This window comes from Gelidibacter maritimus, assembly GCF_014062315.1.
Taxonomy (GTDB): Bacteria; Bacteroidota; Bacteroidia; order Flavobacteriales; family Flavobacteriaceae; genus Gelidibacter; species Gelidibacter maritimus.
Genome location: NZ_JACGLT010000005.1, coordinates 1 through 115,343, shown reverse-complemented (window position 1 = coordinate 115,343; position 115,343 = coordinate 1). Strand labels below are relative to the sequence as shown.

Annotated in this window: 97 protein-coding genes, 1 tRNA gene and 1 pseudogene; 71 read left to right on the top strand and 28 right to left on the bottom strand. The window is 36.9% G+C overall.

The window, feature by feature from the left end; genetic code table 11:
• Positions 1-14 precede the first annotated feature (14 nt).
• Entirely contained in the window at positions 15-290 is a 276-nt protein-coding gene (locus H3Z82_RS08300) for a hypothetical protein (protein ID WP_182204731.1), read from the top strand.
• Positions 291-383: 93 nt separating this feature from the next.
• A complete protein-coding gene (locus tag H3Z82_RS19635; protein WP_235982409.1) occupies positions 384-581 on the top strand; it encodes a hypothetical protein in 198 nt (65 codons plus the stop codon).
• Positions 582-701: 120 nt separating this feature from the next.
• On the opposite strand, the gene H3Z82_RS08295 is transcribed toward H3Z82_RS19635, so the two are convergent.
• The 5 genes from H3Z82_RS08295 to H3Z82_RS08275 all read right to left on the bottom strand — a co-directional run bounded on the left by H3Z82_RS08295 (position 702) and on the right by H3Z82_RS08275 (position 8,667).
• On the bottom strand, positions 702-1,640 hold the full coding sequence (locus H3Z82_RS08295; protein ID WP_182204729.1) for a LysR substrate-binding domain-containing protein: 939 nt from the start codon (positions 1,638-1,640) through the stop codon (positions 702-704).
• Between the two features lie 1,514 nt (positions 1,641-3,154).
• Positions 3,155-4,420, bottom strand: coding sequence for a DUF58 domain-containing protein (locus tag H3Z82_RS08290; protein WP_235982420.1), 1,266 nt, complete (start codon positions 4,418-4,420; stop codon positions 3,155-3,157).
• Between the two features lie 317 nt (positions 4,421-4,737).
• Positions 4,738-5,421: an ABC transporter ATP-binding protein gene (locus H3Z82_RS08285; protein ID WP_182204726.1), complete on the bottom strand. Its 684-nt coding sequence runs from the start codon at positions 5,419-5,421 to the stop codon at positions 4,738-4,740.
• Between the two features lie 133 nt (positions 5,422-5,554).
• The gene (locus H3Z82_RS08280) at positions 5,555-6,325 is read right to left on the bottom strand and encodes an O-methyltransferase (protein WP_182204723.1); all 771 of its coding nucleotides are present in this window, start codon (positions 6,323-6,325) and stop codon (positions 5,555-5,557) included.
• A 482-nt stretch (positions 6,326-6,807) separates the two neighbouring features.
• Positions 6,808-8,667, bottom strand: coding sequence for an ABC-F family ATP-binding cassette domain-containing protein (locus H3Z82_RS08275; protein WP_182204720.1), 1,860 nt, complete (start codon positions 8,665-8,667; stop codon positions 6,808-6,810).
• Between the two features lie 421 nt (positions 8,668-9,088).
• Between H3Z82_RS08275 and H3Z82_RS08270 the strand changes: the two genes are divergently transcribed.
• The 4 genes from H3Z82_RS08270 (at position 9,089) to H3Z82_RS08255 (ending at position 15,629) form a co-directional block, all read left to right on the top strand.
• Positions 9,089-9,883: a polysaccharide biosynthesis/export family protein gene (locus H3Z82_RS08270; RefSeq protein WP_182204718.1), complete on the top strand. Its 795-nt coding sequence runs from the start codon at positions 9,089-9,091 to the stop codon at positions 9,881-9,883.
• Positions 9,884-9,889: 6 nt separating this feature from the next.
• Positions 9,890-12,370, top strand: a complete 2,481-nt coding sequence (locus H3Z82_RS08265) for an exopolysaccharide transport family protein (protein WP_182204715.1) — start codon at positions 9,890-9,892, stop codon at positions 12,368-12,370.
• A gap of 989 nt (positions 12,371-13,359) precedes the next feature.
• The gene (locus H3Z82_RS08260; RefSeq protein ID WP_182204713.1) at positions 13,360-14,652 is read left to right on the top strand and encodes a nucleotide sugar dehydrogenase; all 1,293 of its coding nucleotides are present in this window, start codon (positions 13,360-13,362) and stop codon (positions 14,650-14,652) included.
• A complete protein-coding gene (locus tag H3Z82_RS08255) occupies positions 14,652-15,629 on the top strand; it encodes an SDR family oxidoreductase (protein WP_182204704.1) in 978 nt (325 codons plus the stop codon). Before H3Z82_RS08260 ends, H3Z82_RS08255 begins: the two co-directional genes overlap by 1 nt.
• A gap of 472 nt (positions 15,630-16,101) precedes the next feature.
• Here H3Z82_RS08255 and H3Z82_RS08250 read toward each other — a convergent pair whose 3' ends face one another.
• From H3Z82_RS08250 to H3Z82_RS08240, 3 genes are all read right to left on the bottom strand, one after another.
• Positions 16,102-16,470 carry an endonuclease domain-containing protein gene (locus tag H3Z82_RS08250; protein ID WP_182204701.1) on the bottom strand — a complete coding sequence of 123 codons (369 nt, stop codon included), beginning with the start codon at positions 16,468-16,470 and terminating at the stop codon, positions 16,102-16,104.
• Between the two features lie 581 nt (positions 16,471-17,051).
• The gene (locus H3Z82_RS08245; protein ID WP_182204698.1) at positions 17,052-17,801 is read right to left on the bottom strand and encodes a hypothetical protein; all 750 of its coding nucleotides are present in this window, start codon (positions 17,799-17,801) and stop codon (positions 17,052-17,054) included.
• Between the two features lie 738 nt (positions 17,802-18,539).
• The gene (locus tag H3Z82_RS08240) at positions 18,540-18,737 is read right to left on the bottom strand and encodes a hypothetical protein (protein WP_182204696.1); all 198 of its coding nucleotides are present in this window, start codon (positions 18,735-18,737) and stop codon (positions 18,540-18,542) included.
• Between the two features lie 637 nt (positions 18,738-19,374).
• Between H3Z82_RS08240 and H3Z82_RS08235 the strand changes: the two genes are divergently transcribed.
• From H3Z82_RS08235 to H3Z82_RS08220, 4 genes are all read left to right on the top strand, one after another.
• Positions 19,375-19,740 (top strand): DUF7793 family protein, encoded by a 366-nt coding sequence (locus H3Z82_RS08235; RefSeq protein WP_182204693.1) that lies wholly within the window; start codon positions 19,375-19,377, stop codon positions 19,738-19,740.
• The gene (locus tag H3Z82_RS08230) at positions 19,740-20,684 is read left to right on the top strand and encodes a helix-turn-helix domain-containing protein (protein ID WP_182204691.1); all 945 of its coding nucleotides are present in this window, start codon (positions 19,740-19,742) and stop codon (positions 20,682-20,684) included. The genes H3Z82_RS08235 and H3Z82_RS08230 overlap by 1 nt, the downstream gene beginning before the upstream one ends.
• Positions 20,685-20,802: 118 nt before the next feature.
• A complete protein-coding gene (locus H3Z82_RS08225) occupies positions 20,803-22,323 on the top strand; it encodes a MauE/DoxX family redox-associated membrane protein (protein WP_182204688.1) in 1,521 nt (506 codons plus the stop codon).
• Between the two features lie 54 nt (positions 22,324-22,377).
• Positions 22,378-22,647: a DUF6520 family protein gene (locus tag H3Z82_RS08220; protein WP_182204686.1), complete on the top strand. Its 270-nt coding sequence runs from the start codon at positions 22,378-22,380 to the stop codon at positions 22,645-22,647.
• Positions 22,648-22,676: 29 nt separating this feature from the next.
• Here the strand turns inward: H3Z82_RS08220 and H3Z82_RS08215 are convergent, their stop codons facing one another.
• Genes H3Z82_RS08215 through H3Z82_RS08205 form a run of 3 tightly spaced genes read right to left on the bottom strand, consistent with a single transcriptional unit; the run spans position 22,677 to position 29,683 of the window.
• Entirely contained in the window at positions 22,677-25,271 is a 2,595-nt protein-coding gene (locus H3Z82_RS08215; RefSeq protein ID WP_182204683.1) for a S9 family peptidase, read from the bottom strand.
• A gap of 18 nt (positions 25,272-25,289) precedes the next feature.
• On the bottom strand, positions 25,290-26,651 hold the full coding sequence (locus tag H3Z82_RS08210) for a RagB/SusD family nutrient uptake outer membrane protein (RefSeq protein WP_235982408.1): 1,362 nt from the start codon (positions 26,649-26,651) through the stop codon (positions 25,290-25,292).
• Positions 26,652-26,698: 47 nt separating this feature from the next.
• Positions 26,699-29,683 (bottom strand): SusC/RagA family TonB-linked outer membrane protein, encoded by a 2,985-nt coding sequence (locus tag H3Z82_RS08205; protein ID WP_235982407.1) that lies wholly within the window; start codon positions 29,681-29,683, stop codon positions 26,699-26,701.
• A gap of 800 nt (positions 29,684-30,483) precedes the next feature.
• Between H3Z82_RS08205 and H3Z82_RS08200 the strand changes: the two genes are divergently transcribed.
• Both H3Z82_RS08200 and H3Z82_RS08195 read left to right on the top strand, forming a co-directional pair.
• Complete coding sequence (locus H3Z82_RS08200; protein ID WP_182204681.1) at positions 30,484-30,855, top strand: helix-turn-helix domain-containing protein; 372 nt, start codon at positions 30,484-30,486, stop codon at positions 30,853-30,855.
• A 246-nt stretch (positions 30,856-31,101) separates the two neighbouring features.
• Positions 31,102-31,593, top strand: a complete 492-nt coding sequence (locus H3Z82_RS08195) for a hypothetical protein (RefSeq protein WP_182204678.1) — start codon at positions 31,102-31,104, stop codon at positions 31,591-31,593.
• A 65-nt stretch (positions 31,594-31,658) separates the two neighbouring features.
• Here H3Z82_RS08195 and H3Z82_RS08190 read toward each other — a convergent pair whose 3' ends face one another.
• Together H3Z82_RS08190 and tnpB are read right to left on the bottom strand one after the other, a co-directional pair.
• Positions 31,659-31,877 carry a hypothetical protein gene (locus tag H3Z82_RS08190; RefSeq protein WP_182204676.1) on the bottom strand — a complete coding sequence of 73 codons (219 nt, stop codon included), beginning with the start codon at positions 31,875-31,877 and terminating at the stop codon, positions 31,659-31,661.
• Between the two features lie 53 nt (positions 31,878-31,930).
• Positions 31,931-32,266 carry an IS66 family insertion sequence element accessory protein TnpB gene (gene tnpB / locus H3Z82_RS08185; protein WP_182204673.1) on the bottom strand — a complete coding sequence of 112 codons (336 nt, stop codon included), beginning with the start codon at positions 32,264-32,266 and terminating at the stop codon, positions 31,931-31,933.
• A gap of 169 nt (positions 32,267-32,435) precedes the next feature.
• Here tnpB and H3Z82_RS08180 point away from each other — a divergent pair, with 169 nt between their 5' ends.
• The 29 genes from H3Z82_RS08180 (at position 32,436) to H3Z82_RS08040 (ending at position 69,005) form a co-directional block, all read left to right on the top strand.
• Complete coding sequence (locus H3Z82_RS08180) at positions 32,436-33,299, top strand: ABC transporter permease (protein ID WP_182205137.1); 864 nt, start codon at positions 32,436-32,438, stop codon at positions 33,297-33,299.
• Between the two features lie 392 nt (positions 33,300-33,691).
• A complete protein-coding gene (locus H3Z82_RS08175; RefSeq protein WP_182204671.1) occupies positions 33,692-34,966 on the top strand; it encodes an ABC transporter ATP-binding protein in 1,275 nt (424 codons plus the stop codon).
• Positions 34,967-35,764 carry a class I SAM-dependent methyltransferase gene (locus tag H3Z82_RS08170; protein ID WP_182204669.1) on the top strand — a complete coding sequence of 266 codons (798 nt, stop codon included), beginning with the start codon at positions 34,967-34,969 and terminating at the stop codon, positions 35,762-35,764. It begins immediately after the preceding gene.
• 74 nt (positions 35,765-35,838) lie between these two features.
• A complete protein-coding gene (locus tag H3Z82_RS08165) occupies positions 35,839-36,927 on the top strand; it encodes a glycosyltransferase (RefSeq protein ID WP_182204667.1) in 1,089 nt (362 codons plus the stop codon).
• Positions 36,924-37,856: a glycosyltransferase family 2 protein gene (locus H3Z82_RS08160; RefSeq protein ID WP_182204664.1), complete on the top strand. Its 933-nt coding sequence runs from the start codon at positions 36,924-36,926 to the stop codon at positions 37,854-37,856. The genes H3Z82_RS08165 and H3Z82_RS08160 overlap by 4 nt, the downstream gene beginning before the upstream one ends.
• Positions 37,857-37,940: 84 nt before the next feature.
• A complete protein-coding gene (locus H3Z82_RS08155) occupies positions 37,941-38,888 on the top strand; it encodes a glycosyltransferase family 2 protein (protein WP_182204662.1) in 948 nt (315 codons plus the stop codon).
• Between the two features lie 67 nt (positions 38,889-38,955).
• Entirely contained in the window at positions 38,956-39,927 is a 972-nt protein-coding gene (locus tag H3Z82_RS08150) for a glycosyltransferase family 2 protein (RefSeq protein ID WP_182204660.1), read from the top strand.
• 60 nt (positions 39,928-39,987) lie between these two features.
• Complete coding sequence (locus H3Z82_RS08145; protein ID WP_182204658.1) at positions 39,988-40,731, top strand: class I SAM-dependent methyltransferase; 744 nt, start codon at positions 39,988-39,990, stop codon at positions 40,729-40,731.
• 209 nt (positions 40,732-40,940) lie between these two features.
• Complete coding sequence (locus tag H3Z82_RS08140; RefSeq protein WP_182204655.1) at positions 40,941-41,912, top strand: glycosyltransferase family 2 protein; 972 nt, start codon at positions 40,941-40,943, stop codon at positions 41,910-41,912.
• A 188-nt stretch (positions 41,913-42,100) separates the two neighbouring features.
• On the top strand, positions 42,101-43,012 hold the full coding sequence (locus H3Z82_RS08135; RefSeq protein ID WP_182204653.1) for a hypothetical protein: 912 nt from the start codon (positions 42,101-42,103) through the stop codon (positions 43,010-43,012).
• A gap of 181 nt (positions 43,013-43,193) precedes the next feature.
• On the top strand, positions 43,194-44,582 hold the full coding sequence (locus H3Z82_RS08130; protein WP_182204651.1) for an asparagine synthetase B family protein: 1,389 nt from the start codon (positions 43,194-43,196) through the stop codon (positions 44,580-44,582).
• Between the two features lie 2 nt (positions 44,583-44,584).
• Positions 44,585-45,604, top strand: a complete 1,020-nt coding sequence (locus tag H3Z82_RS08125) for a glycosyltransferase family 2 protein (protein WP_182204649.1) — start codon at positions 44,585-44,587, stop codon at positions 45,602-45,604.
• A gap of 81 nt (positions 45,605-45,685) precedes the next feature.
• The gene (gene asnB, locus H3Z82_RS08120) at positions 45,686-47,515 is read left to right on the top strand and encodes an asparagine synthase (glutamine-hydrolyzing) (protein ID WP_182204647.1); all 1,830 of its coding nucleotides are present in this window, start codon (positions 45,686-45,688) and stop codon (positions 47,513-47,515) included.
• Entirely contained in the window at positions 47,512-48,627 is a 1,116-nt protein-coding gene (locus tag H3Z82_RS08115) for a glycosyltransferase (protein WP_182204645.1), read from the top strand. The genes asnB and H3Z82_RS08115 overlap by 4 nt, the downstream gene beginning before the upstream one ends.
• A gap of 9 nt (positions 48,628-48,636) precedes the next feature.
• Positions 48,637-50,073, top strand: coding sequence for an MBOAT family O-acyltransferase (locus H3Z82_RS08110; protein ID WP_182204643.1), 1,437 nt, complete (start codon positions 48,637-48,639; stop codon positions 50,071-50,073).
• Positions 50,073-51,008, top strand: coding sequence for a hypothetical protein (locus tag H3Z82_RS08105; protein WP_182204641.1), 936 nt, complete (start codon positions 50,073-50,075; stop codon positions 51,006-51,008). The genes H3Z82_RS08110 and H3Z82_RS08105 overlap by 1 nt, the downstream gene beginning before the upstream one ends.
• 193 nt (positions 51,009-51,201) lie before the next feature.
• Positions 51,202-52,182, top strand: a complete 981-nt coding sequence (locus H3Z82_RS08100) for a glycosyltransferase family 4 protein (RefSeq protein WP_235982406.1) — start codon at positions 51,202-51,204, stop codon at positions 52,180-52,182.
• A gap of 5 nt (positions 52,183-52,187) precedes the next feature.
• Complete coding sequence (locus H3Z82_RS08095) at positions 52,188-53,243, top strand: exostosin domain-containing protein (RefSeq protein WP_182204636.1); 1,056 nt, start codon at positions 52,188-52,190, stop codon at positions 53,241-53,243.
• Between the two features lie 93 nt (positions 53,244-53,336).
• The gene (locus H3Z82_RS08090; protein WP_182204633.1) at positions 53,337-54,422 is read left to right on the top strand and encodes a glycosyltransferase family 4 protein; all 1,086 of its coding nucleotides are present in this window, start codon (positions 53,337-53,339) and stop codon (positions 54,420-54,422) included.
• 199 nt (positions 54,423-54,621) lie between these two features.
• Positions 54,622-55,329 carry an FkbM family methyltransferase gene (locus tag H3Z82_RS08085; RefSeq protein ID WP_182205135.1) on the top strand — a complete coding sequence of 236 codons (708 nt, stop codon included), beginning with the start codon at positions 54,622-54,624 and terminating at the stop codon, positions 55,327-55,329.
• 12 nt (positions 55,330-55,341) lie between these two features.
• The gene (locus H3Z82_RS08080) at positions 55,342-56,430 is read left to right on the top strand and encodes a glycosyltransferase (RefSeq protein WP_182204630.1); all 1,089 of its coding nucleotides are present in this window, start codon (positions 55,342-55,344) and stop codon (positions 56,428-56,430) included.
• A gap of 162 nt (positions 56,431-56,592) precedes the next feature.
• Positions 56,593-57,798: a glycosyltransferase family 2 protein gene (locus tag H3Z82_RS08075; RefSeq protein ID WP_235982405.1), complete on the top strand. Its 1,206-nt coding sequence runs from the start codon at positions 56,593-56,595 to the stop codon at positions 57,796-57,798.
• A gap of 223 nt (positions 57,799-58,021) precedes the next feature.
• Positions 58,022-59,116 (top strand): glycosyltransferase family 4 protein, encoded by a 1,095-nt coding sequence (locus tag H3Z82_RS19770; RefSeq protein WP_182204625.1) that lies wholly within the window; start codon positions 58,022-58,024, stop codon positions 59,114-59,116.
• Positions 59,113-60,237, top strand: coding sequence for a glycosyltransferase (locus H3Z82_RS08065; protein WP_182204623.1), 1,125 nt, complete (start codon positions 59,113-59,115; stop codon positions 60,235-60,237). The genes H3Z82_RS19770 and H3Z82_RS08065 overlap by 4 nt, the downstream gene beginning before the upstream one ends.
• Positions 60,238-60,370: 133 nt before the next feature.
• Positions 60,371-61,108, top strand: coding sequence for a transglutaminase-like domain-containing protein (locus H3Z82_RS08060; RefSeq protein WP_182204621.1), 738 nt, complete (start codon positions 60,371-60,373; stop codon positions 61,106-61,108).
• 88 nt (positions 61,109-61,196) lie between these two features.
• Complete coding sequence (locus H3Z82_RS08055) at positions 61,197-62,561, top strand: O-antigen ligase family protein (RefSeq protein WP_235982404.1); 1,365 nt, start codon at positions 61,197-61,199, stop codon at positions 62,559-62,561.
• Entirely contained in the window at positions 62,512-63,534 is a 1,023-nt protein-coding gene (locus tag H3Z82_RS08050; RefSeq protein ID WP_182204618.1) for a glycosyltransferase family 4 protein, read from the top strand. Before H3Z82_RS08055 ends, H3Z82_RS08050 begins: the two co-directional genes overlap by 50 nt.
• A gap of 1,060 nt (positions 63,535-64,594) precedes the next feature.
• Positions 64,595-65,986, top strand: coding sequence for an exopolysaccharide biosynthesis polyprenyl glycosylphosphotransferase (locus H3Z82_RS08045; RefSeq protein WP_182204616.1), 1,392 nt, complete (start codon positions 64,595-64,597; stop codon positions 65,984-65,986).
• 2,086 nt (positions 65,987-68,072) lie between these two features.
• Entirely contained in the window at positions 68,073-69,005 is a 933-nt protein-coding gene (locus H3Z82_RS08040) for a peptidylprolyl isomerase (protein ID WP_182204608.1), read from the top strand.
• A 623-nt stretch (positions 69,006-69,628) separates the two neighbouring features.
• Here the strand turns inward: H3Z82_RS08040 and H3Z82_RS08035 are convergent.
• Positions 69,629-69,865 (bottom strand): hypothetical protein, encoded by a 237-nt coding sequence (locus H3Z82_RS08035; protein ID WP_182204606.1) that lies wholly within the window; start codon positions 69,863-69,865, stop codon positions 69,629-69,631.
• Complete coding sequence (locus H3Z82_RS08030) at positions 69,858-70,313, bottom strand: SRPBCC family protein (protein ID WP_182204603.1); 456 nt, start codon at positions 70,311-70,313, stop codon at positions 69,858-69,860. The genes H3Z82_RS08035 and H3Z82_RS08030 overlap by 8 nt, the downstream gene beginning before the upstream one ends.
• A 507-nt stretch (positions 70,314-70,820) precedes the next feature.
• Between H3Z82_RS08030 and H3Z82_RS08025 the strand changes: the two genes are divergently transcribed.
• The 8 genes from H3Z82_RS08025 to H3Z82_RS07995 all read left to right on the top strand — a co-directional run bounded on the left by H3Z82_RS08025 (position 70,821) and on the right by H3Z82_RS07995 (position 80,862).
• Positions 70,821-72,770, top strand: coding sequence for a peptidylprolyl isomerase (locus H3Z82_RS08025; protein ID WP_182204601.1), 1,950 nt, complete (start codon positions 70,821-70,823; stop codon positions 72,768-72,770).
• Positions 72,763-73,617 carry a peptidyl-prolyl cis-trans isomerase gene (locus H3Z82_RS08020; protein WP_220459147.1) on the top strand — a complete coding sequence of 285 codons (855 nt, stop codon included), beginning with the start codon at positions 72,763-72,765 and terminating at the stop codon, positions 73,615-73,617. The genes H3Z82_RS08025 and H3Z82_RS08020 overlap by 8 nt, the downstream gene beginning before the upstream one ends.
• The gene (locus tag H3Z82_RS08015) at positions 73,580-75,031 is read left to right on the top strand and encodes a peptidylprolyl isomerase (RefSeq protein WP_182204598.1); all 1,452 of its coding nucleotides are present in this window, start codon (positions 73,580-73,582) and stop codon (positions 75,029-75,031) included. The genes H3Z82_RS08020 and H3Z82_RS08015 overlap by 38 nt, the downstream gene beginning before the upstream one ends.
• 1 nt (position 75,032) lies before the next feature.
• Positions 75,033-75,986 (top strand): AAA family ATPase, encoded by a 954-nt coding sequence (locus tag H3Z82_RS08010; RefSeq protein ID WP_182204596.1) that lies wholly within the window; start codon positions 75,033-75,035, stop codon positions 75,984-75,986.
• Positions 75,986-76,183 (top strand): GldL-related protein, encoded by a 198-nt coding sequence (locus H3Z82_RS19805; RefSeq protein ID WP_394368099.1) that lies wholly within the window; start codon positions 75,986-75,988, stop codon positions 76,181-76,183. Before H3Z82_RS08010 ends, H3Z82_RS19805 begins: the two co-directional genes overlap by 1 nt.
• Before the next feature lie 375 nt (positions 76,184-76,558).
• Positions 76,559-77,668 (top strand): acyltransferase family protein, encoded by a 1,110-nt coding sequence (locus H3Z82_RS08005; RefSeq protein ID WP_182204594.1) that lies wholly within the window; start codon positions 76,559-76,561, stop codon positions 77,666-77,668.
• A gap of 241 nt (positions 77,669-77,909) precedes the next feature.
• Positions 77,910-80,171, top strand: coding sequence for an aconitate hydratase (locus H3Z82_RS08000; RefSeq protein ID WP_182204592.1), 2,262 nt, complete (start codon positions 77,910-77,912; stop codon positions 80,169-80,171).
• A 124-nt stretch (positions 80,172-80,295) separates the two neighbouring features.
• Positions 80,296-80,862, top strand: coding sequence for a TlpA family protein disulfide reductase (locus H3Z82_RS07995; protein ID WP_182204590.1), 567 nt, complete (start codon positions 80,296-80,298; stop codon positions 80,860-80,862).
• Here H3Z82_RS07995 and H3Z82_RS07990 read toward each other — a convergent pair.
• From H3Z82_RS07990 to H3Z82_RS07970, 5 genes are read right to left on the bottom strand one after another with little or no spacing between them, the layout of a single operon-like run.
• Positions 80,848-82,002, bottom strand: coding sequence for a lycopene cyclase family protein (locus H3Z82_RS07990; protein WP_182204588.1), 1,155 nt, complete (start codon positions 82,000-82,002; stop codon positions 80,848-80,850). The two genes, H3Z82_RS07995 and H3Z82_RS07990, sit on opposite strands and share 15 nt — an antisense overlap.
• A gap of 14 nt (positions 82,003-82,016) precedes the next feature.
• Positions 82,017-82,466 carry a sterol desaturase family protein gene (locus H3Z82_RS07985; RefSeq protein WP_182204586.1) on the bottom strand — a complete coding sequence of 150 codons (450 nt, stop codon included), beginning with the start codon at positions 82,464-82,466 and terminating at the stop codon, positions 82,017-82,019.
• Between the two features lie 8 nt (positions 82,467-82,474).
• Positions 82,475-83,314 (bottom strand): phytoene/squalene synthase family protein, encoded by an 840-nt coding sequence (locus tag H3Z82_RS07980; protein ID WP_182204577.1) that lies wholly within the window; start codon positions 83,312-83,314, stop codon positions 82,475-82,477.
• Positions 83,298-84,785 (bottom strand): phytoene desaturase family protein, encoded by a 1,488-nt coding sequence (locus tag H3Z82_RS07975; protein ID WP_182204575.1) that lies wholly within the window; start codon positions 84,783-84,785, stop codon positions 83,298-83,300. Before H3Z82_RS07975 ends, H3Z82_RS07980 begins: the two co-directional genes overlap by 17 nt.
• Before the next feature lie 48 nt (positions 84,786-84,833).
• Positions 84,834-85,733 carry a MerR family transcriptional regulator gene (locus H3Z82_RS07970; protein ID WP_182204573.1) on the bottom strand — a complete coding sequence of 300 codons (900 nt, stop codon included), beginning with the start codon at positions 85,731-85,733 and terminating at the stop codon, positions 84,834-84,836.
• A gap of 936 nt (positions 85,734-86,669) precedes the next feature.
• Between H3Z82_RS07970 and H3Z82_RS07965 the strand changes: the two genes are divergently transcribed.
• The 8 genes and pseudogenes from H3Z82_RS07965 (at position 86,670) to H3Z82_RS07930 (ending at position 95,878) form a co-directional block, all read left to right on the top strand.
• On the top strand, positions 86,670-87,308 hold the full coding sequence (locus H3Z82_RS07965) for a cysteine peptidase family C39 domain-containing protein (RefSeq protein ID WP_182204571.1): 639 nt from the start codon (positions 86,670-86,672) through the stop codon (positions 87,306-87,308).
• Entirely contained in the window at positions 87,295-88,263 is a 969-nt protein-coding gene (locus H3Z82_RS07960) for a thioredoxin domain-containing protein (RefSeq protein ID WP_262890689.1), read from the top strand. The genes H3Z82_RS07965 and H3Z82_RS07960 overlap by 14 nt, the downstream gene beginning before the upstream one ends.
• 116 nt (positions 88,264-88,379) lie before the next feature.
• Complete coding sequence (locus H3Z82_RS07955) at positions 88,380-88,634, top strand: hypothetical protein (protein ID WP_182204567.1); 255 nt, start codon at positions 88,380-88,382, stop codon at positions 88,632-88,634.
• A gap of 59 nt (positions 88,635-88,693) precedes the next feature.
• On the top strand, positions 88,694-90,238 hold the full coding sequence (locus H3Z82_RS07950) for a TlpA family protein disulfide reductase (protein ID WP_182204565.1): 1,545 nt from the start codon (positions 88,694-88,696) through the stop codon (positions 90,236-90,238).
• Positions 90,239-90,248: 10 nt separating this feature from the next.
• A pseudogene (locus H3Z82_RS07945) lies at positions 90,249-92,459 on the top strand (peptidase domain-containing ABC transporter).
• The gene (locus H3Z82_RS07940; RefSeq protein WP_220459146.1) at positions 92,452-93,756 is read left to right on the top strand and encodes an HlyD family secretion protein; all 1,305 of its coding nucleotides are present in this window, start codon (positions 92,452-92,454) and stop codon (positions 93,754-93,756) included. The pseudogene H3Z82_RS07945 and the gene H3Z82_RS07940 overlap by 8 nt, the downstream one beginning before the upstream one ends.
• On the top strand, positions 93,753-95,201 hold the full coding sequence (locus H3Z82_RS07935) for a hypothetical protein (protein ID WP_182204560.1): 1,449 nt from the start codon (positions 93,753-93,755) through the stop codon (positions 95,199-95,201). Before H3Z82_RS07940 ends, H3Z82_RS07935 begins: the two co-directional genes overlap by 4 nt.
• Positions 95,198-95,878, top strand: a complete 681-nt coding sequence (locus H3Z82_RS07930; RefSeq protein WP_182204557.1) for an acylneuraminate cytidylyltransferase family protein — start codon at positions 95,198-95,200, stop codon at positions 95,876-95,878. Before H3Z82_RS07935 ends, H3Z82_RS07930 begins: the two co-directional genes overlap by 4 nt.
• A 1,019-nt stretch (positions 95,879-96,897) precedes the next feature.
• On the opposite strand, the gene H3Z82_RS07925 is transcribed toward H3Z82_RS07930, so the two are convergent.
• The 3 genes from H3Z82_RS07925 to H3Z82_RS07915 form a co-directional block, all read right to left on the bottom strand.
• Positions 96,898-98,163 carry a site-specific integrase gene (locus H3Z82_RS07925; protein WP_182204555.1) on the bottom strand — a complete coding sequence of 422 codons (1,266 nt, stop codon included), beginning with the start codon at positions 98,161-98,163 and terminating at the stop codon, positions 96,898-96,900.
• 215 nt (positions 98,164-98,378) lie between these two features.
• Positions 98,379-98,453: transfer RNA gene (locus tag H3Z82_RS07920), tRNA-Pro, on the bottom strand.
• Complete coding sequence (locus tag H3Z82_RS07915; protein ID WP_182204552.1) at positions 98,444-98,692, bottom strand: GIY-YIG nuclease family protein; 249 nt, start codon at positions 98,690-98,692, stop codon at positions 98,444-98,446. The genes H3Z82_RS07920 and H3Z82_RS07915 overlap by 10 nt, the downstream gene beginning before the upstream one ends.
• Before the next feature lie 240 nt (positions 98,693-98,932).
• Here H3Z82_RS07915 and H3Z82_RS07910 point away from each other — a divergent pair, with 240 nt between their 5' ends.
• Genes H3Z82_RS07910 through scpA form a run of 6 tightly spaced genes read left to right on the top strand, consistent with a single transcriptional unit; the run spans position 98,933 to position 104,983 of the window.
• On the top strand, positions 98,933-100,036 hold the full coding sequence (locus tag H3Z82_RS07910; protein ID WP_182204550.1) for a PQQ-dependent sugar dehydrogenase: 1,104 nt from the start codon (positions 98,933-98,935) through the stop codon (positions 100,034-100,036).
• Between the two features lie 2 nt (positions 100,037-100,038).
• Positions 100,039-100,446 (top strand): c-type cytochrome, encoded by a 408-nt coding sequence (locus tag H3Z82_RS07905; RefSeq protein ID WP_182204548.1) that lies wholly within the window; start codon positions 100,039-100,041, stop codon positions 100,444-100,446.
• 49 nt (positions 100,447-100,495) lie between these two features.
• Entirely contained in the window at positions 100,496-101,104 is a 609-nt protein-coding gene (udk, locus tag H3Z82_RS07900) for a uridine kinase (RefSeq protein WP_182205129.1), read from the top strand.
• Positions 101,105-101,150: 46 nt separating this feature from the next.
• Positions 101,151-101,432 carry an FtsB family cell division protein gene (locus H3Z82_RS07895; RefSeq protein WP_317172437.1) on the top strand — a complete coding sequence of 94 codons (282 nt, stop codon included), beginning with the start codon at positions 101,151-101,153 and terminating at the stop codon, positions 101,430-101,432.
• Positions 101,425-102,795, top strand: coding sequence for a methylmalonyl-CoA mutase subunit beta (locus tag H3Z82_RS07890; protein ID WP_182204544.1), 1,371 nt, complete (start codon positions 101,425-101,427; stop codon positions 102,793-102,795). The genes H3Z82_RS07895 and H3Z82_RS07890 overlap by 8 nt, the downstream gene beginning before the upstream one ends.
• Positions 102,788-104,983 (top strand): methylmalonyl-CoA mutase, encoded by a 2,196-nt coding sequence (gene scpA, locus H3Z82_RS07885; RefSeq protein ID WP_182204541.1) that lies wholly within the window; start codon positions 102,788-102,790, stop codon positions 104,981-104,983. The genes H3Z82_RS07890 and scpA overlap by 8 nt, the downstream gene beginning before the upstream one ends.
• Before the next feature lie 413 nt (positions 104,984-105,396).
• On the opposite strand, the gene H3Z82_RS07880 is transcribed toward scpA, so the two are convergent.
• Both H3Z82_RS07880 and H3Z82_RS07875 read right to left on the bottom strand, forming a co-directional pair.
• Positions 105,397-105,882 (bottom strand): hypothetical protein, encoded by a 486-nt coding sequence (locus H3Z82_RS07880; RefSeq protein ID WP_182204539.1) that lies wholly within the window; start codon positions 105,880-105,882, stop codon positions 105,397-105,399.
• A 268-nt stretch (positions 105,883-106,150) separates the two neighbouring features.
• Positions 106,151-107,518, bottom strand: coding sequence for an NAD-dependent succinate-semialdehyde dehydrogenase (locus tag H3Z82_RS07875; RefSeq protein WP_182204536.1), 1,368 nt, complete (start codon positions 107,516-107,518; stop codon positions 106,151-106,153).
• Positions 107,519-107,759: 241 nt separating this feature from the next.
• On the opposite strand from H3Z82_RS07875, the gene H3Z82_RS07870 reads away from it, so the two are divergent.
• From H3Z82_RS07870 to H3Z82_RS07860, 3 genes are read left to right on the top strand one after another with little or no spacing between them, the layout of a single operon-like run.
• Complete coding sequence (locus H3Z82_RS07870; RefSeq protein WP_182204533.1) at positions 107,760-108,146, top strand: YtxH domain-containing protein; 387 nt, start codon at positions 107,760-107,762, stop codon at positions 108,144-108,146.
• Between the two features lie 9 nt (positions 108,147-108,155).
• Complete coding sequence (locus tag H3Z82_RS07865; protein ID WP_182204531.1) at positions 108,156-108,506, top strand: phage holin family protein; 351 nt, start codon at positions 108,156-108,158, stop codon at positions 108,504-108,506.
• 3 nt (positions 108,507-108,509) lie between these two features.
• Positions 108,510-108,713: a hypothetical protein gene (locus tag H3Z82_RS07860; protein ID WP_182204528.1), complete on the top strand. Its 204-nt coding sequence runs from the start codon at positions 108,510-108,512 to the stop codon at positions 108,711-108,713.
• Between the two features lie 5 nt (positions 108,714-108,718).
• Here the strand turns inward: H3Z82_RS07860 and H3Z82_RS07855 are convergent, their stop codons facing one another.
• Positions 108,719-109,765, bottom strand: coding sequence for a helix-turn-helix transcriptional regulator (locus H3Z82_RS07855; RefSeq protein WP_182204526.1), 1,047 nt, complete (start codon positions 109,763-109,765; stop codon positions 108,719-108,721).
• Positions 109,766-110,388: 623 nt separating this feature from the next.
• On the opposite strand from H3Z82_RS07855, the gene H3Z82_RS07850 reads away from it, so the two are divergent.
• The 4 genes from H3Z82_RS07850 (at position 110,389) to H3Z82_RS07835 (ending at position 112,281) form a co-directional block, all read left to right on the top strand.
• Entirely contained in the window at positions 110,389-110,838 is a 450-nt protein-coding gene (locus H3Z82_RS07850) for a ferritin-like domain-containing protein (RefSeq protein WP_182204524.1), read from the top strand.
• A 299-nt stretch (positions 110,839-111,137) separates the two neighbouring features.
• Positions 111,138-111,797: an SOS response-associated peptidase family protein gene (locus tag H3Z82_RS07845; protein WP_182204521.1), complete on the top strand. Its 660-nt coding sequence runs from the start codon at positions 111,138-111,140 to the stop codon at positions 111,795-111,797.
• 110 nt (positions 111,798-111,907) lie between these two features.
• Entirely contained in the window at positions 111,908-112,069 is a 162-nt protein-coding gene (locus H3Z82_RS07840; RefSeq protein ID WP_182204519.1) for a DUF1328 family protein, read from the top strand.
• A 44-nt stretch (positions 112,070-112,113) separates the two neighbouring features.
• The gene (locus H3Z82_RS07835; RefSeq protein WP_182204516.1) at positions 112,114-112,281 is read left to right on the top strand and encodes a hypothetical protein; all 168 of its coding nucleotides are present in this window, start codon (positions 112,114-112,116) and stop codon (positions 112,279-112,281) included.
• Between the two features lie 577 nt (positions 112,282-112,858).
• Here the strand turns inward: H3Z82_RS07835 and H3Z82_RS07830 are convergent.
• A complete protein-coding gene (locus H3Z82_RS07830) occupies positions 112,859-113,254 on the bottom strand; it encodes an arsenate reductase family protein (protein ID WP_182204513.1) in 396 nt (131 codons plus the stop codon).
• Positions 113,255-113,490: 236 nt separating this feature from the next.
• Here H3Z82_RS07830 and trxB point away from each other — a divergent pair, with 236 nt between their 5' ends.
• Positions 113,491-114,471: a thioredoxin-disulfide reductase gene (gene trxB / locus H3Z82_RS07825; protein ID WP_182204511.1), complete on the top strand. Its 981-nt coding sequence runs from the start codon at positions 113,491-113,493 to the stop codon at positions 114,469-114,471.
• 346 nt (positions 114,472-114,817) lie between these two features.
• On the opposite strand, the gene H3Z82_RS07820 is transcribed toward trxB, so the two are convergent.
• Positions 114,818-115,343 (bottom strand): IS982 family transposase (locus H3Z82_RS07820; RefSeq protein ID WP_182204508.1); only part of this gene is annotated, 526 nt, incomplete at its 5' end.

Genomic DNA, 115,343 nt, shown 5'->3' with positions numbered 1-115,343 from the left:
TTGGGGGGATGATCATGCCGATTGAAGTTGAAGTTGAAGTTGAAGTTGAAGTCGAAGTTGAGGTTGACGTTGAAAGTGGATTCGGATGGTTCTTAGAAGTATTTGCCTGGCTACTTGATAAATGGGAAACTGCCGATTTATTGATACAACCAACACATTTAAAGAGGGTTAGAGGCGGAAGGGGGAAAGCAGTGGCCTTACTGTATTGGGTGCTGTTTTGGATGGGTGTATTGCTTTTTAAAAAAAGAAATTGTCCTTTTAATTTGTTAAAGTTAGACTTCGTTAGGTAAGATGCTTATTTTTTTACTAAATTTAGACAACCTAAAAAATGATGCCTATTATTTATATCTACCTAATAATATTATAACCTAAACTAAAAAATCATGTCAAGAGCAATGTTTGAGTACACTAAGACTGTACTTAGCAAAGTCAGTTTTGATACTGCGTTGTTCTGTAGAGAAGTTCAAAAAGCTATTCAACGCTTATTGCCTTACGAAATTGAAGAGCTGAAAGTCTTTATCAAGGCTTTAATCCTACAGAACCCTGAGCTAAACCAATGTTTAATCTATTTAAAAACTTAAAAGAAAAGCGACCAATCGGTCGCTTTTTTTTTCCATCAGTAGATTTTAATACCCAGAGGTTCTTGATCATTAATACTGGGACTTGAGGTTCCTAAATTTATCACGATTAAAATCAAACTCCTATTTTGATAGAGGACTAATAATTTTCACGTTTTGAAATGCTATCGCTCCACGAATAATTCCCGAAATTACATCGTGCAAGGCATCAATAATTTGCATTTTTAATTTACTCTTATGGTATATGATACTGACCTCACGTGCTGGAGAGGGCTCAACAAAATGGTGTAAATTGACTTTAAGATTATCATTGAGTTCCAACGTGTGTAAATAGGGGAGCAGGGTCATGCCCAAACCTTCGTTTGAGAGCTTGATCAAGGTTTCTATGCTGCCGCTTTCTAACTGAAAACTATCATCATTTTGATCTTTAAAGGCCTTACACAGATTAATGATCCCATCCCTAAAACAGTGGCCATCTTCCAGTAACAACATATCGTTGATCTCTAGGTCGGACACTTCAATAGTTTTCTTTTCAAATAGTCGATGATGTTCAGGTATATAACCTACAAAAGGTTCATAATAGAGCACGCGCTCTTTGATGTTTTCACTTTCTAAAGGCGTTGCAGCAATGGCCGCATCTAAGTGGCCGTCTTTAATCCTGAGGATAATTTCATCAGTGGTAAGCTCTTCAATCTTTAGTTTTACCTTAGGGAATCGCTTTATAAATGTTTTCAAAAACATCGGAAGCAAGGTAGGCATTACCGTAGGAATGATCCCAATACGGAATTCGCCACCAATAAAGCCTTTTTGCTGATCGACAATGTCTTGGATCCGCTCGGATTCATTGACGATATTTCGTGCTTGCTGTACGATTTTTCGTCCAACTTCAGTGAGTTCTATAGGTTTTTTGCTACGATCAAAAATGAGCACCTCTAATTCTTCTTCCAACTTTTGGATTTGGGTGCTTAAGGTGGGTTGGGTCACAAAACATTTTTCGGCCGCTTTTGTAAAATTTTTATATTCAGCAATGGCTATAACGTAAGTTAATTGCGTAATGGTCATGGTTATTCATTTAAACTATAAAAATATAAAAACTATCTATAAAAGCTATAATAAAATAGGTTAATTAAAGCATAATTTTTATTGGTCAAAAGTTGAAAGACAGGCTTTTTATTGATGCTCTGGTTGAAACCTTTTTTGGGCTCTTATATATCAATGTGTTTTAAGGCATTGAGCGGGAAGTTTGGGGTGTTAAATAATGAGAGTTGATTTATGGATAACGATTTAAGATTTAAGATTGGAGATTGGAGATTGTTGATTTTTGAATCGAGAGCCAAGAGCCAAGATACAAGATACAAGATTCAACAATATAGAATCGTGAGAAAATGAAATATTGTTGGCCGTGAATGCACGAATGGGCTTGGGTTTGGAGCGGGAAGCTTATGCGAAGAAATGCCGGACTAGGTTGATTTGTATAGGTGAATTGAATTTGCATTTTTGGAATAACGAATAACGAATAACGAATAACGAATAACGAATAACGAATAACGATTGAGGATTGGAGATTGATGATTTTTGAACCGAGAGCCAAGAGCCAAGATACAAGAGCCAAGAGTCAAGAATATAGAATTGGGAGAAAATGAAATATTGTAAACCATGAATACACGAGAGGTTTTTAGAGTTTGGACCGGGAAGCTTTATGTGCGGAGAAATGCCGGACTAAGTTGATTTGTATAGGTGAATTGAATTTACATTTTTTGAATAACGAATAACGAATAACGATTGAGGATTGGAGATTGATGATTTTTGAACCGAGAGCCAAGAGCCAAGATACAAGAGCCAAGATTCAACAATATAGAGTCGGGAGAAAATGAAATATTGTTGACCGCGAATGCACGAGAGGTTTTTAGAGTTTGGAGCGGGAGGTTTGAAGTGCGAGGAGATGTGTGACTGACTTGATTTGTATAGGTGAATTGAATTTACATTTTTGGAATAACGAATAACGAATAACGAATAACGAATAACGAATAACGAATAACGATTGGAGATTGTTGATTTTTGAACCGAGAGCCAAGAACCGAGAACCAAGAGCCAAGATACAAGATACAAGAGCCAAGAATATAGAATCGGGAGAAAATGAAAAATTGTTGGCCGTGAATGCATGAATGGGCTTGGGGTTTGGAGCGGGAGCTTTCAGTTCGAAAAAATGGGTGACTAAGTTGCTCTACATTGGTAAATTTAATTTGAGTTTGTCAAACACAAGACTCAGGTACTTTGATTGACGGTTGATAATTGAGGATTGACGAAAAATAGTTATTCCACAAAATTCACGAAGGAGACACAAAACACACAAAGAAAAAGTCAAAAAATTCGATTATTAGCAATTCTTGATGATATTGAAACCTGAAACCTGCCCGTCCGCCTGCCCGTCCAAAGTCAGCGTAGACAAGAACACTGAACACGACCTGCTCGTCAGTAATATTCACAGAGGTGGAGATACTGAAGACCCGCCCGAACTTACCTTTGTTTTATGGAACTAGTTCCTTCGATCGGTATGGGCGGACTGCCCACTTCCTTCAAAGCAATCCCCGTGATTTAATCTCCAAATACTTATTAATGGTATCAATAGTCAGGTCTTCTGGCGTGGTTAGAATAGAGTAGATGCCGTACTTTCTTAATTCCTGAACGATCAATCGCTTTTCAAATGCAAATTTTTCGGCAATAACCTTGTCGTAGACTTGCTGTATGGTCGCGGCTTTCTCATCCACAATACTGGTCAGTTCTGTGTTTTTAAAGAAAATGACAACAATAAGATGGTTTTTTGAAATGGCCTTCAAATAGGGCAGCTGCCGATTTAAACTATCTAAAGTTTCAAAGTTGGTGTAGAGTAGGATTAAACTACGTTGGGTGATGTTGCGCTTAATATTGGCGTATAAGCGACTGAAATCACTTTCATAAAAATCGGTTTTTATATTGTAGAGCGCTTCCAATATCAGGCGCATTTGTGAGTTTCGACGTTGGGCTACAACCATATTTTCCACTTTCTTGGAGAATGAAAGCATGCCAGCTTTATCGTGCTTTTTTAAGGCGATACTGCTGATGACCAAAGTGGCATTAATGGCATAATCCAATAGGCTTAAACCGTCAAAAGGCATTTTCATCACCCTGCCTTTATCAATAATGGAATAGATGGGTTGCGACTTTTCATCCTGAAACTGGTTGACCATCAGACTGTTTTTCTTGGCTGTTGCTTTCCAGTTAATGGTCCGTAGATCATCGCCTAATACATAATCCTTAATCTGCTCGAACTCCATAGAATGGCCAATTCTCCTGATTTTTTTAACCCCGTAGTCCTGCAGGTTATTATTAATATTGATCAATTCAAATTTGCGCAATTGTTTAAAACTCGGATAAGTGGGCACCATAGCACCATCGTCAAAACGAAAACGTTTGGCTACCAGTCCAATTTTTGTGGATGCATAAATATTAAGGTTTCCAAAATGGTACTCGCCCCGTTCCTTAGGTTTCAGGTTATAGGTGATCCGATCTTCCTTATGCGGTTTAAGGTTGAGTTTGAGCTCAAAATCCCTTACTTGGAACTGAAATGGAATTTCATCAATGATAGTTAATTCAATGGCGAACGGGTAATGGTTTTCAATACTAATTTCTACTTGATTATTATCGCCATTAGAAAATTTATCAGGTAAAATTCGATTGCCAATAATTTTATTCTTGCCAAGGAATACAATCAGGATGTCAATAAATAACAATAATAGAACCACCAGAATGCTTAGTTGGGCAATTCCAAATAAAACGGGAACGAAATAACTGAACACAAACAGGGTTATAATGACGATACCGCTATAAAAAAACCGAGGCTGTATATAAAAAGATTTAAACAATATTAATTTAATTTCGGATGTGTTGCCGTTGTTTTATCGCCACAAATGAGATTTGGGAACCTTAAGCTTATCTTAATCGAAAATACAATTTCTTATTCATACTTGGAGGACTTGTCCGAAGGTTCTTGATTTTTCACCTGGTTTATACGCCACTAGCGTTTTATATAGGCGATAATTCCTGTCTGCCCACTAAGGACTCTGCCCACTGAAGACTGCTTACTGCTTGCCCGTCCGCAGCCTCAGCGCAGGCGGGAACATTAATTCCTTTCGTCGCTCTCAATCATTCCATCGCGCAATCGAATAACCCGTGCTGCTCTTAAGGCCACATCTTCTTCGTGGGTCACGACGATTACGGTATTTCCGGCCAAATGGATGTCGTCAAATAGCTGCAGGATTTCCAATGAGGTTTTGGAATCTAAATTACCCGTAGGTTCATCAGCAAGAATAATGGAAGGCTTATTGACTAGTGCGCGTCCAACCGCTACACGTTGACGTTGTCCTCCAGAAAGCTCATTCGGTTTATGATGGATCCGATCGGCCAAACCAACATCATTTAAGACTTCCGTGGCACGCGCCTGACGATCGGCTTTTGAGGCACCGGCATAGATCATCGGTAAGGCAACATTATCCAAGGCCGTAGTTCTTGGTAATAAATTAAATGTCTGAAAAACAAAACCGATTTCTTTGTTTCGGATTTCAGCCAACTGATCGTCGCTCAACTGACTCACATCTTTATCGTTGAGAATGTATGTCCCGGAAGTAGGCGTGTCCAAACAGCCCAACAAGTTCATCAAGGTCGATTTTCCAGAGCCTGAAGGCCCCATAATGGCTACATAGTCGCCGCGTTCTATGTCCAGGTCAATACCCTTTAAGACATAAACGGTTTCTGATCCTAATTGGAAGTTTCTAACGATGTTTCTAATGTGAATGACGTTTCCCATGGCTGTGTTTAAGGTTCAAAGTTCAAAGTTATCTTGTTATCTGGTTATTCATTATCGGAGAACTGACAACTGACTTTCCAAGGTTGCAAGATAATTGTTTTACGCTTGGTAAGACGTTTAAATTGCCATGTTGTTACACTCTAATCTTAAAATGTTCCTCTGCTTGTTCTTTTCTAAAGAAAACAATCCCCCAATTAAAGGTGTCTACAGTAACGGTCACTTTAGGGTGTGCTTTAATGATTTGCCAAGCTTCCGTCATGCCCTTGGACCAATAGATATCGTCAAAAATAAAAACCGAATCGTTATGTGCTTTGGATAAGAGAATTTCAAAATAACGCAAGGTGGCTTCTTTTGAATGGTGACCATCAAAAAATATCAGATCCCATTTATCTTGGGTGAGTTCTTGAATTTTGGAAGTAAAATCGCCTTGGATGGTTGTGACGTTTGAGATCCTTTTGTTGGAGAACTGCTGATTCGCAACATTTAAAATTTCTGAACAGCCTTCAATTGTTGTAATGCTCGCTTTGGGATTTGCCAATGCCATGGCGTGTGTGGCAATGCCAAGATTGGTACCCAGTTCTAAAATGGACGGCGATTGGAAATACCGTACAATTCGAAACAATAACTTGGTGTTTTTTAAAGTTGTGCCCGACGTTCTGGCAATGGCATTAACAGCGCGCTCATCCGATTTGAAAATTTTGGATCCCGATCCGAAATCGGTGATCCTAATCTTTTTAGGGTTTTGAAGCAACTCTGAACGATAGGCAGCTATGGCTTGGTACTCCGTATGTTTTTTTCGATCGTAGAAACATGTCGTAACCAAATCATAAACAAAAGGAGAATGGACACCATGCTGGTTTTTTGATTTGAGGAGGAATTTTATGTAGCTGAGGAGTTGATGCACTGGTTTTTTTATCTTTTTTCCCGCCTACGCTTCGCTGCGGACGGGCAGGCCCGCCTTCGCTGAGCTCCCCGCCTACGCTGAGCTCCGGACGGGCAGGCGGATGGGCAGGCCTGCCTACGCTTCGCAATGGTCGGGCAGGCCCGCCTACGCTAAACTCCGGACGGGCAGGCGGTTGGGTAGGCTTATTTCAGGATTCTTCTTTCTATGATTTCTTTTGTTTAACGCCTCTACAAAATTTACAGTTTAGCGGACGAACAGTCTAGTTTCTTATTTCTATTGTTCACTACTTATGCAAAAGCTGCAGACTATAAGACATCGGTCATCGGTCATCGGTCATCGGTCATCGGTCATCTGTCATCTGTCAAAATTAAATAGAACGCTGACCTGCCCGCACGTTCAGGCGGGTGACGCAGTTTTTTGCTGTTTTTGACTGAATTATTTGAGCGCTATTCAAAACTAATAACTAACAAAAATAACAAACGTTAAGATTCCAATTTCTCCGAAAGCTCAAACCATCGCATCTCCTTTGCTTCTAACTCGTCTATTATTTTCTCTAATTCCAATGACAACTTCGTGATCTGATCTTGGGTCAGGCTTGTGTCAAGAAATTTGTCCTCAAAGGCTTTTTTATCCAATTCAAGAGATCTGATTTTGCTTTCCAGCGAATTCAGTTCTTTTTTCTCATTATACGAGAGTTTCTTGGCTTCGTTCTTGGTTTGATCAACGGTGGCGGATTCAGTTTTTACAGGATCCGCTGCTGGTGCGGATGCTTCATATTCCCGATAATCGGAATAGTTTCCAGGGAAATTCTCCACTTCACCTTCACCTTTAAACACAAATAAATGATCGACGATCTTATCCATAAAATAACGGTCGTGCGATACCACCAGCAAACAGCCAGGGAAATCCAGCAGGAATTCCTCAAGCACGTTTAGGGTCACAATATCCAGATCGTTGGTGGGCTCATCCAGGATCAGGAAGTTGGGGTTTTGGATCAATACAGTACAGAGATACAAGCGTTTCTGTTCGCCGCCACTCAGTTTTTCTACGAAGTCGTATTGCTTTTTTCTGTCAAATAAGAAACGCTCCAATAATTGTGAGGCACTAATCTGGCGTCCTTTGGTCAGCGGCAAGTAATCGCCAAACTCCCTGATGACTTCAATCACCTTTTGGCCTTCCTTAATTTTGATGCCACCTTGGGTATAATATCCAAATTTAACGGTATCGCCAATAATGATTTTGCCAGCATCAGGGGTAATGGCATCGGTTAGCATATTTAAAAACGTCGATTTGCCCGTCCCATTTTTTCCGATAATACCAATCCGTTCGCCCCTTTTGAAAACATATTCAAATCCGTCTAAAATCACCTTGTCCCCAAAAGCTTTTGAAACTTTATGGAATTCCACAATTTTGCTGCCCAACCGTTCCATATTAATTTCCAATTGAATCTGATGATCGTTTCGGCGTTGATGGGCTTTGGCTTTAATATCGTGAAAATCGTCAATGCGCGATTTCGATTTGGTGGTCCGTGCTTTAGGTTGACGGCGCATCCATTCCAATTCTTTTTTAAAGAGTTGCTTGGCTTTACCTGTTTCAGCAGTTTCATTGGCTACCCGTGCTTCCTTTTGCTCCAAATAATACGAGTAATTCCCTTTATAAGTATAGAGTTTGCCGTGGTCCAATTCAATGATCTCATTACAGACACGCTCCAAAAAATACCGGTCGTGCGTCACCATGAACAAGGTCATTTGTGCTTTCGCAAAATACTGCTCCAACCATTCAATCATTTCAAGATCGAGGTGGTTGGTGGGTTCGTCCAAAATTAAAAGATCAGGATCATTGATCAAAGCCGTTGCCAGTGCCAATCGTTTTTTCTGTCCTCCAGATAAGACTTTGATCTTTTTGCTCAGGTCTTCCAATTTCAATTGTGAAAGGATTTGTTTAAAGCGCAGCTCGAACTCCCAAGCGTTATGCCGCTCCATACCTTCAAATGCCTTTTGGTAAGCGTCGGCGTCTTCAGGATATAAAAGTGCTTTCTCGTAGCTCTCAATAATTTTTAAAATGGGCAGATCGGAATTGAAAATGGTGTCCTCAATGGTGAGATCATCATCAAACTCTGGCGATTGCGATAAAAAGGATAAGCGCAAGCCTTTTCTGATCACCACTTGTCCATTATCGGGTTGATCGGCACCCGAAAGAATATTTAGAATGGATGTTTTTCCACTTCCATTTTTAGCCACAAAGGCAATTTTATCGTCTTTATGGATGCTAAAAGAAAGATCTTCAAATAGCGATACTTCGCCATAAGATTTTGAAATCGATTCAACAGTTAGGTAATTCAAAGTTTATTTTTTTGCAAATAACGGGAATAAATCACAAGAGCGTATCAAACTCTCGTTTTTAAAGCCAATTTCAAGCGCTTTTGCGCCTTTTATGGGTATAAATATAAAAGAAAATCACCCTTTTGACTATCCAAATTAGGGAATGTTGCTTTAATTTATTCGAGTCGTTCTCATCCGTTAAGGTAGTCAATTTACCTATCATCCAAAAAAAACCATAATTGTTTTGATATTCATAGTGAAAACTTATATTTGTCAAAACAGAGTAACTATTCAACCACTATCTAATTGAGCTAATTACTACTATTTTACGTCCTTCCTACAGCGTGAATGGTAGAAGTCATCTGGATTCCTTTTTGGATTAGGGAAAAGCAAGAGCATTTATCTTGAGTGGAGCATAGTTGCATAACAGATGTAATTCTTTATGAAACGATTTTTAATGGTTATGGGATTAATTCTCAGTAGTTTATTGACGTCCTGCATACCTCATAAAGATATTGTGTACCTTCAAAACAAGGAAGTGGCTACCGATAGTTTGCAGTTAATGGTAGAGCAGCAAAAACCATATCGGGTTCAGATCAATGATATTTTAAACATTCGAATTAAGGTTTTAGATCAAGAAAATGTCAGTATTTTCAATCCCATAGGTGAAGGAAATCTGAATGCAAGTGCATCTGAACGCGCTTATTTTGATGGCTTTACGGTAGATACACACGGTAGAATAAGAATACCGGAGTTGGGAGAAATAACGGTGTTGGGGTACACGACAACTGAAATTGAAGAGTTGATTAAAAATAAACTTCTTGAGGAGCAGTTTAAGGAAACTGCAAATATGTTTATCACAGTTAAGTTGTCAGGATTGAGATATACCGCTATGGGTGAGGTTAGGTCTCCTGGGACTCAAATCCTATTTCAAGAGCGGGTTAATATTTTTCAGGCCATTGCCAATGTAGGTGAAGTGGACATTACGGGAGATTTGAAAGATGTTTTGATCATCAGGCAATATCCGCAGGGCCAACAGATTCATCATTTGGACTTAACAGATATCAACGTCATGAATTCGCCATATTATTATATTCAGCCCAATGATATGATTTATGTGAAACCCCTCAAACAAAAAACTTGGGGGACAGGAACAACGGGCAGGGAGTCATTGGCTACTATTGTTTCCGTTTTGAGTCTTGTTACCACAACCATTTTATTGCTTACGAGATTCTAATTAATCATGGAAGAACACGACGATTATTCAGAACCAAGAGGCACCTATTTTGATTTTAGGGGCTACTTGTTTAAGGCCCTTCACTTATGGAAGTTTGTGCTGCTCAGTGTCGTGTTTGCACTGATAGTCGCCTATCTTATCAATGTAAGAAAACAAAGCATCTACAAATTAGATTCTCTTATTTCAGTAGAAACTGATCAAAATCCGTTTTTTACAGCCAATACCAGCATTTCTTTCAACTGGGGTGGTGTTTCAGGGAAAGTTGGCAAAGTAATGACCACAGTCAAAACCCGCACCCATAATGAGTTAGTGATGGATTCCTTACAGTATTATATGGAATATCTGCAGGAAGGAAAATATCGCATGGAAGATATTTATAAAAACGCACCTTTTGTAGTCAAGTTAGATCAATCTAAGGGACAGATTTTAGGACACATCATTGGAATCCAATTCATAAATGACACCCAATTTGAACTGACTGCCAATTTTGAAAAAAGCGGATTTACAGCCCAACGTTATTCAGATAAAACAAAATATAACGACAATTTCAAGGTCGGGCAATTTGCACAAACCTTTAATTTCGGCGAAACCATCAATTTGCCCTTTTTTAACGGTACGATTACAAAACGAAATGACAGCAATATTGTGCAGGGTTCAAAGTACTACCTGCGATTTCTGAATTTTGATTCGGTAGTCAATCAGTACAAAAACAGTGTAATGATTGCGCCTTTCTCAGGAAGTTCATCTTCCGTTTTGACTTTGTCTTTGGCGGGGAGTAACAAAGCTAAGATTGTAGATTATCTAAACGCTACCACCTCAATTTTAAGCAAAACTGAGCTAGAACGCAAAAACCTATACGCTACCAATACCATTAAGTTTATTGACAGCAGTTTGAATGCCGTAAATGACAATCTTAAGGATGTTACGGATGAAATGAACACCTTCAGAAAAAAGAACAAGCTTTTTGATGTTACGGAGGAAATGACGATTGTGTCGGAAAAGCTGAGAGCCTTAGATTTAAGCAGGGAAGAAGAACGTACCAAATTAAATTATCTCAACTCCCTCGAAAATTATCTCCGTACCAAGACTGACTATACTCAAATTGCAGCACCAACTTCTGTAGGGATAACTGAAAACAACATATTGTCGAGTGTTGCTAAAATTACTGCATTAGCCATTGAGCGGCAATCAAAAGAGTACACGGTTAAGGAGGGCAATGTTATTTTTAAGGATATTGACAGGCAAATTGATGCGGAGAAGAATGTACTCTTAGAAACTATAGACAATACAAAAAAGACGATTGGTATCAACTTAGACGCTATTAATACTAATATGGCGCGTTTTGAAGCGCAGTTGAGCAATCTACCTGAAGACCAACAGGAGTTTTTGAAAATTCAGCGTAAGATGAATATCAGCCAAGAGGCCTATAATATTTATTTGACCAAGCGTGGAGAAGCGGCCATTGTTAAAGCGGCTAACGTATCAGATATCAGCACTATTGATGAGGCTAAGGATATTGGCGGTGGCCGGATTGGTCCCAACAAGAACCTGAATTATATGATGGGTTTGATGTTGGGCTTTTTTATCCCCATGTTCCTTATTTTTGTGATCTTTTTATTGGATAATACCATTCACGGGTCTGATGAGGTAGAACGTTTGTCCAGCATCCCTATACTGGGCTTGATAGGCAAGTACAATTACAAAAACAATATGGTGGTGTTTGAAAAGCCTAAATCGGCAGTTTCAGAATCTTTCCGTTCCATTCGTTCAAGTTTGCAGTTTATTTATAAAAAGCAAGGAGAAGAAGAAGGGGTCGGAAAAACCATCATGGTAACCTCCTCGGTAAGTGGGGAAGGAAAGACATTTTGCTCTATTAATATTGCGACGGTCTATGCCTTATCCGGAAAGAAAACTTTGCTGTTAGGTCTGGACTTACGGAAACCTAAAATTTTTGATGATTTTAAAATCACTAACGATAAGGGAATCGTCAATTACTTAATCGGAGACAATACGTTTGATGAGGTTAATTATTCGTCGCATGTTGAGAACTTAGACGTCATTCCTTCTGGGCCAGTGCCTCCAAATCCCTCAGAGTTGTTAATGGGCGATAGGATGAAGGAACTCATTGAGCTTGTACGAGGTCGGTACGATATTATCGTATTGGACACGCCACCATTGGGGCTGGTCACCGATGCTTTAGAATTGACTCAATATGCCGATGCCACTCTGTTTATGGTGCGACTGGACTATACCAAAAAAGGCATGTTGTCTTTAATCAACGCCAAATATAAAATGGGCGAAGTCAAGAATATCAGTTTCGTTCTTAACTTTTACAAACATAAAACCAACCATAATTACGGCTATGGTTACGGGTATGGCTATGGCTACGGCTATGGTTACGGAGTGTATGGCAATGCCTACCACGAAGGAAACGGCAGACGTCCGATTTTGAGACGCATCAAGCGGTTTTTTAAAAATATTGGCTAATGGGTTTTGTTAATCTCGATCAAGTATTTAGGAAATAGGAAATAGGAAATAGGAATTAGGTATTTGGGATTAGTGGTGAGAGGTGAGAGGTAAGAGATGTGGGAGTGTTCCCTGATTAGCGTTGACCGTTATTCATTATTCAAAAATCTGAACCTCGCTGATTAGTGTTGACCTTATTCATTATTCGGTATTCGCTATTCAAAAATCAACATTCATCAACCCGCCCATACCGCAAAAGTACGTTCGGTAAGGGGAACAATTTTATACCCGCATACGTCGCTTTTCCACGATAGACCGAACTGAAAACTTCATTATTCGATATTCAATATTCATCATTCGATATTCAATCCTAGACAAATCCCAGATCAAAATTCAAAATTCAAAAATCATCAATCGTAAATCGTAAATCATCAACCCGATCCTACCTTAAAAAGCCAGGTTCGGGCAAGTCGTTAATCGATAATGAATCCCTTATACCCATCGGGTAGCCCCGAGGTAGTCGTCCCTTGCGGTTTTCTTTGCGCTCCTTGCGGTTGATGTTTTAGATTAAACCAGTGGCCTTTTTGAGTGTTCTTTTTACTTGTTCTGGCAAAATACAATGGATTTCTTTTATCGCTATGGTAGTCTAGCATTATGACCTTCTCGCAGTACTTTATGCTTTATTTGGTTTTTTTCTCCTGTTTCGGGTTTTGTGCGCTGAGCTGTTTTCACGTTTTGATTCTTATTTATTGGATTTTGGAATTTGCTCCAACCTATGTCTATAGCACGCCCATCCATACGATTTATTGTCTGCTGACCTTGTGACGCTTACGGTTTTTCTTAATGCGTTTTTCGGTTACGTTTGTCTCTTTGGCAGAGCAGTTTGAACCCAAATGCAACAATAGTTGTCTATTTTGAACTGATCCGATTGAAATTGTTAAAAAACAGGTTAAGAATAGGAGATTTTCTTTAGATTTGCTCTTTATTTTAAAATCCATAAAAAACAGATAATGACAAATCACCCCAAAATTACGGTATTAGGATTAGGATATGTAGGTTTACCACTTGCAGTGGAGTTTGCAAAGCAATTTTTGGTTGTCGGTTTTGACATCAACCAAAATCGGATTGACGAGTTGAACCAAGGCATTGATGGAACATTAGAAGTTGACAATGATGTGCTTAAATCTCTATTAGTGACTGACCTTAAGGCAAAAAACGGCCTGTTTGTGTCCAATGACACGTCAGATATCGAAGATTCAGATTTTTATATCGTCACCGTTCCAACCCCAACCGATGCTCTTAACAAACCAATTTTCACACCTTTGATCAAAGCGAGTGAAACCGTTGGTAAAGTACTGAAAAAAGATGCTATCGTCATTTATGAGTCTACGGTGTATCCGGGAGTTACAGAAGATATCTGTGTCCCAATTTTGGAAAAGGAATCGGGATTGACATTTAACGTCGATTTCTTTGCGGGCTATTCGCCAGAGCGAATCAATCCAGGAGACAAGGTCCATACAGTGACTCAAATCTTAAAGGTCACTTCTGGCTCTACTCCTGAAATCGCGGTGAAAGTTGATAATCTCTATAAAACCATCATTACTGCTGGTACCCACATGGCACCAAGCATAAAGGTTGCCGAAGCAGCCAAGGTGATTGAAAATTCACAGCGCGATATCAATATTGCCTTTGTGAATGAATTGGCCAAAATCTTTAGATTGTTGGATATTGATACCAAAGCGGTATTGGAAGCAGCAGGTACCAAATGGAACTTTATTAAAATGTCTCCGGGATTAGTCGGCGGACATTGTATTGGAGTGGATCCATATTATTTGGCCCAAAAAGCGATTGAATCAGGGTACAATCCTGAAATTATATTGGCAGGTCGAAAGATGAATGACAGTATGGGCAGTTATGTAGCTCAGGAAACGGTTAAAATGATGATCAAAAAAGGAGCCACCATCAAAGGTTCCAAGGTCTTGGTTTTAGGGGTCACCTTTAAAGAGAACTGTCCAGATATCAGAAATTCACGAGTGATTGACATCATCAGGGAATTTGAAAGTTATGCAGTGGATGTTGATGTTTATGACCCTTGGGCCTCAGCAGATGCCGTAAAACATGAATACGACTTCGACTTGATTTGCACCGATACCAAATTGGCTTCCAAGTATGACGCCATTGTCGTTGCGGTTGCCCATAACGAGTTTTTAAAGTTGGATCTCAAGAACCTAAAATCAGATATCGGCGTTATTTTTGACGTCAAATGCTTATTACCAATAGAATCCGTTGACGCCAGATTATAATGTACACACATCCTTATCATACAGAAGATTTATCAAACTATAGCTTTTTAATCACCGGCGGCGCTGGTTTTATTGGGTCCAATCTGGTCCAGTACCTCTTGCAGCACGGCGCTAAGAAAGTCCGCGTGCTCGATAATTTCTCAAATGGGTATCGCGAGAACCTCACCGAATTTATGGCGAATCCCGCCTTCGAATTGATGGAAGGTGATATCAGAGATGTGGACACCTGCCATCGCGCAGTAAAAGACATGGACTTTGTATCTCATCAAGCTGCCTTAGGCTCTGTGCCAAGATCGATTAATGATCCTGCAACGACCAATGATGTGAATATTTCAGGTTTCCTGAATATGATGATAGCCATTAAGGACAATTCACAGGTTAAACGTATGGTTTATGCGGCCTCCAGTTCTACTTATGGCGATAGTAAATCTTTGCCAAAAGTCGAAGATACCATTGGAAAGCCTTTATCGCCCTACGCAGTGACCAAATACGTCAACGAGCTTTACGCCGATGTGTTTGGTAAAACCTATGGTACCGATGTGATTGGATTTAGATACTTCAATGTGTTTGGACCAAAGCAAAGTCCCAATGGCGCCTATGCAGCGGTCATTCCGTTGTTTATGCAGGCCTTAAAGGATAATACATCGCCAAAGATCAATGGCGACGGCGGACAAACCAGAGATTTTACTTTTATTGATAATGTGGTTCAGGCCAATATCAAAGGGTTGTTTGCCCCAAAAGCAGCGGCCAATCAGGTTTTCAATGTGGCTTGTGGCGAACGCATAGATATCAACTATTTATGGGATTCCCTAAAAACTGCGGCCGACTCTCAATTAGAGGCAGAATACGGCCCAGAACGTCAAGGCGATGTCCGTGATTCTTTGGCGGATATTTCAAAGGCCCAGGAATTATTGGATTATTCACCACGATATACGGTTAGGGAAGGGCTCAAGATTACTTGGGATGCATTTGCTTAGAGGGTTTGTTTATTTATTTTTTCTAACAAGATTTATTTATTAAAAACATAAACTCCCCTTTCTTTACCTTCGTTCCACTACGGTAAATTCATTCCCCTGTTGTTTATTCAAACTCCCCTTTCTTCCCCTTCGTTTCACTACGGTAAATTCATTCCCCTGTTGTTTATTCAAACTCCCCTTTCTTCACCTTCGTTTCACTACGGTAAATTCATTCCCCTCTTTAGCTAAAGAGGGGAGCGGCATGTTGAGTTTCAATGATTATTTGTAATACTATTATTAATCTGTCTTTTCCAGTAAACTTAATATTGAGGATTAATCTTGTAAATTATCTACATGTCATAAACTCTATCTCAGTGGCTCCTCCCTTTAGTCAAAGGGAGGTGGCTATATCGACGATAGGAGATATAGACGGAGGGTTTGTGAATCCTACTCAAATCCAAGCATCTTAATCTAATCCAGAAAACCACCAATCTTAAGCTTTACAAAAACAATCCCGTATTTCTTTTATAACAGATGGCAAATGATCAAATACCATTTTGTTTTCAAATCGGATGACCTTATACCCTAAACTTTCTAAATACATGGTTCGCTTCCTGTCGTATTCCTGACCTTCGGTAGTAAAATGTCCTTGACCATCCAATTCAATAATTAATCTTTCAGAAGCACAATAGAAATCAACTATATAATAGCCAATGCTGTGTTGTTTCGTAAATCGTTTGCTGTCTAATTGTCTGGATTTTAATTGTGTCCATAAAAATGCTTCTGCGGGAGTTAGTTTTTTGCGCAGTTCTTTTCTATAGCCTTGTAATTCTTTTTTGGTATGTATGCTTTGTTTGGACATGTATTAAAAATAGTTAATATTTTGATATGTAGTGCTAAAACTATTTATGTTAGAACAAACTCCTCTTTTTTTACCTCCGTTTCACTCTGGTAAATTCATTCCTGTGGTTTATTCAAACTCCCCTTTCTTTACCTTCGTTGCACTACGTTAAATTCATTCCCCAGTTCTTATTCAAACTCCCCATTCTTTGTGCGTTTTCATGGTGCTTGGTGAGTTTTTTATAAACCCCATTCTTTCAATAAAGTGAATTAGATGACTTGTTCAGGGAAATTATCACGAGATATTAAAACTATACCTGTTGCTCCTCCCTTTAGTCAAAGGGAGGTGGCTAAATCGACGGGAGGAGGTTTAGACGGAGGGTTTGTTTATTTGTTTTTTCTAACAAGATTTATTTATTAAAAAGACAAACTCCCCTTTCTTTACCTTCGTTTCACTCCGGTAAATTCATTCCCCTCTTTGACTAAAGAGGGGAGTGGTGTGGTCATGCGTAGTTTTTTGGAAATAGTTGTTTTTAAACAGACATAAACTAAGTCCAATAAAAAAGCGGACCTGGGGTCCGCTTAATTTTGGTATTCCGTTTATTATAACACTTCCAATAATTGGAGGGCGTTATATGCACCATTGTTCAATGGGTACTGGATACCGTTGACTTCTTGATAGAACGCCACTTTTAGGAAGTAACATTGCGCTCCGGTTCCGACTGGAACAGCGGAAGGCGTCAAGGTTACCGTTGCCGTGGTGTGATCAATAGGTAAGTTTGTAATTGGACTTAACCTTAGATCCTTCGCGCCCGTTGTGAAATCTAAATTCAGGAATCCTGAGGTTAGGCTTACGTGGGTGGAACCTTCCGGAGCGTGCATTCTTTGGGTAGGCGTAAAATCGGCGATTACTATCTCACCCGTTGCCGTGTCCAAAGTGATGTCCGACAATATTACAGCGCTCATGATGGCCCTGTTATTGAAGTTAAATCCCCTTAGTGCCAATTGGCCTTGCGGCGTTGTGATTCCAATGGCCACATTGCGTTCGCCGCGCGGACTGATGGCATCTTCGTTTTTGACCAATGTCATTACACGGGTCAGTCGTGAAGTTACCAAACTATCCTTTGCATCGACCATCAAGTCCAAGATGGCACGTCTGAGCAGTCTGCCACTGGAAGCTGCCAATCCAAATTCTGATCCGTTTTCTCGGGTTCTTGCGAATGCTGGATCTTTAGCGATTCTTGATTTGCTGACGCCCCCTTTGGTGCGTACTAAATACCCATCTCTGCCCTTGTAAAAGGTAAGGTCGTCCAGGGTACCTTGGACCTTGATTAAGCTTTTTAATTTTGCCATGATTTTTAATTTTGTGAGGACATTATCTATTTGTCCTCGGATTAGACAATTTGTTTATTTTAGATCCGGTCCTGGGCGCGCAAAACATCGGCCGCTGTTTTATATATCCAGGATTGGATCTGGGGCTAAATTATTGGAAAAGTTGGGTGGGGGTTTGTCATTGTTGCCGTAATGGTACTTTGTTTCTGAAATGGAATGGTTATTCATTATTGCGCCATTTTTACTTTGATTTGCAGTTTCCTGTTCCCTTATGAGCTTTCTGCCCGTATTTCCTTTTCTGCCGTTTTTGCCGTTTATTACCCTTTGTGCCGAAGTGTCTATGGCATGCTTTATCCATGGAGTATCTATGGAGTATCTATGGAGTATCTATGGGGGGAGTTGAGGGTAGAGAGGTAGAGGGTAGAGAGGTAGAGATCAGCGATTAACGATTGAAGATTTTTGATTGGTGATTTTTGAACGATGAATACCGGCCAACTCTAATCGGGGAAGTTCAGCCAAAACAAACAATAACGAGCTGTCATTTAGATGCCTTTCCACCTTGGTGTCATTGCGAACCCGTAGGGACACAGGACGAAGCAATCTCATCAATGGGAACCGTCAACACAAAGATTGCCGCGTCGTTCCTGCCTCACTCCTCGCAATGACACTTGGGGGTGTGTTTCTTTGTTGCTTCCTTCTCTGGCAGGCAGACTCTCAATGTCGCTCTGGGGTGTCGCTAATGTGTCACTCACTGCTTGATTATGTTCTTCGGTTGAGCATTTCGCAGACTTCTTGAAAAGGCAATCCCAGGTAATCGCAAGCTTCAGCGATGGTAATCAGTTGATGTTTTTCCTTTTTGAGCAAAAGCCGTATGTCGCGCATTACGTCTCTTGCATAACGTTCGCTTTTTCCCGTTATCCAACAAATATCCTTGCTGTATATACAAATTCTTTGCATCAGAAGATTGTTTTAAAAGTGAAAAAAGATAATGGCAGTATTCAGTCGGCAGTTAGCAGTTAGCAGTTAGCAGTCAGCAGTTGACAGTCAGCAGCCCGCCCGTACCGTCGGCCTGAACTAATTCCAACAGGAAATGGTACGTTCGGGCAAGTCAGCAGTTAGCAGTGATCCGTTATGAATTTGCGGTTTACAGTATCCGTAAAGGTAATGGATGGTCGATCTGGTTTTTTGGCTTTACATAGTCGTTGTCGGATGACGGTGGACTGGCAGGTAATCTGGGATGTAGGTTTTTGATTTAGTCATGATAGCGGGATAAAGTTTAGATTTAGGGCTCTTTTTTAAATTTCATGGTGCTTATTAGAAGTGTTTTTATTGCAAAGCGTTTGATTGTTAGGTTTTTATTGTCGATAGGTCAGCTGATTTTATAAGGGAAACTATAAAATTAATTGTGACGTTCATAATTTAGCTGCGGATTTCTAACTTATTAATCCCTTTGAGAACATAAATTATCCTTTTGAGAACAAAACTTTGCTGGATTCTGTGTAAAACCCTGATTGAAAAATCATTATGAGTTGTTTTTACGTTAAATGGATTGGTTTTTTTCCTATGTTAGAGGTTCCAATCAATCTTCATGCTTATGAAAGAGACTACTTACTCTAAAATTTGGATGGTGGATGGCATTCTTATTTTTGTTTACAAACCACTTCCTCTCCTTGATTATAGCACGGCAAAAATTGTGGTAAATGAACGGCTTCATTATCAACAAGACGGTTCCTATCCGGTATTATGTGATCTTCAAGGTATAAAGGATGCGGATAAGTCGGCACGGGATTATCTTGCGAATGAAGGTTCTTTTTTATTAAAAGCTGTAGCAATGGTTGACACAAGAGCGATTATAGAGGCGCTATTGCGTGTTTATATCCACCGGAGCAAACCCCTCATTCCGACTCAGTTGTTTGAAAACCAATATGAGGCTATGCATTTTCTAAAATCCTATCGCTGATGCAAAGTCCGTTTAATACACATCGACTACAGCAAATCCAACGGTTGCTCATGACATTGATTGTGGGAGGGGGAAATTATCTAATAGAACGTTCAGAGGAAGATGACGATATTGAATTGGTGCTTATGATGGCCAACCTGTTGGTGGAGGAGCTGGCCGATACTTTGCGGTATGTGGGGTATTTGGATGCGCCGGAAGCCATCAAGGAATATGTAAACATGATATTTGTTCTGGATACCGGTTTTCAAGTGCGGTATGTCAACAACACCGTTCATACGTTATTGGGACAGGAATTTGATGTGTTAATAAAGGCTCCTTTTTCTGATTTGTTAACGGCAGATTCATTGTCAAGCTGGCAATTGATTGCGCGCGATCTACTTTATAAAGACAATTATCACGGGATACATGACCTTTCTTTTAAGGTTCAGGGGGCGTTAACCAAAAGATGCACTTGTGCTTTTAGTACCGTTTTCATAGAGGAATGGTCTGTATCTTTTATTTTGGTGACCACCTTTGAGACTTCACTGAACAGATTGTTTATAGAAGATAGAATCAAGGCCCTATTAGCATCAGGAGATTTGAGATCTCGTGTGAAATCAAACCCTCCCTTTAAACTATCCAATGAAAAGGATGTTCGCATTATTCAGAGCGTTCGGGATCGTATTCTCCAGAACATTTCACAACCACTTCCTGGATTACGGGTTTTGGCCCATGAATTTGGTACCAATGAGCACAAATTAAAAAATGGCTTTAAGCAATTGTATGGCACATCTGTTTACCGTTTTTTAACCCAAGAGCGCTTAAAACGAGCCAGCATGCTACTGCAGAATACAAGCCTGCCGGTGAAAGGAATTGCTCAAATGATCGGCTTTAAAAACATGTCCCATTTTTCGAAAGCTTTTAAAAAGCAATATGGCGTCACGCCGATGGCTTTGAGGAAGTAATCCCGATTCAAAATTCAAGATTCAAGATTCAAATTGATTCTACTCCCTCTGAGACTATCGATTATCCTTTTGAAAACATTACAATTCACGAATTTTATTCCTACTTAAGATTCAGGTTATGAAATTGAAATGGGACATATTGAAACACTATACTTTAGAGCTTGGCATTTATTTGTGTTCGTTTTTATTTGTGTATGCCGCCGTGAGCAAATTGTTGGATTTTGAGACTTTTGAAACCCAGTTGGGGCAATCTCCGTTATTGAGTGCATACGCCAAACCTGTGGCGATTGGTGTTCCTTTTTTGGAATTGATTATTGCGTTTTTCTTGATGTTCAAGCGCTCTCGGTTGTTGGCCCTATTTGGATTTTTTGCAATGATGATGATGTTTACTACCTACATAGTGATCATCCTGAACTTTACTGATTTTGTGCCCTGCTCCTGTGGTGGGGTGTTGGAAGCCTTGGGATGGACGGAGCATTTAGTTTTTAATAGTGTGTTTATTTTGCTTTCAGGCTACTTGTTATGGTCTCTTTTTGACAAAGGCCGAAAGAGGCTTTGGGTTTTGGGATTATTGACCGTTTTTAGTGTCAGTGCCGTTACGGTTGTTTTCTTAAGCAGCGAGAAACAAATTAAGCGGAATAATGCTTTTATACGGAGGTATATGCCACATGCTTTGGAGAAAATAGGGGAATATCAACTACAATCCAACTCCTACTACCTTGCAGGTATGGATGATGTTACCATTTACTTAGGAAATTATAATGCCCCTCTTTTTTTAATGAGTATTGATACCACTCTTACACAAACCACCGAATTTCGTATTGCTATTGATAGTTTACACTTGCCTTATCGAAGGGTGCGAATTTCGGTCAGCCCACCCTATTTCTTTCTTGGGGATGGGACTATACCGATATTATTCCGAGGTAAAATAAATGAACGAAAAACTTCTGTTCATTCATATCAAGATGCTTATTTTACAGAATTCGCTGTAGGGGATTCAGCATCTGTTGGAATCACAACTAAGAGTGGTATTACACAATTAAATGCTTTGGGCCTTCTCAAAAAATCTAAGGACTCCATTAGTGTAGCAATAAACCATGAGCTATTAAAAAGGCCATTTGAAAGTGTTTTTGAGTCTAACGGTATTTTATTGTGGAATGATAAACATCGACAGTTTATTTACACTTATTATTATCGGAGCCATTATGAAGTAACTGACAAATATGTCAATTATCAGACAACAGGGAAAACCATAGATACTATAAGCAAGGCTATATTAGATGTTGCTCATTATGCTAAAAGTGATAAGTATAAATTGGGTGGACAGACTATACTAGTAAACAGACTAAGTGCTACCTATGGAGACTACCTATATATAAACAGTGACCGCTTAGGGCGTTATGAAAGAGAGGACGTTTTACGTTCAGCTGGTATTATTGACATGTATGATATTACCGATAGCACCTATGCTTTTAGTTTTTACCTCTACCATCAGCGTGACAAAAAAATAAGTGATTTTCAAATTTACAAAGATGTATTAGTGGCTATTGTTGATGATCAATTATGGTTATATCGTTTAAAGCCAAAGTATTTTAACTCTGGCTTGAAAGTAACATATACTGCGCAGTTTCAGGAATAAGGCCGAACACCTGTAGAAAAAGTAGGCCAAAAGTTAATCTTTAAATTTTATATTATGAAATCAAAATTTTTAAAATTAGGAATGCCTTTTACGGTATTTATGATGGCAATTGTATTTGCTTTTGCCTCTGAGAAAACTACCACTGAAAATGAATCATTACGCGTTACGAATTACATCATGCAAGATGATTTTTGTGTAAGTTCTACAAAGGAATGTAATGACATAGGCTCAATTCCTTGTACGGATGATCTAAACAGACAAGTTCATGACCTTAAGTTTAGTGATACAGTTTGTGATACAGCATTGTTTCATTATCCATTTTAGTAATTAAACGAGTAGGATAAATAATTATCCTACTCGTTTTTATTTTTGCAATATTTGTCAAACCACGTCTTAATTTCGATTGATAACTTTTTCTGATTCGCCTTATTCATCAGTGCGTGTGGTTCATTTTCAAAGAGCAATAATTTACTCTTCTTTTGCAATCTTTTCAAAGCCAAAAATAGTTCAATACTTTGTGTCCAGTGTACTTGATAATCCTCTTTACCAGTCCAAAGTAATAATGGTGAGCTAAGACTCTCTACATGATATAAGGGCGAATTGCGCTGATAGGCCCCTTTGATGTTATAATATGAATCTCCCATACGCCACTGTTGGCTTTCATAGCGCCAAATTTCAGGCTTTTTATTATTCCACCCTAAACTATGGTAATGGCTTGTGAAATTGGTGACGGCAGCACCGGCCACAACCGCAGCAAACATATCTGTTTGCGTCGCGATAAATGCACTTTCATAACCTCCAAAGGAATGTCCTACCAAACCAATTTTATTTTCATCAAGATTGCCAGATTCCATGACTTTGTTTACTGCTGAAATTACACAATTCAATGCTGATATTCCAGGGTCTTGAATTGTGTATGCTATATCAGGAAATAGTACAAAGTAATCATCTGTAGTAAATTTCAGCGAATTGAACCCTATATATTCGTAATCTGAAGGTGGCTCAAAGAACATCAATCTATTGGAGGTTTTTTCATATATATAAACAATCATTGGATATTTTTTTTCAGGATTGAAATTTGTTGGAAATAAAAGGGTGCCCAACAACTCCTTTTCACCTATATTGTATTTTATTAGTTGTCCACTTCCTAAGTCATAATTCAATAATTCCTCATTGCTTTGATATAAGAGATATTCTTTTTTCTGTTTTATATCAAAATTATAGATACCGTGCGGCTCATTGAATTTTTGTCTCCTGAAAACGATATTGCTAAAATCCTCAGAAATAAGAATACCGTCCAGTTTCCTGTCTTCAAAAATCACTTTTTCAATTTTATTCACTTTTTTCCAAATTCCATATCCTGTTTTATGGAAATCATCATACATTTCCAATATCACGCCATTATCCAAATTAAAAGGGGAACTCGAAAAGTTTACATTCACAGTCAGAAAATAAAAATCATTACGCCGATAATTTTTGCTAATTCTATATTTCATCTTTTCTTCTCTACCTTTTGTAATTCTTTTTTTATAATTCCCATCTGGCGACATCATCCAAATATCATATTGGTCATAAAGAATAATGTATTCGTTATTTGATAACCATCCAGGATTACCAAAAGGAACAATTTCACTCGCATCATCTTTTTCAACATTTTCAAAAGAAATGTTCAAGCTTTTGGTCAGGTTGATTGTTTCACTTGTCTTCATATTATGCACCCACCAATTCTTGTTTTTAAAATAGGTGATATATTTTCCATCAGGGGACAATGTTACAAATCCGGAACCGATATATTGATTTTGAACCACTAGATGCTCTTCGCCAGTTTCCATATTCTTTGCATATATATCCGTATTGGAGAATTCTTTATATAAGGGCTCGTATATGAGTTTATCAAACACTATGGCGTGATTATGATTCACATCCAAGGCAGCTGTGGGCCTTTCAACTGTTTCAATGGCTATTAATTGATTGGTTTCAGGATACCAAACGGTGAGCAAGGCTCGAAGTTCCCTTTCCTCATATTCTTTTTGCCTAGGGTATGCCCAAGGGTCTATGGAGTTCCAAACCTGCATGGTTTCTGTACCTCGTGTTGCATCCATTTTTCTTAATTGCCTGTAAAACAACACTCTCTTACCGTCATCAGATATATGGGGTTCTAAATGTCCTAATTGATAGTGTGAAAATTTATTTTCAATGGCAGTATCGTTCAAGGTTATTAAATCCCCATTGTTGCTATAATAATTTAGGATGCTTTCTTTATTATTTTGTTCCAAAAACATAAGCGCATTCCCTGAGTCACTCCAAAACAGATAATTGAATCTACTGTTTGGGTTTTCTTTTATGAATTTATATATTGTAGAGTCTACATCATAAAGTGTAATTTGGTTTTGGTTGCCTTTAGTTATTCCTAACAATAAGCTGTTGTGCTGTGGATGCCAGAGATATTTATTGACATCTTGAATAGAGTAAACGGACTTATTTTTTAAGTTAATTATCACCAGTGATTCTAAGTCTTTGTCTTTTTCTAAGGCTGCAATGTAATCTCCAGATTTTGAAAAACTATACGATTGGATATTGGGGTAGCTTTCTTTGGTGTGATTTACCAAGTCAATAAGATTTAGTTCTTTATGATCAGTAATACAGCCAAACCATCGGTTGTCGTCAGAAAATCGAATCCATTGACTTTCGGGCAATTTAAATGTGATGGAATCCGAAGTGTGTTTGAGCATTAATACATTTTTTTTATGGTCAAAAGTTTCCGTTAAAATCACCCATTTACCATCGGTAGTCATTTTATTAATGTATGTACTGCGGCTCCATAGAGAATCTAAATTGGACGTATATCTTTTTTTCGTTTCTTTCTGTGCTAAAACACTAAAGGATGTAAACAAGAGTGTCAGCAGCCAGAGTGTTGATTTCAGTTGCCATATTAGGATAGTTTTCATTGTGGCTTTTTTTTTTTGTTAATACCCAGGATTTTGAGGGTTTAAATTAGAGTTCATTAAAAGTTCCGTCTCTGGGATGGGTAAGAAGATATCCGTAGTTTGCCAACTTGTTTTTATAGGGGTAAGTATGTCATTGGCCATTCCAAATCGGCGGATATCAAACCATCTGTGTCCATGTTCCGCAAAGAGTTCTGATTGTCTTTCTTTTAAAATGGCTTGGAGCAGTTCATCCCTAGTGTGTGCCTCTGTCTGTGATAAGCCTGCACGTTGACGAATACTATTAATATCATTTTGAGCACCTGATATATCGTTTAAACGGGTGCGAGCTTCGGCACGGATAAGATATTGTTCCGCCAACCTAAAGATTGTGGAGTATTGTAAATTTGTGCCTTGCCTGTATTTGTTTGAAAAGTACCACGTATTGGAATTATTTGTTACTTTCCCTACCCAATGTAAACGCCTGAGGTCATTTGCTTCCATACTATTTACATAGTTAGGGTTTAAAGCGACGGATGGTGGTGGTCCTGAAGTAAACACAAAAGAATTGGCTTCTGTTGTGGACTGGTTTGTTACTTTAGTTTTGAGTTGGAGGATGGCAGCTGGGCTTGTTTTTAGAAATACATTCTCCAAATCTATTTCCAAATTATACAAAGATGTATTGTTAATCAATGAGCTACTTTCGTTTTCAGCATTTTCCCATTGGGAGGTATATACATACACTCTTGCAAGTAAAGCCGATACCACATATTTATTAGCACGGATGCGCTCACTGGACATATAATTTTCTCCAATCCTATTTTTTGCTTCTAATAAATCGGCTATTATGTATTCATAAACAAGGTGTTCTGGCACTTTTGAAACCAATCTGTTTTTGTCATAGTCCGTTGTTTTGATATAAGGAATCTCTCCATAAAGATTGACCAAGTAAAAGTGCGTCAATGCCCTTATAAACAGAGCTTCACCTAGCAGTTGATTTTTGAGATCCTGAGATAATGCTTGTGAGGCTTCCAAACCCTCAATGTTTGTGTTTGCCATATAGACAAGGTTATACGCGCTATTCCAGGTCCTTAGAACCAAGACATTACTGGCGAGGATTTGGTGATTGTAAAACGTCGCTATGGGTTGGCCAGGTGCGCCGTAATAATCCAATTCATCCGAATACAACCCCATTTGAGCCCCTAGTCCTGAAAAGTTCCCAGTTATCAAAACTTCATCACGAAGTTTTGCATACATGGTTGTTGTGGCTGCAGTAGCTGTGATATGATCTTCAAAAACAGTCTCATGTGAAATTTGTCCACTAGGATCGTCCACTTCCAGAAAATCGTGACATCCAGTCAATAGGATTATGCAACCCATTAGGCCGAGTGTTTGTTTTATCATTTGGAATACGTTTGTTATAATTGTTGTTTTCATATTATAGCTTTAGTTTAAAGATTTATTTGAGCTCCTAAAGTAATTCTTCTAAGAGGTGGTAAAAATCCAATCCCTTGTTCGGGGTCACCACCTTTGAAGCTAGTAAAGGTTAATAGGTTTTGTCCCTGAATGGATAAGCGGCAGGAGCTTCTTGTATGGTTACTAAATGGTAGCGTATAGGAGATTGCTAAAGATTTTAACCTTATGAAAGACGCATCCGAAATAATGCCATTACTTAGAGTGAATTGCGAATATGCAAGAAGAGCAGTTGGGTTAGCACCTGTTGTCAATTGTTGCCTTGTTGATTGGTCGCCTGATTGCTGCCAATGGTTTGCTACAGATATGGGTTGATTGGACATAGTACCAGTAGCTGAGGTTCCAAAAAACTCATTAATACCTTGCTTCTTTACAAACTGAAAAAACACATCTAATGTCCAATTTTTATAGTGTAGGGAATTAGAAATCCCACCAAAAACCTGTGGCGTGAGGTCGGCGAGATACTGCCTATCTTCAGCAACCGTAATAAGCCCATCTCCATTATAATCTGTAAATTCAAACAGTCCTGTTTCAATATTGACTCCTTTTAGATTGTATAACTTCATGATTGACAACGGTTTTCCTATCACAAATCGATTAGCATATGACGATTCCTCTAATCCAGGAAATTCCAAAAGAGTGTTTTTAGATAATGACAGATTAAAAGCGGTGTTCCATGTAAAATTTGGAATAGAGACTATTGAGCCATCCAATTCCAATTCCCAGCCTGAATTCTCAACTAAGGCATCCAGATTGGCTTGAATGGAGGTGAATCCGGAAGTACCGGGTAAGGCATAATTTAACAGTTGGTTCGAAGAACGGTTATTATAATAAGTTGCTGATAATGATATGCGTTGGTTAAACAACCCCAATTCTATAGCAATTTCTTTTTTTATATTTTCCTCCCATTTATAATGTGGATTAAAAAGTCGGGTAGGTTGTAAACCGATATTGCCATCATATGGGAAATCACTGATGCTATAAGTTTGCAGGTATTGGTAGTCGCCTATCTGGTCATTACCAGTAATACCATAACTTGTTCTAAGTTTTCCTATACTTAGCCAAGATAGATTGAGGTCTTCTGAGAAGATATAAGCTGTACCTAAAGCTCCGAAGTTCCCATATCTGTTACTGGAACTAAAACGACTGGAACCGTCACGCCTTCCTGTAGCATTTAAAAATAGTTTACTTTTAAAATGATAGTTTACTCTAGCAAAAACAGACTGATAGTTGTATTCCTGATTATTCTCATTTAATATTCTCAAAGTACTTGCCGCACTTAGATTTTCTATGAATTTGTTATTAGCGAAGCCGGTTCCTTGTATTGCAAACGCTTCGCTTTTTTGGCTTTGGAAGGTTGTTCCAAATAATAATGTCCAGGTATGATTTTCACTTTTTCTGGTCCAGTGCAATTGCGGTTCTAAAATCCAAGATTTTCTTTTGCCACTATGGTTATAGGACCGAGAGACACTACTGTTTAAACCAACAGCAGGATTATAGATTGTATGAGGAATTTTTCTATTATCTTCAAGAATGGCATTATTATATCCCATATTTAGTTTGATTTCGAAGTTCTTAAACGCCTTATAGTTCAATACGCTATTTGCCATTAAGGTATTGGTGATGTTAGTATACTTTCCTTCTAATTCTGCTAAAGGATTTGTCCATGTGCTGTTCTCCCAATTCAAATTGCCTTCGTCATCATATAGATCAGGAGCATTGGGTGCCAACTTGTATGCATTGGAGGTTAAATCTGTTCCTGGTAGGAGATTGTTTTCAATTGTATAACCTGTGCTTAATGCGACTTGAAACCGTTTGTCATTGCTACTGTGGTTGATGTTGGAATTTACAGTAATCCGATCATAATTAAAGTCTCCAGGGAATACAGTAGTTTCATTTTGAAACATTCCGCTTAGTAAGAATTGTGTGCTTTCAGTACCCCCAGAGACTGAAGCCTTTACTTGTCTAGTTTTAGCAGTGCCCCCTATCAGAACTTTTTGCCAATCGGTATAATGGTTTTGATTCCATGTGCCATTGATATCATAGGCATTTGCGGGATAGTTGGTAATACCTTCAGCCGCAAAGGCTTCTTGGCGCAGTGCTATATATTGTTTAGAATTTAATAAATCTCTTTTTTTGGTGATGTTAGCAATGCCTGTACTACTGCTTATATTTAAGCTAGTTTTACCTTTTTTTCCTCTTTTAGTGGTTATCAACACAACTCCATTTGCACCTCTCGATCCATAAATAGCAGTCGCATCTGCATCTTTTAGGACTTCAATGGACTCTATTGTTGAAGGGTTGATAGCATTTAATGGACTAATATTTCCTCCTGGAATAATGAGACCTGAAGAATTTCTGGATCCTAATGATTGTGCATCATATGGTACGCCATCAAGAACATACAATGGCTCATTACCAGCCATAATACTATTTTGCCCTCTAATTTTTACCTCAAAACCACTACCAGGAACTCCTGAAGTTTCGACAATATCAACTCCTGCCATCCTACCTTGCATAGCCGCCAGCGGATTACTCACTGGCTGCTTCTCAATTTCCTTAGCCGTAATCCTCGCAATACTCCCAGTCTTTTCCCTATCTGTAGTGGTATAATAACCAGCGTTGATCTGTACCTCGCCCAAGGCGGTAGCATCCTCTTGTAAGGTAATGTTTATGGTCGGGCGGCTTTGGATGGGAATAGTAACCGTAGTATATCCTAAATAAGATATTTGAAGCGTATCTGTAGCTTTGGCGGTGATACTATACCGTCCATCAAAGTCAGTGACCACACCACTATTAGTATTTTTAATAAGAACATTTGCACCAGATATGGGCAAGTTGCCGTCAGTAACCTTGCCAGTGACCAGTATGTCTTGGGCCGTGAGAGACAAGGTGAACATTAAGAAAAGTAGATTACAGCCAAAAATACGCCGCCATCTTACTGAATTATGATTATTTATCATAGTTTTGTGTTGGTTAAAGTGATACAATTGTTTTAACTTTTGGCCTGCTCCGACGTCGTCGAAAACTTGGGAGTGGGCTTTTTTTTTTGATACCTTATTATAGGGCGGTACCAACTTGTATTTTAATAAGTATTTATACAAATTAGCAAAGGTCAGTGCATGTAATATTATAGGACCAATGGTGGCATCGGGCCGGCCAAAAATGGGCATAACAAGGCTGGCGCGGCCGTATCCACGTTGACTAACTCATTGTAAAAGATACCGACAGACATTGCTGCGGAAACCGTCGTGCTATTAATCGGGATGTAATGGAAATGTCGAGCCTGGGGATTCTAAGGTAATACAGCAGGAATCAAAGGAAAGGTGCTTCCCCAAGCTTTTAAGTTTAAATTGGGTTTTTTGGCTTTTGGGCATAGATAATATCAAAGATCGACAGTCCTGGCCTATGGTACCTAAGCTGGTTGATGTTTGGAAATCTTTGTTTTTTCATGCCTTTAAGTAATTACCTAATTAAACACAATAAGTTTAAGTAGAGTACACACATAAAAAAGGCGTGGAACTCAACTTATCAATCTGGGGTACTGGCATACCTGCAACGATAAGAGAGCCCACGCCTAGGTCGTGAGCAATCTGCTTATCATCTCGTTGCGTAAAACTGCCAGTTTTCAGATTGAGATTCAAAGCGAAAGCTTCTAATTTGAAGAATCGCAAAGTTAACAAATTCAGTGCAATATAGTAAAATATTCATTCAATACAAATATGTATCGAATAATTTATTCGATTTTTTCAACATTTACCATATGAAAGAGTTTAGACATATAGAAATTGACCTTTTGAATATTCAATTAGGCTGTATTCTTAGATTGGCTAGACTTAAAAAAGGTTTATCTCAACAAGAGCTTTCTTTGGTGTTTGGATCAAATTCCACTATGATTGGAAGAATTGAAAGGTCAGAAAATTTTAGTAGTTGGGATAAAATTTATTCTATGAGCCAATATTTGAATGTAGATTATTGTAGTTTATTTAATTTAATGAGCAAGGATGAATTGTTATCTATCGTTGAGGAATCATTAAACCTTGAAGAAAAATTAACTCAAAAGAAACGTGAATATTATTTTTCTTTAAAAACTACAATTACAGATAAATATAAAGAATTAGAAAAAGGAGCATAGTTATTACCTTGTTTATATTCTTTTCTGCATTTTATATCAGCTATCTTAAGGCTGAAAACCCAAACCTGGGGCATGTATCTTAATAAATACTCATTATATAAATGTCAACATATTTGTCAAGATGTTGATAATGTTGTATAACTTGTTTTATTACAATTAGATAAAAATAGTATGTTTGATAAGAGCATATAATAAGTATGGCGCAATTCATTGAGTCTATATAGTTTACAAACATATAAATAAAAAATGCGAAATAGAATTTGGACAGAATTAACTCAATCGAAACACAATATTGAATTCACTTATATCTATTCTGATCAACAAAGAGGTGTTTTAAGAATTTTCAATATTATAATTCTTGCTTTTTCTTCAGCTGGAATAATGGGGTGGAAAATATGGGAAAATCTACCGCTTTTTGCTTGTGTTGTAATTGCTGGGATTTCATTACTGAGATTATTGCAACCTCATTTGATTATGAACGAAAAGCAATTAAAAAATCTGGATGATATCCATAGATTTTATGTTGATTACTACAATCAAATTGAAAAATTGTGGTTTGATTTCGAATCAAATCGAATAACCGAAATACAAGTAACAGATGTTTTCTTTGAACTTAAACAACAAGAAACCGAAATTAATCTAATAATAGCTGAAACTATTAGAAGTAAGCCGAAGAGAATTGTAGAAAAATGTAAAAAGAATTCAGACGAATATTTTAAACAAGTATTTAATGTATAATATTATGGCAAAAAAATCAAATAATAGGCCGCAGGGAAGGCCTACAAATAATCCGAATAGTTTTCCTAAACCGAAAGGTAATAATAGTTTACCTCGTTATCAATCTCCACCTTTGCCGCCTCCAAAAAAAGAATGATTACAACAAGAATAATTTGAACATCCTGTTTGGAAATAGTTTCGTCTTGCTTGGAGATCGTATCATCCTGTGTGGAAATAGTCTTTTGGGCTTTGGTCAAAAGCTTCAAAAGGTCCAGTTTCGATACGTTTTTAAGGTCTATTTCCATGACGTAAATATACGTCAAAACCCCCGTTATCACAAGGGTTTTGCACTATATATCTACAATAAAAAACGTCTTTTTCGGCTGCTTTTAAGTACCTGGATCCCTTCGACCATCAGGACCAGATCGCTCCAACTGATCTGGACTTTGCCTTCCTTTATCTTGGCAAAGGTTCCTTGCTCCAAGCGTTTATAATAGAGCACAAAACCACCGGACTCCCAGTGCAAAAGTTTCATCCGGTTGTTCTTGCGGTTGATAAAAACAAACACTTCGCCACTGTGCGCCGTCCTGCCCAATTCATAAGTTACAATGCCACACAGACCATTAAAACCTTTGCGCATATCACAAACTTTAGGGTAGAGCAAAAAGGTATGGGAACTGCTAAGACTGAACATAGGTTTAAATTGTTGATGGAAACACCAACAATGGCAGTAATAACATAGCGCTACTAAAGTGAATTCAAGCTTTGAAATTAAAGTCCATAAGTTACAGATATATCCGACACCCTACATCCCACGTTCTCCTCAGAATTACTATATTAGCCCCATTCAAAAACCCACTATTATCTTGCATACAAAAGACGACGACTGGTTATACACCATTTCTTCCAAACGTAAATTAATCGATTTTAATTTTGCCGAAATCTGGCGTTACCGCGATTTGTTGTTCTTGTTTGTTAAACGTGATGTGGTCACTGTTTATAAACAAACGATCTTGGGTCCGCTTTGGTATCTGATTCAGCCGTTGTTTACTGCGCTTACTTTTACACTTATTTTTAACAAGGTCGCCAATATAGAAACCGGAACGGTGCCATCTTTTTTATTTAATTTGGCGGGGATTTCCATTTGGAATTATTTTAATACATGCTTAACTTCTACTAGTGATACTTTCACAAGCAATGCTGGTATATTTGGAAAAGTCTATTTCCCAAGACTCATAATGCCATTATCAGTTATTATTTCCAATTTGATGAAGTTTGGTATTCAATTGCTCATTTTTATTGTATTTTACCTCTATTATTATTTAAATGGAGCTGACATTCACGTGACTATCAGTATATTGTTTTTTCCTTTTATTGTCATCCTAATGGGATTGCTAGGCTTAGGCATTGGAATGCTTATCAGCAGCATGGTGACCAAATACCGAGATTTGAAGTTTCTGGTCGGTTTTGGAGTGCAGTTGCTCATGTATGTGTCGGCAGTAATGTACCCGTTATCGTTGATGCGCGAGAAACTCCCAAAATTAGCTTGGTTGGTGGAGTATAATCCGTTGGCCTATATTATAGAAACCGCACGTTATATGTTGTTGGGAACAGGAACTTTTAGTTGGTTCGGGATTTTATATACCGTTGGGGTGACCCTGGTGGTTTCATTGTTAGGGATTGTGGTGTTCAATAGGACGGAGAAGACGTTTATTGATACGGTGTAGGCATTAGGCTAGGGATTAGGGATTAGTGGGGAGAGATTAGAGGTGTGAGTCTGGGTAGAGGATAGAAAATAGAGCATAGAGAAAAGATATGGAGAATATAGATCAACGATTCAAGAATCAAGAGCCAGGACAGAGAAGCCAAAACAAACAATAACGAGCTGTCATTGAGAAGCCTCTTCACCTAGCGTCATTGCGAGGAGTGACGAAGGAACGACGCGGCAATCTCATAATTAGTTAGCCAAAACCCAAAGATTACTAACGTCTTTTAGTTTTGATAAAGAGTGTAGTGAATGCTCTGCATTTGCTTCACTTCGTTCGCAATGACGGTACAATTAAGAAGCTCGCAATGAAATAATAAATAATAATTATAATAAAGAATAAGTAATATTTTCATGATCATTTTAAAGGCCGAAAATATCAGCAAACAATACCGCCTCGGGCTCGTGGGTACGGGCACCATCAGTCATGATTTGAACCGATGGTGGGCTGGCATTAGAGGCAAAGAGGACCCGTATTTAAAAGTGGGTTCTATAAATGACCGAAGCACCAAAGCCGATAGCGACTATGTATGGGCCTTGCGTGATATTAACTTTGAAGTACAACAAGGCGAAGTGCTTGGCATTATTGGAAAAAATGGCGCGGGTAAAAGCACGCTGCTTAAAATATTAAGTAGAGTGACGATTCCTACCACAGGCGAAATTAAGACCAAAGGCCGGATTGCCAGTTTATTGGAAGTGGGCACAGGATTCCACCCGGAACTTACTGGCCGTGAAAATATTTATTTGAACGGCGCTATTTTGGGTATGACCAAAGCCGAAATCAAAGCCAAAGAAGCGGAGATTATTGAGTTTTCTGGTTGCGAGCGCTATGTGTATACCCCAGTTAAACGCTACAGTTCTGGAATGCGTGTTAGACTGGCCTTTGCCGTAGCCGCCTTTTTAGAACCCGATATTTTAGTGATTGATGAGGTGCTGGCCGTTGGCGATGCGGAGTTTCAGAAAAAGGCGATTGGGAAGATGCAAGACATTAGTAAAGGCGACGGACGGACGGTGTTGTTTGTGAGTCATAGTATGGCGGCTGTAAAAAGTTTGTGTACACGCGCGATTGTTTTGGAGCATGGTACATCTGTTTTTGAAGGAGATACTGATGAAGCTGTGGATTTTTATCTTAAGAAGAATGATAAGAAAGAATATTCAGATATTGGCTTAAGAAAAGATAGATCAGGCAGCGGGGAAATAATAATAAGTAAAATTGAACTCTACAGTAAATCGAATTTAAAAATAGACTCTGTAATATCAGGAGAGTACCTTAGAATGAGAGTTGAATTTAAAATTGAACAGAAAGTCGAAGGCAAACTAATATTTGGTTTTTCAATTAATGATACTCAAGAACAAATGAAAGCCATGGTGGTAACAGATGAAATGGGAATTGATATTAATACAGTTTTAGAAAAAGGTTTTCTTGATATTGAAATTGAAAGAGTACTACTGCGAGGAGGCGTATATAATTTTCAATTCATTTTGTCGAAAAATACAACTCAAAAGGAAAATCACGTCGATTATATTGAAAAAGGATTTTATTTGAATGTATTGCCTGGTGATTTTTATAATGTAGGACATATGAACAGAAAATATAATGCTATCATATTACCTTGTAAAATTAGATAAATGCGAGAATCTTTAGAATTTTATAATCAGTTCGAGGGACGATTAATCAAGGATTATGTTTTAGGAAACAAGCGTGTTATCGGAGCAATAAAAAATTTAGGACAGTTCATTCCCAAAAACTCCCAGAAAATTTTGGATATTGGTTGTGGAATAGGTTGGAGTAGTTATGAATTTGCGAAATCTTTTCCAAATTCTCAAGTAAATGCTATTGACTTAAGCCCTGTATTGATTGAGACCGCTTCAAAGCTTTTTGATGACAAAAAAAACTTAATTTTTAAAACATATGATTTAACTGATGGCTTGCCCAAAGATACTTATGATGTAATTGTGATGATAGATGTCTATGAGCATATACCTCTATCAGAAAGATTTGAATTTCATAAATCAATCAAGAAAAACTTAAATAATAGAGGTCGTTTAGTTTTAGCTTGTCCTTCAAAGTATCATCAAGCCTATATAAAAGAGCATAATCCATCAGGTATACAGCCTATTGATGAAGATGTAGATTTTGAAACCATTAATCAAATAGCAAAAGATATTGATGGAGAAGTTATTTTATTTGAATATCAAAACATTTGGAGAAACTACGATTACTTGTATGCCGTCATTGAAATTAACCCAGAATACGGAAGTAGTGATAAGATGATAAAATACAGTCCTTTAATTTTGGAATCAAAAAAGGAAAGAGAACTCCGTGTGGAATCGAAATTAGGAATTAAGTTAGAACAAGAGAAAAAAACAAACAAAACTTCAACTCGAGAACTGATACTAAAATATATTAAGAAAAAGAAGGGATAAGGTAAATGTGCATTTAACTAAGGAAAATCCAAATGTTGATAATTTTATTAAGCAGAAAATTAAATTGAAATGAAATGAAGGTTGCTTTTATTACGAATAAACCATACGAAGATTGTGAAACATTCATTAAAGCTCAAGTTGATGGTTTGCCTTTTAAAATGCTGCATTATTGGGGTAGAAAAATACCATTTAATATTGAAGCAACCAAACCAAGCATATTATTCTCGGGGTTTCGGAAGTTGGGTTTAATAAAAAAGAAATCTAATCTGAGTCGTTTTGTGGAAGATTTACACTTAAAAAACATTCAATTGATTTTTGCTCAATATGGAATGATGGGAGAAGAAGTTTTGAAAGCATGTAAAATTTTAAATCTATCATTAGTCGTTCACTTTCATGGTCATGATGCAGTTAGGAAATCAGTTTTGGAACACTATGAAAATTACAAAAAACTCTTTTCTTATGAACGATTAACGATTATTTCTGTAAGTAAGGAAATGACCAAGCGATTAATTGCTATTGGATGTCCAGAACATAAAATAGCGTATAATGTTTATGGTCCAGCAAATAATTATTTAGAATTAAAACCAAGATACAGTAAAAAACAGTTTATCAGCATTGGTCGTTTTGTCGATAAAAAAGCACCTCATTTAACTATCTTAGCCTTTAACGAGTTGTTAAAAAACCATAATGATGTTGTATTGATATATGCAGGGGATGGGGTTCTGTTGGATAGTTGTAAGGATCTAGTGGAAGCATTAGGTATCTCTGAAAATGTGATATTTCCTGGTAGGATTACACCAAATGAATATCAAAACTATTTATCAGAATCATTAGCCTACGTGCAACATTCTATTGAAGCACAAGATGGTGATATGGAAGGTACCCCTGTATCTATTTTGGAAGCAAGCGCCGCAGGATTACCAGTAGTAAGTACGATTCATGCGGGTATTCCAGATATCATACTACATGAACAAACAGGCTTGTTAAGTGGAGAAAAGGATATTCCGGCTATGACCAAGCATTTATTGTGGGTACTTGAAAACCCTCAAGAATCACAAATTATGGGTATGAGAGGGAAAAGGAAAATTGAAAATAATTATACAATGTCTCATTATCTAAATAACTTAACTAAAATAATTGAAATAGCAAATGCGAAGAAATGATGGTTTCTATAATTATACCAACTTACAACCGTGCGCATTTAATTGGTGAAACGTTGGATAGCGTATTAGCACAAACCTATACCAATTGGGAGTGTATAGTGGTGGATGATGAAAGTACGGATTCAACTACTAGCGTAATAGCAAAATATGCTCAAAAAGATAAGCGGATAAAACTGTTTAAAAGACCGAACACAAAACCTAAAGGTGCCAATGCCTGTAGAAATATGGGTTTAAATAAAGGCAAAGGTGATTATGTGGTTTTTTTTGATAGTGATGATTTAATGACCGAAGATCATTTGGAGGTTAAAGTAAATGCTATTCAAAAATATAATTGTGATTATGTGATTACTAAAACGGAGTATTTTAACTATTCGAATGAAGTCATCAATAGGTATCATAAGTTTGATGAATTTTCTGTTAATCTCTATAATTATCTAACCAAGAAATTAAACTGGTTAACATTAGATGTCTGTATTAAAGCCACCGTTGCCAAATTGATTTTATTTAACGAAAATTTACAGTCTGGGCAAGAGTATAATTATTTCAGTAAGTTGATACTTCAATCAGACAATGCTAAATTTGTTAATAGCGTTATATCGTTACGCCGACATCATGATAATTCGATACGCACGAACTTGAAAACGAATTTTGTTAAGAATGAGAGTTCTTTTAAAGTAAATTGGTTTACGTATTTGGATTTAAAGTTAATCGCTGAAAAAAGGGAATTGAATTTTCTTTTAGCCAACTGTGTTGCAAATGTATATGCCTTGAGGCTAATCCCAATTTCAAATAGAACAAAATTTTTAAAAGAAGTTTTGCGTATGTATGGGTTTCAGGGTATCTATTTTGTCTTGATGTTATTATTAAGAAAATATAGTGATAAAGGATACTATTTTCGAAGAAAATTATTACCAAAAAAGGTAGATTAATCTTTTGAAAAAAAGTAGAATAATATGGGTATTCAGGCAGGTAATGATACCCTAATTTTTATTTTAGTAAAATAAATGAATATTATGCCAACACAATCATTAGTTTCCATAATAATCCCTGGATATAATCGCGCTCATTTAATAGGCGAAACTTTGGAATCTATTATTGCGCAAACCTATACTAATTGGGAGTGTTTGGTGGTAGATGACGGTAGCACCGACGAAACCGTTCAGGTTATTGCTAATTATATAAATAAGGATAGCCGATTAAAACTATTTAAAAGACCAGATACCAAACCTAAAGGTGCTAATGCCTGTAGAAATATCGGTTTGCAAGAAGCGCAAGGCGAATATATTGTGTTTTTTGATAGTGATGATTTAATGACCGAAAATCATTTAGAAGTTAAAGTACACGCAATGCAAAAATATAATTGTGATTACGTGATTACTCGAACGGAATATTTTAACCATACATCAGAAAAACTTAGGAATTATTACAATTTCGAAGATTTCAAAATATCAAAATATAATTATATCGCACAGAATATTAATTGGTTGACCTTAGATATTTGTATTAAAAGAGATTTAGCAACGCGTATAAGATTTAATGAAGCGTTAGAATCTGGTCAAGAGTATAATTATTTTTCCATTTTGGTTCATCACTCAACCCATGCTTATTTTATAGATAAGGTTGTAAGTTTACGGCGTTATCACACAGATTCTATACGAGGACGTATTGATAATGAGCAAAAGTTGCTTTCTGGTGCCTTTAAATCAAAATGGTTAACTTATTTAGATTTAAAAGAAATTACTGAAAAGGAAATAAGGGTTTTACTGTTAGAAAAGTGTCTTTTTTATATGGCCAAAGGTCGCAATATGGGTTACGCACCCAAAAAAATTGATTTTATAAAAGCGCTATTTAGCGAACTACACGTTAAAGCCATTTACTTTTTTCCAATGTGGTTAAGTTTTAAGGTTAGCGAGGATAAGGGTTATTTTTTCTATAAAAAGCTAATTGGTCATAGTGTTTAAAGTTTTACCTAAAATATTAAATTAGTATCCGATTAAAATAGTGTTTTAATATAAATAGCCATTGTCATTGAAAGAAAAACCTTTAGTTTCTATTATTATTCCTACCTACAACCGTGCATACCTCATTGGTGGGACACTTGATAGCGTATTGGCACAAAGCTATACGAATTGGGAATGTATCATAGTAGATGATGGGAGTACAGATGAAACTGCGGATTTACTCATTCAATATTTAAACGAAGATAAACGATTCAAGTTCTATAAACGTCCAGATTCTCATAAACCTGGCGGAAATGGAGCAAGAAATTATGGGTTTTCAAAGAGTTCTGGGAAATATATTCAATGGTTTGATAGTGATGATATCATGATGTCGGATTTCATTGAAGCCAAACTACGACCTTTTATAATAAACCCTGATACGGATGTTGTGTTTTCAGCTTTTGAAAACGTCAATGAAAAGGGTGAACGAACGAGAATAGCCAATCAAAGCTTTAGTGGCAACATCCTTGACGATTTAGTAGATGGACATGTTTCTTTTGGGCCTTGTTCTTTTATGTTGCGAAGAAACAAAATAGCAAATATGGGCTATGACGAAACTTTGAAAAAAAACCAAGATCTTGATTTTTTCTTTCGGTTTTTTACATCATCTGATTCCTTAAAAATTGTCCATGTTAACAAGATACTTTTTACAGTTAGGACTCATGATGGTTCAATGAGCTATCATTCGGATAAGGATATTTTAAAAATGGTATCTATATATCAAGTATATCATATGGTTTTGAATTATTTTGCGGCACAAAAGCACACAAAAGGTATTTACAGATATAAACAACGCTGTTTAAATAGTTTAAAAGTGATGTTAAGAAATGGTTACTATCATGAGGTAGTTAAGCGCTTGATTGCTTTTCAATACTTGAGCATAGGCCAAAAGGTTTATTTAATGGGCTGTATTGTCTCTCAATTTTTAATAAAACGCGGTGCTACTCAATTTGTTATTATTGATTCGCAAAAAACCTTTAAGGACTTTAAAAGTGATTGACCAAACGATTATAAATAGATTTTATAATTAACACAAACACGCAACTTAAAAACTGAAACAATGTCATTTAATTTCAAGAAAAAATTACAAATCTATATACAGGATCGTATTAAGGAAATAGCTGTAAATCAACAAAAAAGCGAGCAAGTTGTGTTGGATTATGCTCAAATAAGCAGATTATTTCCTGAGCCTGATTTTATTCCTTATACGGATTGGTCAATTTCACCAAGTGTTATTTTGCACATCTTAAATGATATAGTTATTAATAAACGTCAGAATATTATTGAGTTTGGCTCTGGTGTTTCTACACTGTATATAGCTCAATTAATTAAGACTTTGAAACTGCCTACACGGTTGTATTCTGTAGAGTCAAATGAAGAGTGGCTATCAAATATGCACAAGGAAATTTCTCGTTATGGTCTAAATGATATTGTTACATTCGTTCATGCTACTATGGTCGCTGTTCCTAAAGAGCTTGGTTTACATGAACAAGAACTTTGGTATGATTCAGAGAAACTAACTAGCGCTTTGCAGAATGTGAAAAAGTTTGATTTAGTTATAGTTGATGGACCTTTTGGAAGTAGCACTCCATACGCTCGCTATACAGCAATTCCATTCCTTCAGAATAGATTAGTCAAAGATTATGCGGTTTTTTTGGATGATGGTCATAGAGAAGAGGAACGTAAAATTTCTGAAAATTGGGCTCACAAATTACAGGTCAAACCTCAATTTATGGGGAGATATACTTATTTTAGGAGTAACAAGTCTTTTGATACTTTACCCTTTATGATTTCAAATTTTTAAATAATTTCTTAGAATAGAATAACGAGCATTGCTCATTTTTAAAAACATTAAAAATCTCAGAAGGAGTCAATACTTAAATTCAAGAGATGTTAAATAGTTTAATAAGCTCTATATTGAAAGACCTAAAAATGACTATATATAGCTTATTGTAAATATACTTTAAACTAAAATATTAGAATGCCGATTTTATATATTTGAAAACAAATTAAATGCTTAACCCACTAGTTTCTATAATCATTCCAACCTATAATCGAGCACATTTAATTGGAGAAACGCTTGATTCAATTATTGCACAAACCTATAGTAATTGGGAATGTATAATAGTTGATGATGGAAGTATGGATACTACAGAACAACTTATTGAGGGTTATATGGTCAATGATAGTCGATTTCAATATCACCAACGCCCAGATACACATTTACCAGGTGGTAATGGTGCTCGAAATTATGGTTTTAAATTAAGTAAAGGTGATTATATTCAGTGGTTTGATAGTGATGATTTGATGGTTCCCAAAAAATTAGAGTTAGAAGCTAAGGCTTTGACTGAAAATGATGTTGATTTTGTGGTGAGTAAAACAAAGTACTTTAATACGAAAAATAATTCATTTTTTAATTATGATTTTGAAGTGTCAGATGTCACCTTTGAAAGTTATGCCATCGATTATATAAGATGGCACACGCCAGATTTGATGGTAAAACGTTCCGTTATTAAAACTATTCAATTTAACGAAATTATGTCCGCCGGACAAGAGCATAACTTTAATTGTAAGCTCTTATTAAAAACCAATAATTTATATTATTTAGACACTTTTTTAACGTTGAGAAGGTACACACCAAGCTCGATACAAGGACAACGAGATCAATCAGCTGAAATACATCTTAAAAAAATGTTTGAAACACATTGGCATAATTATATAGATATAAAAGAGCGAGCCAATTCATCGAAATTTAACAGGTATTCCTTGTTGCAATGTGTTCATTGTTATTTAGAATTGAAGAACGAAATAGGTTTACCAAATGGATTTATGAAAGAATTAAAAGAGGCATTTCCAAAACGTTATTACTTTTTTTATGTTGCAAAATTCACAAATTCAGCTTTTGGTAAGTATTACAAATTTTATGAGTTGATGAAACAGAATGAAGTTTTTAATACTTACCATTTAAAACAAGAAAATCAATAAAAGGCTTGATGATTAATTTTAACAGACCTTGGTTTATATTGGGAAAGAAATTGGTAGCAATAAGCTCAGTTTAGCCGTTACTTTGTTTTTGAATAAAAGGTTTAAACATAAGGTATTAAAGTTTGACTTAGTTATTTTAAATAATTTTGAAACTCATCCAAGTTCAAATTATAGTTTCATCAAATATTATGATACACTTTCTATATAATTTCACCTTAACGAGAAAACCCTCTAAAAAGGACAATAAGTTGATTGAGTGGTTACATTGGCAACTTTATAAATATTTGAAAGTAGGTTTGATTAAATACTATAAGAATGTTTCCCCCAACTCTTTAGGGATTGATGCTGGGAGTAGTTTTATCGTCAGCTTGACTTCTTTTCCAGCAAGAATAGATTTGGTTTGTCTGTCCATACGGAGTATACTAAATCAAACCCTAAGACCCCAAAAAATAATATTATGGTTAGGGAATGCACAATTTCCTCTTGGTGAAGAGAGTTTACCAAGTTCATTATTGGAATTGAAACCATTAGGCTTGGAAATTGAATTTTGTGAAGATATCGGTGCTCATACAAAATATTATTATGCTTTTCAGAAATACCCAGATAACTTGATTATAACCGTAGATGATGATATCATATATCCTATTGATCTTTTGGCTAAGTTATATGAAGCCCATAAAAAGTTTCCCAATTGCGTGGTAGCCAATCGCGTTCGTTATATGGAAATGAAAGGCAATCAATTTAAACATTATAGAGCTTGGAAAATAAACGAAGTGGGCAGGGGTAACCCTTCCAAAAGAATATTTGCCACTGGAGTTGGGGGTGTGCTTTATCACCCAAGATTTTTTAAACAATCGTTCTTTGATCTCGAAGGGATTAAAAAAACGAATTGTCTTGGAGATGATATTTGGTTAAAAGCTGGTCAGATTGATAATCATATTGCCGTTGTATTTACCAGTTTTTATTTTCAACCTTTTCTTGAAATTCCTGATTCCCAAAAAGAAAAACTGTCGTCAAAAAATGTATTTAATAACGACAATAATCGTCAAGTTAAAGAGGTGTTTGAATATTTTGGAATCACTGATACATTGTTCAAATAGAGTGGCGCTTGCAATTGGTAATTATAACATGTATCTGAATCAGCAATTTCAATCATATTTCAGTATAATCAATAGATGCATTATCATCCATAATCAACATTTTATCAAGATAGATCGCATATGAATTTCACTTTAATATTTCAAAAGTCACAAAATATGTTATCTTCAATTTTACTTTAATATGAAAACAATCACAACCCCAATTATTCCTATAAAACAGTTGTTTGCAAATGTAAAGACGCCACATACACTTAATTATGAGGCCATCTGTGTATTTACAGCTATTGGCTTTTTTTTGGATCAGGATGCGTATTGGAAGGATAAAATTGCCTTAAAGCCAGGAACGACTTATACTCTTGATGGAAACGGTGAGGTTACTACTAGTAAAGAGAATTTCAGATGGCATTATGAGCCACGAAATATCAGTTTTAAAACAGCTGTAACTGAATTTACAGAGTTATTTGAAACCATTATTAAGGAACAAAGTGGTACTAATACTGTCTTGTTACCCTTGTCTGGAGGATTGGATAGCCGGACCCAAGCGGTGGCTTTAAAACATCTTGGTGCAGCCGTTCATTCATATTGTTATAGTTTTGAAAATGGGTTTAAGGAACACGAAATTGGCAGAAAAATAGCGGAGGTTTGTGGCTTCAGGTATGATCCATTTATAATTCCACCCAATTATTTATGGGATGTGATAGAAGAGGTGTCAAGTATCAATGATTGTTATTCGGATTTTACGCATCCCAGACAAATTGCGGTATTAGATGATTTTAAAAGAATGCAAGGTGAATTTTCATTAGGGCATTGGGGGGATGTCTTCTTTGATAGAGGTTTTGCTGCGGCAGATGAAAAGTACTCTGATTTGGAAATCATCTATAAAAAGGTAGTCAAGAAGGGTGGCATGGCAGTAGCTTCTAAACTCTGGAAGGCTTGGGATTTGGATGGCGATTTTGAATCTTATTTAAAACAACGCATTCAGGATCTATTAGACAAGATTGACATTCCACATAGAGAGTCTAAGATTAGAGCTTTCAAATCGTTGTATTGGGCGCCACGATGGACTTCAGTAAGTTTAACCTTTTTTGAAAACGCACATCCAATCCATCTACCTTATTATGATGACCGCATGTGCCGTTTTGTTTGTGGAATACCAGAAGCCTATTTGGCAGATCGCAAAATTCAAATTGCCTATATCAAAAACAGGAATCCCAATGTGGCTAAAATTGAATGGCAAGATCAAATGCCCTATAATTTGTATAATTATAAGGATCGTCAATTGTTGAAAACTTTTTCGTATAAGGTTAAGAATAAAATGCAACGAGAGATTAATGCTGTTTTAGGTAAAAAATATATTCAACGTAATTGGGAGTTACAATTTTTGGGTGAAGAAAATGATGGTCATTTAAGAGGTTATTTATATCAGCCAGATTTTTTAAATTTTGTAGGTAAGGACGTTGTTGATGATTTGTACCAAAAATTCAAAACTGAAGATGCCGTCTTTTATTCGCATTCTATGAGTATGCTGCTTACGTTATCAGTATGGTATAGAAAGCTCAAAACTTTGTGAGTTTGGAGGATTTAACAATAAATAAAATAGAACCAGGTCCTTTGGTCAGTATCATTATTCCTGTCTTTAATGGGCAATTATTTATTAGAGATGCTTACCGGCTTTTAATTGATCAGAAGCTTGATGATTTTGAGATTATTTTTGTTGATAATAACTCTACTGATAGTTCTGTTGAGATCATCAATGACATTATTAAAACGGATGATCGAGTTCGTCTTTATCATGAGCTGATGCAAGGTGCGGCATCAGCAAGAAATACGGGATTACGATATGCAAAAGGGGAGTTCATCTATTTTTTTGATGTCGATGATGAATTGTTTGATAATGCTTTAATCACTTTGTTAGATGTTCTTATAAATAATGATAGCTTGGATAGTGTGCATGGAAATACTGTAAAGTCAAACCTAAAATTAAAGGACATAAAAATCGATAATTCAGACACCAACAAATTAACTATTCCCGAACACTATTATTGGGGAATACGTTGGATGACCTATAGTACTTTACCTGGAACACCTAGTTTTTTACACAGAAAACACGTATTTGATAAAATTGGTTGTTTTGACGTGAAATTAAGACTAGGTGAAGACGCGGCATTTCATGTGAAACTAGGAATGGAATGTAAAGTGGCGCATTTAGATAAAAATATATTATTGTATTTTAGACATCAACAGTCAACTGTTTCTAATCAAAATAAAAAACAGGAAAAAGTTTTTACCTATTGGAAACCTTTAATCCATTCGCATATTCCTTATCTGTTAACGCATGACGTGCCGCTCGATTTTAGAAAGCAAGTTTTAGTGCGGGTTTATGGTTCTATTCCGCACATGTTGTTTTTAACTAAAGGCTATGCCCAAAAGAAGCAATTAAAAAATAAATTATTCCGAGAGATAAAACCTTTAAGGATTCCTGTTTTTTTAAGACCTTTTATTAATATTGTTATGCTATCCGGAAACGGCAATGTTTATAAGGTGTATGCTTATTTTGTGCTGAGATATTACATGAAATATGCTGTTAAATGAGTGTAAAACATACTGCTATTGTCAGCATTTGGACTTGTTTATAGATCGTTTTGTTATTTTAAAATTAGAACATTTTTATTTATGTGTGGATTTTTAACTGAATACAATCTGTCAAGTTCAAGTAACTTCCGTAAGGGTCAGTTTATAGATTTGTTGAAGCTCTCACACAAGCGGGGTCCTGATAGCTGCGGTTATATTTCTATAGAACCACATTTACAAATGGGTTTTAATAGGTTGGCTATACAAGATACTTCTATAGCGGGAAAACAACCCATGCAGAGTCCTAATAATAAATTTACAATTGTTTTTAATGGTGAAATATATAACCATTTAGATTTGCGTAAAGCACTCGGTTTTACAAAGTATCGTGGCCATAGTGATACGGAAACCATTACTGTTTGTTTGGAGGTTTGGGGGATTGAGAAAACCATAAAATCGCTTAATGGTATGTTTTCTTTGGTTATCTATAATCAGCAAACACAAGAATTGAGTTTGGTTCGGGATTTTGCAGGCATCAAACCTTTGTTTTATGGGTGGGATGGGAGGACATTAGTTGCCGCCAGTCAATACGATCAAATTAAAGCGCATCGTGCTTATTCAAGCAAATCCGTTAATCCACAGGTTTTGAAGCTCTATTTACAACAACACTTTTTACCTGCACCTTTTGGGCTTCATGAGGACACCTTTCAAGTTTTACCAGGTGAAATCATAACGTTCAATAATAAGGGATTTAAAACACAGCAACGTTATTGGGAATTGCCGGTGGATCGAACCTCATTTATATCCGATTCTAAAGAGGCCGAAACTTATATAGAATCTATATTAGATCAGGTAGTCCAAAGACAACTGATCTCTGATGTTCCTTTAGGCGCTTTTTTGTCAGGAGGTGTTGATTCTTCATTAATTGTGAGCTCCTTAAAGAAATTTCACAAAAACACTCAAGTATTTACCATTGGTTCTGATAGTGAAAAGCACGACGAATCTGAACGTGCCAAGCAATTGGCTGAGGCGATGGAATTACAACAGACCATTTGGAATTTGAACGCTAAGGAGATGCTTTCTTATTGGGATGAAGCCATGAAGGCGATGCATGAACCAATGGCCGACTTTAGTATCTTGCCCACCTATTTAGTCTCTAAATTAGCTAAAAAACGAGTAGCTGTGTCTTTAAGTGGGGATGGCGGAGATGAGTTGTTTTTTGGTTATGAACGGTTTTGGAGTGTCGGTAAAAATATTAAATACCAACACTATCCAAGTCTTTTACGAAAAGGTTTATATGGGTTAGATAAGTATGCCAGTGGAAATAAAAACCTAAATGCTGTACTTTTAGCTTCGAGTCAAGCAAAAGCGCACCAGGGTTTACATTCAAGGTTCAGAAATGAATGGTTGGATCGATTGACACCAGATCTAACAGGTGTGGCTTTGCCTGATGCATATCAAGTATATAATTATCAGAACACAAAAGATACAAGAACCTTATTGCAACATATGCGGCATGCTGAATTTTATGGGATGATGCAAAAAACGTTGCGCAAGGTGGATTTGGCCAGTATGGAACACAGTTTGGAAGTGCGGGTGCCTTTTTTAGACAAAGAGATGATTGAAGCCAGTTTGCGAATCGATCCTTTGTTGAATTATGGCAGAAATAAAAGCAAACAAGTACTAAAGAATATTCTTCATAAACGTATTCCATCAGTAGGAGAAGAAAAGGTTAAAAAAGGATTTTCAATCCCGTTAACAGATTGGCTCAGGGAAGATTTGAAACCTCTTTTTATCAAGCGTCTTTTGGATGCCGATTTAACCTCTTTTGGGTTTGATCGCCGTGCTATAGAAAATATGTTGCAGGTGCATCAAAGTGGCCAGCACGATTTAAAATGGCCATTATTTACTTTATACTCCTTATTGAAATGATAAAAATATTGTTTACCATACCAAATTTTGATACCGCCGGTAGTGGTAAAGCCTTACTTCACATCGCTAAAAGATTAGATCCTAAACGTTTTGAGGTGCATATTGCTTGTATGCACAATCGTGGCGAGTTTTTTAAAACTGTTGAAGCCTCTGGCATTCCTATTCATATTTTAAACTATACCATGCCCATGAAACCCTATGTTAAGGGATTGAAAGCGTGTTATAATATCAGTAAAAAGTTGAAAACCATCGCTCCAGATATCATTCATAGCTTTCATTATGCTGCCGATTATTCTGAAGCCTTGGCAGCAAAAATGGCGGGTATTAAATGGGTTTATACTAAGAAGAACATGAATTGGGGAGGCGCCTCAAAAAATGCGTGGTACCTAAGAAGTTTTTTAGCTGCCGCCATTGCGGTTCAGAATACGGATATGATGACAGAATTTTTTAAGAATTCAAACAAAACAGTTTTAATTCCGAGAGGTGTGGATGTCGAAGTTTTTAAACCCTTAACAAAAAGTGAAAGCTTAGCTCAAGAATGGCAATTGGAGACAGACCAGCGTATTATTATGTGCGTGGCCAATTTAGTGCCTGTAAAAGGTATCGAAGTGTTGTTGCAGGCGTTTCAAAATATGTGTAAAGATTTTCAAGAATGGAAATTAATGATCGTTGGCGATCATAATAATCCTTATGGACAGAAAATGATTGGCTTAGCAAATACATTAGGTTTAAAAGAGCAGGTTGTATTTTGTGGCAAGCAAAATAATGTTCAAGATTATCTGAGTTTGGCGGAAGTTGTGGTATTACCAACGCTTAATGAGGGCAGAAAGGAAGGCTCGCCTGTTTCTTTGTTGGAAGCGATGGCCAGCGGTAAGAACGTTTTAGGTTCAAATGTGTCGGGCATAAAAGATCAGTTACAACCCTTTCCCCAACATTTGGTGAAAGCGGGCGATGTAGAGGCTTGGTATAAAGCATTATTATGGTGTTGTTCCAATACAAGAGAGAGGAATGCCCATATTGGAAACCAATTTAGGGACTATGTTGTCCAGCATTATCCTATTGATAAAGAAGTCAAACGTTGTCAGGAATTATATCTTAAACTCATCAATTAGTCGCGTTACATGCTTTTTAACTCCTTAGATTTTGCAGTTTTTCTCCCCATAGTGTTTGTACTCTATTGGTTTGTTGTGAATAAGCAGTTGAAATATCAAAATATATTACTCGTTGTGGCGAGTTATGTGTTTTATGGCTGGTGGGATTGGCGCTTTTTGACCTTAATACTTTTCAGTACCATTGTAGATTATGCAGTAGGCTTGGCCTTATCAAAACAGGAAAATTATAGCAAGCGGAAAATACTATTGTGGATTAGCATTATTGTTAACCTTAGTTTTCTGGGCTTTTTTAAATACTTCAATTTTTTTGTTGATAATTTCGTTCAGGCCTTTTCTTTTTTCGGTAAGGAGATCCAGCCCAATACCTTAAACATCATTTTGCCTGTAGGGATAAGCTTCTATACTTTTCAAACGCTAAGCTATACTATTGATGTTTATAAACGAAACTTGGAACCTACAAGGAATTTTATATCTTTTGCAGCGTTTGTAAGTTTTTTTCCACAATTAGTTGCGGGGCCTATAGAGCGTGCTTCTAATTTGTTGCCACAATTTTACATTAAACGACAATTTAATTATAATAAAGCTGTTGATGGTTTACGGCAAATACTTTGGGGTTTATTTAAAAAAGTGGTTATCGCTGATAATTGCGCAAATGTTGCCAATGCGATTTTTGAGGGGTATGAAAGTTATTCCGCGAGTACCTTATTGTTAGGTGCCGTATTTTTTGCCTTTCAGATTTATGGTGATTTCTCTGGGTATTCAGATATAGCTATTGGCACCTCCCGACTTTTTGGATTTGATTTAAAGCAAAATTTTGCATTTCCATATTTTTCTCGAGATATGGCTGAATTTTGGAGGCGCTGGCACATATCGCTATCCACTTGGTTTAGAGATTACATATATATCCCATTTGGAGGGTCACGTGGAACTAAAAGGAATCAAATCCGTAATGTGTTCATCATTTTTTTAGTGAGTGGATTTTGGCATGGTGCTAATTGGACCTTTATTGTTTGGGGTGTATTAAATGCGATGTACTTCATACCTTTGTTATTACTGAATAAAAATCGTTTGAATACTAATGTTGTGGCCGAACATAGCTTATTGCCAAGTGTTAAAGAATTGTTGCAAATGGGGCTGACGTTTAGTTTGACGGTTATTGCTTGGGTCTTTTTTAGAGCTGAGAGTGTTTCAATGGCACTTCACTTTCTTTATAGAACAGCGAATTCATCTTTATTTACCATTCCACAAATAAGACCAACGGATTTACTGATTTTTTTACTAATTTTCATTACTATAGAATGGGCAGGGAGACGTGATTTTTATGCCATAGAACGTTTGTGGTTTAAATATCCTAAACCTATAAGATTGTTTGTTTATTATACAATCGCAATGATGATTTTTTTATACGGTGGAAGGACTCAAGAATTTATTTATTTTCAATTTTAATGCGGCGATTTTTATTTCATACAAGTTTGTTTTTAATTGTGTTGCTTGCCAGTTTTTTCGTGGTGTTTAGTATGGCAGATGGGACTACTGATGCGTTTTATAAAAAACTGTCATCACCAAAACAAACATCATTAATTGTGGGATCCTCTAGGGCTGCCCAAGGAATCCATCCAAACATTATAGATTCTATCTATGGTTCCAACAATATATATAATTACAGCTTTACAATCTCAGCTTCTCCTTATGGCAAAGCATATTATGAAAGTATTTCAAAGAAGCTTAATAGTAAATGTAAAAATGGTGTTTTTATAATAGCCGTAACCCCATGGTCTTTATCAGAAAATAAATTCAATAATAAGAATGGCATGGGGTATCCTGAAGATTATGATTTTATTGGAAAAACAAATTTTGTTAATTTAAAACCCAATATTGAGTATCTTTTAGAATCTTTTATTCCGAAAAACGAGGCTATTATTAGAAATAAATATAGGAAAGGCTTGTATCAGACATTTTACGTGCAGGATAATGGTTGGCTAGAGGTAACTATAGAATCCGATATGATTTCCAAGACAATAAGAACGAAAAATAAAATTGAAAGCTATAGGAACATGCTTTCTAATTATAACGGCTTTTCTGAATACAGATGGAATTATTTAATTAAAACAATTAATTTATTTAAAGAACAAGGAGATGTATATTTAGTTAGAATACCTGTAATAGAAGAGATGTTAGAAATTGAAAATGAATTGATACCTAATTTTGATGAAAGAATCGACTTGCTAGCAAAACACCTCCAAAGTCCTTATATCAATATGATGCTATATAACCACGATTATGATTATACGGATGGAAATCATTTAACTGTTAATTCAGGAAAAAAGTTTTCATTAGATTTAGCAAACCAAATGAAGAAATTGAAACACGTCAGCAATTAAAATGATTATAGGAATTATACTTTCCAAACCTCCTGGATATTCTGAAACCTTTTTTAATTCCAAGATTAAAGGACTGAAAGAAAATGGGTATAAAATTGTTCTGTTTACGGGACCTACTCAGGAAAAATATGAAGGTTGTACACATATAAAAGGCCCGAAAGTCTATAAATATTTTTTATTACAAGTGTTCAAGATGTTTTTGGTAGGATTTCAGTTGCTTCCACACTTAAAAGCCGTGAGGAACTATTTTAAACTTGAGCGGCAATACGGTAGTTCCTTAAAAAGATCGATTGAAAAAATTTATGTGAACTCTGAATTGTTAAAATTTAAAGGTGATTGGCTACATTTTGGATTTGCTACTCTCACCATAGATCGAGAACTAGTTGCACAAGCAATTGGAGCTAAAATGGCTGTGAGTTTGAGAGGTTACGACATCAATGTCTATCCTTTAAAACACCCCAGTTGTTATAAATTGCTTTGGAAGCAAGTGAATAAGGTTCATTCTATATCTCATTTTTTGTTACAAAAAGCTTGGCTTTTAGGTTTATCTAAACATGTTCCCTATCAAATAATAACCCCAGCAGTTGATTTAAGTAGTTTACCAAGTACAAAGAATCATAATTCTAAGGGGATTATCAAAATTGTCACTATTGCTCGGTTGCATTGGATAAAAGGGATTGATTATTTAATTGAAGTTGCTAACTGCTTAAGAAATGCTAAGGTCAATTTCGAATGGCTCGTCATAGGCTCAGGGCTAAATGCGGAAACAGAACGTTATATTTATCTTCTTAAAGAAAGAGAATTAGAAACGCAGGTAATTTTAAAAGGGGCTTGTTCACATTCCGAAACTTTGAATTGTTTAGCAGCTGCTGATATGTATGTACAAACCAGTTTAAACGAAGGGTTTTGTAATGCGGTTTTAGAAGCGCAGGCATTAGGAATATCAAGTCTTGCATTCAAAGTTGGCGGCTTGCCAGAAAATATTAGGGATAAGGAAACCGGTTGGCTCATTGAACCTTACGACGTGGAAGCGATGGCAAAAATTATCATTGATATTTCTGAGTTTAGTTTTAAAGAAAAAGAAGCTTTCACCAAACGAGTTATCAAACGCGTGCAAAACGATTTTAATTTGGAGCAACAGAAACAAGCTTTTGACGAATTTTATATGAAATAGATTCTATGAAACTATACTATCCATCCAATCATTATAATGCTTCTTATCGTGGCCAAGTATTCCCGTTATTAAAGGCATTTATAAAAAATAATGATTTTACCGACATGCAACGCGTATTATTATATGGTATTAGTGAGCGTGATTTTGAAATGGTAGACACGATGGATACTGCTGATATAGTGGTTCTACCCATGTCTTGGAATTATTATGTTAGAACAAAGCAAATGGATTTGGCCTATACACTTATACAAGAGGCTAAAAAGTTAGATAAAAAAGTTTGGTCTATTAATACCGGTGATTTTGGGGTGAAAATACCGTATTTTAGAAATCTACTAGTTTATAGACAAAGTGGTTATGTTTCAAATAAACAATTAGGTCATAAAGGTTTTCCTTCTATAATTGAAGATTACCTTCATAAACATCAGATAGGAGATAGGTATTTAGACAGTGTTTATGGCACACTGCCCATCGTTGGTTTTTGTGGACAAACAAATTCATCAAAATTGGATGCCTTTAAAGAAATGATAAAGCAGGTTTTACGTAACTTGGGTAGTAGGATAGGATTGAGGAACTTAGAGCCACAGAAAATTTCAGCTACGAGTTTTTTACGTGCGAACTTGTTAAAAAAATTAGAAAGTAATAAAGCTATTGATTCCCGTTTTATTAAGCGCAAGCACTATCGCGCTGGAGTGACTAAAAACAAAGAAACCCACATTAGCACTAAAGAATTTTATTGTAATATGTTGATGTCGCAATATGTATTATGCGTGCGTGGCGCAGGGAATTTTTCAGTCCGCTTTTATGAAACACTCATGATGGGACGAATTCCGTTATATGTGCATACCGATGGCTATTTGCCTTTAAATGATATAATAGATTGGAAGAATCACGTGGTTTGGGTGGATTATAAAGACCGACATCGTATAGCGGACATCTTGTTAGAATTTCATAGCAAACTAGATCAAGAGAAGATGCAGGTATTGTTTGAAAACAATCGTAGGTTGTGGAAGGAAAACCTAACCTTATCTGGGTTTTTTAAGATGCAAAAAATAAAAATGTAACAACGTCGAGAATTTTGTGAAAAATATTGTCTCAATTTATCCTAGATAAAAAGAGATTATTTCTTTAGAAGTCTAATTATCTAACAATAGTTAATGAAAGTATATTTCTTATCTTATAACTTAATGAATACGTCAACTGGTGATTATTTTATTACCTTAAGTAATAAGTTGTCTGAAGAGAATGTAGTGGTAGTTATTGCTGGAAAGATTAGAGAAACGAATATTATATTAAAGGAAGATATTACCGTTTTAAAATGGCCGTCAGAAAGACCAAACTCTTGGAAGGATTTTTGGTTTCTTTATAAATTAATCAAAACTTATAAGCCAGATGCGATGCTATCCATGTTTAGTTTTGTTAATCCGTTTTTAATTGTAGGCTGGTTTTTACGTGTAAATATTAGAGTCGCCTGGATTAGAACTTTGAGCTCTCAATACGCTCAAAAAAGATACAAAGTAATACGGAAGTCGTTGATTTATAGTTTAGCAACAAATATCATAACAAACTCAAATACGACTAAAAAAGACGTTTCTAATTTTTTTAAAATTCCTAAATGTAAAATAACAGTACTTCCAAATTCAGTAAAAGATTATAGTGATACATTATTGGAGGAAACTACCAATAAAAAAAACCTACTATATGTTGGACGTCTTCATCCCAGCAAAGGCATTGATGTTTTGTTACGTGCTTTTTCAACATTATTAAAGAGGTTTCCAAATTTTCATCTAGATATAATTGGTCAGGGAGAAATTTTAAAGGAACTTATAGCGCTAACAGAGTCTTTAGACATATCTAAGAGTGTTTCTTTTTTAGGAGAACATAAAAAAGAAATGGTATTAAAGGCCTATAAAAAGTCATTTTGTACCATTATTCCAAGTCGTTCTGAAGCCTTTGGGTTTACTGTTATAGAAGCTATGAGCGTTGGTACTTGTGTTATAGGTGCTAATAATACGGGGATCAAAGAGATAATTAAACATGAGGAAACAGGCTTGCTGTTTGAAACTGGTAATCCAAATGATTTGGTTCAGAAATTACAAATAGTCATTTTGGATGTAGATTACCGAAATTCTTTAGCGCAGGCTGGTTATCAGCGATTCATAGAATGTTATGAGAATTCGGTTGCTATTAATCGAGATGTTGAATTTTTTAATAAGCTTATAATCGATGATACTAAAATATAGAGTAGCAAAAATAATTTGTAGGTTTCTGCCGCCTATTCTATCACAGTCGGTTCGAAATAGAATTATTTCAATTGAAGAAGGAGCCCAGTTGAATTTAAATTTTAAGAAAAAAAGTTTTACAGGGAGTGTTTTTAGTGGGAATACCTCCGATTTTCACGCTTTTAAATTTAGTGTTCATGGTTTTTTTGATTAGCGAAATATTATTATTGCAGACGAAATCTTAAAATATAAAAAAGGAGGTGATTTAATAGAGGTAGGCGCTAATATTGGAACGGAAACCGTATCGTTTTGCGATGTTGCGGAAAAATATAAAGCGCAAGTTTTTGCGTATGAGCCGCTGTCTTCAAACGTGAAGATTATCCTTCAGAATAAAGCAGAAAATAGTCTCGATAATTTATTACTTTTTAATTGCTTAGTATCTAATAAGTCTGGGAAATCCTATTTTAATGTGCCGACGGGTAATAATTCAGGCTCTGGGTTTATATCAAACTCAAATGACAATAATGACATGCAAGAATTTGAGGTAATTACATTAGATGAAAAAATTGTTGATAAAAATATTTCGTTAATATGTATAGATGTTGAAGGTTTTGAATACCAAGTTTTAAAAGGTAGTGAAAATCTTATAAACATAAATAGACCGGTTTTAATTTTAGAAGTGAATAAAAAGTATTTGGAAAAAAGAGGACAAATAAAATTCACAGAGTTTTGTAATTATATTACGGATTTAGGTTATGTGTGTTATTCTATCGATAAGTTAGGCGTATCTAAAGTTGACTTTAATAATCATAAAAATCAAGCAAATAAAAACTGGGTGTGTATAGAAAAGCATGATCTTACCCTTATTAAGCGTTTAAACAATCGTCTCATTTTTAATGTCTTTAATCCCTTTATACAAATAAACTAAAACAAATTGTCGGTGAAAATTTTAATCCTCTACACCTATAATAAAGGTCTGCTTTCTGAGTTTTTCCAAGAGCTGTCAGGAAAGCTCAATACAGATGGCTTCGAGGTGGTTAATTTTTATTTGAAACATCATAAAAATTATTTTGAACAAAATGGAGTAGCTGTTTATGGCGAGCGGCGTGGAAATTTTGTCCATAATTATAAAGTTATTTATCAGATCATAAAGAAAACTAAGCCTGATGTTATCATTTCTAATTTCAGTTATATCAATCCAGCTATTTTGTTTGGCAAATTATTAAGGGTAAAGCATAATATTGCTTGGTTCCATACAGCTTATGGGCATACAAAACCCAGTTGGTTAAAGGTGTTGAATAAAATGATGTATCTAAATATGGCCAATTGGGTGTTGACCAACTCCAAATCTTTGCAAAAGGAAATGCATTCGATATATAAGGTTTCTAAGCGAAAAACTAGGTGCATTCCATTTTGGACTAATATTTCCAATTACTGTAGCCAATCAAAATCATTAAGTATTAAGAAAAGTGATTCTGTTATAAATATTGGTTGTCCAGGTCGTTTGCTTGCCGATAAAAATCATTCCATGGTGATAGAGGCAGTCTATCGATTAAAAAAAACACATACAAGCCCCATGCGTTTATATATTGCAGGCAATGGTTCGTATCGAAATAAATTAGAAACTTTAGTTAAAGATTTAAAGCTTGAGCAAGAGGTCGTTTTTTTAGGATTATTAAATGTGAATGAAATGGCCGCTTATTATGAAGCTATGGATGTGGTGGTCTTGCCAAGTTTTCATGAAGCTTTTGGATTAGTATTTATTGAAGCTATAGCTTTAGGTACCCCAGTTTTGGTTTCTAAGGCTTTTGGAGCCTTGGACTTTATTAATAGTCAAAAGTTCCCATTGGAAGACTATACGTTTAACCCACAAGAACCTCATGAATTAATTTATAAATTAGCACCTTATTTAAATCATAGAGGCTTTAATGCTGATTATTTTAAAACCATGTACTCTGAAACTTTTGAAAAAGAGGTTATTTATAAAAAGATAAAAGCAGTGATTTTAAATCAAAAATTAGATAATTAACCCACTTTAAAAGACGACGTGAGATAGCATCATATGCCATTTAACTTTTTAAAATATTTACAACCCACACACTATTTTCGTTTATTTACGAAGACTGGAGTCTCAGTGTTTCCTTTAGTTACTGCCCTGCCAGAGTCAGTTTTAGAACAACTTGTGGAAGATATGGACTATGAAACAGAATTAGCCCGTGACTACGATTTATCATGGCAGGCAGTGCAAGCAGGGTATGTTGGCTCTGCGAAAACCTATGATCGTTTTGAAAGTGTTTCTGTTCGAGATAATTACCACTTTATACGCAAACAATTTCATCCTATTTGGGTGTTTTATGTGTTGGTTCTGCGGTTGGTCACGTTTCATCATCCGATAATAGATATTCAGGCTTGGCTAGCAACGACATCCATAAAAAACCAAAATAATAACATCAAACCCATAGTTTACGCTTCCTGGAAAACTTTCGAATCCACACTATTAGCCCAGCAACCTTTGGTGTCTGTGGTGATTCCAACCTTAAATCGCTATTTATATTTAAACGATGTGTTGGTTGATTTAGAAAAACAGGATTATGGTCATTTTGAAGTGATTGTTGTGGATCAATCCGAACCATATCAGCCCGAGTTTTACAATGATTTTGATTTAGAACTTCGTGTGATTCGTCAGGAAGAAAAAGCTTTATGGTTGGCTAGAAATAAAGCCATTAAAGAAGCCAAGGGTGATTATCTCTTATTATTTGATGATGATAGCAGAGTTGCAATTAATTGGATAAGCAACCATTTGAAATGTCTCGATTATTTTAACGCAAATATTTCTTCCGGAGTTTCCATTTCTCAGGTAGGTGCGAAAGTGCCTGATAACTATTCGTATTTTAGATTAAGTGATCAATTAGATACCGGTAACGTGCTATTAAATAAAAGTGTTTTCGAGCAAGTTGGACTTTTCGATAGACAATTTGAAAAACAACGGATGGGCGATGGCGAGTTTGGTTTACGTTGTTATTTAGCAGGTATTTTGAATGTGTCAAATCCCTATTCTGAGCGTTTGCATTTAAAAGTAGGTATAGGAGGTTTGCGAGAAATGGGGAGTTGGGATGCGTTTAGGCCAGCCACGTTTTTTGCACCAAGACCGATCCCAAGTGTGTTGTATTATTTTCGAAAGTATTATGGGAATGCTGCGGCGCGTTGGGCTTTATTGCGAACGATACCTTTGTCGATAATGCCCTATCAGTTTAAAAAAAACAAGCCGATGTTGCTGATTGGGGTGCTCTTGAGTATCTTGCTGATGCCGGTGGTCTTGGTACAGGTGGCGAGAAGTTGGCGGTTGGCGAGTGTGAAGCTGAGGGAGGGGGCGAGGATTGAGCGGCTAATCCCCTAAATCCCCGAAGGGGACTTTTTATTGAAGTTGAATGACCCTTCCGCCTGCCTGTCCGGCAGACAGGTCTTTGATTTCTTTGTTGAAATCAAATCCACCTTCCCTTGAAAAAAGGGAGGGAGCTTATTGTGCTTGTTTGAAAATGAATAATGAATAACGAATGGCGAATACTGAAGTAAAAAAAGCAGCTTATTAAACGACAACAGACAACAGACAACAGACAACAGTGAAAAAGAACATACTCATCGTCACTTCCGAATTCCCGCCACAACCTGGGGGGATAGGGAACCATTCGTATTATTTGGGCTTGTATTTGTCTAAAAACGATTATACTGTTTCGGTGATTGCGGATCAGCGGGATGTTGAGAATAGGGAAGAACGAAATTTTGATGCCGGCTTGCCGTTTTCTGTGCATCGGGTTTCTTTGAAACGGATTAGACCTTTTATGTATGTTGAACGGATTGTAAAAACCTTTCAAGCCTTCAAGCACACCGACTATGTGATTGCCACGGGTAAATTTTCCCTTTGGAATGTGGCATTCTGTTCGCTTTTTTTTAAGCGTCACAAAATGGCGGTGATCCATGGGACGGAGGTGAATTTTAAATCGGCTACTTTGAGAAAGACCATTGACTTATCGCTTAAACGGTTTGATATTATAGTGGCAGTATCTCAATACACTAAGCAGTTGGTGGCGCATTTAAACAGGAAGGTTGAAGTCATACCTAACGGGATTGAAGTAAGCCAATGGAAAGCCGATGAGATGTCCAAAGGCCGTTTGAAAGGATTTCCTGTTTTAACTACGGTCGGCAGGGTGAGTTCGCGAAAAGGTCAGTTGCAGGTCATAAGATTATTACCGGAATTGAAAAAGATGTATCCCAAGATCCATTATCACTGTATCGGGATTCCCACCGAAGCTGAAGCATTTTTAAGTCAGGCAAAAGCTTTGGGGGTGACAGAGCATGTCACTTTCCATGGGGCTGTAGATGATCAGACTTTAAAGGCATCGCTTTTAGCAACCGACGTGTTTGTGATGTTGAGTACTGAGAGTACTACGGGTGATGTGGAAGGCTTTGGGATCGCTATTTTGGAAGCCAACGCTTTGGGAATTCCGAGTATTGGTTCTAAAGGCTGTGGGATAGAGGACGCCATTGCAGATGGGGGGTCAGGATTTTTAGTGGATCCACAGGATGTGGCTGATTTTAGAAATAGCCTGAATAGATTGTTGGACGATGCTCAGAAATTCAAATCTCAAGCAAAAACTTGGGCAGAACAGCATGATTGGAACCAGATTATTAAACAGTATCTCAACCATTTGCCATGAGAAGTTTGACCATTATTTCGCATACTGAACATTATATCTTGCCTGATGGGAGTCTTGTGGGCTTAGGTTCTACGGTGACTGAAATTAATGAGCTTTTGGCAATTTTTGATAACATTACCCACGTGGCAATGCTGCATCATACTGTAGCACCTCCAAGTGCCTTGCCGTATGTGTCCGATAAAATTAGGTTCGTGGCTTTGCCAGCAGTTGGAGGTGAAACTTTGAGCGCCAAAATGGCCGTCGTGGTTAAAGCGCCTAAAATATTAGGGACAATTCGTAAGGCACTAAGAGCATCCGATTATTTTCAATTTAGAGCTCCTACAGGGATGGGTGTCTTTGTGATACCTTATTTACTAATGTTTAATTCGCAAAAAGGCTGGTTTAAATATGCGGGGAATTGGAAGCCTTCCGACGCACCATTAACATATCGGTTCCAGAAATGGCTTTTAGAAAGACAATCCCGTCCAGTAACCATTAATGGGTTTTGGGAGGATCAACCGAAACATTGTCTGAGTTATGAAAATCCTTGTTTGACTGAGGAAGAAATTCAAACAGGACAAATGGTCATAGCCTCAAGAAAGTTTCAATTTCCTTTGGAGCTTTGTTTTGTAGGTCGTTTGGAAACCGCCAAAGGAGTAGATATGATTATTGAGAGTTTAGCAGGTTTGGGTGCGCAGTCACTCCGTAAAATTAGAGCTGTTCATCTGGTCGGTGCAGGCGGGCAAATGGCAGCCTATCAAAAAAGGGTGGATGGTTTATCTTTGCCGATAATATTTCATGGGTTTCTCTCAAGAATTGAAGTGCATGAAATTTATAAAAAATCGCATGCTATTTTATTGCCCTCTGCCTCCGAAGGGTTTCCTAAGGTAATTGCGGAAGCCATGAATTATGGATGTATACCCATGGTTTCAAACATTTCTTCTATAAGTCATTATGTCAACCACAAAGAAAATGGATTTTTGATGGAAGATTTAAAATCATATTACTTGAAAAAATGCCTTATGTCGTTATTGGATATGGACGAGTATGCGTATAAAAAGATGGTATCAACCTCTCTGAATTTTATTAATACTTTTAGCTATACTTATTACAATCAGCGTCTCTTAAAAGATATTCTATAATGCCCCATATTTTAAAATAAAAAATGATATTTTTAACCCGAACTAATTCTTTGTCATTTAGTTGATGATTCTTAAAAAAATACACTGGACTTTAAAGCGGCATCCTTTTTTGTATATGACCCGATTTCGGTTATTGTCCAAGAATTCTAGTGCTACTGCTATTGCGTCTATTTCTTATAATGATTGGAACAAGAAAGATGATGTGCCTAGTAATTTTTACAAAATTAATTCGCGTATTTTCGAGCAATCAAAACCCGATACAGACTTAGAGGTAATTAAACAATTGGTGTCTTGGTTAAATAAGCATACAAGAGTAGGACCTGGTTTAAGTGAGCCTTCTGACAAGGCGCTTGAAATTATGGTAAATGGAAAAGGAGGGGTATGCAGCGATTTAGCACAAATTTTTAATAATTTTTGTGTGATTAACGATATTAAAGTCAGGGAATGGGGCACTACCAGTGCACCCTTTAATCGTGAAAACGGAGGACACTCGTTTAGTGAGGTGTTTATCAAAGAGTTAAAAAAATGGATATTGATAGATCCTTCATGGGGCATGTTTTTTTATAATAAGCAGGATGAAGCTTTATCCGTTCTGGAATTGTACCAATTGTCCCGAAGAGGGGAAGTTATAGGATATCGTTCTTTTGTTGACGGTAAGGTAATTGATGATGAACAAGTAACTAAAAATTATTTAAATCCAGATGTCACCCCTTTCTTGATTTGTGATTATCGAAATAAAATCTATGATCGGTTCTTAAAGACATGGAGACCCCACATCCCTGTGTTTTTAATACATTTTATGATTTACGCGATGGGAAAGAGTTATCACTATAAATTTCCGATGGACGATTATAAAAAGATATTTTCCTAAAGGTTTCTTCTCTCATTTTGAAAATGAGATTAACGATAATATAATATCTTGCAGCATAATTTAATTTTAAACTCCTATCAAATCAATTTTGAAGACTAATGTTACCTATATCACTGCTGTCGGTTTTCATGTGGCTCTAGGGTTATTGATCTTTCTGAATGAAAGTGTTGCAAAACTCTATTTTTTTGCAGCGACTTTTTATTTTGTGTACCGCATTATCACGGTTGTAGGAAATGAAAAAACTTTTGAAGTATTAAAGGCGTGTGCTTATTTTGTGGGGGCGGAAGTATTCTTTAGGGCCACAAAAGGTGGAATCTCCTATGAGGCAGGAAAATATATGGTTATTCTTTTTGTCTTGATGGGGATGTTTTATAAGGGTTTGTCAGGTAAAGGCTACCCTTATTTTATATATCTCATGTTTTTAATTCCATCGATTTTTGTGGCGTCTACCACTTTGAGTTTTGACGCAAATTTTAGAACTAATATTGCTTTTGTTTTAAGTGGTCCTATTTGTTTGGGTTTGTCGGCTTTGTTCTGCTATAATAAGCATATATCTTTTAAACAAATGTCACAAATTTTATTGTATATGTTACTGCCTATTATCGCACATACTGCCTTTGTTTATTTTTATGCACCTGATTTGCGCGATGTTTTGACAAGTACGGCATCTAATAGTGCGGCCGCTGGTGGCTTTGGAGCCAATCAAGTGGCAAGTGCTTTAGGTCTAGCCATGTTCATCCTAACTGTTCGCATATTTTTAAACTCACCAACATTTAATGTTAAGCTATTGAATACGGTTCTTTTAATTATTGTTTCGTACCGTGCTATACTTACATTTAGTAGAGGAGGTGTAATTACAGGACTTTTGTGCATTGCAGTTTTTTTAGTTATGTATTATGTTCAAGCAAAGCCAAAGGTTCGAAGTCAAGTGTTAAGTGTCTTTATTTTGTTTATTGGGGCATTAACCTTGGCATGGGTGATAAGCTCTAACCAATCTGGTGGCCTTGCAGATAAACGCTATGCTAATCAAAATGCTGCAGGTATTGAAAAGGAAGATATTACCACCGGTAGAACGGAGTTATTTATGGATGAAATAGAAGGTTTTGTTACAAGTCCTTTTTTAGGAATAGGCTCCAGTCGTGCTAAAGACCAACGTATTGAAGAGGCTCAGCAAGGGTTGACTTCTCACAATGAAATAAGCCGCACCTTGGCAGAACATGGGATTTTTGGGGTAATCATTTTAGTTATACTCATATTTAAGCCTTTGAACATGCGCGCTAACAATAGACAAAATTATTATTTTTATGCCTTATTAGCTTTTTGGTTTGCTACTATTAATCACTCCTCAATGCGGATTGCTGCACCTGCCTTTATATATGGCCTCGCTTTGTTAAACGTTAGAAATGAAAAACGTACTCTACGTCGGAAACCATCTCCAAAACTCACAGACTAATCTTAGTTACAGTGCAGTTTTGGGACCATTGCTAGAGCAAAGTGGCTATGAAGTGCGTTATACCTCCAATAAAACCAATAAAGTACTGAGACTTTGGGATATGCTATGGACCACATTTATCTCTCGTACAAAAACAGACCTCGTACTCATTGACACGTACAGCACCCAGAATTTTTATTATGCCGTGTTGGTCAGTCAGTTGTGCCGACTTTTAAAATTGCCTTATATTCCCATTCTGCACGGTGGCAATTTGCCAAACCGTTTAGAAAATTCGCCAAAACTCTCCAAAAGACTTTTTAAGAATGCTTATGCGAATGTCTCCCCGTCCCTATATTTAAAAGAGCGTTTTGAAAAAGCTGGCTATCAAAATGTGGTGTTTATTCCCAATACCATTAGCCTCGAGAATTATCTACAACACGTAAAAACCTATGATACACCCCGACTTTTGTGGGTGCGCTCCTTTTCTGAAATTTATAATCCGACTTTGGCGGTTATGGTGTTGCATGAACTTAGGCAACGTGGTTATGATGCAACTTTATGTATGGTAGGACCCGATTCGGATGGGAGTTTGGCCGAGGTGAAGGCCTTAGCGGAACGACTTAGTGTGTCCGTTATGTTTACTGGAAAACTCACAAAGGCAGAATGGATTGCGCTTTCCGTGGATTATAATGTGTTTATCAATACCACCAATTTTGATAATATGCCGGTAAGCGTCATTGAAGCTATGGCCTTGGGGCTTCCTGTCGTATCCACCAATGTGGGCGGCATGCCGTATTTGATAGAGGATGGGTTGGATGGGCTTTTGGTGGCTCCAAGTGATAAAATGACGATGGCGGATGCGATTTGTACGGCTTTTGAAGATGTTGATCGGACGGAGGCTATGGTTGTTAAGGCGAGGTACAAGGTGGAGAGCTTTGATTGGAGCAGAGTGAAGGGGCTTTGGGAGGCGATGTTGGGGAGTGATGAGTTATGAGTTCAGAGTTTGGGATTTACGACTCGCCTGAATATACCTTTTTAGGTACAGGCGGGTTGATGACTTGCCCGAACGTGCCTTTTTAGGTAGGGGCGGGTTGAGGATTTTTGATTTTTGAATATCGAATAATGAATGTTGAATATCGAATGATGAAGTTATAGTTCGGGCTGTTGTGTAAAGTGACGTATGCAGGTTTATGATTGTTGACTCGCCCGAACGTACCTTTTTAGGTAGGGGCAGGTTGAGGATTTTTGATTTTTGAATATCGAATAATGAATGTTGAATATCGAATGATGAAGTTTTAGTTCGGGCTATTGTGGGATGTGACGTATGCAGGTTTATGATTTTTGACTCGCCCGAACGTGCCTTTTTAGGTAGGGGCGGGTTGTTGATTTAGGAATATCGAATAATGAATGTTGAATATCGAATGATGAAGTTATAGTTCGGGCTGTTGTGTAAAGTGACGTATGCAGGTTTATGATTGTTGACTCGCCCGAACGTACCTTTTTAGGTAGGGGCAGGTTGAGGATTTTTGATTTTTGAATATCGAATGCTGAATACTGAACACCGAAGTTTTAGTTTTGGCTATTGTGGGACGCGACGAACGCGGTTTTGAGATTGTTGACCCGCCTGAACGTGCTTTTTCGGTACGGGCAGGTTGACGATTTTGGAACGCAGATGTGCCCGTCCGTAATAAAGCGATGGTGGAAAATTGAAAATGAAAGGTTTAACTGATTTTCTTATTGTTTTTATAGATGCGAGGATATAAGATTAAATTATTGAATCCGTGAAAATTCGTGTAATCAGTGTCTGAGAAAAGGCAAACTTCAATTTGTTGAGTTGTTACACAAACCTACCTGCCGGCGAGGCAGGGTTCCGCAGAGATCCACCGAGTTACACAGAAACTAAACCTGAAACTCGAAACAAGCCTGCCCGTCCGCAGCATTTGCGAAGGCGGGAAACTCGTAACAATCGATCTGCTGACATTTTAGTTAAAAACCGTTGTAGGCTTGTAGAATTGTGGAGACTTATTATCTTCGCTTTAAGTTTATTTTAACAAATGGCAAAAAAGGGAATTCATTTTCAAGTTTCAGAGCGCAAACTCTTACTCCGTGGAATGGATTTGGTCATGGTAGTGCTCGGTCTGTATTTGCTGAGTCTCTTTTTTGATTATACTTATCTGGAGATATGTTGGGAAAACAGCGTAGCCATAATGCTGCTTTTACTCTATTTAGCAGTCTTTGGGACGGTTTTTGAAATTTACGATTTACAGAAATCGAGTCAACTTGATGTGACGTTTAGAACCATTGTACTCATGGTTTCCACTAGTGTGCTGCTTTATTTTTTGACTCCAGTACTGACCCCGTTCTTGCCTGAGAAACGTCTTCAAATTGTCTATTTTTATCTAACCATTGTCTTCTGCATCTTTTTTTGGCGCATTGGCTATGTCAGTTTGATTGCCTCGCCCCGCTTTTATAAAAAGGTATTGTTAGTGGGAGAAGTTGCTTATGTAGAAGCCTTCGTCAAAGCGCTAAGTCAATCTGATCCGCATTATAAAATTGTGGGGTTTATCAATTGCGAACTTCCTAAGGCGCACCTCGTAAAGTTTAAGGGAATTCCTGAATTCCAGCCCAATGACCTGATGCAGCTGATTATTGACCATAAAATTTCGGAAGTAGTGGTGGCCAGCTTTAATACGGAAACCATCACAGCAAACATTTATAGTGATTTGATGCAGCTTTTGGAGCGGGGATTCACGATTAGGGAATATACCCAGGTGTACGAAGAGATTACGCATCGGGTGCCCATCCAATTTGTCGGAAAGGATTTTTATAAGTATTTCCCGTTTAGCCGCAGCAACCAAAACACCTTATATCTTTTTTTTCACCGCATATTTGATATTCTGTTTTCCATCATTGGCTTGCTGGTTGGGATTTTGATTCTGCCATTTATTCTAATAGGAAACCTTTTTGGCAACAATGGGCCTTTGTTGTACAAGCAAGAACGGGTGGGTAAAAACGGAAAGATTTTTAAGATTGTCAAGCTGAGAAGCATGATCGTCAATGCCGAAACCAATGGTGCCGAATGGGCGAAAGTCAATGATGTGCGGATCACAAAGTTTGGAAAATTTCTTCGGCGTAGTAGATTAGACGAAATCCCCCAGTTTTATAATATTCTTAAAGGCGATATGAGTGTGATTGGTCCCCGTCCAGAACGGCAATTTTTTGTGGATGAACTCGCCCGAACCATTCCCTTCTATGAAACCCGACACATTGTAAAGCCTGGTCTGACAGGGTGGGCACAGGTAAAAACGCGCTATGGCGGCACTGTAGATGAAAGCATGGTTAAATTGCAATATGACCTCTTTTATATCAAACACAGAAGCCTGTTTTTAGATTTGAATATTATGGTCAAGACCTTGAGTACGGTGTTGTATTATAGAGGGCAGTAATGAGTAGTGGGTAGAGGGTAGTGGGTAGTGGGTAGTGGGTAGTGGGTAGAGGGTAGAGGGTAGTTGGTAGTGTGAATATCCCTGAATAGAGTTGACCGTTATTCGTTCCTCCAAAAGTCTAATCCATCCTCACCCCTTTAGGGGCTGGGGGTAATGCCCTAAAAAAAAGCCTTTTCGATAATAAAGTCATTGCTAAACTTTGTATGCCCTTTTGGCTTTTAACGACTGACGATTCTTAATTAACGATTTTTGAACACGGAACACTGAATATCGAATAATGATGAATATCCCTGAATAGAGTTTACCGTTATTCGTTGCTCCAAATGCCAAATCCGGCCTCACCCCTTTAAGGGCTGGGGGTAAAGCCCTAAAAAGCATATTCGATAATTGATTAACGATTTTGAACACAGAATACCGAATAATATATAATGATGGGTGACAAATAGCAAATTATCGATTTACGAACTGCCCAAACGTACCTTTTTAGATAGGTGCGGGTTGATGAATATCCCTGAATAGAGTTGACCGTTATTCGTTGCTCCAAATGCCAAATCCGGCCTCACCCCTTTAAGGGCTGGTGGTAAAGCCCTAAAAAAGCATCTTTTCGTTAAAAAGTCATGGCTAAGCTTTGTATCCCTCTTGGCTTTTAACGACTGACGATTTTTGATTAACGATTTTTGAACACGGAACACTGAATATCGAATAATGATGAATATCCTGAATAGAGTTGACCGTTATTCGTTCCTCCAAAAGCCAAATCCGGCCTCACCCCTTTAGGGGCTGGGGGTAAAGCCCTAAAAAAGAATCATTTCGTTAAAAAGTCATTGCTAAGCTTTGTATGCCCTTTTGGCTTTTAACGATTAACGATTCTTGATTAACGAATTTTGAACACGGAACATCGAATATCGAATAATGAATAATGATGGGTGACAAATAACAAATTATCGATTTACGAATTGCCCAACGTATCTTTTTAGATAGGCGCGGGTTGATGAATCTCCCTGAATAGAGTTGACCGTTATTCGTCGCTCCAAAAGCCAAATCCAGCTTCGCCCTTTTAGGGACTGGGGTTAAAGCCCTAAAAAAGCACCTTTTTCGATAAAAAAAGTCATTGCTGAATTTTGTATGCCTTTTTGGCTTTTAACGATTAACGATTTTTGATTAATGATTTTTGAACACGCAACACCGAATATCGAATAATGAATAATGATGGGTGACAAATAATAAATTATAGATTTACGACTTGCCCAAACGTACTTTTTTAGTTAGGCGCGGGTTGATGAATATCCCTGAATAGAGTTGACCGTTATTCGTTTCTCCAAAAGCCAAATCCAGCCTCACCCCTTTAGGGGCTGGGGGTAAAGCCCTAAAAAAGCATCATTTTGTTAAAAAGTCATTGCTGAGCTTTGTATGCCCTTTTGGCTTTTAACGATTAGCGATTCTTAATTAACGATTTTTGAACACGGAACACCGAATATCGAATATCGAATAATGATGAATCTCCCTGAATAGAGTTGACCGTTATTCGCTACTCCAAAAGCCAAATCCAGCCTCGCCCCTTTAGGGGCTGGGGGTAAAGCCCTAAAAAAAAGCCTTTTCGATAATAAAGTCATTACTAAGCTTTGTATGCCCTCTTGGCTTTCAACGATTAACGATTTTTGATTAACGAATTTTGAACACGCAACACCGAATATCGAATAATGAATAATGATGGGTGACAGATTACAGATTGTCGATTTAAGATTTGCTCAAACGTACCTTTTTAGTTAGGCACGGTTTGATGAATCTCCCTGAATAGAGTTGACCGTTATTCGTCGCTCCAAAAGCCAAATCTGGCCTCACCCCTTTAGGGGTTGGGGGTAAAGCCCTAAAAAAATACCTTTTCGATTATTGATTAACGAATTTTGAAAACTGAACACCAAATAATGAATAATGATGGGTGAGTCAGCACAACATATAAAAGAGAACCCACAACCGACAACCCACAACCGATAACGGACAACCGATAACCGATAACCCACAACTGCCCAAGAATTTTCCAAATCAATTCGTATCTTTGCAGCTTCAAAATAAAAAACAAGAAATAATGCAAGACGGTTTATATGCAAAATTTGTCACCAATAAAGGTGAAGTATTAGTGAATTTAGAATACAAGAGAACCCCGGGAACGGTTGGTAATTTTGTGGCGTTGGCAGAAGGGAATTTAGAGAATTCTGTCAAGCCCCAAGGCCAGCCATTTTATGATGGTTTGAAATTTCATCGGGTGATTCCTGATTTTATGATTCAAGGGGGTTGCCCACAAGGCACAGGAACTGGAAATCCAGGCTATAAATTTGACGATGAGTTTCATCAAGACTTACGACATGATGCTCCAGGTGTTTTGTCGATGGCTAATTCAGGACCAGGATCAAACGGTAGTCAGTTTTTTATAACGCATATTGCCACCCCTTGGTTGGATGATAAGCACACTGTATTTGGAAATGTGGTTGAGGGCCAGGATGTGGTTGATGCCATTGCGCAAGGTGATACGATTGAAAAAATAGAGATTGTCAGAGAGGGTGAAGATGCCAAGAATTTCAATGCTGTTGAAGCCTTTAGAACGTTTGAAGGCTCAAGAGAAAAACGCATTGCGGAAGAGCGCAAAGCGAAAGCGGCTGAACTTGATAAATTAGCTGCTGGTTTTGAACAGACCGACAGTGGACTACGCTACAAAATAATCAATAAAGGAAGCGGAAAAGCGGCTGAAAAAGGCAAAACGGTTTCCGTGCATTATAAAGGGCAATTGGCCGATGGTACTGTTTTTGATTCCTCGTACAAACGTAACCAGCCTTTGGAATTTCAAGTTGGTGTGGGGCAGGTGATTTCAGGATGGGACGAAGGTATTTGCTTGTTGCAAGTTGGCGACAAGGCACGTTTGGTCATTCCTAGCGATTTGGGCTATGGGTCACAAGGCGCTGGTGGTGTGATTCCTCCAAATGCCATTTTGGTTTTTGACGTAGAATTGATGGAGGTCAAGTAAGCAGAGAACCAACTTTTTGGAAAAAAGTTGTGTGAATCGCTTAAGCTGAGCTTTGACGAAGTATCCCAGAGAACCAACTTTTTGGAAAAAAGTTGTGTGAATCGCTTATGCTAATCAAGAACAAAGAACAAAGAACAAAGAACAAAGAACCAAGAACCAAGAACCAAGAACCAAGAACCAAGAATCAAGACTCAAGAACCAAGAACCAAGAACCAAGAACCAGAACTGCTAAGCAATTCTTCTTGTGTCAAGGGAATTCATTTGATGGCCAGTAGGAATCAACATTCAAGATTCAAGAACCAAGAGCCAGGAACCAAGATTCAAGATTCAAGAACCAAGATTCAAGAACCAAGAATCAAGACTGCTTAGCTGTTCTCCTTGTACAAAAAAGTCGATTGTGGTGTCTGGTTGGAACAACGGCTTAAAGTCTTTTTGAAAGTTAATTAGTGAAGTCACTTACAGGCAAGTCGATTTAATAATAAAAAAGTCTCATTTTTTAATGGGACTTTTTTTTGTCCTTAACAGAAAGCAACTAAAACCGAATGAAGACAACTCAATTTGTCAGGCCCTGTCAGTCTCGATGAATGGGGTTCTACAAAAGGTTGGATTGAAAATCACATAAATCATTGGCTATAAACCTGTCCACGATGGGGTTTCAACGCATCTCTTATAGGTTTCATCTGATCTTCGGGTGTAATTAAAAAAGCAATCGCGTGAAACTCATTCAGGGCTTCAAATCCTGTAGAGAGATCTTCGTAATTTTCTGCCTCAATAAATTCGTTGAGATGAATGGCATGGTGTTCTGCGATCTTTATGCCATTGGGCCCTTTAAAATCCCATATTAATTTTAGTTTACGCATGAGCTACTGAGGTTCCGTTTTCAACATAGTTTTTAAAATCTTTCATAGTCAGCAAGGTTTGTTTTTTGAAAGCTCTGGGCATCAGCCATAGTTTCAGTCGCATGTTAAAGTTTAATGGTATACATTCATTGATACTGGTCCATCGCGTTTGATTTTGGGATGTGGCCTTGAAAAAGTTTTCTTGAAGATGGTCCAAAGCATTTGTGGCGTAGGAGCAATGAAGCTCATGGGGTAGGTTTTTATGAGTGATGGTTTCAATCTGATCTAAATTCCGCCCGCCAATCTTATAATGTAATTTCATTTTTGCACCAAGTTCATTCGGGATTCCCGATAAATGTTCGATCATCACCATGCCGCGGTGCCAATGGATGATATGTTCTGTAATGCTAAATTTTTTAGCGCAAATCTCTAACGGCGCTTCAATTAGAATGTCTAATGTAAATTTCATTGATCAAAGGGGATGAAAATGTCAAGTTAAAGGTACAATGGATTCTAAAAAAAATAGATATTCCAATGCTTAACTGCAAAAAAAACTGCTAAGCGGTTCTTATTGACCTTTGAAAGGAGCCGTTATTTGCATATCCTCAAATCATCCTAAAAATTTGAAATTATCTATTTAAAATCCGACTTCACCTTATAGATGTCAGGACGGGCATGCAACAAATCGGCATGGTATCTTCAATGTTTTTCTTAAGCCGAAAATCGGAAATGCAAAAACTATTATGGGATAAAATTGCTGTGCAAGGTCTTGAATTGATTTTTATTACAGGTCTATTTCAGGTGTGGTTATACTAAATACCGATGTGTTTCGTTTGAAAAAAAGCGACTTGTTTTATGCACTAATTGTATTATTTTTGCAACTATCGTCAATCTATTTTTAACAAAAAGATAAGGCTGCACTTTCAAAAGACGAAGAAATAGCCCTATTTTAAAATGAAGATATCAAATTAGCATAATGAAATTATATATCAGTTTATTGGTGCTTTGGCTCTCGGCCTTTGCAAATGCGCAAGTGACTCCTGAAGACATCTTGTTTACCGTTGATGGCGATCCGATTAAAGCGGAAGAATTTATAAGAGTTTACAATAAAAATCTCGACTTGGTAAAGGATGAAAGCCAAAAGGACATTGATGGCTATCTCGATCTTTTTGTGAATTACCAATTAAAGGTCAAAGAGGCCAAGCGATTGGAGCTGGATCAGGATGCGACCTATATTCGTGAGTTTTCCTCGTACAGAGATCAGTTGGTTAAAAACTACCTGTCCGATTCAAAGGTTACAGAGGCCTTGATGAAAGAAGCCTACGACAGAATGGGCTATGATGTAAAGGGGTCGCATATCTTAATTCGTTTGGATGAAAATGAAACCGACACCTTAAAAGTATATCAGGAGTTATTAAAACTGCGTGATCGTGTCATCAAAGAAGGCTTTGAGAATGTGAAGCGTGAGGTCCACGACGGGAAGACTGTTTTTGCTGAAGATTTGGGTTATTTTTCAGCTTTTAAGATGGTTTACGAATTTGAAAATGCTGCGTATAATACAACGGTTGGCGATGTGTCCATGCCTTTTAGAACCCGTTTTGGTTATCATATTGTCAAAGTGGAAGATAAGAGACGCTCACTGGGCGAGGTGACCGTAGCACACATCATGGTTGTACCCAATGAGGAGGATGAGTCATTTGATCCTGAAAAACGCATCCATGAAATCTATAAGAAACTCAATCAAGGTGAGGCTTTTGAATCCTTGGCCAAACAGTTTTCTGACGATAAGAGTTCTGCTAATAATGGTGGGGTCTTGGCGCCATTCACTGGAGGGCAGATAAGTGCACCTGAATTTGAGAAAGTGGCCTTCAATATGAATGCTATTGGAGGTATATCAGAGCCATTTAAAACCAATTACGGGTGGCATATTATCAAACTGTTAGATAAAAAAGGAATCCCACCGTACGATGAGGTAAAGTTTGATATTGAAAATAAAATTCAGCGCGATTCTCGCTCCAGTCTGATCAATTCTTCCATGGTCAATGATCTAAAGGCAAAATATGACATTGTGATGAACCCTAATGCCAAAGGTTATTTTGAGTCCATTATGAATTCTAATTTCTTCTCGCGTTCATGGACCTTGCCCAAGAATTTTGAAAAAGATCAAATCTTACTGACCATTGAAGCGGACACCTTAAGATACAACGATTTTGGACAACGGCTCATGAGCATACAAAACGTGTATGTTGACCAAAAAATGCCTTTTAGAACGGTTATAGAAAAGGAATATAAGAACTTTGAAGAGAACGCTATTTTAAAGTATCATGAAACTAATTTGGAGTTTGAGAATGAGGAGTTTGCCCAAATTTTAGGGGAGTATAGAGATGGGTTGCTGTTGTTTGACCTAATGGAAAAGGAAGTATGGAATGCCGCTGCTTCTGATACTATCGGTCTCCAAAAATACTATACAAAACACAAGGACGATTATTTTTGGGAAGACCGTGTGGATGTTCTTATTGCCACAGGAGCTAAAGAAAATGATATCAAAACGGTGGCGCGACTGTTGAGAAGAGGCCAGTCTGCGGATGATATCAGCAAAGAATTAAACACCCAAAACGAACAGAAAGTAATGTTTACTAAAGGTATCAGGCCTTCCAGTGACGAAAGTTTGCCTCAGGATGGCATCTTAAGAACTGGACTTTCTAAAGTGTATCGCTATAATGATGCCTATCATGTGGTCAAGGTCAATGCCTTATTGCCAAAAACCAATAAGACTTTCGACGAGGCCAAGGGTAAGATCATCAGTGATTATCAAAACAGGCTGGAGGCCAATTGGCTCGAGTCGCTTAATGAGCGCTATGAGGTGGTGATTGATGCTGATGTATTACAAAAAGTGAAATCTCAAATCCAACCCGAAATTGATTAAAAGAGCACTTTTCATACTCGTCATTTGTAGCTCTTTAGTCGCTTGTAACTTCTTTAAGCAGACGGATGATAGAATACCTATTGCACGAGTTGGAGAGTCTTACCTCTATAAAGAAGACGTTGAAGATTTGGTGGCCGGAGGAACATCTGTAGAGGACAGTACTCTTTTGGTCAACGGTTATATCACCCGTTGGGCCACCCAGTTATTGTTGGTTGATGGTGCCAAACGAAATCTGCCCGAAAACATACAAAACGAATATAATAAATTGGTCAATCAATATAGAAACGACCTGTATACTAAAGCCTATGTGGAAACCTTAGTGAAGCGAAACATAGACACGGCGGTCTCCATGTCTGAGGCGCTGAAGGTTTATGAGAGCAATAAGGAATCGTTTAAGCTTAATGAGGCATTGATTAAATTAAGATATATTAATATTCCACAGAATGCGATCAATAGAGACGAAATTGAAAAACGCTTTAAGAGCTTTGATGAAACGGACAAACGCTATCTGGATTCTTTGGCCATTCAATTCAAATCGTATTTCTTAAACGACTCCGTCTGGATCAATGCTGCCCAAGTGGCAGAGAAAATTCCTGTGGTTAATGTCGACAACAAAAAAGAACTGTTAAAAAAATCTAATTATATACAGCTCAAAGATTCAATAGGACTATATTTGATCCAAATTAATGACGTCCTAGAGCAGAATGATTATGCACCTGTAGAATATGTAAGACCGACGGTCAAACAGATCATACTCAATCGTAGAAAATTAGAACTCATCAAGCAATTTGAAAAAGATATTACAAAAGATGCTATTAAAAACAATCAATTTGAAATTTACAACTAATCTAAAATACGCATTAAGCATAGTTGCCCTATGTTCTTATGTGTTTACTTCGGCTCAAGAAATTATTGAAGAGGGCGTTGAAGAAAAGGAAATAGTAAAAGATACCGCTACTCAAAAACGGATTAAAGTTGATGGTGTGGTTGCTGTTGTAGGCGATTATATTGTTTTGGACTCCGACCTTGATAAGCAATTGGCCCAGTTGGAAGCTTCTGGCGTTTCAAAATCAGATATGCCTAACCGTTGTCAGTTGTTTGGAAAGTTGCTTGAAGATAAACTCTATGCCCATCATGCGGTGCAAGATAGTATTGTAGTTAATGATTTGGAGATTCGTTCTCAAGTGGATCAGCAATTTAACTATATATTGGAGCAAATGGACGGCAGTTTGCCAAGAATGCTCAAATTTTATAACAAAGACACTGAAGAGAGCTTGCGTGAGGAAATGTTTGAAATCAACAAGAGTCAGCAACTTGCAGGCCGGATGAAAGAGAAAATTGTTGCAGATATTGAGGTGACTCCAGAAGAAGTAAGACAATATTTTAATGACATTCCTAAAGAAGAGCGGCCGTTTTTTGGTACGGAATTAAAGGTTGCTCAAATTGTGATCATTCCTAAAATATCTGATGCTGAAAAACAAGTTGTTATCGATAAGCTTAAAGAATTTAAAGAAGATGTAGTTGAAAGAGGTGCAAGTTTTACCTCAAAGGTAGTTTTGTATTCTGATGATGTTGCTTCACGACGGACAGGAGGTTTATATACCTTAAATAGAAAGCGTCCACAGATGGTAAAGGAGTTTAGAGATGTGGCATTCTCAATGCAGGAAGGGGAGGTTTCTGATCCTTTTGAAACTGATTTTGGCTACCATATCATTTACTTGGAAAAGATAAGAGGTCAAGAGTATGATGTGCGCCATATTTTAATGCGACCTGAAGTCACTCAAGAAGCCATTAAAGAAGCCAAAGAAAAAATGGAACTCGTCCGTAAACGTATTGTGGATGGCGAAATCACTTTTTCTCAAGCGGCTAGGGAGTTCAGTGATGAAGAAGAAACGCGTAATGATGGTGGACAGTTGATTAATCCCCGCACACAAGATTACAGTTTTGAATTGACCAAAATGGATCCGGAGCTTTATACACAAATTGAAAGTTTAAAGGATGGGGAAGTCAGTTTGGTGCTTCAGGATGAAGACCGTATCAATCCGATTAAATTCAAGATTTTGACCGTTACGGATCGGATCAATGAGCACGAGGCCGATTTTGCCAAGGATTATTTGAAAATTAAAAATTTAACAGAACAGGACAAGCAGTTCAAAGCTATTGAAAAATGGGTCGATGAGAAAGTGATGGACACCTATATTAATATCAATGGCGAATACAGAAATTGTGATTTTGAAAGTAATTGGTTAAAAAAGGGATAGTATGTCTGACGTAGCTGCGGTAGAACAGTTTGTTGAAAAGTATAAAGCTTTAAAGATTGAAATCGCTAAAGTGATTGTGGGTCAGGATGAGGTAGTCAACCAAATCCTGATTTCGATTTTTTCTGGCGGACATGCGCTGCTGATTGGCGTACCGGGCTTGGCAAAGACCTTAATGGTCAATACCATTGCCCAGGCTTTGGGACTTGATTTCAAACGCATCCAATTCACTCCTGATCTAATGCCAAGTGATATTCTTGGAAGTGAAATCTTAGACGAGAACCGACAGTTTAAGTTTATCAAAGGGCCCATATTTGCCAATATTATCTTGGCGGATGAAATCAATAGAACCCCTCCAAAAACCCAAGCGGCATTATTGGAAGCCATGCAGGAACGTTCTGTAACCGTAGCGGGACATCACTACCAATTAAATTTACCCTATTTTGTACTGGCCACCCAAAATCCAATTGAGCAAGAAGGAACCTATCCCTTGCCGGAAGCACAATTGGACCGTTTTATGTTTGCTATACATTTAGAATACCCTTCTTTTAAGGAAGAGGTGCAAGTGGTCAAGGCCACAACCACTGATCTTAAACCAAAGATTAATCCGTTGTTTTCAGCCCAAGAAATTAATGATTTTCAAAATCTGATCCGTCGCATTCCTGTGGCTGATAATGTAATTGAATATGCCGTAGCCATGGTGGGCAAAACACGTCCCAAAGAAACAACAGCATCCGATTTGGTAAGCGAGTTTGTCGATTGGGGTGCAGGTCCAAGGGCGTCGCAAAACCTGATCTTGGCCGCAAAAACCCATGCTGCTATCAATGGTAAGTTTTCTCCAGATATTGAAAATGTACAAGCGGTAGCCAATGGCATCCTCAGACATCGGATCATCAAAAATTATAAGGCCGAGGCAGAAGGGATTACGGACGAACAGATCATTAAAAGTGTATTTTAGTGAATTTAAAGCTATTCATCTTACCACTTATTCTGTTTTTATCTGGTTTTGTATTTGTCATAATAGGAAGTCTATTCAAAATCATGCATTGGCAGTTTGCTGTTGAAGCTTTAATTGTTGGGATGACTCTTAAGGTTGTTGCTTTAATTATGGCCATATTCAAGCTGATTAAGATATACAATACAAACACAAATTAAACAGTAGTTCAAGGTCCTTTGGCAACCGATCAAATCTTCTTCCAAAAATGATTATCGAGCCCTTTTATTTGTAAACGCTTATTTTCAAAGTAAGATGAATGTTTCTATCCAAATGTTGAGAAACTTTTCTTGAATAGCAATATGGATATTTGACCTCTATTTGCTGCATTATATAATCATGTTTGAAATTGGGACCCTATTTTATATCAACTGAAAATTTCAGCTATGCTTATAATGGTGTACATCCGCCATTAAGTTTTAAATCCTCGGCTATATTCGATTGAAAATACAATTCCTATTTCATACCTTGTGGGCTTGCCGGCCCGTGTCGGTTGGACAGGGCACAAGTTTTTTGGTTTAACTTAATCTATTTGAATGCGAAAAGAACGTAATTTTGGATTGGACTTGGTAAGGGCCATTGCCATTACTTTGGTCGTCCTATCCCATGCGACATTTTTCTTTGTTCAAGATACCGAGAATTTAATTGTGGTCTTTATGCGAACAATGGGGGCTGTGGGTGTCGATTTGTTCTTTATACTAAGCGGGTTTTTAATCGGCGGTATATTGCTCAAGGAAATTGATCAAAACCATACCAGATTCTCTAATTTAATAAGGTTTTGGAAACGGCGCTGGTGGAGAACCTTGCCCAATTACTTCTTAATATTGCTTATTAACATCGGAATTATCTATGCCTTCTCAAAGGATCTGCCGGATAGTATTGGTTCTTATTTTGTGTTTCTTCAGAATTTTTCAGATCCTCAGTCAGAATTTTTCACCGAATCCTGGAGCTTGTCAATTGAAGAGTACGCCTATTTATTTCTGCCTTTTCTTCTCTTCTGTGGTTTTTATATCTTTAGAGATCGAGAGCACTCCGTTTTTTTATGGACTACGTTAGCGGTTATTTTCATGGGATTTTTATTGAAAATTCAATTCTACATCAATACTGAGTTGTTAAACCAAAAGGACTGGAGTTCCGCATTCAGAAAAGTCGTAATCTATAGATTGGATGCCATATATATCGGGTTTTTACTGGTGTATGTGATGCGACAGTGGCCGAACTTTTTTCAAAAGCTCAGATATGGTCTGCTGTTTTTGGGTATGGCTGTTTTTGCCGGAACCCATCTTCTTATTTATATGATGAATTTACAACCCCAAACGCATCTCTATTTCTACGTCTTTATGTACCTGCCTTTGATATCAATGAGCTGTGGGCTGGTATTTCCTTATGCCATCGGGATGAAACGCAGTACCACCTTTAACGGGATCATTTATTTTATGAGCACCCGATCTTATGCCATTTATCTGGTAAATTTTTCTGCAATATTGTTGTGTTTCTATTATTTTGTCGATTTTAATTCAGCTTCGTTAAGCTTAAAAATGGTATTGTGTACCGTTTATTTACTGCTGACCTTGAGTATTTCAAACCTGGTTTATACCTATTTTGAGAAGCCGATTTTAAATTACCGCGACAAAAAGCTGGGGTAGATGCCTTTCAATTTTCTTTTATAAAATGGTGACGGCTAATGGTAAGTTGATAATTCACTATTTTATACCTAGCAATTTTGCCAAATTCACTATATTATCGCGTATAATTCAATATTCATTGAGAGATGTTTAATGTTTATTTGATTCCGTTAGAGATTTTTAAAAGTCTCTTAAATTTTGTAAATTTGCAAACTCCGAGTCCTCGGAACATAAAATAAACATCAACCTTAAAATATACTCTATGGCATTTGATATTGACATGATTAAAAAAGTTTACAAAACTATGCCTGAGCGTGTGGATAAAGCACGTCAGATTGTTGGTAAACCTTTAACTTTATCTGAAAAGATTTTATACGCCCACCTTTGGGATGGAAATCCAACAACCGCTTTTACAAGAGGTAAAGACTATGTGGATTTTGCTCCTGACAGAATTGCTTTGCAGGATGCTACGGCGCAAATGGCACTGTTGCAGTTTATGCAAGCAGGAAAGCCTAAAGTTGCCGTGCCTACTACAACGCATTGTGATCACTTGATTCAAGCAAAACAAGGCGCAGCACCAGATTTGAAACGGGCTAATGAAACAAGTAGTGAAGTTTTTGATTTTTTAGCGTCAGTATCTAATAAGTATGGTATCGGATTCTGGAAACCGGGAGCTGGTATTATTCACCAAGTGGTTTTAGAAAACTATGCATTTCCTGGTGGCATGATGATTGGTACCGATTCGCATACTGTAAATGCAGGTGGATTGGGAATGGTAGCTATTGGTGTAGGTGGAGCAGATGCTGTGGACGTAATGGCCGGGATGGCGTGGGAATTAAGATTTCCTAAGCTAATAGGCGTTAAATTGACAGGTAACCTGAATGGATGGACAGCTTCAAAAGATGTCATCTTAAAAGTGGCTGGTATCTTGACCGTGAAAGGTGGAACCGGTGCTATTGTTGAGTATTTTGGACCTGGTGCAAAGAACCTATCCTGTACAGGTAAAGGGACCATTTGTAATATGGGCGCAGAAATTGGTGCGACGACCTCTACCTTCGGCTATGACGATTCAATGGAGCGCTTTTTAAGAGCAACAGACCGAAATGAAGTGGCTGATGAAGCCAATAAAATCCGTGAGTATTTAACTGGTGACCCTGAGGTTTATGAAAATCCTGAAGAGTATTTTGACCAAGTCATTGAAATTGATCTAGATAAACTTCGTCCGCACTTAAACGGACCGTTTACCCCTGATTTGGCAACTCCAGTGGGACAACTTGGTGAACTTGCTAAAGAGAATGGATGGCCAATAAAAGTAGATTGGGGCTTGATAGGATCATGTACCAACTCCTCTTATGAAGATTTGACCCGTGCGGCTTCCATTGCGAAACAGGCCGTAGATAAAAATATAAAAGCAAAATCAGACTTTGGAATCAATCCAGGTTCTGAGCAAATCCGCTACACCGCAGAGCGTGACGGAATTTTGAAAATCTTTGAAGATTTAGATGCTACGATCTTTACAAATGCCTGTGGTCCTTGTATTGGACAGTGGGATAGAAGTGATTTAAAAGGAGATGAGAAAAACACGATTGTACACTCGTTTAACCGTAACTTCTCAAAACGTGCCGATGGTAACCCAAATACACACGCCTTTGTAGGATCTCCTGAAATGGTAGCTGCCATTGCAATTTCTGGACGATTGGATTTTGATCCGATGAATGATGTCTTGATCAATGAAGATGGGCAAGAAGTAAAATTGGATGCACCACAGGGTATAGAATTGCCTCCAAAAGGTTTTGACGTTGAAGATGCGGGCTATGTTGAGCCGGTTGAAGATGGTAGCAACGTGGAGGTTTCAGTGAGTGAAACTTCTGAGCGTTTACAGTTGTTGGAGCCTTTTACGCCTTTAGGAAATTCAATTACTGGTGCCAAACTATTGATCAAAGCTTTTGGTAAGTGTACCACAGATCATATTTCAATGGCTGGACCATGGTTGCGTTATAGAGGACATTTAGATAATATTTCCAACAATATGCTCATTGGTGCTGTCAATGCTTTTGGTAAGAAAACAAATTTTGTCAAAAATCAATTGACTGGTGAGTATGGAGGTGTTCCTGATGTAGCCAGAGACTATAAAGCCAAAGGCATCCATACCATTGTTGTGGGGGATCATAACTACGGTGAAGGATCTTCTCGAGAGCACGCTGCTATGGAACCAAGACATTTGGGTGTTGCTGCGGTATTGGTAAAATCTTTTGCGCGTATCCATGAAACAAACCTTAAAAAACAAGGGATGTTGGGCTTGACCTTTGATAACGAAAATGATTACGACTTAATTCAGGAAGATGATACCATCAATTTCTTGGATTTGGATCAATTTGCACCGGATAAACCTTTGCATATAGAGTTTGTTCATGCTGATGGAAGCAAGGACGTAATTAAAGTTAACCATACGTACAATCAGCAACAAATAGATTGGTACAACGAAGGATCTGCTTTAAACTTGATTAAAAAACAAAATGCTTAATAAGTAGATCATTGAATCAGCTTATTTTTTATTAGTGTTATTTTTATAAAACTCCCGATGCAAATTGGGAGTTTTTATTTCCACCAATGGGTTTTAAAATTGACTCACCTTTCTTTTTATCGTCATGAAGCTATCTAAAAGTCAACGTAGCAATATTATTTTTCTTGTCATTATCTTGTTGATGGTCATACCGCAAACGCGAAAGCCTATTCAAGTGTTCCTACAAAAAGGTTTGGCCATGTTCAGCCCGTCGGTTATTGACGAAGAAGACCGTATTGTTCTGACTGACTATAACTGGAAACTGGTGGATGAGAATGGCGTGGCCTATAACTTTAATGATGCCAAAGGAAAGGTAGTATTTATCAATTTCTGGGCCACTTGGTGTCCGCCATGTATTGCTGAAATGCCAAGTATGGAAAAGTTGTATCAAGACTATAAGAATGATGTCGATTTTCTATTTGTTTCAAATGAAACACAAGAGGTCATTTCCAATTTCAAAAAAAAGAATGACTATGAGTTTTTAGTGCACGCTGCAATAACTGCAAACCCAACGCAATTGGAAACTTCATCCATTCCGCGGACTTTTGTGTTAGATCGAGACGGACATATTGTTATTGACAAGACGGGTGCGGCAGATTGGAACAGTAAATCTGTTAGAAAATTATTGGACGATTTGTTAAGGTCTGAATAACACTTTAAAAAAAGCTTTTATGAACGCCATTGAAAACAGCGATTTCATAATGGCTAGGTCTTCAGAAAAATTGGTCTCCTCATCTAAAAACCGAAACATGGTCCGTATGGAATTTTTGGAATAGAAGCTTTCAAAAATCCACACACCTTTTTCATTTTCATCGTGGAGGACTTTTAGGAAAATTTTGTCGTAAAACTTAAATTTCTTTTTGAATAATTGATGTGAAGGATTTTTTCCTGCTTTGATGTTTTTTATAATTTTCGAAACATGCTTTTCGGTATGTTTAAAAGAATAGCCCGTTGAGCCTTTAACCCAACCGCCACCGGTACCTATTTTTGTAATGTGTTTTTTGTGATACTTCCAAAACGGGAAGTCAGTCATTGGAATATTACCAACTTCAGTTTCCAGAATTTTAAAATTACTTAGATGGTATGTGGTTTTGAGATAGTTTTTTAGTGCCTTCTCATAAACCTCAGGATCCACCAGAAATGGTGTAAAAAAGGTATATTCCACTAAGGCCTTGGTTTCTGAAAAAGGCAAGACATAAATAAAACTGGTGGTATCTTTATATTGAAACCGGTAATCCATCATCGTAAAGGCTTCCGGTTGAAAACAAGCCGATTCGGTTTCAATAACCCATCCTTTGAAATGCTGGTGGATTAAGGTGTAGTCGGATTGTTTCAAGTAAAATTCTTTAGGAACCCTGCTGTCAAATATGTGTTTGGCCGTATAACTTTGTTTGTCTCCAATGACCTTCATGCTATCCGTTTCTTCAATTCTTTGAACAGTATCTAAAATGAATTGGAAATTGTCTTTTACTGAGAGCTCCTCTTTTGCCCAGTTGTAGAAATCAATGGATCTGATGGTTTTATAAGCGTATGCTTTGAGAGGCAGAGTCAACGATACTCTATCAGATTCGAATTTCGCAGTGTGCCAAACCTTTTCCACAATCGCGTCGAATTTTCCCTGACCCTGTTCCCAAAAGCTCCAGGTTTTATCGTTTTCAGATTTCTCAGACGGATCAATAAGACCTATTTTGTAAGTTGCAAAGAATGGATCTTTTGAAAGTTCTAAGGCCAATTGCAACCCGGCAAGACCATTTCCAATAATGAGATAATCAAAATGGTTATCATTCTGCATGATAGGATGTAGCGTTATTTCTTGAAGTATTTAAAAGGAACGACAAGCATCCCAAAACATTCGCCATCTTCTTTTCCCAAATGTTTGTGATGCATTTTATGAGCACGTCTCACTCCTTTTGCATACCGATTGTTGGCGTTTCTAAAGATTTTAAAACGTTGGTGGATGAAAATATCATGAACCGTAAAATAAGCGATGCCATATGCTAAAATTCCAAGGGCAAGTGGCAGACAGTACCAAAGATCTTCGTAATTCCAAAGATAAAATAAAATCATGCTTACAACGGCATAGAAGATAAAGAAGAGATCATTGCGTTCAAACCAACTTTTATGGTCTTTTTTGTGATGATCTTTGTGAAGACTCCATAAAAAGCCGTGCATGATATACTTATGGGTAAACCACGCATTAAATTCCATCATGGCAAAAGTGCCAATAAAAATAAGGATCCAATAGAATGTTTGCATAATCAAATTTACATTAAATTGAGGTGATATTTGACATAGCCTCGGGTCAAAAGTTCAAACTTCTTATAATTGGGGACACGGATACGCGTAGATTTGATCTCTAAAGCTGGGGTGCTTTTTAATTTTTTAAGGAGTTGGTAATAGTAACGATAGGCCATAAATACACCAAATTTCGCTTCTATTGGCAGTTCCTTAATGCCTTCAAACCCCAATGCAAAATCATTTTCAATATCCTCAATAATTCGCTGTTTAGAACCTTCGTCCAGATGATCTAAATTAGTGTTGGGGAAGTAGGTGCGACTCAAATCCTCGTAATCCGCTTTTAAATCTCTTAAGAAATTCACTTTTTGAAAGGCGGAGCCTAAACTCATCGCACTTTTCTCTAAACGGTTGTACTTTGTTCTATCACCTTTTACAAAGACCATTAAGCACATCAACCCCACCACATCGGCTGAGCCATAAATATACATTTTGTAATCGGCTTCTGTTAAATAATCACTTTTGTGTAAATCCAAGCGCATGCTTTTCATAAAAGCGACTACCAAATGCTTGTCAATATTGTATTTATGATAGGTTTCCTGAAAGGCGTTTAAAATTGGATTTAAACTAATTTTATTTTGAAGGGCGAGTTCAAGATCCTCTTCAAATCGGTCAAAAAGTGCTTCTTTATCATAATCATGGAAGGAGTCGACAATCTCATCGGCCGAGCGTACAAACCCGTAGATATTATAAATATCCTGTCTGATACTCTGTGCCAACATTTTGGTGGCCAAAGAAAAAGAGGTGCTATACGAATTGGTAACAGCTTTACTGCATTGATGTGAGACGATGTCAAATAGCGCTTTCATGGGCTTTAGAGGTATGATGTTTTTTGATGAGTTCGGCCACCAATTTACCTGAAATCAGTGATGGCGGTACTCCAGGACCTGGTACTGTCAGTTGCCCGGTAAAATAAAGGTTACTAACTTTTTTACTTTTTAGTTTGGGTCTTAAAAAGGCTGTTTGCATGAGTGTATTTGCCATGCCGTAGGCGTTACCTTTATAAGAATTATAATCGTCTATAAAATCGTTTACACAAAACGATTCCTTAAATATAATATTATTTTTCACCTTTTGCGAGGTTACGTTTTCAAAACGAGTCATAATTTTGTCGAAATATGTTGATCGCAACTCGGCAGTGTCTTCTAATCCAGGCGCCAGGGGAATTAAAAATATGCCCGCCTCTTGGCCCTCCGGTGCTACATTTGCATCTGTTAACGATGGAAAACTTGCGTAGAACAGCGGATTTTCAGGCCATTTTGGAGTGTCATAAATCTCTTTGGCGTGCACATCAAAATCAACATCAAAAAATAAGGTATGATGGTTGACGTGTTTTATCTTTTTATCAAATGCGACATAAAATAGGAGGGAAGAAGGCGCAAAAATCTTCTTTTCCCAATAGGCTTCGGAATATTGGCGGTATTTTTTGTCCAATAAGGTTTCCGCATGATGGTAGTCCGCGCCACTTAATACAATATCACAATTAACTGTTTCTCCATTGACCACTATGCTGCTTGCCTCGTTGTTGGTTACCAATATTTTGTCGACCGAACTTTCGGTGTGAATTTGTACTCCCAAACTTTTGGCTAATCGTTCCATGGCCAAGATGACCTCATACATCCCTTTTTTGGGATGAAAAGTGCCAATTCCAAAATCGGCATAATTCATAAAACTATAGAAAGAAGGTGTGTTATCGGGTTTTGCACCTAAAAATAACACTGGAAACTCCAATATCTTTGCAAGTCGCTCGTTTTTAAACTCCTTACGGACGTCTTTTTTTATTGTGCTAAAAAACTGGTCTAACTTTTTAATGGTCACAGGAGTCATCAGCTCAAATGGTGTCACTCCTGGACGATATACTAAATCCTTAATGGCCACTTCATAATTATGCTGGGCATTGGCGATGAATTTTTTTAATTTACGGGAGCTTCCTGGTTCTTCTTTCTCAAAAGTATCGCAAATCTTTTCTAAGGTATCTTCAATAGTGATATAATCATCCTTTTCAAAATATACGCTGTAGGCAGGGTTGAGTTTTTCCAATTGATAATAATCAGAAGGTTTTTTTCCAAAATCGCCAAAAAAACGTTCAAATACATCAGGCATCCAATACCAGGTGGGACCAATATCGAACGTAAAACCTTCTTTTTTGAGCTGTCTTGCTCTGCCACCAATTGTTTTATTTTTTTCAAAAATGCTGACCTTATGACCATCTTTTGCAAGATAGCACGCTGCAGATAATGCAGAAAATCCGGACCCGATAATGGCTATATTTAATCTCATTGTTTAACAAAAGTAAATAAAAGTTAAACAAAAAACAATTCTATTGTATTAAATTGTTGCAATTAGACTGTTTATTGTTGTAAATGTTTTGATTTGTTTTGGCAACTCCTTAGTGTCAATGTGCTGTGTCATCTGGCCAAGAATCCACAATTCGTGATTTTTATTTTTCAGAAGCTTTGCATTAAAATCGGCAAGATAGGTGGAGAGCTCGGCTTTTGGAGGGTTGACGGTAAAATAGGAAATAAACCTCACCTTTTTATAATAGGCCAACACATCAGTTAGGCTTTCGATTGGCACACTGGAACCCAGAAAGATGGCACGCTCTCCTTTGGCTACGAGTTCATAATTTACAAACATGAGACCAATTTCGTGGATTTCATTATCGGGAAGAAAAAGAACGTAAGCATTATTGTGCTCTATTTTATTTTTTGATTGTAATAGTTCAGTATTTACCAAAACCTTCTGTTTGATAAGCGCCGATATAAAATGCTCATGCGCTGGAGTGATGGTGTCGGTTTGCCATAACATACCAATCTCAGAAAGGAAAGGGATAAAAACCTCATAGAACAACTCACGAAAGGTTTTGTTTTTAATGAGTCCGTTGTAGGTTTCATAAAATAGATCCTGGTCAAAATCCAACATTGCCAATTTTAGTGTGTTGATGGCGTGATTTTCTACTTGGCCCTTACTTGCTAATGTTCTGACCTGCTCATGTATTTCGGAAGGGTTTAAAGATGCTATTTTTGAGATCTTCAATCCGTTATTGTTCAGAAAACTAATGTTGAGTAATTTTTGAAGATGTCCTAAATTGTAAAACCTGATATTGGTCTCTGTGCGTTCAGGTTCAAGGAGGTCGTAGCGTTTTTCCCAAATTCGGATGGTATGGGCTTTTATTCCCGTAAGGTTTTCTAAATCCTTAATGCTGAAAATCGTTTTAATGTTGTTCATTCTTTTCTAAAAAGTATAAAACAAAATTAAGCTAATTTATGATAGGATGGGAAAGGGATTGGAATTAATAAAGAAATTGAGGATATCTTTTTTATTTACATGCTTATGCTCAACTGCGTTGGCAACGCTACAAATAAAAAAAGCCTACAAAATCTATGATTTTGTAGGCTTTTAATGGTCGGGGTGGCAGGACTAATTTAATAATCGTAACACCTTGTATGCTAAACTTTTAAAACACTATTAACTGTAGCTGTTCACCTGATTGTACACTAAAGTTAAAAAGAACGGTTTAAAAACAAATTTTATTTGTCTTTGGTTTTGTAAAGATACAAATTGTATTAAAAATTATGGAATTAAATAATAATTTATCAAAGACATTTTTATTAATTCGACGAAAAGTTTTTACTGGAATGGCATTAGTTAGAATAATTGAAACCGTCTATTTTAAACTTGTAAGCTTGATACAAATATAACTGTTTAAATAACATTTTTTTAAGATAATTAATACCAAAATTTAATCTCATCAATCTTTTCTTGATTGAAAAGTGTTGATTGTATTTTACAACGAACAGATGAGATTCTCGTGAGCAAATCACCCTTCCTCAATCTTTGACCAAATTTAAAAAATGTTTAGTATGATATTTTGCATTAATAAGATAGAGTGCTCTAATCAATTTTTGAGGAAATTATAAAATAGCGTTTGCATTGAGTATTCATTAATTTTAAAGATTAAAAGAGAACCTCTCTAAAGTTGAAGATTAATAATCATTACCATTGGATTACCACACTTAATCTGAAAAGATTTATCTACCAAACGAGATAAAATTAAATAAAAATTAATATTTATCTTAATCTGTTGATATATAATTAGATATTTAATTTTATTTGTATATATTTAACAATAGGTTTTTGCATTTATTGATAAATCTTTTAATTATGGACAACTGTGTAAGTGTTACAAAACAACTGCTTGATTTAATCCATGTGAAAAACACTTCCGCGTTTATTAATGACTGCATATTATCCCACCCCGATCATCCAAGTTTATTAGCGATTACCGATACTTTAGATAAGTATGCCATCCATCATTTGGCTGTTAAAATTGATTTTGAAAAACTTCAGGAAATTCCTTTGCCATGTATTGTACAAGTTAATTTAAATAGAAACCCTTATTTTGTTGTTTTAAACAGTGTTTCAAAAAACGAAGTCAGGTATTTTGATGATAAGAATAAATTAATTGTTCAATCTAAACAGAATTTCATGCCCGCTTGGTCTGGAATCTGTTTAGCAGTTGAAGCTACGCCTGACTCCAAAGAACCTCATATTGAAAAAAAGTTGGCCGTTAAGCGAACATTAAAGATTTTAAAGGCAAGTCTTGTTGTCTTGGTTATGGGATGGATCTTGCTGGGTTTTATAAATTCGGAAGTAGCAGGATCCAATAGTTCCTATATAGCTTTTAGTATAGTTTATACCATTTTAAAATTAATTGGATTATCCGTTGGGATAGCGCTGTTATGGTTTGAAGTGGATAGGTACAATCCAGTGCTTCAAAATTTTTGTAATGGGGGGGTATAAGAAAATTAACTGCAATGTCGTATTGGACTCTAAACAAGCAACCTTATTCAATGGCACCATAAGCCTAAGCCTATTAGGCTTTTCCTATTTTTTCGGCACACTATCGTATTTGGTAATCTCTGGTTTTTCTTTTGCTGCATTCTCTGTTTTGGGATTGTTAAGCTACATTACACTTCCCATTATCTTGACATCCATATATTATCAAGCAGTATTAAAACAATGGTGCAAATTTTGTATCATTATTCAAGCGGTACTTATTGGCGAAATAGGAATTGTCTATTTTTCAGGATTTAACTTCATGGCAATTGCTCCAGAAAACCTCTTTTTATTACTGGCACTATTTTTAATTCCAATTTTGGGTTGGAAATTAATAAAACCGATGTTAGACAAAGAAAAAGAGAGCAATGTGCATAAACGGGCGCTTAAGAAAATTAAGAATAATCCCAACGTATTAGAGGGATTATTAGTTAAATCAAGAAAAATTAAAACTGTAACTACTGGTTTGGGTATTACGTTATTTAATGATACCGCAAAATACCACGTTATAAAAGTCTGCAACCCTTATTGTGGCCCATGTGCCAAGGCGCACCCGATACTCGAAAATTTGGTTAATGCTGGTAAAATAAATTTACAGGTTTTATTTACTGTACATGCAAATGGTGAAGATGTCAAAGCTAAACCTGTAAGCCATTTTTTAGCTATTGATGAGCTTGGTGACAGAAGCAGAATACGACAAGCTTTAGACGATTGGTACCTTGCCGAAAAAAAGGATTATGAAACCTTTGCTACCAAATACCCAATGAATGGTGAATTGGAAAAACAAACCACTAAAATTGAAGCCATGCGCCAATGGTGCGATGCAGAGAACATAACCCTTACCCCAACTATTTTTATAAATGGCTATGAGTTACCAAAGGAATACAGTATTGAAGATTTGAAAGAGGTTTTACAATAAAAAAGGCCAAAGCATATACTTTGGGCAATGAACAATATCCTTTCGCGAAGGGCCGACACAAACCTTGAGTGTCTTTAAATGTTCAGGGCAAATATAATTATTTAAATCTTTTAATTATGAAAAAATTAAGTTTAGAAAATTTGAAATTGAAAGCTAATGATATGCTTCAACGTAGTCAACTGAAAACTGTTTTTGGAGGCTATAATGGTGGTACTGGTGTTCAATGCCGCTGTAAAAATAGACATACTGGAGCCGAATGGTTTGGAAATGTCGATGACTGTGATGAATGCGGAAATTTTTGTGCTAATAATGTTCCTCAAGGTCACACTTATACCAGTTGGATATGTACAGGGCCTTTAGTTCAATATTAGCATAAACACAGGTTAAAGGTAACAACCTTTAACCTGTGTTTACAACATTTAATATTTCAATGAAAAAGATAATATTTTATATCGTAATAATTATTATAGTATCTAACTGTAATAATAATAGAAACAATAGCAATCATCAAAACGCTAAAGACATACATAATGTAAAAGTAGGAAAGTTTTTAATTATTGGTACGACAGATGATTTAAGAGCTTTTGAGTATTTGAATATAATAAATTTCTCTTCAGCTTCACTTAAACTAAAAAACTGCATAACTGACCGAAAAATCATTGGTGACTCTATAGTTATGGAGATCGATTCTATCTCAGAACCGCAACTCTTAAGCTTGACTTCATGGTCCAAAGATTTCAAGTATCGTGCTGCATTTATTGCGAAACCGAATGATACGATAATTTTTGAAATCAAAAATAAGCGCTTTATCATTATAGGAGAAAAAGCAGATGAACATAAATTTTATTCAAGTTTGGAAGATTCTACTCCAAATTATAAAAACAACCCCTATAAAGGTAATATTTTGGAATATAAATCTAGAGTTGACTCTATTTACAGAAAAAAAACAGACTTTTTTAATAAATACGTAAGTAGGCATAATATCACATCAAAGTTATTTATTGATTTTGTAGAGTCTGATTTGAAATATTCGCACATATATGAATTAATTATCCCTAGAACGAAAAATACAGTAGACTCCGTTTACTTGGGTGGCCAAGACGAATTTTCGACAATTATTCAAAAAGAGTATAACAGTAAAGAGCAGTTGTTTAATCTTAAAGACTATTTAGGAGACATTAAAATAGATGATTTTAAGGAGGAGAGCCATTTAAATAGGTTTTCTTTTAAATCTGCTTTGTCAGTAGCCATAAGATATTACTTTGAGACTTCAGATTATCCAAGTTATTCCAAAGAAAAATTTTTGGCAGAAAAAGCTGTTATAGAACATAATTTTGATGAAAAAATCCAGGAGTACGCAATCGCTTCTCTCATTACTGTTTATCATGGAACAGGCTTTGGGCACAGTAAAAAAAGTGTTTCATTTTTTAAAGATGAAATTAGTGAGTATGGAAAACTATATCCGGATTCTCAGTATACAAAGGAAATGGAAGATATTACAGAAGATTTAAATTCCTTCGAATTAAAGCTTCCTGAATCAGCATTAAATACCAAACTACTCAGTAAACATGGGGATACTTTAACCTTAGGCGAAATTTTTAACCGTTCTAATAAAAGGATAAGAGTTATAGATTTTTGGGCAAGCTGGTGCCCTCCTTGTATAAGCGAAATACAAAAGGCACAAAACTTTAGGGATAAACTATCAGTTGAAAATAACGTAGAATGGATTTATTTATCCATAGATAATGATAAAGACAAATGGTTAAAAAAATCAAAAGAACTTGAAAGCTATCTTAATGTACGTAATCAATATTTAGTTATCAATGGAACAAATTCACCACTAGGTAGACACCTAAACGTCTCTTGGATTCCAAGATATATAATATTAAATAAACAAAACGAGATTGTTTTGAATAATTCACCACATCCTTCGGATAGCATTGTTTTTAAAAGAATTATTAATAGTATTGAATAAAGAAGGACTCTTGAAAACCCCCTTCCCCTTCTACAAACAACCCGACTCCAAAGACTGTGGCCCCACGTGTTTGCGCATCATTGCAAAGCACTACGGGAAACTTATCTCTTTGCAGGATATCAGGCAACTCTCTGAAACCACCAGAGCCGGTAGTAATTTAATGATGCTCAGTGATGCCGCGGAGGCCATAGTGTTTAAATCCTTAGGGGCAAAGCTGAATTTCAATAAACTAAAAGAAGCCCCTTTGCCATTGATAGCCCATTGGAATAAAAACCATTTTGTGGTGGTCTATAAAATTAAGAAAGATGTGGTATATATTTCAGACCCCTCTTATGGACTGATAACCTACACAAAAGACGAGTTTATCCCCAGATGGATGGGCAATAATGCCAAAGCCCATACTAAAGAAGGTATTGCCTTGTTATTAGAGGTGACCCCAAAATTTAAGCAACTTGATTGGGAAGAAACCGATAAAAAGTCATTTCGGTTCCTGTTTCAGTATCTCTTTAAATACAAAAGTCTTCTCCTGCAACTGGTGATCGGTCTATTGGTGGGCAGTATGCTCCAGCTTATTTTTCCTTTTTTAACCCAAAGCATTGTAGATGTTGGCATACAAAATCAAGACATTGATTTTATCTATATGGTGTTGATCGCCCAAGTGATGCTGTTTATTGGGCGCTCCAGTGTCGATATTTTTAGAAGCTGGATCTTGTTGCACTTAAGCACCCGTATCAATATTTCCTTAGTCTCCGATTTTTTTATAAAGCTAATGAACCTGCCCATTGCCTATTTTGACACGCGAATGACGGGTGACATTATGCAGCGTATCAATGACCATAGCCGTATTGAAAGATTGTTGACCGGTTCGACTTTAAGTACCTTATTTTCAATGTTTAACCTTTTTGTATTTGGTGCAGTACTTATTTATTATAGCCCTTCTATTTTTTTCATATTCGCCATTGGGAGCATCGTTTACGTTATTTGGATCCTGTTTTTCTTAAAAAGAAGAAAGGAGTTGGATTATAAACGCTTTTCACAAATGAGCCAAGAGCAAAGCACCGTTATTGAGCTGATTAATGGGATGCAGGAAATAAAGATGAATAATGCGGAAAAACAAAAGCGTTGGAAATGGGAATATGTACAGGCACGTTTGTTTAAAGTGTCCATGCAAAGCTTAAGTTTGGAACAGACCCAAGGCATTGGGTCGTCTTTTATAAATGAATCCAAAAATATTTTGATCACGTTCACGTCCGCAATTTTAGTTATTGAAGGTTCTATTACCTTGGGCATGATGCTTTCCATTCAATATATTATTGGACAGTTGAATGCACCCATATCCCAGCTTGTAGGATTTATACAAGCCACACAGGATGCCAAGATAAGTTTGGAACGTTTGGGGGAAGTCCACGATAAAGAAGACGAGGAAAACAAGGAAAAACAATTGATTTCAAAAATAAAACCCAATAAAGACCTTACCATCAATGATATTGTCTTTAGGTATTTAGGAAATGACGAGCCTGTTATAAAAGGACTGTGTATGACCATACCGGCAAATAAAATAACCGCTATCGTGGGTGCAAGCGGTAGTGGGAAAACTACTTTAATGAAATTATTATTGAAATTTTATGAACCTTCAAAAGGAAACATTACCTACGGTCAGCATTATTTAAGTGCCTTGTCCCATAAAGCGTAGCGCGCCAACTGTGGCGTGGTCATGCAAGAAGGCTATATATTTAATGATACCATTGCCTATAATATTGCCGTTGGTGAAGATTTTATAGACCAAGAACGGTTAATAACAGCTGTTAAGGTGGCCAATATTTACGATTTTATACAATCACTCCCATTAGGCTTTAATACCCAAATCGGGAATGAAGGTGTAGGCGTCAGCACTGGGCAAAAACAGCGTCTATTCATAGCGCGTGCAGTTTACAAAGACCCGGACTTTTTATTTTTTGACGAAGCCACCTCTGCATTGGATGCGAAAAACGAACGCATTATCATGGAAAACCTAAATACTTTTTTTAAAGATAAAACGGTCGTTATCATTGCCCATCGTTTAAGTACCGTAAAAAATGCCCATAACATCGTTGTCATTGATGATGGCAAGGTGAAGGAGTCCGGCAAGCACCAAGAGTTATTGGATAAACAAGGGGCGTATTACAGTTTGGTAAAGAATCAATTGGAATTGGAAAAGTTAAGTAGTGATGGCCATGGCTAAAAAAGAAAAGCACGATAACCTAGATTTAAGATCTGAGGAAGTTCAGGAGATTCTGTCAAATCCGCCAGTTTGGATAGTGCGTTGGGGCATCACACTGATATTTATGTTTGTATGCATTATTCTTTGTCTGTCATTTATAATCAGATACCCCGATTTTGTAACTGCAAAAATTTTGGTAACAACCAGACAGCCTACAGAACAAGTTGTTTCACGATATTCGGGACAATTAGAAAAAGTATTTATAAAAAATAGGGATACCGTAACTATTGATCAAAAATTGGCAATAATTAAAAACATGGCAAACTTTAAGGATGTATATATCTTAAAAAGTATTATTGACACGCTTCCTTTCAACATTGAAACTTTTAAGTTCCCTTTTGATAAAACGGCCTATTTGATACTTGGGGATATTAACACGGTATATATTGGTTTTGAAAAAAGTTACATCGACTATATTCTATTAAAGGATTTAGACCCCTATACCAATCAATTGGGAGGCAATAAAGTATCGCTAAAAGAACTAAAAAACAGATTGAGAAACCAAGTAACCCAAAAAGAACTGCTCGAACAGGAATTTAAATTGAAAGAGAAAGATTTGGCAAGGGATAAAATGCTTTTTGATAAAGGGGTCATCTCACAAAGGGATTATGAATTAAAGCAATTGGACTTTATACAAATGCAAAAAAGCATAAGCACTATGGCCATCACTATTTCGCAAATGACGGAAGCTATATCGTCCGCCAATCAAACATTAAAGAGTACCCATATAAATGAACAAGAGGATACTACTAAATTTTTAAAAAACCTATCACAATCTTATGATCTGCTCAAAGAAGCGATAAGAAACTGGGAATATAACTACGTTCTAACTTCATCAATTGATGGTGTTATTAGTTTCCAGGATTATTGGGGCGTCAATCAATTTGTGCAATCAGGAAGTATCGTTTTTTCTATTTTACCAACAGATACAGCTGACTTGGTGGGTAAACTCGTTATTCCAGCACAAAATGCCGGGAAAGTAGGTATTGGTCAAAAGGTGTTCATCAAACTTGATAATTACCCTTATCAGCAATATGGCATGTTGATAGGAAAAGTAACCAATTTTTCAATTTCGCCCAATAATGAGGGCAATTATACAGTATATGTTTCTTTACCGAATGGCACTAAAACCTCCTATAACAAAAAATTTAATTTTACTCAAGAGTTATTAGGTAATGCGGACATAATTACAGAAGATTTAAGTGTAGCGGAACGCCTATTTTATAAGTTTAAGGATGTGTTTAAATATAACCAATGAAAAGATCTCAAGAAATAGAACAGGATTTTGGATATCAGTATTTACAATATATTGAAGAAATAATAGAGGAATATTTATTTTCAATCGAAAAGTTAAATCCAAATTATTTAATATTGAATGGAATGCCCATTAGGGAAATGCTGGGCAAACGGATATTCAATAAACCTTTACATGATAAGAATCTAAGAGATTTATTCAATGGTTATTGGAGACAAGGTAGAATAGTTGACGAATTAAAAGAAAGATTCTATTATAAGACATTTCAAGACTTTTTATTTGATGAATCAGAGTTTCTCGCGGTACCATCCGATAATAGTGGCAAGCTAGAATATAAGAATATTTTCAAAAGTTTTGAGAATGAATTGAGTCCCTTTAAAGGCAACATCGTTTTTTACGCGTATAACAAAAGATTCCTTGACCAAGTTTTACCAATTCTTTTAAAATTAGGAGAAGATATAGTTGTATTAACAAGCTATGAATTTCAAGAGTCACATACTTATCCTAAGTCAATTAATATTATAGAATTTTCTGCTTTAAAAATTGAACAAGACATTAATGAATTTTTAAAATTAAAATTTCCAATACTTTATTATTTATACAATACTTTAGAATTGCTAATTGGTATTCTAAAACCAAAATCAATCATAATAATGGAGGGAAGTAGTATAATCGCTTATGAGATGCTTGCTTTAATAGGCACAAAAAATAATATAAAATCAATATGTTTACAACATGGGTGGCCTTGTGTTATACATACTGGTTTTAGAAAAATGCCTTTTGATTATTTTTTAAGTTGGGGAGACAATTTTACAGCCCTTTTTAAATTGGTTAATCCAAAGCCAAACTTCATTTCAACTGGTTACCCGTTTGAAGTTTCTTATAAAAATAATATTAAAAAAAATTCGATTTCCTTCTTTTTTCAAGCTCCCTATTTTATTTCGACTACGCCAATAATTGAAAAGATGATTGATTTTGCTGCTTTTTGTGCAAATTCATTTCCGGATTTGGACATCTTGATTAGAGAACACCCAGCCAATCAATACAGGAATAATAAAATAGATGAATTAAAGCACTTTTCAAATATAAAGTTTGTGCCTTCCTATATTATTTCTCTTGATGCGGTTCTAGCCAAAAGCATTGTAAGTGTTGCTATTTTCTCTTCTACGCTTATGGAAAGTATCCTCTATAATTCCATTCCTTTTATTTTTAATTTAACCTCAATGCCCAATTATTATCCAAATTTACAAGAATTGGATCTTGGTGTTGAAATAAAAACATTTGAAGAAGCAAAAATTAGGATAAAGGAATTGTTAGAATCAGAAACTAAGATTGAGGATTTAAGAAAAAATATGTCCAATTGCAAATCGGAATATTTTTTATCCACGGGTAATAAAGCAATTGAAACAACGGCAAATGAAATACTAAAAATATCTAATAGACTATGATAATAACCGCACTCATTCCCGCAAGAAAAAATTCAGAGCGCTTTCCAGGAAAGAATTACACCCCTTTTTTAGGAAAACCTCTATTTATGCACTCTGTTGATTTTGCCAAAGAATCAGATTTGATTACTGATTATTTTGTTACCACAAATGATGAGATCATAATTGCACATTGTGAGGCGAGCCAAATTCCATATATACTACGTCCAGACATATATTGCCAGCCTACTTCGGATAGTGCATCTTTTGTAGCTCATTTTTTAAAACGGTTAATAAATAATCAAGAAAAACTTCCAGATGCTGTGCTTGTATTGCAACCCACAGATCCCGTTCGTCAGCATTCGTTTTTAAAGGAAATGATTCAATTATATCATTCCAAATCTGCTGATTGTGTATTTACTGTTGTGCAGTGCAAAACCAAAATGGGGCAAATTATTGATGGTGTTTTTGAGCCGTATAACTATCGTTTCGGTCAAAGGTTTCAAGATATTGATCATTACTATGAAGAAAAAGGTCTTCTTTATTTAATAAATGTATCCTCTTTTTTAAAAAATAATTCCTTTTTTGGGCAAAAAAACATACCCTATATAAGACCAGAGTATTATCGAAATATGGATATTGACACGAAATTTGAACTTGATATTGCAGAATTGACTTTTAAAACATTTATAAGCCAATGAAGTTTTATCATTTAAAACACAGCATTAGATTATAATCTCTAATTACATAGTTAGTCATAGTGTCGATCCAAAATTTCCGAATCTTTATACTTTTTGCGCGTTTCCACAATTTTTCACGTCATTTCTTTTACCGCTTTTGCATACTATGTATAGTTAATCTTTCTATGATTTCTTTAGAGTGTTTTTGTGGCCATATAATTCCAATTCATCCACAACTGGGTGGAAATGGATAAGTTTAAAAATTAATCAGAGTGGTAAATCTTTATGATAAATTCAAAATAAGTTTAGATTGATGTTTAAATTAAAAATTCTCATTAAATGTAGATTTTTTATTAATTCACCAGATTTTCTTTATTTCAATTAAATCTGCTTGTTGAAAAACTCTATGAAAATTATGATTGCAACACTAAGTGGGGAATAGCAAGAGGGTAACACGCTACGCGATGTTACATATTCCTTTTTCACATCAATTAACTGATTATCAGTTAATTGAAAACACGTCAGCTTTTCCCTTTTCATTAATTTGCGACAAATCGCCTCAAACCGCCCATAAACAGGGAAGAATTTGCGACAATTGAAGAATTATCGAGTCTTTATTAAGAAGTTTAACAATGTCCAAAAGTGTTTAAGAATTTCAGAGAACTATTCAATTTACATATTGTAGTAACGTCCCTAATGCTTTTTTTTCTTTTCAATAGCAATTATCACGATAAGGATAGAAGTGTAAACGCGAAAAAATCACAGAAAGGCAAGTATGATTTTAACGTAAAATTCTTATTTGGATTTTTTGATTTCACATATGAACTCCAAATTAAAAAAATATTGAAAGAAATTTTGAAAAAATATAAAGCCAGCCAATAGCCGTTTTGCCAAAGCCGTTTGATTTGAAATTGACAACTTAGCAGTAACGAGTCTTTAAAACTAAAATTGTGATTTTGAAATTTAGTTTTAGCTGAAATTTCCTTTCAATACACTCCCGTAGCCTTGTGAGGAGCGCATTGAAAGGAAATTCATTAAGCTTAAAAAATTGTTTGTTTGGTTTGGGCCTTTGGTTTCAACTTTTGCGTTTCAAACCTTATCAGCAGATTGTCTATGTCCTCACTTATCTTTGACTCTACCACTCTTGCGTAAATCTGTGTTGTCGATAGCTTGTTATGCCCCAAGAGCTTTGATACGGTCTCAATGGGGACACCATTGGAGAGCATGATGGTGGTGGCAAAAGTATGTCTGGCAACATGGAACGTGATATTCTTGTGGATACCGCAGTCCAGTGCTATTTCCTTTAAATATTTATTGGTTTTCTGGTTGGAGCTGAGCGGAAGAATGATTCTATTGTTTGTTTTTTCAGCTTGATCCCTATATTTTTCTATAATTGCCAAGGCCTTGGGCAAAATGGGAATTTTGACCGTTTGATTTGTTTTTTCGCGTTTGGTAAAGATCCAATGGTTGTTGTCGATGCCCCGTGTAATATGGTCCATGGTCAGTTCCCTGACATCTATATATGAAAGTCCCGTATAACAGGAGAATATAAAACAGTCCTTGACCCTTTCCAACCGTTCATTAGTGTAATGCGTATTCTCAATCAATTCAAGTTCACGCTCAGTAAGGAACTGTCTGTCAAATTTATCGAACTTGAGCTGGAACTGGTTGAACGGGTTTTTTGGGATCCATTCCAGCTTAACGGCAAGGTTGACCATTTTTTTAAAGCGTTCCATATGTTTCATAACGCCATTGTTTGACAGCACCAATTCCTTTTTTGGATTTTTATAGGCTCTCAAGAACTGCTCAAAATCACAAATGAACCGGTAGTTCAATTGTTTCAGATAGATGTCATCAACTTTTAAGTGTTTGCGTAAAAACTTCAACAGATACTTTTCCGTAGTGTAGTAGTTTTTCATGGTGCCATATTTCAGGACACTGACCATATTGGTATTGTGGTAAGTGATGAGCTCTGTGAGTGACTTAAGGTTCTCGTCCAGACCCAAATAACGCGCTTTTACGGCGCTAGCGGTAATGATCTTTCCTTCTTCCAGTAATTGCTTATGGCAGTCCAATAAATGGCTGTATACCTGGTCTAAGTAGGTATTCAGAACTTTCGTTCTGTAGGAGCTTCCACGTGCCCTGTTCTTGTTGCTGTCCCAATCCCTTAAAAGTGTACACCTTTTTAAACTGATTTCTGAACGTTTCTGATTGACTGTGATACGGGCGAAGATGTTCAATTCGTTCGCGTTGCTTCGGGATTTCCTAGTATAGAAAATCACGGCAAAGGTAGTGTTTGTCTGCATTGTTGATGTCTTTGGTTAAACAAAAATGTTTTAAAGACAAAAGTCAAATCGTTTTTAAAGTCCCTTAAATTTACGACAATTTTGGTAAGAAAGTGCACACCTGATTGTACACCTTTTAGTTGTTATTTTATGATATCAAGAGATACCCTTAAAAACGAAAAACACTGATAATCATACGATTAACAGTGTTTTAGTTTGTCCTATTGCTAGGTTTGTCGGGGTGGCAGGATTCGAACCTGCGACCTCCGCGTCCCAAACGCGGCGCGATAACCGAGCTACGCTACACCCCGAATTGGTTATCTTCAATATATCTTTTGGCTCCTCGCCTTTTTATCTTCTTCTCTAAAATCAATGCCTCTGATCTGCTATTTACAGTTTGGGTAAAAACCAAATCCCATGGCACTCCAGTTTTAGTTGATGCTACTAAGCTCTTATTGTGTCTTAACAATCTACTTTCGATATTATCTGTTTGACCAACATAATATCTTGAACGTTTTTGGCTATACAATATGTAAACCGTATAATCCATAATTTTTTAGTTTAGGTGGTCACGCCTCAAGCGTGACGACCTCCGCGTCATTGGCGTGACGCGATAACCATGCCTTTGGCTTAGCAGGCCGGGGTAGACCTGCCACGCCTTAGCGTGGTACACCCCGAATTGGTTATCTTCAATTCTCGTCGATTCCTTAAAATCGAGGTGCAAATATATAGCTTTTCTTTAAATAGTAACAATAATTATTTCTAAATTTAGACTTTAAAGACTATTTGTATGAAAATCAATAATTATTTTATTTTAGTATTTGCGTTTATAGGTTTTATATCCTGTGCTCAGGATAAAAACCCCATTAATAATGATCATGGTTATGAGGTGGTTGTCTCGGACTTGACCATTCCCTGGGGTTTTACATTCTTACCCGACGGCTCCATGTTGATAAACGAGAAAGAGGGGAAGATGATTCATTTTAAAGATGGCAACAAGACGGAAGTTCAAGGACTTCCTGAAATATCCAATAGAGGCCAAGGCGGATTGATGGATATTGTCCTGCATCCTAATTATAAGGACAACGGTTGGATTTATATCACTTATGCTTCTCCTGAAGGTGAGGGCAGAGGTGGCAATACGGCATTGATGCGGGCCAAATTGGAAAATATGGCGCTTACAAATAAAGAATTGCTCTATAAAGCCACTCCAAATACCACTAAAGGGCAGCATTTTGGCTCTCGTATCGTATTTGATAATGATGGGTATCTGTATTTTACAATTGGCGATAGAGGAGACCGAGATGTAAATCCACAGGACATTACAAGAGATGGCGGCAAAGTGTATCGTGTAAATGAGGACGGCACAATCCCCGCTGATAACCCTTTTTTAAACCAGGCCAATGCCAAAAAAGCGATCTATTCCTACGGACACCGGAATCCACAAGGTATGGTCCTGCATCCAGAAACAGGTGAGGTATGGACGCATGAGCACGGGCCAAAGGGGGGTGATGAAATTAACATCATAAAAAAAGGAGCCAATTACGGATGGCCAGTCATTAGTTATGGCGTTAATTATAACGGTACCAGCTTTACCGATCTTACCGAAAAAGAAGGAATGGAACAACCGCTTCATTATTGGGATCCGTCCATTGCCCCTAGTGGTATGGCTTTTATTTCCAGCGATGTCTATCCGGAGTGGAAAGGCGATTTGTTGGTTGGTTCGTTAAAATTTAATTATATGGATAAAGTGGTTTTAAAGGACGGCAAGGTTGTCAAGGAAGAACGTTTCTTAGATGGCTTGGGACGTGTTAGAACTATTAACCAAGGTCCGGATGGTTATATTTATGTAGGTATTGAGAATTTGGGAATAGTTAAATTATTATCGAAATAGAAATGAAAGTAACAAACCTACTACTTCTATTTTTAGTTGTGATTTTTTCTTGTAATAATGCCCCTGCACAGACCCCTGAACTCAAAGCGAGCATGGTAAGGGGTGCGGCGGTATATGAAGATTTTTGTATGAGTTGTCATTTGCCGGATGGTAAAGGAGTGCCGGAAGTTTATCCGCCTTTGGCTGACTCTGATTATTTGATGAAAAAACGATTGGAAAGTATCAAGGCGGTAAAGTATGGATTATCGGGAGAAATTACGGTTAACGGCGTCAAATACAATAGCGTCATGGCGGCATTAGGGCTATATGATGATGAGGTGGCAGATGTGATGAACTATATTTTGAACTCCTGGGGAAATGAAGATGGTAAAATGGTAACCGTTGACGAAGTTTCGAAAATAGAGCCTTAGCAGTTCCTTATAATTAGTTAATTTTGCCATGAAATCTAAAAAACAAACGATGCTCATTATTGGAATAGCTGGGGGGACAGGGTGTGGAAAGACGACCGTTGTCAACCAAATTTTAAATGAATTGCCTGAAGGCGAAGTAGGTGTGATCTCACAGGATTCCTATTATATGGATACCACTCATTTAAGTTTTGATGAACGTGAGAAAATTAATTTTGACCACCCACGATCCATTGATTTTGATCTTTTAGAGAAGCATTTAAAAGATTTGAGGGCAGGTAAAGATGTTCAGCAGCCGGTGTATTCGTTCCTGAAACACAATAGAACAGGCGATACCATTTTGACGCATCCCCGTAAAGTAATGATTGTTGAAGGTATTTTGATATTAACCAATCCCGAATTACGGGAGATGTTTGATATCAAAATATTTGTACATGCCGATAGTGATGAGCGTTTGATCAGAAGGTTAAAACGTGATATTTCTGAGCGCGGTCGTGATTTGGATGAGGTTTTGTCACGCTACAAAAATACCTTAAAGCCCATGCACCAACAATTTATTGAACCGATGAAAGAATATGCAGATATCATCATTCCCAACAACAAATACAATACGGTGGCAGTTGATATTGTAAAATCCATTATTAACCAACGTTTAGTGTAAATTGAAACTCAATCGTAAACATATCAGTCGTTTTAAAAATCTATATGTGATCATTTTTGTGGGATTCGCGATATGGATGCTCTTTTTCGATGCCAATTCTTTTTTGATCCATCACGAATTGAACTCAGAAATGAAGGCTTTGGAGAACGAGCGTGATTATTATAAAAAAGAAATCATTAAAGATAAAAAAGGCATTAAGGCTTTGAGTACAGAGGAAGGCTTGGAACGGCTGGCACGGGAAAAATATTATATGAAGCGGGAAAACGAGGAAATTTATATTATCGAATATGAGGATAGTATAAGAAATCAAAATGACCATGATGAGTAAACCACTATTTGATGATTTTTCGGAAGTGTCTTCCAAAGCATGGAAGCAGCTCATTCAATTTGATCTGAAAGGAGCCGATTACAATGAAAAGCTCATTTGGACGGCTGATGAAGGTATACATGTCAAGCCTTTTTATCACGCTGACGATTATAAGAATCCCCCAAAGGTTTCAGATACCAAAGCTACACAATGGCAGATATGCCAAACCATTTTTGTAGCTGATGTTGAAAAATCAAACTTAAAGGCCGTTAATGCCATTGCACGTGGTGCAGAGTGCATCAAATTTATTTTGCCGTCTGAAAATGTCATAGTTAAAGATCTTTTGGCCAATATCAATTTGACACATGTTCAAGTTGTTTTTGAATGTCAGTTTTTGTCCGCAGCATTTATTGATCAATTTGCATTCACATCAAATCTGGCGAATATCCATATAGATACCGATATTATAGGCAATCTTGGCAAGACTGGCAATTGGTTTAAAAATTTAAAAGCAGACCACATTGAAATGGAGGCGATTGTAAAAAATACGAACGCCTTTACGGTTCATTTGGACCACTATCAAAATGCCGGCGCCAATATGGTACAGCAATTGGCCTATGCATTAGCACATGCCAACGAATATCTAAATTATTTTGATGCGGTTCTGTCGGATAAGGAAAAACAAACTATTAAAGTGAGTTTCAACGTGGCAGTGGGCAGTAATTATTTTTTTGAAATCGCCAAGTTACGTGCACTTAGAGAAGTATGGGCCACCTTGGCAGATGCCTATGGTTTTAATACAGCGTGTGATATTTTTGCAACTCCTACAAAGCGCAATAAGACACTTTACGATTATAACACCAATATGTTGCGTACCACTACAGAATGTATGAGTGCCATTCTTGGCGGAGCCAATAGGATCAGTAACTTGCCTTACGATGCTATTTATCATAAGGATAATGAGTTTGGCGAGCGCATCGCAAGAAATCAATTGTTGGTTTTAAAACATGAAAGCTACTTTGATAAGGTGAATAATCCTGCGGATGGCGCTTATTATATAGAAAGTCTGACCCAACAACTCGCCGAAAAGGCTTTGGAACTATTTAAGGATATTGAAGCCAATGGAGGATTTCTTCATCAACTTAAGGAAGGAATAATTCAGAAAAAAATTAAAGAAAGTGCTGTAAAAGAACAGGTACAATTTGATGAAGGCGAATTGATTTTATTGGGGACCAACAAACATCCCAATCCTGATGATAAAATGAAACATGAGTTGGAATTGTATCCTTTCGTTAAAAAGAATCCTATAAAGACCTTGTTGGAACCTATTATCGAAAGGCGATTAGCGGAAACTGTGGAACAAAAGCGATTGGAAGATGAGTAGAAAGAATATACAACATATCAGCTTGAAAAAAAGTCAGGAAACCGATAACGGAGGAACAACTGTAGACAATTTTCAAACCGATACGATAAACAACAACCCTGACACATTTATAACCGCCGAAGATATTGCTGTTAAAACGACGTATTCCAAAACCGATTTAGAACCTGTTGAACATCTCAATTTTATTGCCGGAAAAGCACCAAACCTTCGCGGACCTTACTCCACTATGTATGTGCGAAGACCTTGGACCATCCGTCAGTACGCTGGCTTTTCGACTGCAGAGGAAAGTAATGCATTTTACCGTCGCAATTTGGCCGCGGGACAAAAAGGCTTGTCAGTGGCATTCGATTTGGCTACCCATAGGGGTTATGATTCCGATCATCCTCGTGTGGTGGGCGATGTAGGTAAAGCCGGTGTGGCCATTGATTCGGTGGAGGATATGAAAGTTTTGTTCGATGAAATCCCTTTGGATAAGATGTCGGTTTCCATGACTATGAACGGGGCTGTATTGCCGATTATGGCCTTTTATATCGTAGCTGCTGAAGAACAGGGTGTCACGCCTGAACAGCTGGCAGGAACCATTCAAAATGATATATTAAAGGAGTTTATGGTTCGGAATACGTATATCTATCCGCCCACACCGTCAATGAAAATAGTGTCTGATATTTTTGAATACACCAGCAAATACATGCCCAAGTTCAATAGCATCAGTATTTCCGGATACCACATGCAAGAAGCTGGAGCCACGGCCGATATAGAGTTGGCCTATACGCTGGCAGATGGTTTGCAATATATCAGAACAGGACTTGAAGCGGGGATGGACATTGATAGTTTTGCGCCACGACTCTCGTTCTTTTGGGCTGTTGGTATGAACCATTTCATGGAAATTGCCAAAATGCGTGCGGCCCGAATGTTATGGGCGAAAATTGTAAAGCAATTCAATCCTAAAAATGAAAAATCGCTGTCATTACGAACCCACAGCCAGACATCAGGTTGGAGCTTGACTGAACAGGATCCGTTTAATAACGTAGCACGAACCACCATTGAAGCAGCTGCTGCGGCTTTTGGCGGAACCCAAAGCCTACATACTAATGCCTTGGATGAAGCTATTGCTTTACCTACAGATTTTTCGGCCCGAATAGCTCGAAACACCCAGTTGTATCTACAGGACGAGACTAAAATTACTAAAACGGTCGATCCGTGGGCAGGGAGTTATTATGTTGAAAGGTTAACCCATGATATCGCACATAAAGCGTGGGAACTGATTGAAGAGGTGGAAGAGCTTGGGGGGATGACCAAAGCGATTGAAGCTGGGATTCCAAAATTGAGGATCGAAGAAGCAGCTGCCAGAAAACAGGCGCGCATTGATTCGGGCCAGGATATTATTGTAGGTGTTAATAATTTCAGATTAGATAAAGAAGACCCGATAGCGACACTTGAAGTCGATAATCAAACAGTTAGACGCTCACAGATAGAGCGTTTAAATACATTGAAATCGGAACGTGATTCAGAAAAGGTTGCGGAAGCTTTGACGAATTTGACGAAGGCCGCAAAAAATGTCTTAAACTCTAATGGCGACTCGAATAACAACTCGAACGAGAATTTACTGGCCTTAGCCGTAGAAGCAGCAAGATTACGGGCTACTTTGGGCGAGATCAGTGATGCTCTTGAAGTAGAATTCGGTCGCTATAAAGCTCAAATTAAATCTTTTTCAGGCGTGTACAGTAAAGAAATTAAAGACAATAGCTCCTTTAAAAGAGCAAGGGAACTTGCAGATAAATTTGCAGAACAAGATGGGCGCAGACCGCGTATCATGATTGCCAAAATGGGACAGGATGGCCATGACAGAGGTGCCAAGGTTGTTGCGACTGGTTATGCCGACGTTGGTTTTGATGTGGATATTGGTCCGTTATTTCAAACGCCAGAGGAGGCTGCCAAACAGGCTGTAGAAAATGATGTTCACATTTTGGGCATATCTTCCTTGGCTGCAGGACATAAAACCTTGGTGCCACAGGTTATTGATGCTTTAAAAAACTACGGACGTGAGGATATTATGGTCATTGTAGGGGGTGTGATTCCTAAGCAGGATTATCAATATTTATTTGATGCGGGTGCCATTGCCATCTTTGGTCCTGGCACGAAAATCAGTGAGACCGCCATTCAGATTCTTGAGATTTTATTGGATTGATAGATTTTTTTGACGCGTATTCCGCACGATGACCTGAAGCGCAGCGCAGCTACTGCTAAAATCAAGACCTAGAAAAATCTGCGCATTCAGATTGCAAAGTTATTGCCTTGGTGGTGAGTGACTTGAAGTGTAAATTTCCAGGTGTAGACAGATTCCACGAATAGACATAAAAGCTCATGCGTCTATATGTTAACCACTTCAATTTGGTGCTCCTGTAAGCTGACCTATTCAAAATATAAACCGCTCATAGCCGTAATTAGCATAAGAACTGTAGGCGGAAAGGAAAGGGGGTCAGATAGGACAACACCATATCCTCAAGGACAGACAGAACATTTTTAAAACCACAGAAGATCTTATTCGCCACAGGCAGATTAAAAATAAATGGTATGCTACATTTAAATGGTTAATTGGTTTTATTCAATCCGTCGATAGTTCTCGGAATAAAGACGATTGCCTTCATCATCAATTTCAATTTGACTGAATTTGTTTTTATCGAGCACCAATTCGTATTTAAATTCGTGTTTCTCTTCAATAATACTGCGCATCATTTCAGAGCCATACTCTAACACTTCAATCAGTTCGTTATCGTCTGCTGTATAATCACCATAGCCAAACCATTCGGTTGAATCTCCAGGGACATTTTTGCTCCACATGACTTTACGATCAGTGTACATTTTTACTTGTTTATAACCTGCATTGGTTTTAAATGAGTCCACAACCTCGTTATCCACATAATTATAGTAACTGACCATTTCCCATGTGCCATTAAGTTTCATGGCCTGGTCTTTGTTCGTTGCCTGTCCTTCCTGAGCCTCAGATTTAATCGGGTTATCTGGACTTTTACTGTCGTTACAAGGACTCAATGTAATCAATGAAATAAATAAAAATAGTATCTTCATAACGCTCAGGATTTAATGATTAAGAACAATCTTATCCTAATTTACGAAAATTATGCGAGCTTTTTTAAAGAAGTGTACTTTAATAATACATCAGGTAGCTGCGTTCTATCTTGAAAATTAAGGGGTTGAGCGAATTAACAGTCCCGTTTTCTTTATAAAACAGGTCCAGTTAGCCTTTCTACTTGTTCATCAAAGCCAAGCAGCAGCAACGATTGCAATGGTTGTTGTAGATTTAATATTTGTAACGAGTTTAGAAAATTAAGGGTGTTTATAAAAGATTTATATAAACTGTTTTTCTGTTCACAAATTCATGAATGCCTTCCCTTGAGAGTTCCCGTCCATAACCCGATGCTTTTGTGCCACCAAAAGGGAGTCGTGCATCAGATTTTACCAACTCATTAACAAAATAAGCACCATCTTCAATGGCGTCTATATGGTTTTGAGCCGTTTCTATAGACTGTGTAAACACCATGGTGCCCAAGCCAAATCTTGTGTCCGAAGCCATCTTAAAAGCTTCCTCAGCATTTTTGACTTTCATGATTGGCGCAACCGGGCCAAAGGTTTCCTCTCTAAAAACAGGCATATCTGGTGTTATATTAATGAGTATGGTTGGTTCAAAATAAGCTTGGTCTTGTTTGTTTCCTGAGATTACAGTGGCGCCCATGGCAACGGAATTATCGATTTGTTTTTTCAAAATGTCGCCCAAGTCAGTTCTCGCCAGGGTTCCTATAGTGGTTTCATTGTTCAATGGATCTCCAGACTTTAGTCCGCTGACCTTAGCTTTAAACTGTTTTAAAAACTCGTCATAGATAGATGCTGTCACAATAAATCGTTTGGCTGCAATACAACTTTGACCGGCATTTTGCATTCGGGCATTAACTATCGTGTCCATATATTTCTCCAAGTCGGCATCATCTAAAATAATACACGCATTATTTCCGCCCAATTCCAGAACTGTTTTCTTTAAATGTTTACCTGCAGTTGCCGCAATGGCCTTGCCTGCTTTTTCACTCCCTGTTAATGTGACGGCTTTAATCGTATCATCAGCTATGAGCTTTTCAACCGCCTGATGGTCGGCTATAATGGCACTAAAACAACCTTGAGGGTAGCCCGCTCTTTCAAAGATGTTTTCTATGGCCAACGCACAACCTGTCACATTAGAAGCATGTTTTAGTATGGCGGTGTTGCCTGCAGTCAAGGTTGGGATGGCAAAACGAAATACTTGCCAAAAAGGATAGTTCCATGGCATGACGGCTAAAATAGTGCCTAAAGGATCATAGCTTACAAAACTCTCCGACGCCTCTGTTTCGATTAATTCATCCGCCAAAAAGTCTTCAGCGTTAGTGGCATAGAAATCGCATAAGGTGGTACATTTCTCTATTTCGGATAGACTTTGTGATAATGGTTTGCCCATTTCTAAGGTAATGAGTTTTGCTAAATCTTCCTTATCATCTTCCAGGATCTGTGCAATATTGTTCAGGAGTCTGCAACGTTCCTTAATAGAGGTTTGGCGCCACTGATGAAAAGCTTTTTCTGAGCCTTTTACAAGTTGGGTCAGCTGTTCAGAAGTATGGAAATTGTATTCTTTAAGCTGTTCGTTATTAAATGGATTGACAGTTTTAATGGAATTGCTCATAATAGCGTTTTTTAATGTTAAATTCATTATAAATGACCTTAACATTTAGGTTATCAAGCTTACTTTTGTTATACTTTAAAGTAGAGTCTTTATCAAAAATATATGAAATTTTCAAACACTGCAAAATGAATAGTGTAATAGTTAAAAATTTATTGTTTTGAGACAATAGTTGATTGCTGTTTACTATAATTTTGATGAAACTCAAAAAATCAATATTAACAATTTAAAATAAAACGATATTATGGGAAATAATAGTAATAATACGCTTATTGGCATTTTGGCCGGTACTGCAATTGGAGCAACTTTAGGAATCTTGTTTGCACCTGATAAAGGCGTGAATACAAGACAACGAATTTCAGATGAAGCGATTGCTGCAAAAGATAAATTTGCTGAAGGTGCCGCATCTGCAAGAGATACAATTGCTGATAGAGCATCTCACTTAGCTGATAGAGCATCGCATTTAAAAGATAGCTTTGTTGAGTCAGTACAAGCAAAAAAAATGACATTAGATGAAAAAGTAGAGTATATTGTGTCTGACGCAAGCCATAAAACCGAAGATGTCATCACGACATTAGAAAGTAAATTGGCCACTTTAAAAGAAAAAAACAAGAAACTACAGAAATCATAATTTCACTCTATGAACATTTTTGAATCTATAAATAATACATCCAATAAAGCTACGGATATTGGAGAGAGATATGTTGATAAATCTTTCGAATATTTTAAGTTAAAAATTTTTCAGCAATTAACCTATACCATTAGTATGGCAGGAAAGGCGCTAATTATTGGCGCTGTATTATTTATAGGTTTAATACTATTGGCCATTGCCGGTGCCATCGCCATTGGTGCTGCGCTAGGCAATGTGGCATTAGGGTATCTTATTGTAGGTGTACTTTTCTTTGTAATTGCCTTTATTATATATAAGGTGAGATACATTATAGACGCCAAGATAATCAGTAAGATTCAAGTCAAACTCTTTAAATCTTAATCCATGAAAACTTATAAATCTTTTGATGAAATCGATTATGAATTAAATAAGTTAAATCTGGAAAGACAGATTGCTTGGGAAGAACTTAAAGGCTTGAAAAATGATTTTCAAGAAGACATGAAACCTCTCAATTGGGTCAGCACTGGCCTAAAATATGCGGGGAAATATGGTGTTTTGGTTTTGTTGAGAAAACTCATTAGAAAGTAAACTCATCAAATTGATAATTCTTCATCATCCATATTTACAACAACTACTTGTTTTCTGAATTCATGTGGGGTCATTCCATACTTTTCCTTAAATATTTTTGAAAAATAACTACGGCTGGTAAAGCCAATGGTGTACACTATTTGAGAAATATTTAAATCTGTGGTATTCATTAAATCCCTTGCGGCTTCCAAACGTACGTGTCTTATATATTCAGTGACCGTTCTCGCAAATAAAAACTTAAACCCTTCTTGTAATTTGGCTTGTGAAAGTCCGGAATCACTCGAGATTTGATCTAAATTATAACTTATTGACGGATCATCCAATATTTTCCTGGCGTAGCGTTTAATTATCTTTAACTCATTCTTTAGCAATGCATGAGGTATCGCCTCGTTATTCTGATACTTGTCATGTCGGGCAATATGCATGGATAATAAATGATAAACTTCACCTTCAATGTGCAATACACGGGCCATACCCTCAGTTTTTAAATCGCGTAAGGTTTTCACGTAATCTTCCATCCTCAGATGGATGGGACTGTAATAGGCGAAAGCTGTTTCATCTTTATCATCTACAAAAACACGATAAAGGTTTTCATTGAGTTCCGAAAGTTGGTTGTTGCGCTTTTTTAAAAATTCTTTTCTTATAATACATATATCATTAAGAATGAGATGGATTTCCTTTGGGAAAAATGTGTAAAGTTTTAAGTCCGTTTTTGATACGATAATTGAAGAATGAAATTGTGCCACCGTGTGGAATTCAGATTCATTTTCAAACCGATTTTTATAATAGCCTTGAGAGCAATATGAAAAATGGATGGGATTGGATTTTCCATTAGCATTGACTAAAAGAACGTCATCATAAAAAAGCGCGTCTATTTCCAATAAACTGACACCCCAATCAAATGTAATACATCTGACACAGCCTTTTGCAATATCATTATCAAAAACCAAAGTGTGTTCGCCCCAGCGTTCCGTAAGTTCACCACCAAAATAACCTTGCATCTGTTTTACGACACCTTCGGTACTTTTTGCATTGAGAAATACTTCTAACATAATTTAAATTGGTTGGTTTTTAATGCCTGCTAGATGCGAGATCTTACTTTGTTTCATGCCTTGAATGCATCACTTTTAGATTTATAACACTTAGTCCAGTCCGGTAATTTTGGATTGTAATGCCTTGTAAATTAAAATAATGTGTCCAAGAAATTGTTGGTGATCAAGTAATGATTACGTCACCAAAGTAAATTTATGTCTTTGAAACTACATAGACAAATTTAAAATTCAATCTAAGTATCAGATTCAAAATGTAATACAGTCAACTATTTTTTGGATTGAGTTCTTAAGATAGAGGCTATCTTATTAGCTTTGTAGTATACAAATAGAGTTTCAAACTCTATACACTGGTTGGTTAGTTAGGAAGGACGACCTCAGCAACACTTCAAAAATGCTGAGGTTTTCTTTTGTCTTATAGTTAAGCTTTTTTTATCCACGATGAGCCCTGATAGTTCACAATAAGAAATCATTTAAAGAAGGCATTTTCCCCTTGGTTGGTGAATTTTCAGTTATTGCCTTACAATCTAATATAATTGCCTTAATACGTCAATTATTTTAGGTTATGAATTAATGTATCATGGGTTTGCATTGTAACTTTAAATAAACTTTAAAAAACATATATTATGAGCGACTACACCGATAAATTAGGAAATAGGTTAAATGATCTGTTAGAAAAAAACTATGACGCCGAAGAGGGCTTTAAAAAAGCTTCTGAGAATGCAAAACATGCTGGTCTGAAATCGTATTTTTCCAACAAAGCAAAGGAACGTTACAATTATGGCCACGAATTAAAGTCAGAATTGAAAAACTTTGGTCAAGAACCAGACAAAGGAGGCAGCGTTACGGGAGCGGCGCACCGTACTTGGATGGAAGTTAAATCATGGTTCTCTACTGATGATGATGAGGCCATGTTGGAGGAAGCTATCCGAGGTGAGAAAGCGTCTGTAGATGAATACAATGAAGTCTTAAAAGAAACCGCGCTTCCTACTTCAACTCAACAGGTATTGGAAAGACAAAAAAATGCGATAGAGCATGGCCTGACCAATATAAAGAGATTGGAAGATTTGAGTTAATTCTCATTAAGAAACAAAAGATTAAAAGACACTTATTAAAGGTGTCTTTTTTTATACCTACTATAAGCTTATCCGTCAAAAGTATTTCTCAATCACAAACGCAGATTCTCCTCCATATCTTCTTACTTGTATTGTATTTGTTGATATATTTCAGCTAGTACTATGCAGAAGGGGGTCCAGTTTAAGATTATTGTGATTTTTTTTACGCCACGGTCCAAATTAATTGGGTCATTAATTGATGCGTTCAAGTCAAAAAACACAATATAATATGAGTTACTTACATGTTGAAAATTGATGCCATGTTTTATAAAATATCAAATATCGCAACTAAAGAATCTATTGAGGAAAGGTTTCACGTCCGCTTTGATTTTCCGAACCTATATAAGCCGCAAGGCGTGATTGATGGTATGAAAGAATCAACAATTTCAGTGATAACTATTTCTGATCCTGACAAAGCGGTATATGCCATTTGGGGTTTGCTTCCAGAAAACTTTGAAGATAATTGGAGTGTTTTTCAAAATGTTGTCAATACCCTAAATGTAAAAATGGAAACGCTTGAAAATAACAATGGCCTATATTCCAACCTACTTCAGGACCGGAGGTGCGTTATTGTGGCCACGGGCTTTTTTACTACTTGGATAACCAACGGCACTGTAGAACGTTGCCACGTTCATCTTCCTAATTACGAACCGTTTGCCATTGCGGGTGTTTATAATGAGTTGAGTGATGGGTTTATAACCTGCTCCTTATTAGTCACCAAAATTAACGAGTCGTTGAAGGATATTCCAAATATTTCCAATTTAAAACCGCTTGTGCTTACAGATGAGGAACTCGAACAATGGTTTGATACAACAACTTCCTTAGATGATATAAAAGCATTATGTAACGATCATAATTTACTATCCTTTGAATATGACGTTTTTGAATCCAAAAACTCAATTATTGATTCCAAACCATAGCCTTTGGTTTATTGCCTGTACTTTATGAGTTAAAGACTAATTTAATAGCGTTAAGTACTTGAGCAGTTATAAAGTATCTTTATCATACATTAACTTAAAAACTTGAAACTATGTTACGTTGGACAATCATTTTTATAGTAATTGCTATTATAGCCGGAATTTTAGGATTTGGCGGAATTGCAGGAGCTTCTGCAGGAATAGCAAAAATAATCTTTTTTATTTTTATAGTTCTATTCATTTTGTCTCTTTTAAGAGGCGGATTAAAAAAATAAGAAATAATTTTTTATCTTTAATAACTTAAAACCAATTTAAAATTATGAAAAAATTAACGATGACTGTTATGGTCCTGTTTTCTTTAGGAACTGTAATGACAACTTTTACGAGTTGTAGAGACACAAACAAGAGTGGTATTGAACAAGCAGCAGATGATGTTGGAGATGCAATTGATGATGTTGCTGACGATGTTGAAGATGCTGTGAATTAATAAATATACACTTTATATTTTTTACGAAACAAGGCCATTACTCACGTAATGGTCTTTTTAGTGAAACCCCTGTCTGCCGACAGGCAGGCATATTCCAAAAGCCGAAGGTGCATTAAAATATGTTGGTTGTCCCGATAGCTTATCCGGATACGTCGGATCTCTATGTTCTGGTTTAAAACCTATGTTGCCATAGATTCAAAGACATGAATGTTGGTTACCGCACTAGTTATGGAGAAAATATTATTACATACGGAATAAAACCCATACTCACCACATATCAGGCAAACCTCAAAAGCAAAGTGCATTAAGCCACATGATGCCGGTTTGTAAGGCAGTTGTTTTCTATTTCAATTTTTAATGAGTTATACGACTCCATGTCCACTGAAAAATAAAAATTGATCACATTAAGTGTTGCTAGATTCTTCTGAAAAGGACGTCTGGATTTTCTCCAATAGTTCTGTTAGATTATAAAGCGCTAAGTTCTATTTAAAGATCAGCGATTTGATCTATTGGCTTTGGAGCCAACCGAAGTATAGGTTTTATCCTGTCAGCTAGCCCCTAGTTCATCACTGTCTGATCATTTAATATTCTTACTGTCCGGTTCTATATATTTGATGAAATCTGATGGCGAATGGAACTGCACATACCGCTCACCAATTATTGCAATTGGTGTGGTGAGCACTTCAGGCTTTTTGTCAAGGACTTTCAACCAGCCATCATCGTCTAAATTGGGATGATCTCCATAATTCTTAATAAAATCGGGATGCTCCTTGTTAATAAGACCTGATATTGGAAGCCCCAAGCCTTTTGCTAATTCGGTCCATTGTGTACCTGTAACATTAGTTTTAGAAATGTCTATTGCTAAAATTTTTCGTTCGGAAGCCGAAACATACGCTTGTATTTGCTTCCCAATTGAATTCTCAGAATGAAAATATAATTTTATTTCATTGTTGTTTGTTGAAATCACGCCCATTGAAATTTTTAATTTAGATTATAGTCTTAGTAAACTGAAGCTGTTTTAAAAGCATTCGTTTGTTTTTCAGTCTGTTACGTAAGGTGGTAGACTGCTGTTGCTGAATTTTAAAGATATAAAAAAATGATGAAATATGATATTGTCAAAACTAATTGTTAGATAATAACTTTTAATGATATTAATGGCAGTTTTGCTACAAAATATCTATTTTTGTAAGTTCTAAACTTATAATAATTATGTCAGAGTCAATCGAGAAAGTAAAATGCCTAATTATAGGTTCGGGACCAGCAGGATATACAGCGGCCATTTATGCATCAAGAGCGAATATGTTTCCAGTATTATATCAAGGAGAGGAACCAGGGGGACAATTGACAACAACGAATGATGTTGAAAATTTCCCAGGATATCCAGATGGGATTACAGGCCCAGAAATGATGATAGAGTTACGGAAGCAAGCTGAACGCTTCGGTACAGATGTTAGGGATGGTTGGATAACCAAAGTTGATTTTTCTGGTGATATCCATAAAGTTTGGGTGCAGGATACCAAAGAAATCCACTGTGAATCGGTTATTATTTCAACAGGAGCCTCGGCAATGTATTTGGGGCTACCTTCAGAACAAAAGTATTTAAAATTAGGTGGAGGTGTTTCGGCATGTGCTGTTTGCGATGGTTTTTTCTATAGAAATCAAGAAGTGGTGATTGTAGGTGCAGGAGATTCAGCTTGTGAAGAGGCGCATTACCTATCAAAGCTTTGTAAGAAAGTAACGATGTTGGTAAGACGTGATGAATTTAGGGCGTCCCAAATTATGCAGGCACGGGTTAAAAACACTAAGAATATTGAAATTATTTACAACACCAATACCCAAGAAGTGTTAGGCGACGGACAAGTAGTTACCGGCGTTAAAGCAAAAAACAATATTACAGGTGAGGTTATCGAGATTCCAGCCACTGGATTTTTTGTAGCCATTGGACATAAGCCTAATACCGATATCTTTAAGGATTATTTAGATTTAGATCCAACAGGTTATATCATCAATGTGCCGGGAACTTCAAAAACTAATGTAGACGGCGTTTTTGTATCTGGTGATGCGGCGGATAATGTTTACAGACAGGCTGTTACCGCTGCAGGTACAGGATGTATGGCGGCTTTGGATGCTGAACGTTATTTGGCATCAATCGACTCGTCTTTTGAAGTAAATACAGCCACTAACTATTAAGTTATAGGTATTTAGAGTTCTAAGTGCTGAAAATTATAAGGGCCTAAAGTTTTGTTTTATAACTAAACTTTAGGCTTTTTTTATGCAATCCAAAATCAAAAAGCTACAAACGAAGCACTTGTATTTTATCATTGAGTATGTATTATCGAAATCTGTTGTTATGCCAATTTAATTTTCTAATGTGGTACAGAAAGTGAAGTTGCTTTTTTGGTCTAAGTCGTTATGATTTATTTGCATCCGCCACAGCAGATGGAAATCATAAACATTCCAACCGACCAGTACGGGCAAGTAAAACAGTTCGGATTTAATAACAAAAAGTTCTTGATTCTTACAAACCTGAGTTCGATTAAAAAAGGACGAGTTGATCTGTTTTTACGGTATGATATTTAATACTTGGCTTTTTTGGCAAGAAACTATAGGCTATCAGTCCTGTGATGATATTTACCAAAAAGTTTCCGAAGCTTCTGTGCCTCGAGTGCTCTATTTGACAGATGTTCTTTAGTTCGTCGTTGACCGTTTCAATGACCGATCGTTTTCTCAGCAATATTTTGTCCGACATTGTCATCAGCGAGTTCTTCATGTTGTTCCTGATGGATGTGATCAGCTGTACGCCATCGATGAACAGCATTTCCATCAAGCTCTTTCCAATGTAGCCCTTGTCGGCGAATAGCTTTCCATAGATCTTGTCCAGAAAACGTTCATTTTTGAGCGGCTCCCTGTCGTCCACGTTCGCCTGGGTTATGGTAAAGTTCAGTATTTCACCCCTGTCGTTTATGATGATGTGCAGCTTGAAGCCGTGGAACCAGCCCATGGTGGAACGCCCCGTAGTGGCGATGCCCTTGAAGACCCTATGGTTGGGGATGCGCTTGTTC

Excerpts from the sequence above, each read along its gene's own strand:
- H3Z82_RS08300 (WP_182204731.1), top strand. The coding sequence starts at position 15 with ATGCCGATTGAAGTTGAAGTTGAAGTTGAAGTTGAAGTCGAAGTTGAG.
- H3Z82_RS19635 (WP_235982409.1), top strand. The coding sequence starts at position 384 with ATGTCAAGAGCAATGTTTGAGTACACTAAGACTGTACTTAGCAAAGTC.
- H3Z82_RS08295 (WP_182204729.1), bottom strand. The coding sequence starts at position 1,640 with ATGACCATTACGCAATTAACTTACGTTATAGCCATTGCTGAATATAAA.
- H3Z82_RS08285 (WP_182204726.1), bottom strand. The coding sequence starts at position 5,421 with ATGGGAAACGTCATTCACATTAGAAACATCGTTAGAAACTTCCAATTA.
- H3Z82_RS08270 (WP_182204718.1), top strand. The coding sequence starts at position 9,089 with ATGAAACGATTTTTAATGGTTATGGGATTAATTCTCAGTAGTTTATTG.
- H3Z82_RS08265 (WP_182204715.1), top strand. The coding sequence starts at position 9,890 with ATGGAAGAACACGACGATTATTCAGAACCAAGAGGCACCTATTTTGAT.
- H3Z82_RS08260 (WP_182204713.1), top strand. The coding sequence starts at position 13,360 with ATGACAAATCACCCCAAAATTACGGTATTAGGATTAGGATATGTAGGT.
- H3Z82_RS08255 (WP_182204704.1), top strand. The coding sequence starts at position 14,652 with ATGTACACACATCCTTATCATACAGAAGATTTATCAAACTATAGCTTT.
- H3Z82_RS08250 (WP_182204701.1), bottom strand. The coding sequence starts at position 16,470 with ATGTCCAAACAAAGCATACATACCAAAAAAGAATTACAAGGCTATAGA.
- H3Z82_RS08245 (WP_182204698.1), bottom strand. The coding sequence starts at position 17,801 with ATGGCAAAATTAAAAAGCTTAATCAAGGTCCAAGGTACCCTGGACGAC.
- H3Z82_RS08240 (WP_182204696.1), bottom strand. The coding sequence starts at position 18,737 with ATGCAAAGAATTTGTATATACAGCAAGGATATTTGTTGGATAACGGGA.
- H3Z82_RS08235 (WP_182204693.1), top strand. The coding sequence starts at position 19,375 with ATGAAAGAGACTACTTACTCTAAAATTTGGATGGTGGATGGCATTCTT.
- H3Z82_RS08230 (WP_182204691.1), top strand. The coding sequence starts at position 19,740 with ATGCAAAGTCCGTTTAATACACATCGACTACAGCAAATCCAACGGTTG.
- H3Z82_RS08225 (WP_182204688.1), top strand. The coding sequence starts at position 20,803 with ATGAAATTGAAATGGGACATATTGAAACACTATACTTTAGAGCTTGGC.
- H3Z82_RS08220 (WP_182204686.1), top strand. The coding sequence starts at position 22,378 with ATGAAATCAAAATTTTTAAAATTAGGAATGCCTTTTACGGTATTTATG.
- H3Z82_RS08215 (WP_182204683.1), bottom strand. The coding sequence starts at position 25,271 with ATGAAAACTATCCTAATATGGCAACTGAAATCAACACTCTGGCTGCTG.
- H3Z82_RS08210 (WP_235982408.1), bottom strand. The coding sequence starts at position 26,651 with ATGATAAAACAAACACTCGGCCTAATGGGTTGCATAATCCTATTGACT.
- H3Z82_RS08205 (WP_235982407.1), bottom strand. The coding sequence starts at position 29,683 with ATGATAAATAATCATAATTCAGTAAGATGGCGGCGTATTTTTGGCTGT.
- H3Z82_RS08200 (WP_182204681.1), top strand. The coding sequence starts at position 30,484 with ATGAAAGAGTTTAGACATATAGAAATTGACCTTTTGAATATTCAATTA.
- H3Z82_RS08195 (WP_182204678.1), top strand. The coding sequence starts at position 31,102 with ATGCGAAATAGAATTTGGACAGAATTAACTCAATCGAAACACAATATT.
- H3Z82_RS08190 (WP_182204676.1), bottom strand. The coding sequence starts at position 31,877 with ATGGAAATAGACCTTAAAAACGTATCGAAACTGGACCTTTTGAAGCTT.
- tnpB (WP_182204673.1), bottom strand. The coding sequence starts at position 32,266 with ATGTTCAGTCTTAGCAGTTCCCATACCTTTTTGCTCTACCCTAAAGTT.
- H3Z82_RS08175 (WP_182204671.1), top strand. The coding sequence starts at position 33,692 with ATGATCATTTTAAAGGCCGAAAATATCAGCAAACAATACCGCCTCGGG.
- H3Z82_RS08170 (WP_182204669.1), top strand. The coding sequence starts at position 34,967 with ATGCGAGAATCTTTAGAATTTTATAATCAGTTCGAGGGACGATTAATC.
- H3Z82_RS08165 (WP_182204667.1), top strand. The coding sequence starts at position 35,839 with ATGAAGGTTGCTTTTATTACGAATAAACCATACGAAGATTGTGAAACA.
- H3Z82_RS08160 (WP_182204664.1), top strand. The coding sequence starts at position 36,924 with ATGATGGTTTCTATAATTATACCAACTTACAACCGTGCGCATTTAATT.
- H3Z82_RS08155 (WP_182204662.1), top strand. The coding sequence starts at position 37,941 with ATGCCAACACAATCATTAGTTTCCATAATAATCCCTGGATATAATCGC.
- H3Z82_RS08145 (WP_182204658.1), top strand. The coding sequence starts at position 39,988 with ATGTCATTTAATTTCAAGAAAAAATTACAAATCTATATACAGGATCGT.
- H3Z82_RS08140 (WP_182204655.1), top strand. The coding sequence starts at position 40,941 with ATGCTTAACCCACTAGTTTCTATAATCATTCCAACCTATAATCGAGCA.
- H3Z82_RS08135 (WP_182204653.1), top strand. The coding sequence starts at position 42,101 with ATGATACACTTTCTATATAATTTCACCTTAACGAGAAAACCCTCTAAA.
- H3Z82_RS08130 (WP_182204651.1), top strand. The coding sequence starts at position 43,194 with ATGAAAACAATCACAACCCCAATTATTCCTATAAAACAGTTGTTTGCA.
- asnB (WP_182204647.1), top strand. The coding sequence starts at position 45,686 with ATGTGTGGATTTTTAACTGAATACAATCTGTCAAGTTCAAGTAACTTC.
- H3Z82_RS08115 (WP_182204645.1), top strand. The coding sequence starts at position 47,512 with ATGATAAAAATATTGTTTACCATACCAAATTTTGATACCGCCGGTAGT.
- H3Z82_RS08110 (WP_182204643.1), top strand. The coding sequence starts at position 48,637 with ATGCTTTTTAACTCCTTAGATTTTGCAGTTTTTCTCCCCATAGTGTTT.
- H3Z82_RS08105 (WP_182204641.1), top strand. The coding sequence starts at position 50,073 with ATGCGGCGATTTTTATTTCATACAAGTTTGTTTTTAATTGTGTTGCTT.
- H3Z82_RS08100 (WP_235982406.1), top strand. The coding sequence starts at position 51,202 with ATGTTTTTGGTAGGATTTCAGTTGCTTCCACACTTAAAAGCCGTGAGG.
- H3Z82_RS08095 (WP_182204636.1), top strand. The coding sequence starts at position 52,188 with ATGAAACTATACTATCCATCCAATCATTATAATGCTTCTTATCGTGGC.
- H3Z82_RS08090 (WP_182204633.1), top strand. The coding sequence starts at position 53,337 with ATGAAAGTATATTTCTTATCTTATAACTTAATGAATACGTCAACTGGT.
- H3Z82_RS08075 (WP_235982405.1), top strand. The coding sequence starts at position 56,593 with ATGGACTATGAAACAGAATTAGCCCGTGACTACGATTTATCATGGCAG.
- H3Z82_RS08065 (WP_182204623.1), top strand. The coding sequence starts at position 59,113 with ATGAGAAGTTTGACCATTATTTCGCATACTGAACATTATATCTTGCCT.
- H3Z82_RS08050 (WP_182204618.1), top strand. The coding sequence starts at position 62,512 with ATGAAAAACGTACTCTACGTCGGAAACCATCTCCAAAACTCACAGACT.
- H3Z82_RS08045 (WP_182204616.1), top strand. The coding sequence starts at position 64,595 with ATGGCAAAAAAGGGAATTCATTTTCAAGTTTCAGAGCGCAAACTCTTA.
- H3Z82_RS08040 (WP_182204608.1), top strand. The coding sequence starts at position 68,073 with ATGCAAGACGGTTTATATGCAAAATTTGTCACCAATAAAGGTGAAGTA.
- H3Z82_RS08035 (WP_182204606.1), bottom strand. The coding sequence starts at position 69,865 with ATGCGTAAACTAAAATTAATATGGGATTTTAAAGGGCCCAATGGCATA.
- H3Z82_RS08030 (WP_182204603.1), bottom strand. The coding sequence starts at position 70,313 with ATGAAATTTACATTAGACATTCTAATTGAAGCGCCGTTAGAGATTTGC.
- H3Z82_RS08025 (WP_182204601.1), top strand. The coding sequence starts at position 70,821 with ATGAAATTATATATCAGTTTATTGGTGCTTTGGCTCTCGGCCTTTGCA.
- H3Z82_RS08015 (WP_182204598.1), top strand. The coding sequence starts at position 73,580 with ATGCTATTAAAAACAATCAATTTGAAATTTACAACTAATCTAAAATAC.
- H3Z82_RS08010 (WP_182204596.1), top strand. The coding sequence starts at position 75,033 with ATGTCTGACGTAGCTGCGGTAGAACAGTTTGTTGAAAAGTATAAAGCT.
- H3Z82_RS08005 (WP_182204594.1), top strand. The coding sequence starts at position 76,559 with ATGCGAAAAGAACGTAATTTTGGATTGGACTTGGTAAGGGCCATTGCC.
- H3Z82_RS08000 (WP_182204592.1), top strand. The coding sequence starts at position 77,910 with ATGGCATTTGATATTGACATGATTAAAAAAGTTTACAAAACTATGCCT.
- H3Z82_RS07995 (WP_182204590.1), top strand. The coding sequence starts at position 80,296 with ATGAAGCTATCTAAAAGTCAACGTAGCAATATTATTTTTCTTGTCATT.
- H3Z82_RS07990 (WP_182204588.1), bottom strand. The coding sequence starts at position 82,002 with ATGCAGAATGATAACCATTTTGATTATCTCATTATTGGAAATGGTCTT.
- H3Z82_RS07985 (WP_182204586.1), bottom strand. The coding sequence starts at position 82,466 with ATGCAAACATTCTATTGGATCCTTATTTTTATTGGCACTTTTGCCATG.
- H3Z82_RS07980 (WP_182204577.1), bottom strand. The coding sequence starts at position 83,314 with ATGAAAGCGCTATTTGACATCGTCTCACATCAATGCAGTAAAGCTGTT.
- H3Z82_RS07975 (WP_182204575.1), bottom strand. The coding sequence starts at position 84,785 with ATGAGATTAAATATAGCCATTATCGGGTCCGGATTTTCTGCATTATCT.
- H3Z82_RS07970 (WP_182204573.1), bottom strand. The coding sequence starts at position 85,733 with ATGAACAACATTAAAACGATTTTCAGCATTAAGGATTTAGAAAACCTT.
- H3Z82_RS07965 (WP_182204571.1), top strand. The coding sequence starts at position 86,670 with ATGGACAACTGTGTAAGTGTTACAAAACAACTGCTTGATTTAATCCAT.
- H3Z82_RS07960 (WP_262890689.1), top strand. The coding sequence starts at position 87,295 with ATGGGGGGGTATAAGAAAATTAACTGCAATGTCGTATTGGACTCTAAA.
- H3Z82_RS07955 (WP_182204567.1), top strand. The coding sequence starts at position 88,380 with ATGAAAAAATTAAGTTTAGAAAATTTGAAATTGAAAGCTAATGATATG.
- H3Z82_RS07950 (WP_182204565.1), top strand. The coding sequence starts at position 88,694 with ATGAAAAAGATAATATTTTATATCGTAATAATTATTATAGTATCTAAC.
- H3Z82_RS07940 (WP_220459146.1), top strand. The coding sequence starts at position 92,452 with ATGGCTAAAAAAGAAAAGCACGATAACCTAGATTTAAGATCTGAGGAA.
- H3Z82_RS07935 (WP_182204560.1), top strand. The coding sequence starts at position 93,753 with ATGAAAAGATCTCAAGAAATAGAACAGGATTTTGGATATCAGTATTTA.
- H3Z82_RS07930 (WP_182204557.1), top strand. The coding sequence starts at position 95,198 with ATGATAATAACCGCACTCATTCCCGCAAGAAAAAATTCAGAGCGCTTT.
- H3Z82_RS07925 (WP_182204555.1), bottom strand. The coding sequence starts at position 98,163 with ATGCAGACAAACACTACCTTTGCCGTGATTTTCTATACTAGGAAATCC.
- H3Z82_RS07915 (WP_182204552.1), bottom strand. The coding sequence starts at position 98,692 with ATGGATTATACGGTTTACATATTGTATAGCCAAAAACGTTCAAGATAT.
- H3Z82_RS07910 (WP_182204550.1), top strand. The coding sequence starts at position 98,933 with ATGAAAATCAATAATTATTTTATTTTAGTATTTGCGTTTATAGGTTTT.
- H3Z82_RS07905 (WP_182204548.1), top strand. The coding sequence starts at position 100,039 with ATGAAAGTAACAAACCTACTACTTCTATTTTTAGTTGTGATTTTTTCT.
- udk (WP_182205129.1), top strand. The coding sequence starts at position 100,496 with ATGCTCATTATTGGAATAGCTGGGGGGACAGGGTGTGGAAAGACGACC.
- H3Z82_RS07890 (WP_182204544.1), top strand. The coding sequence starts at position 101,425 with ATGAGTAAACCACTATTTGATGATTTTTCGGAAGTGTCTTCCAAAGCA.
- scpA (WP_182204541.1), top strand. The coding sequence starts at position 102,788 with ATGAGTAGAAAGAATATACAACATATCAGCTTGAAAAAAAGTCAGGAA.
- H3Z82_RS07880 (WP_182204539.1), bottom strand. The coding sequence starts at position 105,882 with ATGAAGATACTATTTTTATTTATTTCATTGATTACATTGAGTCCTTGT.
- H3Z82_RS07875 (WP_182204536.1), bottom strand. The coding sequence starts at position 107,518 with ATGAGCAATTCCATTAAAACTGTCAATCCATTTAATAACGAACAGCTT.
- H3Z82_RS07870 (WP_182204533.1), top strand. The coding sequence starts at position 107,760 with ATGGGAAATAATAGTAATAATACGCTTATTGGCATTTTGGCCGGTACT.
- H3Z82_RS07865 (WP_182204531.1), top strand. The coding sequence starts at position 108,156 with ATGAACATTTTTGAATCTATAAATAATACATCCAATAAAGCTACGGAT.
- H3Z82_RS07860 (WP_182204528.1), top strand. The coding sequence starts at position 108,510 with ATGAAAACTTATAAATCTTTTGATGAAATCGATTATGAATTAAATAAG.
- H3Z82_RS07855 (WP_182204526.1), bottom strand. The coding sequence starts at position 109,765 with ATGTTAGAAGTATTTCTCAATGCAAAAAGTACCGAAGGTGTCGTAAAA.
- H3Z82_RS07850 (WP_182204524.1), top strand. The coding sequence starts at position 110,389 with ATGAGCGACTACACCGATAAATTAGGAAATAGGTTAAATGATCTGTTA.
- H3Z82_RS07845 (WP_182204521.1), top strand. The coding sequence starts at position 111,138 with ATGTTTTATAAAATATCAAATATCGCAACTAAAGAATCTATTGAGGAA.
- H3Z82_RS07840 (WP_182204519.1), top strand. The coding sequence starts at position 111,908 with ATGTTACGTTGGACAATCATTTTTATAGTAATTGCTATTATAGCCGGA.
- H3Z82_RS07835 (WP_182204516.1), top strand. The coding sequence starts at position 112,114 with ATGAAAAAATTAACGATGACTGTTATGGTCCTGTTTTCTTTAGGAACT.
- H3Z82_RS07830 (WP_182204513.1), bottom strand. The coding sequence starts at position 113,254 with ATGGGCGTGATTTCAACAAACAACAATGAAATAAAATTATATTTTCAT.
- trxB (WP_182204511.1), top strand. The coding sequence starts at position 113,491 with ATGTCAGAGTCAATCGAGAAAGTAAAATGCCTAATTATAGGTTCGGGA.